At 59.4% G+C, this 115,343-nt stretch carries 99 protein-coding genes (2 of these 99 cut by a window edge); 45 read left to right on the plus strand and 54 right to left on the minus strand.

Annotated elements, in window-relative coordinates:
• From icmH to tssA, 16 genes are all read right to left on the minus strand, one after another.
• Positions 1–616: the 5' portion of a type IVB secretion system protein IcmH/DotU gene (gene icmH, locus B723_RS04295; RefSeq protein WP_017341530.1), read on the minus strand. Its footprint begins 260 nt before the window's first position; 616 of the gene's 876 nt are visible here — the first part of the coding sequence; its start codon is at positions 614–616; the stop codon falls past the left edge of the window.
• A 5-nt stretch (positions 617–621) separates the two neighbouring features.
• Positions 622–1,953 (minus strand): type VI secretion system baseplate subunit TssK, encoded by a 1,332-nt coding sequence (tssK, locus tag B723_RS04300; RefSeq protein WP_008030656.1) that lies wholly within the window; start codon positions 1,951–1,953, stop codon positions 622–624.
• Positions 1,954–1,955: 2 nt separating this feature from the next.
• Positions 1,956–2,456 (minus strand): type VI secretion system lipoprotein TssJ, encoded by a 501-nt coding sequence (gene tssJ / locus B723_RS04305; RefSeq protein ID WP_017341531.1) that lies wholly within the window; start codon positions 2,454–2,456, stop codon positions 1,956–1,958.
• Between the two features lie 5 nt (positions 2,457–2,461).
• On the minus strand, positions 2,462–3,658 hold the full coding sequence (tagH, locus tag B723_RS04310; RefSeq protein ID WP_017341532.1) for a type VI secretion system-associated FHA domain protein TagH: 1,197 nt from the start codon (positions 3,656–3,658) through the stop codon (positions 2,462–2,464).
• 17 nt (positions 3,659–3,675) lie between these two features.
• Complete coding sequence (locus B723_RS04315) at positions 3,676–3,816, minus strand: hypothetical protein (RefSeq protein ID WP_008030659.1); 141 nt, start codon at positions 3,814–3,816, stop codon at positions 3,676–3,678.
• Positions 3,817–4,122: 306 nt separating this feature from the next.
• Positions 4,123–5,640, minus strand: coding sequence for a sigma-54 interaction domain-containing protein (locus B723_RS04320; RefSeq protein ID WP_017341533.1), 1,518 nt, complete (start codon positions 5,638–5,640; stop codon positions 4,123–4,125).
• A 10-nt stretch (positions 5,641–5,650) separates the two neighbouring features.
• Entirely contained in the window at positions 5,651–8,299 is a 2,649-nt protein-coding gene (tssH, locus tag B723_RS04325) for a type VI secretion system ATPase TssH (protein WP_017341534.1), read from the minus strand.
• Between the two features lie 13 nt (positions 8,300–8,312).
• Positions 8,313–9,320, minus strand: a complete 1,008-nt coding sequence (gene tssG, locus B723_RS04330) for a type VI secretion system baseplate subunit TssG (RefSeq protein WP_031319179.1) — start codon at positions 9,318–9,320, stop codon at positions 8,313–8,315.
• Positions 9,284–11,071: a type VI secretion system baseplate subunit TssF gene (gene tssF, locus B723_RS04335; protein WP_017341536.1), complete on the minus strand. Its 1,788-nt coding sequence runs from the start codon at positions 11,069–11,071 to the stop codon at positions 9,284–9,286. The genes tssG and tssF overlap by 37 nt, the downstream gene beginning before the upstream one ends.
• Positions 11,072–11,196: 125 nt before the next feature.
• Complete coding sequence (locus B723_RS04340; protein WP_193393004.1) at positions 11,197–11,637, minus strand: hypothetical protein; 441 nt, start codon at positions 11,635–11,637, stop codon at positions 11,197–11,199.
• A gap of 325 nt (positions 11,638–11,962) precedes the next feature.
• The gene (locus tag B723_RS04350; protein ID WP_238588307.1) at positions 11,963–12,802 is read right to left on the minus strand and encodes a hypothetical protein; all 840 of its coding nucleotides are present in this window, start codon (positions 12,800–12,802) and stop codon (positions 11,963–11,965) included.
• Complete coding sequence (locus tag B723_RS04355) at positions 12,799–13,311, minus strand: PAAR domain-containing protein (RefSeq protein ID WP_017341540.1); 513 nt, start codon at positions 13,309–13,311, stop codon at positions 12,799–12,801. The genes B723_RS04350 and B723_RS04355 overlap by 4 nt, the downstream gene beginning before the upstream one ends.
• Before the next feature lie 10 nt (positions 13,312–13,321).
• The gene (tssE, locus tag B723_RS04360) at positions 13,322–13,729 is read right to left on the minus strand and encodes a type VI secretion system baseplate subunit TssE (RefSeq protein WP_008150080.1); all 408 of its coding nucleotides are present in this window, start codon (positions 13,727–13,729) and stop codon (positions 13,322–13,324) included.
• 14 nt (positions 13,730–13,743) lie between these two features.
• Complete coding sequence (tssC, locus tag B723_RS04365) at positions 13,744–15,219, minus strand: type VI secretion system contractile sheath large subunit (RefSeq protein ID WP_017341541.1); 1,476 nt, start codon at positions 15,217–15,219, stop codon at positions 13,744–13,746.
• A 25-nt stretch (positions 15,220–15,244) separates the two neighbouring features.
• Positions 15,245–15,748 carry a type VI secretion system contractile sheath small subunit gene (gene tssB, locus B723_RS04370; RefSeq protein WP_010465292.1) on the minus strand — a complete coding sequence of 168 codons (504 nt, stop codon included), beginning with the start codon at positions 15,746–15,748 and terminating at the stop codon, positions 15,245–15,247.
• Positions 15,749–15,780: 32 nt separating this feature from the next.
• On the minus strand, positions 15,781–17,337 hold the full coding sequence (gene tssA, locus B723_RS04375) for a type VI secretion system protein TssA (protein ID WP_017341542.1): 1,557 nt from the start codon (positions 17,335–17,337) through the stop codon (positions 15,781–15,783).
• 676 nt (positions 17,338–18,013) lie between these two features.
• Here tssA and tssI point away from each other — a divergent pair.
• The 5 genes from tssI to B723_RS04400 all read left to right on the plus strand — a co-directional run bounded on the left by tssI (position 18,014) and on the right by B723_RS04400 (position 23,976).
• Positions 18,014–21,436 carry a type VI secretion system tip protein TssI/VgrG gene (gene tssI, locus B723_RS04380; protein ID WP_031319182.1) on the plus strand — a complete coding sequence of 1,141 codons (3,423 nt, stop codon included), beginning with the start codon at positions 18,014–18,016 and terminating at the stop codon, positions 21,434–21,436.
• The gene (locus B723_RS04385) at positions 21,429–22,097 is read left to right on the plus strand and encodes a DUF2931 family protein (RefSeq protein WP_017341543.1); all 669 of its coding nucleotides are present in this window, start codon (positions 21,429–21,431) and stop codon (positions 22,095–22,097) included. Before tssI ends, B723_RS04385 begins: the two co-directional genes overlap by 8 nt.
• Positions 22,084–22,791, plus strand: coding sequence for a DUF2931 family protein (locus B723_RS04390; RefSeq protein WP_017341544.1), 708 nt, complete (start codon positions 22,084–22,086; stop codon positions 22,789–22,791). The genes B723_RS04385 and B723_RS04390 overlap by 14 nt, the downstream gene beginning before the upstream one ends.
• Positions 22,792–22,804: 13 nt before the next feature.
• Positions 22,805–23,164 (plus strand): hypothetical protein, encoded by a 360-nt coding sequence (locus tag B723_RS04395; RefSeq protein ID WP_017341545.1) that lies wholly within the window; start codon positions 22,805–22,807, stop codon positions 23,162–23,164.
• Positions 23,165–23,580: 416 nt separating this feature from the next.
• Positions 23,581–23,976: a DUF6124 family protein gene (locus B723_RS04400; RefSeq protein WP_017341546.1), complete on the plus strand. Its 396-nt coding sequence runs from the start codon at positions 23,581–23,583 to the stop codon at positions 23,974–23,976.
• 88 nt (positions 23,977–24,064) lie between these two features.
• On the opposite strand, the gene B723_RS04405 is transcribed toward B723_RS04400, so the two are convergent.
• The 3 genes from B723_RS04405 to B723_RS04415 all read right to left on the minus strand — a co-directional run bounded on the left by B723_RS04405 (position 24,065) and on the right by B723_RS04415 (position 25,882).
• The gene (locus B723_RS04405; protein WP_003213368.1) at positions 24,065–24,340 is read right to left on the minus strand and encodes an HU family DNA-binding protein; all 276 of its coding nucleotides are present in this window, start codon (positions 24,338–24,340) and stop codon (positions 24,065–24,067) included.
• Between the two features lie 192 nt (positions 24,341–24,532).
• Positions 24,533–25,693 carry an NAD(P)/FAD-dependent oxidoreductase gene (locus B723_RS04410; RefSeq protein ID WP_052909677.1) on the minus strand — a complete coding sequence of 387 codons (1,161 nt, stop codon included), beginning with the start codon at positions 25,691–25,693 and terminating at the stop codon, positions 24,533–24,535.
• A 21-nt stretch (positions 25,694–25,714) separates the two neighbouring features.
• Positions 25,715–25,882, minus strand: a complete 168-nt coding sequence (locus B723_RS04415) for a rubredoxin (RefSeq protein ID WP_007954349.1) — start codon at positions 25,880–25,882, stop codon at positions 25,715–25,717.
• 201 nt (positions 25,883–26,083) lie between these two features.
• Between B723_RS04415 and B723_RS04420 the strand changes: the two genes are divergently transcribed.
• Entirely contained in the window at positions 26,084–26,635 is a 552-nt protein-coding gene (locus tag B723_RS04420) for a chorismate--pyruvate lyase family protein (RefSeq protein WP_017341548.1), read from the plus strand.
• Entirely contained in the window at positions 26,635–27,525 is an 891-nt protein-coding gene (gene ubiA, locus B723_RS04425) for a 4-hydroxybenzoate octaprenyltransferase (protein WP_017341549.1), read from the plus strand. Before B723_RS04420 ends, ubiA begins: the two co-directional genes overlap by 1 nt.
• Before the next feature lie 125 nt (positions 27,526–27,650).
• Here the strand turns inward: ubiA and B723_RS04430 are convergent, their stop codons facing one another.
• On the minus strand, positions 27,651–28,043 hold the full coding sequence (locus tag B723_RS04430) for a COG4315 family predicted lipoprotein (RefSeq protein ID WP_017341550.1): 393 nt from the start codon (positions 28,041–28,043) through the stop codon (positions 27,651–27,653).
• 153 nt (positions 28,044–28,196) lie between these two features.
• Between B723_RS04430 and phoB the strand changes: the two genes are divergently transcribed.
• The 3 genes from phoB (at position 28,197) to B723_RS04445 (ending at position 31,718) form a co-directional block, all read left to right on the plus strand.
• Positions 28,197–28,886 carry a phosphate regulon transcriptional regulator PhoB gene (gene phoB, locus B723_RS04435; protein ID WP_007896474.1) on the plus strand — a complete coding sequence of 230 codons (690 nt, stop codon included), beginning with the start codon at positions 28,197–28,199 and terminating at the stop codon, positions 28,884–28,886.
• An 81-nt stretch (positions 28,887–28,967) separates the two neighbouring features.
• The gene (gene phoR, locus B723_RS04440; protein ID WP_238588334.1) at positions 28,968–30,254 is read left to right on the plus strand and encodes a phosphate regulon sensor histidine kinase PhoR; all 1,287 of its coding nucleotides are present in this window, start codon (positions 28,968–28,970) and stop codon (positions 30,252–30,254) included.
• A gap of 123 nt (positions 30,255–30,377) precedes the next feature.
• Positions 30,378–31,718, plus strand: a complete 1,341-nt coding sequence (locus B723_RS04445) for a hemolysin family protein (protein WP_017341552.1) — start codon at positions 30,378–30,380, stop codon at positions 31,716–31,718.
• A gap of 166 nt (positions 31,719–31,884) precedes the next feature.
• Here B723_RS04445 and B723_RS04450 read toward each other — a convergent pair whose 3' ends face one another.
• From B723_RS04450 to B723_RS04485, 8 genes are all read right to left on the minus strand, one after another.
• Positions 31,885–32,781, minus strand: a complete 897-nt coding sequence (locus B723_RS04450; protein ID WP_017341553.1) for a peptidoglycan DD-metalloendopeptidase family protein — start codon at positions 32,779–32,781, stop codon at positions 31,885–31,887.
• A gap of 206 nt (positions 32,782–32,987) precedes the next feature.
• Positions 32,988–33,896, minus strand: a complete 909-nt coding sequence (locus B723_RS04455; protein ID WP_017341554.1) for a response regulator — start codon at positions 33,894–33,896, stop codon at positions 32,988–32,990.
• Between the two features lie 167 nt (positions 33,897–34,063).
• Complete coding sequence (phoU, locus tag B723_RS04460; protein ID WP_017341555.1) at positions 34,064–34,825, minus strand: phosphate signaling complex protein PhoU; 762 nt, start codon at positions 34,823–34,825, stop codon at positions 34,064–34,066.
• Positions 34,826–34,896: 71 nt separating this feature from the next.
• Complete coding sequence (pstB, locus tag B723_RS04465; protein ID WP_017341556.1) at positions 34,897–35,730, minus strand: phosphate ABC transporter ATP-binding protein PstB; 834 nt, start codon at positions 35,728–35,730, stop codon at positions 34,897–34,899.
• Between the two features lie 145 nt (positions 35,731–35,875).
• Positions 35,876–37,546 carry a phosphate ABC transporter permease PstA gene (gene pstA, locus B723_RS04470; protein WP_017341557.1) on the minus strand — a complete coding sequence of 557 codons (1,671 nt, stop codon included), beginning with the start codon at positions 37,544–37,546 and terminating at the stop codon, positions 35,876–35,878.
• Between the two features lie 15 nt (positions 37,547–37,561).
• The gene (locus B723_RS04475) at positions 37,562–39,595 is read right to left on the minus strand and encodes an ABC transporter permease subunit (RefSeq protein WP_193393012.1); all 2,034 of its coding nucleotides are present in this window, start codon (positions 39,593–39,595) and stop codon (positions 37,562–37,564) included.
• A gap of 423 nt (positions 39,596–40,018) precedes the next feature.
• On the minus strand, positions 40,019–41,017 hold the full coding sequence (locus tag B723_RS04480; protein ID WP_017341559.1) for a phosphate ABC transporter substrate-binding protein PstS: 999 nt from the start codon (positions 41,015–41,017) through the stop codon (positions 40,019–40,021).
• A 231-nt stretch (positions 41,018–41,248) separates the two neighbouring features.
• Complete coding sequence (locus B723_RS04485; RefSeq protein ID WP_017341560.1) at positions 41,249–42,547, minus strand: MFS transporter; 1,299 nt, start codon at positions 42,545–42,547, stop codon at positions 41,249–41,251.
• Positions 42,548–42,908: 361 nt separating this feature from the next.
• Between B723_RS04485 and B723_RS04490 the strand changes: the two genes are divergently transcribed.
• Together B723_RS04490 and B723_RS04495 are read left to right on the plus strand one after the other, a co-directional pair.
• On the plus strand, positions 42,909–43,313 hold the full coding sequence (locus B723_RS04490) for an acyl-CoA thioesterase (RefSeq protein WP_007896491.1): 405 nt from the start codon (positions 42,909–42,911) through the stop codon (positions 43,311–43,313).
• A gap of 57 nt (positions 43,314–43,370) precedes the next feature.
• Positions 43,371–44,270 carry a D-hexose-6-phosphate mutarotase gene (locus B723_RS04495; RefSeq protein WP_017341561.1) on the plus strand — a complete coding sequence of 300 codons (900 nt, stop codon included), beginning with the start codon at positions 43,371–43,373 and terminating at the stop codon, positions 44,268–44,270.
• A gap of 125 nt (positions 44,271–44,395) precedes the next feature.
• Here B723_RS04495 and B723_RS04500 read toward each other — a convergent pair whose 3' ends face one another.
• The 4 genes from B723_RS04500 to purE all read right to left on the minus strand — a co-directional run bounded on the left by B723_RS04500 (position 44,396) and on the right by purE (position 46,962).
• Positions 44,396–44,932 carry a DUF3299 domain-containing protein gene (locus B723_RS04500; RefSeq protein ID WP_031319184.1) on the minus strand — a complete coding sequence of 179 codons (537 nt, stop codon included), beginning with the start codon at positions 44,930–44,932 and terminating at the stop codon, positions 44,396–44,398.
• Positions 44,933–45,020: 88 nt separating this feature from the next.
• Complete coding sequence (locus B723_RS04505; protein WP_017341563.1) at positions 45,021–45,266, minus strand: GlsB/YeaQ/YmgE family stress response membrane protein; 246 nt, start codon at positions 45,264–45,266, stop codon at positions 45,021–45,023.
• 110 nt (positions 45,267–45,376) lie between these two features.
• Entirely contained in the window at positions 45,377–46,459 is a 1,083-nt protein-coding gene (locus B723_RS04510) for a 5-(carboxyamino)imidazole ribonucleotide synthase (RefSeq protein WP_017341564.1), read from the minus strand.
• Between the two features lie 11 nt (positions 46,460–46,470).
• Positions 46,471–46,962: a 5-(carboxyamino)imidazole ribonucleotide mutase gene (purE, locus tag B723_RS04515; protein ID WP_017341565.1), complete on the minus strand. Its 492-nt coding sequence runs from the start codon at positions 46,960–46,962 to the stop codon at positions 46,471–46,473.
• A gap of 450 nt (positions 46,963–47,412) precedes the next feature.
• Between purE and B723_RS04520 the strand changes: the two genes are divergently transcribed.
• Positions 47,413–48,087: a hypothetical protein gene (locus tag B723_RS04520; RefSeq protein ID WP_017341566.1), complete on the plus strand. Its 675-nt coding sequence runs from the start codon at positions 47,413–47,415 to the stop codon at positions 48,085–48,087.
• Positions 48,088–48,143: 56 nt separating this feature from the next.
• Positions 48,144–48,737 (plus strand): hypothetical protein, encoded by a 594-nt coding sequence (locus B723_RS04525; RefSeq protein ID WP_017341567.1) that lies wholly within the window; start codon positions 48,144–48,146, stop codon positions 48,735–48,737.
• A gap of 55 nt (positions 48,738–48,792) precedes the next feature.
• Here B723_RS04525 and B723_RS04530 read toward each other — a convergent pair whose 3' ends face one another.
• Positions 48,793–49,704, minus strand: coding sequence for a LysR substrate-binding domain-containing protein (locus tag B723_RS04530; protein WP_017341568.1), 912 nt, complete (start codon positions 49,702–49,704; stop codon positions 48,793–48,795).
• Between the two features lie 180 nt (positions 49,705–49,884).
• On the opposite strand from B723_RS04530, the gene aspA reads away from it, so the two are divergent.
• The 3 genes from aspA to B723_RS04545 all read left to right on the plus strand — a co-directional run bounded on the left by aspA (position 49,885) and on the right by B723_RS04545 (position 54,461).
• Positions 49,885–51,309 carry an aspartate ammonia-lyase gene (gene aspA, locus B723_RS04535; protein WP_017341569.1) on the plus strand — a complete coding sequence of 475 codons (1,425 nt, stop codon included), beginning with the start codon at positions 49,885–49,887 and terminating at the stop codon, positions 51,307–51,309.
• Positions 51,310–51,839: 530 nt separating this feature from the next.
• A complete protein-coding gene (locus B723_RS04540; RefSeq protein WP_017341570.1) occupies positions 51,840–53,291 on the plus strand; it encodes an alanine/glycine:cation symporter family protein in 1,452 nt (483 codons plus the stop codon).
• Positions 53,292–53,456: 165 nt separating this feature from the next.
• A complete protein-coding gene (locus B723_RS04545; RefSeq protein ID WP_017341571.1) occupies positions 53,457–54,461 on the plus strand; it encodes an asparaginase in 1,005 nt (334 codons plus the stop codon).
• A 77-nt stretch (positions 54,462–54,538) separates the two neighbouring features.
• Here the strand turns inward: B723_RS04545 and B723_RS04550 are convergent, their stop codons facing one another.
• Positions 54,539–57,940 (minus strand): dermonecrotic toxin domain-containing protein, encoded by a 3,402-nt coding sequence (locus B723_RS04550; RefSeq protein WP_144425202.1) that lies wholly within the window; start codon positions 57,938–57,940, stop codon positions 54,539–54,541.
• Positions 57,941–58,151: 211 nt separating this feature from the next.
• Here B723_RS04550 and B723_RS04555 point away from each other — a divergent pair, with 211 nt between their 5' ends.
• From B723_RS04555 to B723_RS04570, 4 genes are all read left to right on the plus strand, one after another.
• Positions 58,152–59,159 (plus strand): AraC family transcriptional regulator, encoded by a 1,008-nt coding sequence (locus B723_RS04555; protein ID WP_017341573.1) that lies wholly within the window; start codon positions 58,152–58,154, stop codon positions 59,157–59,159.
• Between the two features lie 245 nt (positions 59,160–59,404).
• A complete protein-coding gene (locus B723_RS04560; RefSeq protein WP_017341574.1) occupies positions 59,405–60,436 on the plus strand; it encodes a histone deacetylase family protein in 1,032 nt (343 codons plus the stop codon).
• A gap of 13 nt (positions 60,437–60,449) precedes the next feature.
• On the plus strand, positions 60,450–61,550 hold the full coding sequence (locus B723_RS04565; protein ID WP_017341575.1) for a polyamine ABC transporter substrate-binding protein: 1,101 nt from the start codon (positions 60,450–60,452) through the stop codon (positions 61,548–61,550).
• Between the two features lie 359 nt (positions 61,551–61,909).
• A complete protein-coding gene (locus B723_RS04570; protein ID WP_017341576.1) occupies positions 61,910–66,493 on the plus strand; it encodes a dermonecrotic toxin domain-containing protein in 4,584 nt (1,527 codons plus the stop codon).
• 26 nt (positions 66,494–66,519) lie between these two features.
• On the opposite strand, the gene B723_RS04575 is transcribed toward B723_RS04570, so the two are convergent.
• The gene (locus B723_RS04575) at positions 66,520–68,070 is read right to left on the minus strand and encodes a PLP-dependent aminotransferase family protein (protein ID WP_017341577.1); all 1,551 of its coding nucleotides are present in this window, start codon (positions 68,068–68,070) and stop codon (positions 66,520–66,522) included.
• Between the two features lie 90 nt (positions 68,071–68,160).
• On the opposite strand from B723_RS04575, the gene B723_RS04580 reads away from it, so the two are divergent.
• The 3 genes from B723_RS04580 to B723_RS04590 are packed head-to-tail and all read left to right on the plus strand — an operon-like array spanning position 68,161 to position 69,929.
• On the plus strand, positions 68,161–68,784 hold the full coding sequence (locus B723_RS04580; protein WP_017341578.1) for an FMN-binding negative transcriptional regulator: 624 nt from the start codon (positions 68,161–68,163) through the stop codon (positions 68,782–68,784).
• Between the two features lie 9 nt (positions 68,785–68,793).
• Positions 68,794–69,240, plus strand: a complete 447-nt coding sequence (locus tag B723_RS04585; RefSeq protein ID WP_017341579.1) for a GNAT family N-acetyltransferase — start codon at positions 68,794–68,796, stop codon at positions 69,238–69,240.
• 17 nt (positions 69,241–69,257) lie between these two features.
• Positions 69,258–69,929, plus strand: a complete 672-nt coding sequence (locus B723_RS04590; RefSeq protein WP_017341580.1) for a GNAT family N-acetyltransferase — start codon at positions 69,258–69,260, stop codon at positions 69,927–69,929.
• A gap of 75 nt (positions 69,930–70,004) precedes the next feature.
• On the opposite strand, the gene B723_RS04595 is transcribed toward B723_RS04590, so the two are convergent.
• Positions 70,005–70,904 carry a homocysteine S-methyltransferase family protein gene (locus B723_RS04595; protein WP_017341581.1) on the minus strand — a complete coding sequence of 300 codons (900 nt, stop codon included), beginning with the start codon at positions 70,902–70,904 and terminating at the stop codon, positions 70,005–70,007.
• A gap of 112 nt (positions 70,905–71,016) precedes the next feature.
• Between B723_RS04595 and B723_RS04600 the strand changes: the two genes are divergently transcribed.
• From B723_RS04600 to B723_RS04610, 3 genes are all read left to right on the plus strand, one after another.
• On the plus strand, positions 71,017–71,838 hold the full coding sequence (locus B723_RS04600; protein ID WP_017341582.1) for an ABC transporter substrate-binding protein: 822 nt from the start codon (positions 71,017–71,019) through the stop codon (positions 71,836–71,838).
• On the plus strand, positions 71,835–72,671 hold the full coding sequence (locus B723_RS04605) for an amino acid ABC transporter permease (protein ID WP_017341583.1): 837 nt from the start codon (positions 71,835–71,837) through the stop codon (positions 72,669–72,671). Before B723_RS04600 ends, B723_RS04605 begins: the two co-directional genes overlap by 4 nt.
• Before the next feature lie 291 nt (positions 72,672–72,962).
• Positions 72,963–75,011 carry an autotransporter outer membrane beta-barrel domain-containing protein gene (locus B723_RS04610; protein WP_017341584.1) on the plus strand — a complete coding sequence of 683 codons (2,049 nt, stop codon included), beginning with the start codon at positions 72,963–72,965 and terminating at the stop codon, positions 75,009–75,011.
• A gap of 78 nt (positions 75,012–75,089) precedes the next feature.
• On the opposite strand, the gene oadA is transcribed toward B723_RS04610, so the two are convergent.
• Both oadA and B723_RS04620 read right to left on the minus strand, forming a co-directional pair.
• On the minus strand, positions 75,090–76,898 hold the full coding sequence (gene oadA / locus B723_RS04615) for a sodium-extruding oxaloacetate decarboxylase subunit alpha (RefSeq protein ID WP_017341585.1): 1,809 nt from the start codon (positions 76,896–76,898) through the stop codon (positions 75,090–75,092).
• An 11-nt stretch (positions 76,899–76,909) separates the two neighbouring features.
• Entirely contained in the window at positions 76,910–78,325 is a 1,416-nt protein-coding gene (locus tag B723_RS04620) for an acetyl-CoA carboxylase biotin carboxylase subunit (RefSeq protein ID WP_017341586.1), read from the minus strand.
• A 190-nt stretch (positions 78,326–78,515) separates the two neighbouring features.
• Here B723_RS04620 and B723_RS04625 point away from each other — a divergent pair, with 190 nt between their 5' ends.
• The gene (locus B723_RS04625) at positions 78,516–79,478 is read left to right on the plus strand and encodes a LysR family transcriptional regulator (RefSeq protein WP_017341587.1); all 963 of its coding nucleotides are present in this window, start codon (positions 78,516–78,518) and stop codon (positions 79,476–79,478) included.
• Here the strand turns inward: B723_RS04625 and B723_RS04630 are convergent.
• Both B723_RS04630 and hexR read right to left on the minus strand, forming a co-directional pair.
• The gene (locus B723_RS04630) at positions 79,420–79,629 is read right to left on the minus strand and encodes a PA3496 family putative envelope integrity protein (RefSeq protein ID WP_017341588.1); all 210 of its coding nucleotides are present in this window, start codon (positions 79,627–79,629) and stop codon (positions 79,420–79,422) included. The two genes, B723_RS04625 and B723_RS04630, sit on opposite strands and share 59 nt — an antisense overlap.
• Before the next feature lie 258 nt (positions 79,630–79,887).
• The gene (gene hexR / locus B723_RS04635; protein ID WP_008027445.1) at positions 79,888–80,754 is read right to left on the minus strand and encodes a transcriptional regulator HexR; all 867 of its coding nucleotides are present in this window, start codon (positions 80,752–80,754) and stop codon (positions 79,888–79,890) included.
• A 356-nt stretch (positions 80,755–81,110) separates the two neighbouring features.
• Between hexR and B723_RS04640 the strand changes: the two genes are divergently transcribed.
• A complete protein-coding gene (locus B723_RS04640; RefSeq protein ID WP_017341589.1) occupies positions 81,111–81,425 on the plus strand; it encodes a hypothetical protein in 315 nt (104 codons plus the stop codon).
• Positions 81,426–81,485: 60 nt separating this feature from the next.
• On the opposite strand, the gene B723_RS04645 is transcribed toward B723_RS04640, so the two are convergent.
• Complete coding sequence (locus tag B723_RS04645) at positions 81,486–84,353, minus strand: EAL domain-containing protein (RefSeq protein WP_031319185.1); 2,868 nt, start codon at positions 84,351–84,353, stop codon at positions 81,486–81,488.
• A gap of 258 nt (positions 84,354–84,611) precedes the next feature.
• On the opposite strand from B723_RS04645, the gene uvrD reads away from it, so the two are divergent.
• The 3 genes from uvrD to B723_RS04660 all read left to right on the plus strand — a co-directional run bounded on the left by uvrD (position 84,612) and on the right by B723_RS04660 (position 88,433).
• Positions 84,612–86,795, plus strand: a complete 2,184-nt coding sequence (uvrD, locus tag B723_RS04650) for a DNA helicase II (protein ID WP_017341590.1) — start codon at positions 84,612–84,614, stop codon at positions 86,793–86,795.
• 222 nt (positions 86,796–87,017) lie between these two features.
• Positions 87,018–87,890 (plus strand): Tim44 domain-containing protein, encoded by an 873-nt coding sequence (locus B723_RS04655; RefSeq protein WP_017341591.1) that lies wholly within the window; start codon positions 87,018–87,020, stop codon positions 87,888–87,890.
• A gap of 135 nt (positions 87,891–88,025) precedes the next feature.
• Positions 88,026–88,433, plus strand: a complete 408-nt coding sequence (locus B723_RS04660) for an SMI1/KNR4 family protein (protein ID WP_017341592.1) — start codon at positions 88,026–88,028, stop codon at positions 88,431–88,433.
• Positions 88,434–88,454: 21 nt separating this feature from the next.
• Here the strand turns inward: B723_RS04660 and B723_RS04665 are convergent, their stop codons facing one another.
• A complete protein-coding gene (locus tag B723_RS04665; protein ID WP_017341593.1) occupies positions 88,455–90,218 on the minus strand; it encodes a cation:proton antiporter in 1,764 nt (587 codons plus the stop codon).
• A 285-nt stretch (positions 90,219–90,503) separates the two neighbouring features.
• On the opposite strand from B723_RS04665, the gene B723_RS04670 reads away from it, so the two are divergent.
• Entirely contained in the window at positions 90,504–90,986 is a 483-nt protein-coding gene (locus B723_RS04670; protein WP_010465381.1) for an acyl-CoA thioesterase, read from the plus strand.
• 148 nt (positions 90,987–91,134) lie between these two features.
• On the opposite strand, the gene pdxY is transcribed toward B723_RS04670, so the two are convergent.
• A complete protein-coding gene (pdxY, locus tag B723_RS04675; protein ID WP_017341594.1) occupies positions 91,135–92,007 on the minus strand; it encodes a pyridoxal kinase PdxY in 873 nt (290 codons plus the stop codon).
• Between the two features lie 118 nt (positions 92,008–92,125).
• Between pdxY and B723_RS04680 the strand changes: the two genes are divergently transcribed.
• Positions 92,126–92,539, plus strand: a complete 414-nt coding sequence (locus tag B723_RS04680) for a DUF3301 domain-containing protein (protein ID WP_017341595.1) — start codon at positions 92,126–92,128, stop codon at positions 92,537–92,539.
• Positions 92,540–92,572: 33 nt separating this feature from the next.
• Here B723_RS04680 and B723_RS04685 read toward each other — a convergent pair whose 3' ends face one another.
• Complete coding sequence (locus tag B723_RS04685) at positions 92,573–93,538, minus strand: CobW family GTP-binding protein (protein ID WP_017341596.1); 966 nt, start codon at positions 93,536–93,538, stop codon at positions 92,573–92,575.
• Positions 93,539–93,565: 27 nt separating this feature from the next.
• On the opposite strand from B723_RS04685, the gene B723_RS04690 reads away from it, so the two are divergent.
• Entirely contained in the window at positions 93,566–93,922 is a 357-nt protein-coding gene (locus B723_RS04690) for a hypothetical protein (RefSeq protein WP_017341597.1), read from the plus strand.
• A 4-nt stretch (positions 93,923–93,926) separates the two neighbouring features.
• On the opposite strand, the gene B723_RS04695 is transcribed toward B723_RS04690, so the two are convergent.
• Together B723_RS04695 and zigA are read right to left on the minus strand one after the other, a co-directional pair.
• Complete coding sequence (locus tag B723_RS04695; protein ID WP_017341598.1) at positions 93,927–94,577, minus strand: DUF1826 domain-containing protein; 651 nt, start codon at positions 94,575–94,577, stop codon at positions 93,927–93,929.
• Positions 94,577–95,785 (minus strand): zinc metallochaperone GTPase ZigA, encoded by a 1,209-nt coding sequence (zigA, locus tag B723_RS04700; RefSeq protein ID WP_017341599.1) that lies wholly within the window; start codon positions 95,783–95,785, stop codon positions 94,577–94,579. The genes B723_RS04695 and zigA overlap by 1 nt, the downstream gene beginning before the upstream one ends.
• A 144-nt stretch (positions 95,786–95,929) precedes the next feature.
• On the opposite strand from zigA, the gene B723_RS04705 reads away from it, so the two are divergent.
• Positions 95,930–96,307, plus strand: coding sequence for a hypothetical protein (locus B723_RS04705; protein WP_017341600.1), 378 nt, complete (start codon positions 95,930–95,932; stop codon positions 96,305–96,307).
• Here B723_RS04705 and B723_RS04710 read toward each other — a convergent pair.
• Entirely contained in the window at positions 96,304–97,500 is a 1,197-nt protein-coding gene (locus tag B723_RS04710; protein WP_017341601.1) for an N-acetylmuramoyl-L-alanine amidase, read from the minus strand. The two genes, B723_RS04705 and B723_RS04710, sit on opposite strands and share 4 nt — an antisense overlap.
• 86 nt (positions 97,501–97,586) lie before the next feature.
• On the opposite strand from B723_RS04710, the gene folE2 reads away from it, so the two are divergent.
• Genes folE2 through B723_RS04745 form a run of 7 tightly spaced genes read left to right on the plus strand, consistent with a single transcriptional unit; the run spans position 97,587 to position 103,707 of the window.
• The gene (gene folE2, locus B723_RS04715) at positions 97,587–98,483 is read left to right on the plus strand and encodes a GTP cyclohydrolase FolE2 (RefSeq protein WP_017341602.1); all 897 of its coding nucleotides are present in this window, start codon (positions 97,587–97,589) and stop codon (positions 98,481–98,483) included.
• Positions 98,480–99,148: a metal ABC transporter ATP-binding protein gene (locus B723_RS04720; protein WP_017341603.1), complete on the plus strand. Its 669-nt coding sequence runs from the start codon at positions 98,480–98,482 to the stop codon at positions 99,146–99,148. Before folE2 ends, B723_RS04720 begins: the two co-directional genes overlap by 4 nt.
• On the plus strand, positions 99,148–100,014 hold the full coding sequence (locus B723_RS04725) for a metal ABC transporter permease (protein ID WP_017341604.1): 867 nt from the start codon (positions 99,148–99,150) through the stop codon (positions 100,012–100,014). The genes B723_RS04720 and B723_RS04725 overlap by 1 nt, the downstream gene beginning before the upstream one ends.
• An 11-nt stretch (positions 100,015–100,025) precedes the next feature.
• Entirely contained in the window at positions 100,026–100,901 is an 876-nt protein-coding gene (locus B723_RS04730) for a metal ABC transporter substrate-binding protein (RefSeq protein WP_017341605.1), read from the plus strand.
• Positions 100,898–101,458, plus strand: coding sequence for a DapH/DapD/GlmU-related protein (locus B723_RS04735; protein ID WP_017341606.1), 561 nt, complete (start codon positions 100,898–100,900; stop codon positions 101,456–101,458). The genes B723_RS04730 and B723_RS04735 overlap by 4 nt, the downstream gene beginning before the upstream one ends.
• Positions 101,459–101,461: 3 nt before the next feature.
• Positions 101,462–102,799, plus strand: coding sequence for a dihydroorotase (locus B723_RS04740; protein ID WP_017341607.1), 1,338 nt, complete (start codon positions 101,462–101,464; stop codon positions 102,797–102,799).
• A gap of 17 nt (positions 102,800–102,816) precedes the next feature.
• Entirely contained in the window at positions 102,817–103,707 is an 891-nt protein-coding gene (locus B723_RS04745) for a His/Gly/Thr/Pro-type tRNA ligase C-terminal domain-containing protein (protein WP_017341608.1), read from the plus strand.
• 64 nt (positions 103,708–103,771) lie between these two features.
• Here the strand turns inward: B723_RS04745 and B723_RS04750 are convergent, their stop codons facing one another.
• Complete coding sequence (locus B723_RS04750) at positions 103,772–104,293, minus strand: DUF3617 domain-containing protein (protein ID WP_017341609.1); 522 nt, start codon at positions 104,291–104,293, stop codon at positions 103,772–103,774.
• A gap of 131 nt (positions 104,294–104,424) precedes the next feature.
• Between B723_RS04750 and cls the strand changes: the two genes are divergently transcribed.
• Entirely contained in the window at positions 104,425–105,864 is a 1,440-nt protein-coding gene (gene cls / locus B723_RS04755) for a cardiolipin synthase (protein WP_017341610.1), read from the plus strand.
• Here the strand turns inward: cls and cfaB are convergent.
• From cfaB to hflK (B723_RS04780), 5 genes are all read right to left on the minus strand, one after another.
• On the minus strand, positions 105,861–107,048 hold the full coding sequence (gene cfaB, locus B723_RS04760) for a C17 cyclopropane fatty acid synthase CfaB (protein ID WP_017341611.1): 1,188 nt from the start codon (positions 107,046–107,048) through the stop codon (positions 105,861–105,863). The genes cls and cfaB overlap by 4 nt on opposite strands.
• Before the next feature lie 193 nt (positions 107,049–107,241).
• Positions 107,242–109,152: a heavy metal translocating P-type ATPase gene (locus tag B723_RS04765; RefSeq protein ID WP_017341612.1), complete on the minus strand. Its 1,911-nt coding sequence runs from the start codon at positions 109,150–109,152 to the stop codon at positions 107,242–107,244.
• Positions 109,149–110,207: a protease modulator HflK gene (hflK, locus tag B723_RS04770; RefSeq protein WP_017341613.1), complete on the minus strand. Its 1,059-nt coding sequence runs from the start codon at positions 110,205–110,207 to the stop codon at positions 109,149–109,151. Before hflK (B723_RS04770) ends, B723_RS04765 begins: the two co-directional genes overlap by 4 nt.
• Positions 110,204–111,244 carry a protease modulator HflC gene (gene hflC, locus B723_RS04775; RefSeq protein ID WP_017341614.1) on the minus strand — a complete coding sequence of 347 codons (1,041 nt, stop codon included), beginning with the start codon at positions 111,242–111,244 and terminating at the stop codon, positions 110,204–110,206. Before hflC ends, hflK (B723_RS04770) begins: the two co-directional genes overlap by 4 nt.
• Positions 111,241–113,199 (minus strand): protease modulator HflK, encoded by a 1,959-nt coding sequence (gene hflK, locus B723_RS04780; protein ID WP_017341615.1) that lies wholly within the window; start codon positions 113,197–113,199, stop codon positions 111,241–111,243. Before hflK (B723_RS04780) ends, hflC begins: the two co-directional genes overlap by 4 nt.
• A gap of 215 nt (positions 113,200–113,414) precedes the next feature.
• On the opposite strand from hflK (B723_RS04780), the gene lpdA reads away from it, so the two are divergent.
• The gene (lpdA, locus tag B723_RS04785) at positions 113,415–114,815 is read left to right on the plus strand and encodes a dihydrolipoyl dehydrogenase (RefSeq protein WP_017341616.1); all 1,401 of its coding nucleotides are present in this window, start codon (positions 113,415–113,417) and stop codon (positions 114,813–114,815) included.
• Between the two features lie 88 nt (positions 114,816–114,903).
• Here the strand turns inward: lpdA and B723_RS04790 are convergent, their stop codons facing one another.
• Positions 114,904–115,343: the 3' portion of an Lrp/AsnC family transcriptional regulator gene (locus B723_RS04790; RefSeq protein ID WP_017341617.1), read on the minus strand. 34 nt of this gene lie beyond the right edge of the window; the window shows 440 of its 474 coding nt (coding positions 35–474); the start codon falls outside the window, past its right edge — the gene reads right to left on this strand; its stop codon occupies positions 114,904–114,906.

Genomic DNA, 115,343 nt, shown 5'->3' on the forward strand with positions numbered 1-115,343 from the left:
GGATGCCTTCGAGTTCGAGCATGCCGCGCGCCTGCACGCGGTACTTGCCTTCGAAACCGAGGGACAGGCACAGGTACATCAGCTCCAGCATCGGCAGGTGCTTGACCGGGTTTTTCGACAAGCGATCCAGCAACTGGAAGAACTTCTCGCCACCGAAGGTTTCGTTGTGGAAGCTGCTGAGCAGGCTCATCTGCGACCACTCGCTTTCGTTGCCCCACGGCGTGGTCACGACGGCTTCGTCGACCACGGTGCAGAGCACGTAACGGGCGGCCATCACCTGGCTGCTTTCGGCGCCGTTGTGCAGTGCGCGCACTTCAAACAGTTTCAACCCGGCAGTCAGGCGCTCATTGAGCGCGTACATGTCTTCGCGGGTGTCGCTGTGTTTGAGGCGCACCACTTCCGACAACAGGTCGGAACCGGCGGCCACCAGCGAATTGAGGCTGATGTTGAAGGACTCCGCCGGACGCAGGCGTGCGGCGTAGATCATCCGTTCTTCGAGCTGTTCGAAACGCGGCGGTGCAGCGAAGTCAGTCAGCGGACTTTGCGCCGGGCCGTGGCCCTGGCGGTCGAGCAAGACGGTTTTATCGTCCTGATGGTGTTCCATGTCCTTGATCATGTCGGTCAGTTCCTGATGGCCCAGAATTTCAGTTCAAGCTCGGCGAATTCGCCGGACACGTGGAACGCGAAGCCGCCGGAGCGCTCGAGTTGTGCCAGGTCTTCGGAACTGAGTTCGAGGATGAAATAGGTTTTGTTGGAGTGGAACGCGATCTGCCGCGGGGCCACCGGCAACGGTTTGACCTTGATGCCCGGCAGATGCAGGTTGACCAGTTGGCGGATCCGCTCCACCGGGCCGACCTTGAGGTGCGCCGGCAAACGATGGCGCAGTTCTTCGGAATCGCAGTTGGCACTGGCCGCGAGCACGAACGACGCCGAGCCCAGCAGTTTGTGGTCGTGCAACGGCGAGACGATGATCCCGTACTGACGCGCTTGCAGGACCAGCTCGATGGCGTGCTGTTCGAGCACCATCGACAGCACCTGACGAATCGCTTCCATCAGTTTGCGGAAGCTCGCGCCCTGGTCGCTGTGCTGGTAACGGCTGTCCAGGCGCGGACGTTTGCTGTCGCTGGAGAAGGTCGCCAGATCGCCGAGCATGGTCAGCAGCGTGCGGTACAACTCTTCCGGGTGAACCTGCTCCAGGCCGAGGTAGTGACGCAGCAGCAGCTCGGTGCGGTTGATCAGTTGCAGCATCATGAAGTCGCCGACTTCCGCGCCACCGACCTTGCCGTTGGAGCGGATGCGCTCGGCAATGGTGTCGCCCCGGTGACCGAGCATGCTGATCACTTCTTTCAGGCACGACAGCAGGTAGCTGGAGGAATGCGCCTGAATGTAGGTCGGCACGAAATCCGGATCGAGGCTGATCACGCCGTCGGGCGTGGTATCCAGCACGTCGCAGATCTTCAGCTTCACATAGGCCTGATCGCTCTGCTGCTCGCCGAGCAACAGTTTGAAGTCCGGGCGGCCACAGCTGACCTGGCTGGCGGAATCGTCGCCGGCGTTGGAGTCGGCGACTTCGGCTTCGTACGCGGTGTAGCGCGCCAGCACGTCGGATTGCTCCGGACGGCGGGACTCGATGTGGTTACCGGTCACCAGTGGCAACGCGAGGTAGATCGGTGTGTTGCCGGTGTTCGGCGGCACGTCCAGCGCCAGCGGCTCGGTGTTGCCGCCCAGTTCGAACAGGCTGCCGTCCGGCAGGATCCCCGAGGCCTGGCTGATCACCAGTTTGCCCATGTTGAGGAACTGCAAATCGATGTCGAGATTCAGGAAGCCCCAAGTGTAGCTGCCCAGCAACTGGGTGCGGGTCTTCATCTGGTGGTCGTAGTAGCGATCGTTGTGCTGGAAGTGCTGCGGGCGCAGCAGCATGCCTTCCTGCCAAATGACTTTATGGGAATTCATGATCAGTCATCCGCCTTGGCGAGCGTTTCGTTGCTGTTGCGAATACCGGCCTGATCGAGGGTCAGGTCAGCCTCGGTGACTTCCACCGGCGTGACTTGCACCGTGTAGCGCCATTTGGTTTCCGGCAGGTCGCGGTAGGCCGCGAGGATCCCGACGTAACGGCTGCCCTCTTCCACGCTGAGCTTGAGTTCGATGGTTTCACCCGGACGCAGTTCGAGTTCTTCGCTGGCCACCAGGTCCGGGGCCAGGGATTCCTTGGCGCGCTCGTACAGGCTGAAGAAATCGGCGTTTTCAAAGGTCACCGGGTGCTTGAGCTCGAACAGACGCACGACGATTGGCGAGGGACGCCCGTTGAGGTCCGGGTTCAGCTGATCGCTGCCGGTGAGCTTCAGGTTGACTTTGGTCACTTTGGAATACGGCGACAGCGACGAGCAGCCGGCCAGCAGCACCACGGCCATGAGCACGGTCAGCATCTTGAAAAAAGCGGTCGAGCAGCGAGACATGCGCATCATCCTTGGTGGTCGGTGTGAAGGGTGGAAATCAGGCGGATCTGTTCTTCGTACGCCTGAGCGAAGTCGCGGGCCAGCAGACGCTCGCTCCAGTCATCGTCCTGACGCAGAGCCTGGTGATAACGACCGTAGGCTCTCCAGCGACTGCCGGACGTGGCCAGCAACGGCTTGTTGTCGCGCTCGAACCGCAGGGTCAATTGCTGCGGCGAGAAATGCTCCAGCGTGCCGCGAACGGCGGCGCGGCTGGCGGTCAGCAGCGCAACCTGGTGCGCCTGCAAATCGCGGAACGCGCGAGAAATCGACTGCTCCGCCGGCAACTGGCCGGGCTTGTTCGGCTGTAACAGAATTCCCAGCGCTTCACCGGCATCGACGGCGAACTTCAGCGGGTTTTTGTGGGTGCCCTGCACGGTGGTCTGGGCCAGACGCAGTTCGTTTTTCAGTTCGCTGCGGGTGCGCAGGCTCTGCTGCAAACCGCCGACGCTCTGCTTGAGCAAGCGCGCAGCGTTCAGCGCCAAGGCTTCGCGGGCGTCGTGGTCGAGGCCTTTGAGGTCCACGCCCAGCGCGGCGCCGAAGTGCTCCCAGAAATCTTCGCTCTGACGCTCACGCGCTTTCGGCACCGGGGCGGGCGCAGGTTCGGCCGGGGCGTCGATCAGCTCGGGCACCATCAGGCTTTCCATGTCGATGCGCGCATAGTCGGCGCGTTGACGGGTGTCCTCGATGGCGTTGCTCGGGGAGATCAGCTCGTCGATTTCCGAGTACACGCGCTCTTGCTGATCAAGGGCGTTCAACGGGTCGAGGTCGAGGAACGCGTCGTCCGGAATGATGCTGCCCGCGGCTTGCGGGCGGCCGACTTCCACGTCGAACGTCGCCGGGTCGCGCACCAGCCGTGCACGGATCTCGAAATCACCCAGCACGTAGGTGCTGCCATGCTCGATGCGCATCGGTTCGCCCTTGCGCAGGCGCGCGCCGCTTTCGCCATCCTGGACACCGTTGCTGCTGGTGTCAGTCAGGAAGAACGTCCCTTCGCGAAAGCTGATGTCCACATGGTGATTGGACAGATGACGCTTGCGATCCGGGATGATCCAGTCGCAATCCTCGCCCCGGCCAATCACGCCACCGGCCTGCTTGAAGGTCTTCTGGCACAGTTCCGTGGGCACGAACTGCTTGGTGTTGAGCATTTCGAAAACCAGTTCCATGGTGATACTCCTTGCGGTCACTTGCCGCGATTGACCGCCTGCGGATCACCCAATGGGCGATAGGTGTTGTCGTTGAATTTGTAATTGCCGCTACAGCCGCCGAGGCCGCATAGAACGACGAGGGTCAGCAGGACGGCTTGCCAGTGACGAACAGACATCAGAGGGTCTCCAGGGGTAGACAAAGCACAAAGCGCCGGCCCGGTTGGGCGGCGCTATCGAAAGCAAATGAAATGGGTTGTGGGGCTCTAATACGGTGGTTAGAGCCGATCCCCCGTGGCGAGGGAGCTTGCTCCCGCTCGGCTGCGCAGCTGTCGTAAATCAACGAATGCGGTTTGACTGAGGCACCGCGGCGCATGGTTTTGGGGCTGCTGCGCAGCCCAGCGGGAGCAAGCTCCCTCGCCACTTGGAATGTGCTGGCCTCAGCAAGCATTCCAGCCAGAGTTGTTGGTGGGTAGAAAATGGGCTCAGCCATCGAAATCACCCAAATTGATATTCAGGCGCCCGAGGCGGTACAGCAGCGTGCGGCGTGGCAGGCCGAGTTCGCGGGCGGCGAGGGTCTGGTTGCCGTCGTTTTTGCGCAGGCAATCGAGCAGCAGGCTGCGTTCGACCTGCTCCAGGCGTTCGCGCAGGTTCAAGCTGTTGTCTTCCGGCATGGCTTCCATGCGCAGGGAAAAATGCTCGGCCAGCAATTCACCGCCCTCACACAGCAAAACGGCGCGTTCGACCAGGCCTTTGAGTTCGCGCACATTGCCGGGGAAGGCATAACCGGACAGGTGATCCAGCGCCGCATCGGACCAACGCACCGCGTCGCGCTGCAAAAACGCACACGCCTTGTCGGCGAAATGCCGGGCCAGATCGAGGATGTCGCCTTCACGCTGACGCAGGGCCGGCAGTTCGATCGGAAATTGCGCGAGACGGTAATACAAGTCCTCGCGGAATTTGCCTTCACTCACCAGCACCGACAAATCCCGGTGCGTCGCGGCGATGATGCGCACGTCGATCTTGTGGGTGTCGTTGGAACCCAGCGGGCGGATCTCGCCTTCCTGCAACACGCGCAACAACTTGGCTTGCAGCGACAACGGCATGTCGCCGATTTCATCGAGCAACAAGGTGCCGCCATTGGCCGCGTCGAACAGCCCGGCGCGGTCGCGATCAGCACCGGTGAACGCGCCCTTGCGGTAGCCGAACAGCTCGCTTTCCAGCAGGTTCTCGGGGAACGCCGCGCAGTTCTGCACAATGAACGCCTGGGACCGACGCGGGCCGCAGTCGTGGATGGCGCGGGCGACCACTTCCTTGCCGGTGCCGGTTTCGCCGCGCAACAGCACGGTGTAAGGGCTGTGCAGGACTTTGCTGATCAGCGAATAGGTCTCGCGCATGGCCTTGCTCTTGCCGATCAGGCCGTAACCACTGGCACTCGGGACGCTGGCCTTGAGCGGTCGTGCATCACCGGTCGGCTGACGCAGACGGTGCAGCAAATGCAGTTGGCCGAGCACAAACGAACCCAGTTGACCGAGGGAATCGGCAAAGCCTTGCAGGTCGATGTGCCGGCGGCTGGCGCACAGCAGCAAACCTTCGACCGCCTTCTGCTGATTGACCAGCGGCACGCACAGCAGCGACTGCCACGGCGTGGCCTGCGGCGGCAGGAAGCTGGTTTCGTGCAGGCTGCCGCTCAGTTCACCGAGGCTCACCACACGGTTCTGGCACAAGGCGAATTGCAGCAGTTGTTCACCGTTGTAATCCGCCGGAAGGCTCGCCGATTCGCGTGGTTGCAGGATGCCGTTCAGGCACTCGGCGTTCATCCCCAGGCAGGTGTGGGTCGCGTCCAGCAAGTACAGCTGCGTCAACTCGCACCCGCTCAGCTCCGCCACCCCGCGCACGAAGTCACCCAGCAGCGCAGCGCCGTCCGCCGCCCGCGACAGGCTGGCGAACTGCGCCAGCAAGGCTTCGGCATACACCAGCGGCTGCGGCACTTGAGTGAACATCACACCCACCTCAGGCGAACTCGCAGGTCACGCTGGCGCCGCCGTCGAGCGTCGCATGGACACGCTTGAGGCTTTCCCCGGTGGCCATCGCATCGAGCAAGCGGTCGGCCACCAGCGGCAGCACGTGCAGGTCCAGCAAGTGATCGATCAGGCGTGCGCCGCTGTCGCTTTGGGTGCACCGCTCCGCCAGGTGATCGACGAGGTCTTGCGAGTAAGTGAAATCCAGCTGACGACGGTTCAGGCGCTCGCCCAAACGACCGAGTTTGATTTCGATCAGCTCGCGCAACACCGGACCGCCGACCGGGTAGTACGGCACGACGCGCATACGCGCCAGCAGCGCCGGTTTGAAGTGTTTGCTGAGCACCGGGCGAATGGTTTCTTCGAGCACTTCGGCGGTGGGTCGTGCGCCGTTTTCGCAGAGCTCGCTGATGCGGTCGCTGCCCAGGTTCGAAGTCATCAGGATCAGCGTGTTGCGGAAGTCGATCTCGCGCCCTTCGCCGTCGTTGGCCACGCCCTTGTCGAAGATTTGGTAGAACAGGTTCAGTACGTCCGGGTCGGCCTTTTCGACCTCATCGAGCAGCACAACGGAGTACGGCTTCTGACGCACGGCTTCGGTGAGCATGCCGCCCTCGCCGTAACCGACATAGCCCGGTGGCGCACCGATCAGGCGCGAGACGGTGTGTTTCTCCTGGAACTCGGACATGTTGATGGTGGTGATGAAACGATCACCGCCGTACAGCAAGTCGGCAAGGGCCAGCGCGGTTTCGGTCTTGCCGACGCCGCTCGGGCCGACCAGCAGGAACACGCCGACCGGTGCATCGGGTTTGTTCATGCCGGCAGCGGTGGCGCGCATCGAGCGGTCCAGTGCGTGAACAGCTTGTTCCTGACCACGGATGCGGGTGCGCAGGTCGGTGGCGAAGCTCGCGACCTTGGCGTTGTGCTCACGGGCCAGTTGCGCCAGCGGTACGCCGGTCCAGGCGCTGATCACTTCGGCGACCAGGCGCGGGCACACTTCGAAGCTCACCAGACGTTCTTTGACCTGCAGCTCAGTCAAGGCTTTGTGAGTTTCGTTGAGCGCGGTTTCCAGAGTTTCGACGCTTTGCGCTGCGTCCACCGGCAGTGTTTCGATGACGGTGCCTTCGGCATCTTCTTCAACCGTGACAGCAGGCTCGACGGCTGCGGTTTCGCGGGCCTTGGCCAGTTGCTGGCGCAGATCCAGCAAACGCTCGGCCAGTTCTTTCTGTTCGGTCCACAGCGTTTCGAGGGCGACCATTTCGTCTTCGGCCTCGGCCAGGCGATCTTCCAGAGCGCCCAACGCTTCGTGATCGATCAGCAGACCGGCTTCGGCATCACGACGCAGCGCCTGACGTTGACGCCCCCCTTCAGCCAGTTCGCCGCGCAGGCGCTCAAGGCTTTCCGGCGCAGCGGCGAGGCTGATGCGTACGCGGGCGCACGCGGTGTCGAGCACGTCGACAGCCTTGTCCGGCAGCTGCCGACCGGCGAGGTAACGGGCGGACAATTCGGCCGCCGCCACCACCGCGTCATCGCGCAGGTAAATGCCGTGGCTCTTCTCGTAAACCTGAGCCAGGCCACGGAGGATGGTCACCGCTTCGCTGACGGTCGGTTCGTGCAGTTGCACCGGTTGGAAACGACGGGCCAGGGCCGGGTCTTTTTCGAAGTACTTCTTGTACTCCGCCCACGTGGTGGCAGCGATGGTGCGCAACTCGCCACGGGCCAAGGCTGGCTTGAGCAGGTTGGCCGCGTCGGAACCGCCGGCATTGCCGCCCGCGCCGATCAGCGTGTGGGCTTCGTCGATGAACAGGATGATCGGTTTCGGCGACGCTTTGACTTCATCGATGACGCCTTTGAGGCGACGTTCGAATTCGCCTTTGACGCTGGCGCCGGCCTGCAACAGGCCCATGTCCAGCGACAGCAACTCCACGCCTTTCAACACTTGCGGCACTTCACCAGCGGCGATGCGCGAAGCCAGGCCTTCGACGATCGCGGTTTTACCGACGCCGGCTTCACCGACCACAATCGGGTTGTTCTTGCGGCGACGGGCGAGGATGTCGACCATCTGCCGAATCGCGCCATCGCGGCACAACACCGGGTCGAGTTTGCCGTCGCGGGCTTGCTGGGTCAGGTTGTGGGTGAAGCGCTGCAGCAGCGATTCGCCGGGTACAGCGGGTTTGCCCGTCGCCGGTTGTTCTTTCTGCGACAGGGCGAATTCTTTCAGGCGCTCGATGTTCAGTTTGGACAGCAACGACTGGTAGCGGCTGCCGGCGTAGCGCATCGGGTTGCGCAACAGCGCGAGGATCAACGCGGCTTGCTCGACCTGGCTTTGGCCCAGTTCAAGGTTGGCCACCAGCAACGCATCCTGCAGCCACTGCACCAGTTCCGGGGCGAACACCGGGTTGCGCGAGGCGCTGTGCTCGACCCGCGATTGCAGGGCGGCGCTCAGCTCACCGGCATCCACTTCGGCGTCTTGCAGCGCGCGTGCGAGCAAGCCTTGCGGGCGCTCCAGCAGGCCCAGCAGCAAGTCTTCGACGAGGATCTTGCTGCCGCCACGGGCGACGCAACGCTCGGCAGAACTTTCCAGATCACGACGGGTTTCGGCGTCCAGCGCCTGGATAAGTTGTTGCAGGTCTACGTTGATCATTGGTCATCTGTCCTTAATGAATTTTGCTGCCCAGGGTCACCACGCCGTCCGCTTTTTCGCGGCCCAGCCAACTGGTCCATCCCAGGCGACAGGCGTTCTGCTCACCGATGCGCAGTTCGCGGATTTCTTCCTGGCGCAACACCAGGCGAATGTCGTAATCGAGCGGGTCACGCAGGGTGAACCGCACCAGCGCGCACAGCGGCTGGTAGCCGAAACCGATCGGCAGGAATTCGTGAAAGCGCTGCCAGTCGAGCTCGCGGATGTGGATACGGAATTTGCCGCTGCGGTCGCGTACGTGTTCGCCCAGCACCAGGTCTTCGCCGAGCAGGCTGTTGGCGCGGCCCAGCCGATTGCGCTGCTCGTCGAGAATTTCCACACGACGCTCGATGCACTGCTCGATGGTCAGTTCGGCGTGCTTGAAGTAGTAACGCAGCACCGCTTCGATCAGCGCCGCCGAGTGCGCCCGCAAACTGAGCAGACCGAGGTACGGCAGCAGGCGTTTCCAGTTGAGTTCCTGGGCCTTGCGGATCTCTTCGCCGCCGAGGCCGATCAAGGCAAACAGCTGCGCCGAAAATGGATCGAGCGCGCCGCTCTGGAAGCTGGCGCGGTAGCGGTACTTGCGCCAGATCGGCAGCATCAGCCGTTGCAGGCGATGGTGAAACAGGTCGAGGAAGTGGCGGGTCGGGTTGCCGTCTTCGCTGTCGCCTAACGCCTGCTCGCCGTAGAACGCCGGCAGCGGCGAACCGGAGCCGACCAGGCCGATCAGGTTGAAGCGCAGGCGCGCGCGCATCTGCCCCTGCTCGTGGAAAAACTCCACACGATCGACGTCGCTGCCGGGGAAACCCAGGCTCGGGTTGGCCTGGAATTCCAGCTGGTCGTACAGGTCGTCTTCGCTCAGGTGCGGGTGGGCCTCGCGCAGCCGGTCAACCACCAGCAGCACGGCCTGAAACAGCGAGTACTCGCGTATTCCTCGGGTCAGTCCGCTTAAAGAAGCGGCTGAAGGCCCATACGTGGTGTCCATTGGTACACCTCTCCTTGTGTACTTTTTACCCGCAGCTCGTGGTACGAATTGAGACTGGCGTAAAGCGCGAAAAACTCGTTGAGAACCGAAGCGAACACGAACAGGTCGCCCTCGCCGATATACCCTTCCGGATCGATGGTCAGCTCGGTGCGCAACCCGCGAACCGGCAACCCTCGGTGCAGTCGATCGACATGCTGGTGCTTGATCGACTTGAGCCCGCCGAGCAGGCGTTTGCTGACTTTCTCCGCGTGCTGGTCGTAATAGCGCGGCAGGTCGTAGGTTTCGAGAATCACCTTCAACGCATTGACGTCGGCCAGCGACAGATAGTTAAGCGACATGTTGCTGATCAGCTTCCAGAGGAAGTCGCGGTTCAGCGGCGGCGCGAAGCTCGACGTGGCCGGGGTGATGTTGCGGAAGCTCAGGAACTCCGGCGTGTCCTCGCATGCCATGCTGATGTCACCGAGCTTGAGCTTTTTGGGCAGATTCTGGTTGGTGCACATCAGCTCGATCGACAGGGTTTCGTGGGCTTCGGTGTGACGGATGCCGAAGCTCAGGTAAGTGTCGAGGCCGTCGTGCAACGAGGACGAACGCTGGCGAATGCTGTAATGCGGGCGGCTGTTGGGCACGTCGAAACTCGGGTCGTGCTCGAAGGACTCGAACGGCACGTACTCCTGATAACCGAGGCCGCCGGGTTTCCAGCCGGTCACGGTTTCCACCGAGAACACGCCGCAGTTTTGCAAATCGAATTCGGCCGGCAGCAGCAGGTATTCGTCCTGCTTGCCGTCGAGGCGGATCGGCAGTGCGTCGTGCTTGAACAGGTTGACGATGGGCGTGCAGTAGAGCTTCACGTTGTCCAGGGTCGGACGCATCCGCATGATGCCGCTCTTGCGAATGTCAAAGCGCAATTCGAGGCCACGCATTTGCTTGAGCGTGTCTTCCGGCAAGGCTTTGAGCAGGTCCAGACCGTTGATATCAACGAAGAGAAATTTGTCCTGGAAGGCGAAGTATTCCTGCAAGTAGCGATAGCCGCGGAAGGTGTTCAGCGGATACGGGATCAACGCTTCTTCTTCGGCAAACCCCACCGGCTGCACGCGGTCGCCGGGCATTTTGAACGCCATTGGCGTGCCGTTGACGCCGTTGATGGGCTTGCCGGCGCCGTCGAGCGGGATCAGTTCGATGCCTTCCAGGTTACGCAGCAGGCTCAGGTAAAGCATCTGGCTGATGTAGCGCTCGCCGGCGAAGTGCAGACGCAGACGACTCAGCTCCAGCTCGCCCAAGTGACCATCTGCGCTCATCTCCAGGCGCAGGCTCAACAGCGAACCGTCGCCCTTCACCGAGTAATTCAGCGCGGCCAGATCCAGCGGCAAGACCTCGGTCGGGTAGCAGGTGCGGAAGCGGCAACGCACGTCATCGATCGGCACGCTCTCGACTGGCGTGTCGCGCTCGACCATCAACGCAGGCCCGGAACGCTTCAACGGATCGAACTGCAAAATGCTGAACGCCGGCAGCGGCCGCATGTAGTTGGGCCACAGCAGGTGCATCAGGGAGTGGCTGAGCTCCGGCAGTTCATCGTCGAGCTTCTGGCGCAGGCGACCGGTCAGGAATGCAAAACCTTCCAGCAACCGCTCCACGTCCGGATCCCGCCCGGCCTGACCCAGGAAAGGCGCCAACGCCGGGCTACGCTCGGCGAATCGACGACCTAACTGGCGAAGTGCGGTGAGTTCGCTTTGGTAGTAGTGGTTAAAGGACACGGGGTACCTGCCTGGTAGTGGAACTCATTAAAAAACTGTCCTTTGGATTACGCTCGATATCCGACTTGACCGCTGCATGGCACCTGCAGGTTGGCTTGGGCCAGCGCAATGGCTCATGCGGGGGGTCAGTTTTCAATGTGTACATAAGGGGTGTTGCTGATAAACATATTCAGCCAATGCGATTCCCACTGGGGCATGGCGATGTCGAACGTTTTTTTGTCTCTATTGAAATAGATCCAGGCAATGCCGACAGTTTCGTCATCTTCGGTCACCCTCATATCCAGTGATTGAGTGTCGTACAGAGGTGTACGGTAAACCTCTTGTGGGTTTTGCCTATCAATCACTCTCAAATAAGCCATTCCACCAAGCGTGAGGATCCTCCCAACCCTAACGTTCTCCAAAATATACCGGCCAGAAGGACTGACTACTGTCGAACTGGCTGGATAGTTTTTCATCGTACTGACAACAGAAAACAGCAGCACAGAAAGAGCTACGAGCAACACAACTGCTCGGCGAATACCTTTTCGATGCTTACCAACAAATAAACTGCTGAACCCAGGCATCATTCCCCACTCTCGCTTAACCAAAACAATGGGGACAGCCCCCTTTTTTGCGTTGAGTTAAAAACCCGCACCAGATCAATAATTGCCTCTAAGCCGGAGGCAAATTAGCGTAGTAACTACCGATCAATTCGATTACCGGAATCGACATCAGACATACGAATGTCAAGAACCTGTGAATCCAGTTATTGCGAATTTTTGATGAGATTCCACTGACAGCCAAGAGCAAACAAAGCAATGCCAAACAACCGAAAAAAAGACTGTCTGCAACAACCCCAAGGTAAACGTCAAAATCCATCTCACCCATCCTTTATTGTGAAATCCATCCGACTTACGCCGGCTTCCCGCACATACCGTTAAACTCGAAAAAATTCCAACGAAACAAGTCGAAGTTTTTCAGGTAATCATTTTTAAATGAATTGGCCGACAGATTGTGATAATCCCAACCCACTACAACCTTCTCAAAGTAACCAGACTCAATCGGCATTCCCGCATAACCCTCATTTTGAGGGTCTGCCATGTTTTTTCCCATGACATTTCGGACAGCGGTCCATGGCTGAGTACTCCATCCACCGGTATTTCCCTGCCTGATATCAACTCTAGTGGCGGCCACCTTGAAAGCCATCTGAATGTGGTGCGCCCGGGTTTTCATGGGAATATCGCGAATGAGCGCGAGAATATCGCCAGGTTTCAATACGCCGACTTCTGCAACGGCCACGGTATTCTCGTCAACTCGCTGCATGTCTGGCGCACCATATGTCAACATCACCATTTCCGAAAAACCGTACATGGTCGAACTGTATTTATCATGTTGCTCCGGGTTATAGACTTCCATGTTCTTGTATGTCCTGACACCCGTCTTCAACACAACTGGAAGCCCTCGCTTGCTCGCAAACTCACAGAGCACTCTGAGCGCAAAGTCCTCACAAGTGAATTTGTTATTACTTACCGCACCCTCTCTGTTCCAGTACTGTTCTACCATCAAGCGCTCGATAATGTTCGGAGCCTGCTCGTGGTACTCGGCAATATCTGAATCAGACCAAAATGCAGTTGTCTTCCAAAAAACTTTTAGAACAACTGTCGCGCCCGTTTTTTCCGCTTTCGGGGTCAGATTGACACCGGTAAACTCGATGCCTTTGCTCATAGCCTGCGGTGTAATGACTACGCTCAACTCATCACCCCTTTAATGGCTGCGAAGAAATCGAACTTTTCACCCTCTTTGCCACCGACTAGTTGAGTTCGGCCCATCGCATCAGTGCTACCTGAGATCATTTCACCTTTCGCGTTTCTAATTTGATAGGGAATATCCTGAAGAGGGTTTCCGTCCTGATCTTTCATCACGACATGTTGAGTATGAGAAAACAGCATCAACGGAACCGGCGGAACAAACGGCACCGCCGAATGCGAATTCCCGATAATCACCGTCCCGGACCCAGCCGTAACCTTGTTGCCATGAGTGCCAACAGAACCCACGGTGGCCGCCGGTTTCCCATTAATCAAAACCGTTGTCGCAAGATCGCCAACCATCGCACCACCACACGCCGAGGCATCGCCTTGGCGGGCGGCCGCGAGGCCGTCGAAGAAGACGTCGCCGGAACCGGCGGCGATCGGGTTGGTGCCGTGGCCGGGGAGCGGGCAAGCGGTGGGGTCGGATACGCGGGCTGCGGGTTTGCCGGACATACGAATCTCCTTAGTTGACCTTGACTTGACCGCTGCCATCCAGGCGCGCGGCGAAACTGACCTGACGCTTGAAACCATCAACTTCCAGCAGGCCTTCGATGCTGAAGGACAGGCGAAGCTGATCGTGATCACGCGGCAGGGAGATGACACGCACATTGCTCAGGCGTGGCTCGTAGGCTTCGATGAAATTTTCGATGGCCAGACGGGCCTGACTCAGGGAGTCGTGCAGGCTCAGACGCATGTCATTGAGATCGGGTAGCCCGTAATCGGACAGCGTTTGCACGCTGCCCGCACGGGTGCTGAGCATCTTGGCCAGATGGGCAGCCACGGACGCCATGGCGGAGACCTCGCGGCTCCAGCCGACGCGTTTGTCCGCGTCGCCACCCAGGCGTTCGAAAAGGCTGCCGTATCCAGTCATGAGTTAGGCTCCGCTTACTCTTTGTCCAGCTTGCCAACCAGCGACAGGGTGAAATCGGCACCCATGTACTTGAAGTGCGGGCGCACGTTCAGGCTGACGCGGTACCAGCCAGGCTCGCCTTCGACATCGCTGACGATGATCTGGGCAGCGCGCAGCGGACGACGGCCACGGACTTCGGCGCTTGGGTTTTCCTGGTCGGCCACGTACTGGCGGATCCACTTGTTCAGTTCCAGCTCGAGGTCGGTACGTTCTTTCCACGAACCGAGTTGCTCGCGCTGCAGCACTTTCAAGTAGTGAGCCAGGCGGTTGACGATCATCATGTACGGCAGTTGGGTGCCGAGCTTGTAGTTCAGCTCTGCGGCCTTGCCTTCTGCGCTGATGCCGAAGAACTTCGGCTTCTGCACCGAGCTCGCGGAGAAGAACGCCGCGTTGTCGGAGCCTTTGCGCATGGTCAGGGAAATGAAGCCTTCCTCGGCCAGTTCGTATTCACGACGGTCGGAAACCAGAACCTCGGTAGGAATCTTGGTTTCGATTTCGCCCATGCTTTCGAAGTGGTGCAACGGCAGGTCTTCAACCGCACCACCGCTCTGCGGGCCGATGATGTTCGGGCACCAGCGGAATTTGGCGAAGCTGTCGGTCAGCTTGGTGCCGAACGCGTAGGCGGTGTTGCCCCACAGGTAGTGCTCGTGGCTGTTGGCGACGGTTTCTTTGTACACGAACGATTTGACCGGGTTTTCTTCCGGGTCGTACGGGTTACGCAGCAGGAAACGCGGCACGGTCAGGCCAACGTAACGGGAGTCTTCCGATTGGCGGAAGCTCTGCCATTTGGCGAATTGCGGGCCTTCGAAGTGATCTTTCAGATCCTTCAGGTCCGGCAGGCCGGTGAAGCTTTCCAGGCCGAAGAATTTCGGGCCGGCCGCGGCAATGAACGGCGCGTGGGACATACAGGCAACGCTGGACACGTACTGCATCAGCTTCACGTCTGGCGAGCTTGGGGACATGAAGTAGTTAGCGATGATCGCGCCCACAGGCTGGCCACCGAACTGGCCGTATTCAGCGGTGTAGATGTGCTTGTACAGGCCGGCCTGCATCACTTCCGGCGAATCTTCGAAATCGTCCAGCAGGTCTTCTTTGGAGACGTTGAGGATTTCGATCTTGATGTTTTCGCGGAAGTTGGTGCGGTCGACCAGCAACTGCAGACCACGCCACGACGATTCCAGGGACTGGAAGTCCGGGTGGTGGAGGATCTCGTCCATCTGACGGCTGAGCTTGGCATCGATCTCGGCGATCATGCGGTCAACCATGGCTTTCTTGACCGGCTCACCGTTGTTCTGCGGCTTGAGCAGCTCTTCGATGAAGGCCGACACACCGCGCTTGGCAATGTCGTAGGCTTCGTCGTCCGGCGTCAGGCGGGTTTCGGCGATGATGCTGTCGAGAATGCTGTATTCGCCGTTCTCGTTACTCTTTTGCTGCGCTGCACTCGTGCTCATGTTGGCTTCCTTGGCTGATGGAGACTCAGGCGTCCTGGGCTGCGGCGTTCAGGCCCAGCTCACCCAGTACGCGACCGCGGGATTCGTCGTCGGCGAGTACGCCTTCGATGGCTTTGCGGAACGCAGGCGCGTTACCCAGCGGGCCTTTGAGGGCCACCAGTGCGTCGCGCAGTTCCATCAGTTTTTTCAGCTCGGGCACTTGCTCGACCAGCGAGGCCGGGTTGAAGTCCTTCATCGAGTTGACGCGCAGTTTCACGGCCAGTTCTTCAGTGTCGCCTTCTTCCTGAAGACGATTTGGCACGCTCAGCGTCAGGCTCAGCTCTTGCTTGGCCAGCACTTCGTCGAAAGTCATTTTGTCGATGCTGATCGGCTTGCGATCTTCGACCTTGCGTTCGTCCTTGCGGTGGGTGTAGTCACCGATTGCCAGTAGTTTCAACGGCAGTTCAATCTCTTCCTGGGCACCACCGGTGGCAGGTTTGAAGGTGACGTTGATGCGTTCCTTGGGGGCTACCGAGCCTTCTTTGGCCATGGCTTTTCTCCTTGCGGTTGTGGCCCTGGGGCCTATTCGAGTACCACTTCGAGATCGAGGTGGCACAGCCTGCGATAAATCTCTTCCTTGCGTTCACGTACGGCATGGTTCTGCGGCAACAACTCGCAGCAGCTATGCAGTAAATGCAGCACTTCCAGCGCAAGATCGGGCTCCCAGGCGTGCAGGCCTGAGTCCTGTAATGTTTGGTCGAGGGTTTCGAGTTGGGTCTTGGCCAGTTCGTATTTCTTGGCCATTAAGCACAGCCGCGCGAGGGCGAACTGCCAGAAGAATCGGACGCGCCCGCCGTGGGCACTTTGCAGGCCCTGCTTGAGGATTTGCACGGCAGCCTTGAGGCCGTCCTTGCGCAGAATCGGCAGGACTTCTTCCAGGGCCAGTTCCCAGGCCGGCTGGGTGTCGGCGACTTCGACCTTGCGCGGCGCACTGGCGCTTTGCAGGTGCGGCATGACATTGGCGCTGACCCAGGCACGGGTGGCCGGATCGGCGAACGGAGCACCGTCATGGAAACGCAACTCGACGATGCCAGGCAGGCGCTGAACCAAAAGCGCGAAGTGGATTTCCACTTCGCGCATTGCCATGTCGGCGTTCAATGCCTGGAGACATTCCCAGACCATTCGCTGGCCATCGAACCAGAACGGTGCCTTCGCCAGGCTCGCCTCCAGTTCCACCAGCAGGTCGGCGTATTTGCCCTGATCGTAACGGTCCTGATAGGCCTTGAGCTTGTCGGCCGGCAAACCGCGCAGCACGGTGATCTGTTCAGCGTTGCGTTCAGGGACGGCGTCGATGGGCAACCACAGCAACGTGCGATTGAGGCGCAGGGCGCGCAGGTCGGTGGCTTTTTGCTTGAGCCACCAGGCACACAACGGACGGGCGCTTTCCTGCTGGGCGCGCAGGGCCTTGTGGGCTTCTTTTTCGTTGTCGATCGGCGCGCCGGGCGTTAACAGTTGTGTCGCGACTTGTTTGACCTGAGCCACCGCAGCACCGACCACGCCGGGCTCCGGCTGGTTGTCGGCGGCGCGTTGCACCATGTTTTTCAGGCGGCGGGAGATCGGCAGCAGCAACGGCGCGTCATCGCCCAGATGCTCGGTGCACGCGGCGTCGAGGCCCTCAAGGTGTTCGACCAGCCGCCGGAACATCGGCAACTGCTCTTTGATCGCGATATTTTCGGTCAGCACCTGCTCAAGACGCGGCACCAGCCAACTGATCGCAGCGGAGCGCGTGCGGGCCTTGTTCGGGTGGACGTCGGCCCAGTGGCTTTCGCACAGGTAGTGCAGCAAACCGAGGCCGGCGAGCAGGCCTTGAAAGGATTCGCGCTGGTACAGCGCCCAGGTCAGCCAGGCGCCGACGCGCAAATCCTTGGATTGGGTACGCAGCAGGTTTTCGCTGTTTTCACGGATTTTCAGCCAGTCGATCTGACCGCTTTCGTGCATGGACGAGGCTTTGGCCAGCTCACTTTCCAGTGCTTCATATTCGCTCGAGAAGCGAACATCCTCGCCCGCGAAATTCTCTTTGGAAACAGAGACTTTTGCGAGTTCAAGGTAATGAGCAGAAAGTTTGCTTGAGTAGGACATCCATGGCCTTTAGTTTGGATTACGGTCATACGCCCATTGGAATTCCAACGGCGAGGGACGGTAACGAAGAGCTGCGAAGAGTCTCATCCAATTGAGATCGTGCTCTTACAAAGTGGGCGCATCGTACTCACGATGATGGCCACTAGCAAGCACCCGAGTAAACAATAAGACAAAGTGTGTTTATCACTCCTAGGAGATTTCCCTATATATAGCAAGGGAATCCCTGAGATCGGCTCAACTGTTTATTGTTCGGCCAGCAGGCCGAAAACCGTTGAGATAGAGCCATCCAGCCTCTCATCCTGAATAAATCCCGTATTCATTGCCTATGCACTCCCTGAGGCGGACGTGAAGCATGCCAAAAATATAAAAGGAAGAATGTAGGAGCCTTCTGAAATGTTACTGATCGCAATGAATAAATCGATGAGTGACAACAGTCGACAAGAAAAGTGCCATCATAATGATGGCATTTTATAATTAACACAAAGTTCCAGAATGGAACTTTCAGTATCACGGAAATTTCATACTTCGCTTCAGGATCCCTCCTACATCAATACTTTGGAGGCCTTGTTAGCGTGCCCGGCATTTTGACGACTTCCTAAAGCCGGACATGGTTCGGTCGTCGCGTTTTTCTCTCTTGGCTTAAGGACGAGCCACTCGAAAGCAAAAGGATAAGCGCATGTTCGCACCCGCCAATGCCGCGCAATTCACCCTTACGATCCCGACGGTTCGCAACGATTTTAAAGTGCTGGCATTTGAAGGCACTGAAACCATCAGCGCCTTGTACTCGATTCACATCGAACTGGTCAGTGAGTACCTGGATTTCGATCTGGAGAGCTTGCTAAGCCAACCCGCATTTCTCCAGTTCGGCCTCAACGGCGAAGGCATTCATGGCCATATCGACGGGGTTTTCGTAGGCGATGTCGGCAAACGCCTGACGCGCTATCGCATGAACCTGGTACCAGCGCTACACGACCTGCAGTTCAGTCATGATCATCGGATTTTCCAGGGCCAGACGGCGCCGCAAATCATCGCTCGGGTACTCAAGGGGCACGGCATTCAGGCCGATGCGTTTTCCTTTCACGTCAGAACGAGTCCCGAGCGCGAGTACTGCACCCAATACGGGGAAAGTGATTTTGAGTTCGTACGGCGACTGTGCGCCGAGGATGGCATTGCATGGCATCACCGGCATTCCCGGGAAGGTCATGTGCTGGTGTTCAGCGATGACCAGACCGCCTTTCCAAAATTGGGTGAAACGCTTTATCTGCAAGACGCTGGCATGGTGGCGGAGCATCCGGTCATCAGCCAGTTTTCCATGCGTTACAGCACCCGTCCCAGCAAAGTCACTCGCCGAAACTACGACCCGAAACGCCCAAGCGCGCTGCTGGAAAGTCGCTTCATCGCCGAGTTCAGCCCCGAGCTTGAGGACTATCGTTACCCACTGTTTTTCGAGAATGAAAAACTCGGCAAACAGCTCGCTCGGCAAGCGCTGGAGCGGCACCGCACCGACTATCAATTAGCGGAGGGCAAAAGCGATCAGCCGTGCCTGCGCAGCGGTCACTTTTTCAGCCTGACGGATCACCCACGTGAAACGTACAACGATCTCTGGCTGCTGCTCAGCGTCATTCATTCTGGAAAACAACCTCAGGTGCTTGAAGAGTCAATCACCGACGCTGAGGACGGTTTTACCCAGGGCTACCGCAATAGTTTCAGCGCGATTCCCTGGGACGTGTTTTATCGGCCTCCACTGCCGGCACCACGTCCAGCGCTGGTCTGCCAGACCGCGCGCGTCACCGGGCCCGTCGGCGAAGAGATTTACTGCGATGAATATGGCCGCGTCAAAGTCGAATTCCACTGGGACCGCGCGGAGCACAACACCGAGAAAAGCAGCTGTTGGTTGCGGGTGGCGTCCAGTTGGGCGGGGGAAAACTTTGGCGCGGTGACCATACCGCGTGTGGGTATGGAAGTGCTCGTCACGTACCTCGAAGGCAATCCTGACAACCCGCTGATCACCGGTTGCCTGATCAACAAGGTCACGCCGGCGCCCTACCCCTTGCCCGAAAACAAAACCCGAACGGTACTGCGCAGCCACAGCTCGCCGCAAACCGGTGGCTACAACGAACTGTCGATTGAAGACCGCGCCGGGCAGGAGTTGATCTACCTGCGTGCTCAGCGGGATATGGAACAGAAGGTCGGGAACGACAGCCGACTGGACGTGGGGAATGAACGCCAGGAAACCATCAAGGGAAACAGCATCGCGTTGCTCGGCGCTGAAGAACATCGCACGGTCACGGCGGATCGCAAGGTTCAACTCAAGGCCAGCGACTATCTGCAAATTGCCGGGAGTAGCCACAACCGGATTGGCGAAGCGTTGTTGGTTGAGGCTGGTGAGCACGTTCATATCAAGGCTGGCGCCAATCTGGTGCTGGACGCGGGCGCCAGTATTACGTTGAAGGCCGGTGGTCACCACGTCGTGATCGATGCGGGTGGGGTGTTCAGCAGTAGCGAGGTTGAGGTCGGTGGTTCACCGGTGGCGGGGATAGCGGCGCATGCGTTGTTGCCGGGGACGGTGGCGGGGTTGTTGGCGGCCGTTGTGCCTGCGCCGTTGGAAGAGGATGAGCTGGAGGAAGAAGAGGAGGAAGTTGAAGAGGAAGGGATTACGTTGCGAATCGGGGTGTTCTTCGATGGCACGGGCAACAACAAAGCCAACAGCGAAACTGTGGCAGCGTGTTATGCACCGGATGCCAAACTGGAGGAGGCAGCAGAGGAGGTACAGAAGTATTGCGCTGCTTATGGGTATGACGGCAACGGGAGCTCGCCGGACAATAGTTATGGGAATGATGTGAGCAATATTGTGCGGCTTTACAAACTTTATGAGGACCGAGTGGACGAAACGCTGTCACCAGAAGCAACGAAGACATCGATCGCCATTTATGTTGAGGGCATCGGGACCACGAGTGGTGGTGAAGACTCACGTTACTCCCAAGCAACGGGGTTGGGTGAAACTGGGGTGGTTTCCCGGGTCGAGCAGAGTCCGGTGCTTATCGGCGAGCAGATACGGCAGCTAAGAGCACGCAACCCGGAATTGGTAATAGAACGGATTGAGTTCGATATTTTCGGATTCAGCAGAGGCGCCGCAGCGGCGAGGCATTTCGCGAACGAAGTGCTTAAGGGTAATCAAGGCGTTCTTGCCAAAAGTTTTCCTAGCGGCTTTGAAGGCTTGGCTAAAAATTTTACATGGCGGCCAAAAATAGATGCGGCTATCAACTTTATCGGTCTGTTCGATACCGTTGCCTCGATCGCCAACCCGTGGGTGCTAGACCTCACTGGCGCCAACAGCAGAAACCCCTTCCTCAATCTCAGACTCCCGGACGACTGTGCCAATAAGATTGTGCACCTGGTCGCGCGAGACGAAGTCCGTGAAAACTTCGCCCTCAACAGCCTCGGTGATACAGACCTGGTTTTGCCCGGTGTGCACTCAGACCTTGGCGGTGGTTATTTGCCAATAGCCAATGAAAAACTCCTGCTGGGTAAGCCCTTAACAAGCACCGTGAGCGAGAGCATGGATGCAACCCGCAGTGCCGCTTACGTTTCTGCCGAAAAAGAGGTATCCGCTTGGTATGAAAAAGGCGTAATCGACTTCGAAGGTCCGCGTAACAAAATCAAAGTGGCGTCTTGGGAAAGGCGGCTGCCTCACTCAAAAAGGCCAGACGGATCCAAGACCATTCCACAGAAAGAGGTTTTTGCAGCTGCCTCTATCGAACGCCCGGTTCGTGGCGAACTGTCGTTGGTGTATTTGCGGATCATGCGTGAGTTGGCAGCTAGACACGATGTTCCTTTTGACCTCATCGATGCCAATGACCCGAAACTAGCCCTACCTTTAGATTTGGTATCCATCCACAAAAAGCTACAAGCCTATGCCCTAGGCGACACACAGATCGAAGGATTGACGATTGAAGAAAGAGCACTGTTACGCAGTCGCTACATCCACCTTTCCGCTAACTGGAACGCAGCCAAAGATTTCAATAGCAGCGACATAAACGTTGTTTTTATCAACCGACCAGCTAAAGACAACAAGCGTGTGGTGCATCCCAATGAATAAGTCCGTCTGCCTGTTCGCCAAATGCACAGGCTTACTGTTTGGGGTTCTTTTTACTGGTGGCTCGCAGAGCTTCGCCCAACCCGGTAAGGAGCTACCTTGGTTCTTGGGTTTTTCAGCGCCGGCTTATATGGACGTCTGGATTGAAACCGCAGACGTAGTGGATATCCAAGAGCGGGTATTCCGAGGTGCGGGAGGTGGTATAGCCTCTGTTCCAAAGCCCCCAAATAATCAGGGTATTGCCAAAGGATGGGTCAGCAGTAACGGTGCTGGTAAGGGTAGGTATGTCACTGGTGCAGATCTGCCCCGTCTGATCTATGTGCGCTGGCAATCGCTGGCGGAACCGCAAACCTATGAGGCCTACATAGTTATTCCCGAATCCGCACGGGAAATTATGCGCAAACCTGAAAAGGCGTTTTGCAGCTTCGGGGCCGAATGGATTACCGAATCCCGTGACAACATCGGCATTGGTTTGGCTCCGGGCGGCATAGCCAAAGTCTGGCTTGGCGGTGCCTGCCTGGACGCTATCGAGATAATTCGGACAGTCGGGACAATAAACCCTAAGGGCCCTTATGAAGGCAAATCCGGTGGTAAGCATCGGCCCTTGTCTGAAATATCCAGGACTTACATCGAACAGTTCGGGATTCCTTATGGCTCTTGGTAACCACTACTCCGCGGCCTCGCCGATCATCAAGCCGGCCAAGCCAATCAAGAAATACACCGGCCTGTTGGTTGGATTGCTGCTGGCATTCAGCTCGCAAAGCTTCGCGCAATCGGAGAAAAAATCACCTTGGTTCCTAGGATTTTCAGCGCCCGCTTACAAGGAGGTTTGGATTGAAACTGCAGACGTGGTGGATATAAAGGAGCGAGTATTCCGAGGCGCGGGAGGCGGTATCGCCTCTGTGCCAAAACCTCCGAATAATCGGGGTATTGCCAGAGGATGGGTCAGCAGTAACGGGGGTGGAAAAGGTCGCCATTTCACCGGCGCCGATCTACCACGGTTGATCTACGTACGCTGGCAATCGCTGGTGGAACCACAAACCTACGAGGCGTACATCGTCATTCCCGAATCAGCGCGGGAGATCATGCGTAAACCTGAAAAAGCTTTTTGCAGAGCGGACGGTAAGTGGATCACAGACTACCGCGAAGATATTGGCATTGGTCCAGCGCCGGGCGGTATTGCCAAGGTCTGGTTAGGCGGTCCTTGTCTGATGGCGGTCGAGATTGTTCGGGTAGTGGGCACCGTCAATAAACAAGGTCCCTCTCAGGGAAAAAATGAAGGCCGTTATGCTCTGCCTTTGTCACCCGAGTCCAAAACCTACATCGAAAAATTCTGCATTCCATTTGGAAGCTGGTAAGGAGAGTCATTACATGGATTTCAGAACATTTTTTTTCGCAGCACTTATGTGGCAGCCCTTTGCTTACGCGGCAGCAGATTCCAAGTCGCTGGAAGGACATTATTTTTTGTACGGCGCAATGGAAATGGGGGCGGAATTGCTGCTGCAAAAGGACGGTACTTTTTCCGGAGGGATCGCTTATGGAAGCGCTGACGGTATTGCAAAAGGGAGTTGGCATGTCGAGGACAATACCGTAACGCTAAAGACTGACACCGCCTCTCGGCCTCCCGAAAATAATTTGGGCGTATTGTTTGACGACCTCCAATTGGCCATTGAGCCCAACTGCCTCGCGGTCGATTTTGGCAATGGCAAAGCATGCTTTCGCCGTCATTAATCCGCTCGGCCTGTGAAGATTTTGTTGACGCGCTGGCGCTGCTGTTCTGCGGATTAAACACCGCTCGACAGCGCTTGTTTAAAACGCCTCAAGGTTACGTCCTGCAAGCTACAACACCTTGCGTCGTTGCCTACGGCTACGCCAGAATCCGCCGGCTTGTGCGCCTTGGGGCTGGTCGGTAACTTGGTTCGTGTCACTGCTCATCAGTGATCGGGTTTAGTCGCCCGCTGGTAATTGAAGATGCATGAGCATCCGTCAGACAGGTATTCGTGCCTGAGTTTGATGGCGGCTGTGCGTAGGGCACCCTTGGGTGCGCCGGCTTCTTCAATTCCCCGGTCCGACTAACCTGAGCACAGCTGCCACCCCTTCGTTTAGTCGGCGAAGTGGTGTCGGCATCACTCAAGGAATTGAAGATCATGTTCAAGGTCACACCCAACCCGCCAGACGCCGACCCAATCTCCCCCTACGAAAGCCCCGACTCAAACAAACTCAACGAAGCCGCCGAGCGCGCCCTCGACCATCACTTCCCCCCAGCCGAACCCAAGCCACCAAAGCGCAACGGCCAACTCTTCGCTGTCTGCCCCGGCATTAACACGGAAGCCCTCCTCGCCAACGCCTCGGAAGATCTGCTGTCCATCAGCGCTATCGCCGCCGACCTCGCCGACAATGTGGACGGCTCACGCCGCTCCGTAGCCCTGGCGCTCAGCCGCATGGCCGACGGCGTACATTTGTTGGTGGAGCGAGCGCTGGATCATCTGGACGAACCGGAAATGGCAGCAATTTTCGCCCAGCAACAAAACCGCATCAGCTAAACCGCACCCACAAAAAAATGGGCACCCAACCCAGTTGGCGTGCCCATTTCTTATTCCGCTCCCGCGCTACGCGGGAAGTCGGTCGGTGTTACGGATTGACGCTGTCTTTCAACGATTTGCCTGGCTTGAATGCAACGGTGTTGCTGGCCTTGATTTTCACGGGCTCACCGGTTTGCGGGTTTTTGCCGGTGCGGGCTCCGCGGTGGCGTTGCAGGAAGGTGCCGAAGCCTACCAGCGTCACGCTGTCCTTGCGGTGCAGAGCGCCGGTGATTTCTTCGAGAACGGCGTTAAGTACGCGGTTGGCCTGCTCTTTGGTGAGATCTGCTTTTTCAGCAATTGCTGCGGCGAGTTCTGGTTTACGCATTAGTGAAGCCCCTTTGACGGTTTTTTGTTGTTATGTCCGTGCTGTTCTCGTTGGAACAGCGCCCAAAGCGCCGCAGGTGCTCTACTCTGCGGCAGACGGGAGTGAGAATGGCACGCACGGAAGAGCCGCGCCAGTCTCGGCGCGACGTTTGTAGGGGCAAAAGCGGGGTGATTCCGACAGAACGACCGGTATTTACGCCAGCAGCGGTGGAAGTTCTTTGTTCAGTGCGAGTTTTTCCATCACCGCCGTGCCTGTCAGGGCATAACCAAGCAGTTTCCCGGCTGCATCGCGGCATAAAACCTTGAGGTCGGCGCCCTGCCCTTCGACGGTCCACACACCCTCCAGACCTCGTGGCGGCGGTGAAACCACCAGCGGGCAGACCGGCGTTTTGACGGTGATTGGCATCGCGCCATAGCTCACCGCTGTCGGGTTTCCGACGAGGGTCTGGGCCAGCGCTCTCGCACAGCTCATGAGCCAGCTCATGAGGGGCATGACGTACAGCAGGTTCAGCCCATCGACTTCGGCGCAGTCGCCCAAGGCGTAGATATTGGCGTGAGAGGTTTTCAGGTGACGGTCGACCATCACGCCACGATTGACCTGCACACCGGCCGCGGCCGCCAGGTCGATGCGCGGACGCAGGCCAATGGCGGACACCACCACGTCGCAAGGGATGACCTGACCGTCTGACAGATGCGCTTCCAATCCCTCTTCAACACGCTGCAAACGGTTGAGCACCGGCCCGAGGTGGAAACGTGCTCCCAGACTCTCCAGCCCGGCCTGGACCGCAGCGGCTGCCGCCGGGTGCAGCAGCGTCGGCATGACCTGTTCGCACGGTGCAACCAGTTGCACCTCGTAACCGCCGAGGATCAGGTCGTTGGCGAATTCACAGCCGATCAGACCGGCACCGAGCAACAACACCCGACGCTTGCCGGCCGCTGCCGCACGAAAGCGTGCGTAGTCTTCGAGGTCGTTGATCGGGAACACGGCGTCCGCCGCATCGCCTTCGATGGGCACGCGCACGGTTTCGGCGCCCCAGGCCAGGATCAGGTCGCGGTAGATCACCGACTCTTCACCGATCCACAGGCGCTTGTGCCCCGGGTCGATGCCGCTGATGCGCGTGTGAGTGCGCACTTCGGCCTTCAACTGTTCGGCCATGGCGCCCGGTTCGGCCATGCTCAGGCCGTCGGCGTCTTTGTTTTTGCCGAAGCCCGTGGAGAGCATCGGCTTGGAGTAGGAGCGTCCGTCATCGGCGGTAATCAGCAGCAGCGGGGTTTCGCTATCGAGTTTGCGAAACTCCCGGGCCAGGTTGTAGCCAGCCAGCCCGGTGCCGACGATCACGACAGGTGCGTTCATTCCTTACTCCTCTCAAATGCCTTAGTTGATTTCGATCATTTCGAAATCCATCTTGCCAACGCCGCAGTCCGGGCACAGCCAGTCTTCCGGCACGTCTTGCCACAGGGTGCCCGGCGCAATGCCGTCATCCGGCCAGCCGTCGGCTTCGTTATAGATCAGGCCGCAGACCACACATTGCCACTTTTTCATTCAGGTACTTCCTCAGGATTCAGGCTTATTGCCGGCGCGAACGGTCGATGATTGCAGCGTTGCCGTTCGGCTCAGGGCGTTTTGTACTGATCGGGCCCGGCAGATGCAAGCCTGTTCGGCGCAATGGCGCGCCGGTTCAATCAAAATCGCCGAGTGACATGGTAAGCTCGCCGCCTCATTTGCTGCCAATAATGACTCACTGTGCCGCACTCAAAACCTCCGTTCTGGCTTCCCCAAAGCCAACTCGCGCCCCTGCCCGACGCTTCTACCCTCGACTGGCTGTTCGACGAAGGCTCGCTGACCCGACGGCTGATCCGCCTGTCGAATGACGGTTTCAGCGTCACGCCATTGTTCGAAGGCTGGCAACCGCTGCGCGCCGACGAATGTGCCGCGCTGGATCTGGCCGAAGGCAGCGAAGGCTGGGTGCGCGAGGTGTATTTGCGCGGGCACGGCGAAGCCTGGGTGTTTGCCCGCAGTGTGGCGGCACGTAGCGCGTTGCAGGGCGACGGTTTGCACATGGACGAACTGGGCAGCCGCTCGCTGGGCGAATTGCTGTTCTGTGATCAGGCATTTCAGCGTCGCGCCATCGAGGTTTGTCACTATCCTCAGGAATGGCTGCCGATCGAGTGCCGGGCACCCGAACTGTGGGGCCGGCGTTCACGCTTCGACCGTGGCGCCTTGAGCGTGCTGGTGGCGGAGATTTTCCTGCCGACCTTGTGGCTCGCCGCCCGCGCCCATCCGGAGACCTGCTGATGTACCAGAGCCTGCTCAAGTCCCTGAACCGCTTGAACCCTCGGGCCTGGGATTTCATTCAGTTGACGCGCATGGACAAGCCGATCGGCATTTACCTGCTGCTGTGGCCGACGCTGTGGGCGCTGTGGATTGCCGGCAAAGGTTCGCCGTCGCTGGCCAATATCGTCATTTTCGTCCTTGGCGTGGTGCTGACCCGCGCCGGTGGCTGCGTGATCAACGATTGGGCGGATCGAAAGGTCGATGGCCATGTGAAGCGTACCGAACAGCGCCCGCTGCCGAGCGGCAAGATCAGCTCCAAAGAAGCGCTGGTGTTCTTTGCATTGCTGATGGGCGTGAGTTTCCTGCTGGTGTTGTGCACCAACGCGGCGACGGTCTGGTTGTCGTTCGGTGGCCTGGCGCTGGCCTTCACTTATCCGTTCATGAAGCGCTACACCTATTACCCGCAAGTGGTGCTGGGCGCGGCGTTTTCCTGGGGGATGCCGATGGCGTTCACGGCCGAAACCGGTGAACTGCCGGCCGCCGCGTGGTTGCTGTGGATCGCTAATCTGCTGTGGACGGTGGGCTACGACACGTATTACGCCATGACGGATCGCGACGACGACTTGAAGATCGGGGTGAAATCCACGGCGATTCTGTTTGGCGACGCGGATCGGGTAATCATCCTGGCACTGCAAGGGTTGGCGTTGGGTTGCTTGTTGCTGGCCGGTTCGAAATTCGAGCTCGGCGGCTGGTTCCACTTGGGGCTGCTGACGGCGGCGGGCTGTTTTGCGTGGGAATTCTGGTACACCCGCGGCAAGGACCGGATGCGTTGCTTCCAGGCGTTTTTGCACAACCACTGGGCCGGGTTGGCGATTTTTGTCGGGATTGTGCTGGATTACTCGACCCGCTGATAAAGCACAAAGCCCTGTGGCGAGGGAGCTTGCTCCCGCTCGAGTGCGCAGCACTCGCAGATTTTGGGTCCGCTTCGCGGCCCAGCGGGAGCAAGCTCCCTCGCCACAGAAATCGTCAACAGGTGCTACATCTTCGGTCCGGAATTGGTGATGACGTGCCAGACGTCCTTCATCTTGTCACCTTCCTTTTGCCCCGGTTTCGTGTCTTTCATGAAGTAGTACAGCGGCTTGCCCTTGTAGGCCCACTGCATCGTGCCATCGTCACGCTTGACGATCGTCCAGTCCCCTTCGGCCTTGGCACCCGCTTCCGCTTTGAACGGCGGCCAGTTTTCCGCGCACTGGCCGGTGCACACCGACTTGCCGCCTGTATCCTTGTCGAAGGTGTACAGGGTCATGCCCTTGTGGTCCGCCATCACACCGTCTTTCATCATCACAGGTTCAGCCGCGAAGGCCATTGATGGCAACGCCAGGGCTGCGGTCAGCATAAGAGCCTTGAAGGAATGCGAGTATTGCTTCATGGAAACCTTCCTTTTGTGGTTGTCAGGATTCGGACTTAGAGCTTAGTTCAGGATCATGACAATCGCCGGGCGACTAAAATACTGTCACACGACTGCAATAATTCCGTTATCTAATGCGGCGCAAGACAGTTAAATGACAAGAGGATTAATGGCATGGTTGGCAGGAGCATTCTGATCGTCGACGACGAAGCGCCCATTCGCGAAATGATCGCCGTTGCGTTGGAAATGGCCGGCTATGACTGCCTGGAGGCCGAGAACTCGCAGCAGGCCCACGCCATCATCGTCGACCGCAAACCGGACCTGATCCTGCTCGACTGGATGCTGCCCGGCACCTCCGGCATCGAATTGGCCCGCCGTTTGAAGCGCGATGAGCTGACCGGGGACATCCCGATCATCATGCTCACCGCCAAGGGCGAAGAGGACAACAAGATCCAGGGCCTGGAAGTCGGCGCCGACGACTACATCACCAAACCCTTTTCCCCACGTGAGCTGGTCGCACGCCTGAAGGCTGTGCTGCGCCGTGCCGGGCCTACCGATGGCGAGGCACCGATCGAAGTCGGCGGCCTGCTGCTGGACCCGATCAGTCATCGCGTGACCATCGACGGCAAACCGGCCGAGATGGGCCCGACCGAATACCGCTTGCTGCAATTTTTCATGACCCACCAGGAACGCGCCTACACCCGTGGCCAGTTGCTGGATCAGGTCTGGGGCGGCAACGTGTATGTCGAGGAACGCACCGTCGACGTGCACATCCGTCGCCTGCGCAAAGCCCTCGGCGATGCCTACGAAAATCTGGTACAAACCGTGCGCGGCACCGGTTACCGCTTTTCTACCAAAGCCTGATCCGGACCTTTCCCGCCCGACAAGCTGACAAGGACGCGCGTTCAAGTGAACCAAAACTGGCATGGCACCCTGATTCGCCACATGCTGCTACTGGTCACCGCCTGCCTGGTGGTCGGCCTGATCACCGGCTACTACGGCTGGAGTCTCGCCGCGGGCCTGGGCCTTTACCTGGCCTGGACCCTCAAGCAATTGCTGCGTCTGCACGAGTGGCTGCGCCTGCACAAACCCGATGAAGCACCGCCCGATGGCTATGGCCTGTGGGGAGAGGTGTTCGACAGCATCTACCACCTGCAACGCCGCGACCAACGCGTGCGCGGGCGCCTGCAAGCGGTGATCGACCGGGTTCAGGAATCCACCGCCGCGCTGAAAGACGCGGTGATCATGCTCGACACCGACGGCAACCTCGAATGGTGGAACCGCGCGGCGGAAACCCTGCTCGGTCTCAAGACCCCGCAAGACAGCGGACAACCGGTGACCAACCTGGTGCGCCATCCGCGCTTCAAGGAATATTTCGAGCAGGACAGCTATGCCGAACCGCTGGAAATCCCGTCGCCGATCAACGATCGCCTGCGCATTCAGCTGTACATCACCCGCTACGGCAACAACGAACACTTGATGCTGGTGCGCGACGTGACGCGCATCCATCAGCTGGAGCAGATGCGCAAGGACTTCATCGCCAACGTCTCCCACGAATTGCGCACGCCGTTGACGGTAATCTGCGGCTACCTGGAAACCCTGCTCGACAATGTCGAGGACGTGAACCCGCGCTGGAGCCGTGCGTTGCAGCAAATGCAGCAACAGGGCGGGCGCATGCAGACGCTGCTCAACGATTTGCTGCTGCTGGCCAAACTGGAAGCCACCGATTACCCGTCGGACAACCAGCCCGTGGCCATCGACGGCTTGCTGCAATCGATCAAGGGCGACGCCCAGCAACTGTCCGGGCAAAAAAATCAGCACATCACCCTCGAAGCCGACCCGACGATTCAGCTCAAGGGCAGCGAAGCCGAACTGCGCAGCGCGTTTTCCAACCTGGTGTTCAATGCGGTGAAGTACACCCCGGCCGAAGGCAATATCCGTATTCGCTGGTGGGGAGACGAACAAGGCGCGCACCTGAGCGTTCAGGACTCCGGCATCGGCATCGACAGCAAACACCTGCCGCGCCTGACCGAACGTTTCTACCGTGTCGACTCCAGCCGCAATTCCAACACCGGTGGCACCGGGCTCGGGTTGGCGATCGTCAAACACGTGTTGCTGCGCCACCGCGCACGGATGGAAATCAGCAGCGTACCGGGCCACGGCAGTACGTTTACCTGCCATTTCGCGCCGGCCCAAGTCACCAAAACACGACTTATCAGCACGGCCGATTGATACCGACCGGCACTCGCCACTAGGCAATCGACAAGTCAGCCGCTACATTGGCTGACTTGTGCCTGCCTTTCAGGTGCACTTTTTTCTTTCCTTTCGAATACACGGAACCCGCAAAACTCCATCATGGACCCTTCCCCTGGCTTGACCCTCGCGACACTCTTCGCCGATTTCGGCATGATTCTTTTTGCTCTGATCCTGGTTTTGCTCAACGGCTTTTTCGTTGCGGCGGAATTTGCCATGGTCAAACTGCGCTCGACCCGGGTCGAGGCCATCGCTGAGAAAAACGGCTGGCGCGGGCACATCCTGCGCACCGTGCACAGTCAGCTCGATGCCTACCTGTCGGCGTGCCAACTGGGTATCACCCTCGCCTCCCTCGGCCTCGGCTGGGTCGGTGAACCGGCGTTCGCGCACATCCTCGAACCGATCCTTGAAGCCGTCGGCGTGCAGTCACCCGAGGTGATCAAAGGCGTGTCGTTCTTCGCTGCCTTCTTCGTCATCTCGTACCTGCACATCGTGGTCGGCGAACTGGCCCCGAAATCCTGGGCCATCCGTAAACCCGAGTTGCTGTCGCTGTGGACCGCCGTGCCCCTGTACCTGTTCTATTGGGCGATGTACCCGGCGATTTACCTGCTCAATGCCAGCGCCAACACGATTCTGCGGATCGCCGGCCAGGGTGAGCCCGGCCCCCATCACGAGCACCATTACAGCCGTGAAGAACTGAAACTGATCCTGCACTCCAGCCGTGGCCAGGACCCGAGCGACCAAGGCATGCGCGTACTCGCCTCCGCTGTGGAAATGGGCGAACTGGAAGTGGTCGACTGGGCCAACTCCCGCGAAGACCTGGTAACGCTGGAGTTCAACGCACCGCTCAAGGAAATCCTGGCGATGTTCCGTCGCCACAAGTTCAGCCGTTATCCGGTGTACGACAGCGATCGCCAGGAGTTCGTCGGCCTGCTGCACATCAAGGACCTGTTGCTGGAACTGGCGGCCCTGGACCACATTCCCGAGTCGTTCAACCTGGCCGAACTGACCCGGCCGCTGGAGCGTGTGTCGCGGCACATGCCGCTGTCGCAGTTGCTGGAGCAGTTCCGCAAAGGCGGTTCGCACTTCGCCCTGGTCGAAGAGGCCGACGGCAACATCATCGGCTACCTGACCATGGAAGACGTGCTGGAAGTGCTGGTCGGCGACATTCAGGACGAACACCGCAAGGCTGAGCGCGGGATCCTCGCGTATCAGCCGGGCAAGCTGCTGGTGCGCGGTGATACGCCTCTGTTCAAGGTCGAACGCCTGCTGGGCATCGATCTGGATCACGTCGAAGCCGAAACCCTCGCCGGGCTGGTCTACGAAACCCTGAAACGGGTGCCGGAAGAGGAGGAAGTGTTGGAGGTCGAAGGCCTGCGGATCATCATCAAGAAGATGAAAGGGCCGAAGATCATTTTGGCCAAGGTGTTGATGCTGGATTAATTGTCGGCAGGGATTTTTGTGGCGAGGGCGCTTGCTCCCGCCGGGCTGCGAAGCGGCCCAACATCCTGCAACCGCGATCCTCCAGGCACACCGCATTCACCGGTTTACGACTGCTGCGCAGCCGAGCGGGAGCAAGCGCCCTCGCCACAGTGGATCGCCATCACCTTCACTGCTTGCCCAACGCAAAGTTGGGCAGCGCCCCCACCGGTTGATTGAACTGGTACGGAATCGACACCAGCCCCAACCCGGTATTGCGCTGTACCACGAAATGCAGGTGCGGCCCGCTGCTGTTGCCGGTATTGCCCGACAGCGCCAGCGGACTGCCCACCGACACCCGCTGCCCTTCGCGAACGCTTACCGACCCTTGCTTGAGGTGCAGGTAAACGCCCATCGTGCCGTCATCGTGCAATATCCGCACGAAGTTGCCCGACGGATCGTTGCCGCGCCCGGTCTGGGCATTCTCGGTTTTCACCACCACCCCGCCTCGCGCCGCGACGATCGGCGTGCCTACGGGCATGGCAATGTCCATGGCGTAGCGATTTCTTGGACCAAAGTGGCTGTACTGTCCATTGTTGCCCTGACTGAGCCGAAACGGTCCGCCACGCCAGGGGAACGGGTATCGATAGGCCATGGCAGCCCCTGAGGGGTCGCCCAGGGAGTATTCGAATTTGGGAGTGTATGCCAGCGGCATCTCCGCTTTCGTCGCCGTGAGCAGCGCCAGACGAATGCTGCTGCGCGCCGGCATGACCCGGCGAATCGGCCGGCTCGGCGCACCACTGACGTTTTGCAGCCCGGCGAAACTCAGCTCGATCTCTACCGGCGCATACAGGTCATTGCGCACGTAAACGCTGTCCACGCCCTTCTTCTTCGTGATAACGAGGTACACCTGACGCTCGAGGTGTTCGACCATGCGATCACGAAACGTGAACACCTGGGAGCCCTTCGTGGGGCGGTCGCTATAGGAGACCACGCCATTGGCATCGGTGGATTTGTAGATGGTCATGGCCATGGCCAAAGTGGACGCCATGGACAGACCACAGAAAAACAGCAGGCGCGCAAGCATGGGCAGGATTCTGTCGAGTAAGGCCTGGGGATGAGCCTAGCAGCTGCAATGGACCCGGGTAGTCGGCAGATGTTTCAAAATGGGCAGTTCAGCGGATGTGCGGCAAATTTGAGGGCCCCTTCGCGAGCAACCCCGCTCCCACAGGGGAATACGTTCCAATGTGGGAGCGGGGTTGCTCGCGAAGACAGACTGTCAGGCGACGAAGATCACGCGCCGGGTACGAAATGCTTCTGCGCCGTACCACGTGCTATCAAACGTGAGATGTAATCCAGTTTCTGCGCGTCCTGATCGACAAAGCGGAACGTCAACTGCAGCCATTCGCTGTCGGGTTTCTGCTCATGAGCGACGATAGCGTGCAGGTAACCGTTCAGGCGGGCGACTTCAGCGTTGTCACCCTGCTCCATGTCAAGCACGGCGCTGTCGAGCACTTGCGGCAGCGCATCGGTGCGTTTCACGACCAGCAGCGCTTCCTTGAGGCTCAAGGCCTTGATAACGCATGGCTGAATGCCGTTCGGCAGGCGCAGCTGACCTTGCCCACGACCGCCGGAGGCTGCAGCGGCAGCAACCGGAGCCTTGACGGGCGGGCTGTTGAGCAGACCTCGGGATGGCGCAGCAACCGGGGCGGGGGCCGCCGCGACCACTTCCGCCTTGCCGCCGGTCAACGCGCTCAACGAATCGTTGCCGAACGCCGAGTTCATTTTGGTCGGCGCGCTGTTCATCAAGGTATCGAGCTTGCCGACCTTGTTCAGCGCCTGCTTGACCTTGGTCAGCAGTTGCTCGTTGGTGAACGGCTTGCTGACGTAGCCGGAAACACCGGCCTGGATCGCCTGGACGACGTTCTCTTTGTCGCCACGGCTGGTCACCATGACAAAGGGCATGGTCTTGAGGTTGTCCTGCTCGCGGCACCAGGTCAGCAATTCCAGGCCGGACATTTCCGGCATTTCCCAGTCGCACAGGACCAGGTCGAACGCTTCCCGTGCCAGCAAGGCCTGAGCCTTCCTGCCGTTGACCGCGTCTTCGATCCGGATCCCCGGGAAGTAGTTGCGCAGGCACTTTTTCACCAGGTCACGAATGAACGACGCATCGTCCACGACCAACACACTGACCTTACTCATCCATCACCCCTTAAAAAAATCCCGGCAAGCATACCGCTTTGCTGATGGCACATTGCCAAAAACCTTCAGTCACGCCGGGACTTTTCGTTCGCGGGTGCTGCTTCGAATTCGTAAGCCCGTAAACAAAAACGCCCGGCCAAAAGGCCGGGCGCTTTACTTGGGCAATCTTACTTATCGTCAACTTCGCCCGGAACATTAGCGGTTTCGCCACTTGTGCCTTCAACTTCTTGCTTCATGCGCTTGAGGCCCAGGTGACGCACATCGGTGCCGCGCACCAGGTAAATCACCAGCTCGGAGATATTGCGCGCGTGGTCGCCGATCCGTTCCAGCGAGCGCAGCACCCAGATGATGCTCAGAACCCGCGAGATAGAGCGCGGGTCTTCCATCATGTAGGTGGCGAGCTCACGCAGGGCGGTCTTGTATTCGCGGTCGATGATCTTGTCGTACTGCGCCACCGACAACGCCAGGTCGGCGTCGAAGCGGGCAAACGCGTCCAGTGCGTCACGCACCATGTTGCGCACCTGGTCGCCGATGTGGCGGACTTCAACGTAACCGCGCGGGGCCTCGCCTTCCTCGCACAACTGGATGGCGCGGCGGGCGATCTTGGTCGATTCGTCGCCAATGCGCTCAAGGTCGATCACCGACTTGGAGATGCTGATGATCAGACGCAAGTCGGACGCTGCCGGCTGACGACGGGCCAGAATGCGCAGGCATTCTTCGTCGATGTTGCGTTCCATCTGGTTGATCTGGTCATCGATCTCGCGAACCTGCTGGGCCAGGCCGGAGTCGGCCTCGATCAGCGCGGTCACCGCGTCGTTGACCTGCTTCTCGACCAGCCCGCCCATGGCCAGGAGGTGGCTGCGCACTTCCTCCAGCTCGGCGTTGAACTGTGCGGAGATGTGATGGGTAAGGCCTTCTTTACTAATCATGTTGGCGTCCTTGGAGCGTCCGGTAAGGTGCGGTGGGCCGCAGCGTCAGTTCAGTGAGCAACCACAGCTTCCTAGCCGTAACGACCGGTGATGTAGTCTTCGGTCTGCTTCTTCGCCGGATTGGTGAACAGGGTGTCGGTATCGCCGAATTCCACCAGTTTGCCCATGTACATGAACGCCGTGTAGTCGGAAACCCGTGCGGCCTGTTGCATGTTGTGGGTCACGATGACGATGGTGAACTTCGATTTCAGTTCGTAGATCAGCTCTTCGACTTTCAGCGTCGAGATCGGGTCGAGTGCCGAGCACGGTTCGTCGAGCAGCAGCACTTCCGGCTCCACGGCGATGGTGCGCGCGATCACCAGACGTTGTTGCTGACCACCGGACAGGCCGAGTGCCGATTCGTGCAGACGGTCTTTGACTTCGTCCCACAGTGCCGCGCCTTTCAACGCCCACTCGACGGCTTCGTCAAGAATGCGCTTCTTGTTGATGCCCTGGATGCGCAGACCGTAAACCACGTTCTCGTAGATGGTTTTCGGGAACGGGTTCGGCTTCTGGAACACCATGCCGACGCGACGGCGCAGCTCGGCCACGTCTTCGCCCTTGCGGTAGATGTTATTGCCGTAGAGGTTGATTTCGCCTTCTACGCGGCAGCCGTCAACCAGATCGTTCATGCGGTTGAAGGTGCGCAGCAGCGTGGACTTGCCGCAGCCGGACGGGCCGATGAAGGCGGTCACGCGCTGTTTCGGGATGTTCATGCTGACGTCGAACAGCGCTTGTTTGTCGCCGTAGAACAGGCTCAGGCCCGGCACTTCGATGGCCACGGTTTCCTGCGCCAGGCTCAGGCTCTGCTTGTCGCGGCCCAGGGCAGACATGTTGATGCCGTGGGTATGTGCTTCGTGCTGCATGGGAGGCTCCCTGTGCTGACAAATTCGGTTCGGTTTTTGTGGGAGCCAGCCGGCTGGCGAAGGCATCACCGCGGTATCAGAGTTAAACCGCAGTGCCTGAATCGCCAGCAGGCTGGCTCCCACATATAGAAATCAATGCTGCAAATCAGCTATCCAGCGCTTTGTATTTTTCGCGCAGATGGTTGCGGATATAAACGGCCGACAGGTTCAATGTCGCAATCACCAGTACCAGCAGCAGCGCCGTGGCGTACACCAGCGGTCGTGCGGCTTCGACGTTCGGGCTCTGGAAGCCGACGTCATAAATATGGAAGCCCAGGTGCATGATCTTCTGGTCAAGGTGAAGGTACGGGTAGTTGCCATCCAGCGGCAGCGACGGTGCCAGTTTCACCACACCCACCAGCATCAGCGGCGCCACTTCACCGGCGGCGCGAGCCACGGCGAGGATCATGCCGGTCATCATGGCCGGGCTGGCCATCGGCAGCACGATCTTCCACAAGGTTTCCGCCTTGGTCGCGCCGAGGGCCAGCGAGCCTTCACGCACGGTGCGAGGAATCCGCGCCAGGCCTTCTTCAGTGGCCACGATCACCACCGGCACCGCCAGCAATGCCAGGGTCAGGGAAGCCCAGAGCAGACCCGGCGTACCGAAGGTCGGTGCCGGCAGCGCTTCAGGGAAGAACAACCGGTCGACCGAGCCGCCCAGCACATAAACGAAGAAGCCCAGGCCGAACACGCCGTAAACGATGGCCGGAACGCCCGCCAGGTTGTTCACGGCGATACGGATAATCCGGGTCAGTGCGTTCTGCTTGGCGTATTCGCGCAGGTAAACCGCTGCCAGTACACCGAACGGGGTCACGATCATCGCCATGATCAGGGTCATCATCACGGTGCCGAAAATCGCCGGGAAGATCCCGCCTTCGGTGTTCGCTTCACGCGGGTCGTCGCTGAGGAATTCCCAGACCTTGCTGAAGTAGAAGCCGATCTTGGTCATCGTGCCCATGGCGTTCGGCTGGTAGGCGTGAACCACTTTGCCGATGTCGATCACGACTTCTTTGCCGTTGGCATCGCGGGCCGTCAGGCTGTCACGGTTGAACTGGGCGTGCAGGTCGGCAAGACGTGCTTCGACGTCCTGATAACGGGCGTTCAGCTCGGCGCGGTCGGATTCCATGTCCGCTTGTGCAGCGGCGTCAAGGGTGCCGTTCAGCTCGAGCTTGCGACCGTGCAGGCGGATGCGTTCGAGGCCGGCGTTGATCGCGCCGATGTCGACTTTTTCCAGGGTCTTGAGCTGTGCGGCGAGCTCGTTGACGCGGGCAACGCGAGCCTGCAACTCAGGCCACGCGGCTTCGCCTTCAGCAATGACTTTGCCTTCCTGTTTGACGTTGACCAGATAGCCGTAGAAATTGCCCCACTCGCGACGCTCGATAGCCATGAGTTCTGGCGGAGTGGTTTGGTTAGTCAGCCACTCGCCGACGATCCAGGTGAAGTCGTTGCCGTTCAGGTCACGGTTGCCGACCTTGATCAGCTCGCGGGTCATGAACTCCGGGCCCTCATCGGGCACCGGCAGGCCAGCGCTTTTCAGGCGTTCGCGCGGCACTTCTTCTTTCTGCACGATTTCGCCGATGACCAGGTGATTGGCCTGGCCGGGCACGTCGTAGCTGGCGTGAATCAAATCCGCCGGCCAGAAGTGACCCAGGCCACGCACGGCAATCACCGCGAGCAGGCCAATGGTCATGATGACCGCAATGGACACCGCGCCACCGCTGATCCAGACGCCGGGGGCGCCGCTCTTGAACCATCCATTCAGGGAGTTCTGTTTCACAGACTTCTACCTTTCTTAAAGCGACGAGTATTTCTTGCGCAGACGCTGACGAATCAGTTCTGCGAGGGTGTTCATGACGAAGGTGAACAACAGCAGCACCAGCGCCGAGAGGAACAGCACGCGGTAGTGGCTGCCGCCGACTTCCGATTCGGGCATTTCCACCGCGACGTTGGCCGCCAGCGTACGCAGACCTTCGAACAGGTTCATTTCCATGACCGGGGTGTTGCCGGTGGCCATCAGTACGATCATGGTTTCACCGACCGCACGGCCCATGCCGATCATCAGCGCCGAGAAGATGCCCGGGCTGGCGGTGAGGATCACCACCCGCGTCATGGTCTGCCACGGCGTGGCACCGAGCGCCAGGGAACCGAGGGTCAGGCCGCGAGGCACGCTGAACACGGCGTCTTCGGCAATGGAGTAGATGTTCGGGATCACCGCGAAGCCCATGGCCAGACCGACCACCAGTGCGTTGCGCTGGTCGTAGGTGATGCCCAGGTCGTGGGAGATCCACATGCGCATGTCGCCGCCGAAGAACCAGTTCTCCATGAACGGGCTCATGTACAGCGAGAGCCAGCCCACAAACAGGATCACCGGGATCAGAATCGCACTCTCCCAGCCATCCGGCACTTTCAGGCGGATGGACTCAGGCAGGCGACTGAAGACGAAGCCGGCCACCAGGATGCCGATCGGCAAGAGCATCAGCAGGCTGAAAATGCCCGGCAAATGCCCTTCTACATAAGGCGCGAGGAACAGGCCGGCGAAGAAACCGAGGATCACCGTCGGCATCGCTTCCATCAGCTCGATCACCGGCTTGACCTTGCGACGCATGCCCGGGGCCATGAAGTATGCGGTGTAGATCGCCGCAGCGACGGCCAGTGGAGCGGCCAGCAGCATGGCGTAGAACGCGGCTTTCAGGGTGCCGAAGGTCAGCGGCGACAGGCTCAGCTTGGGTTCGAAATCGGTGTTGGCGGCGGTCGATTGCCAGACGTATTTAGGCTCGTCGTAGTTCTCGTACCAGACCTTGCTCCACAGCGCGCTCCACGAAACTTCCGGGTGCGGGTTGTCGAGCAGCAGCGGTTGCAGCTTGCCACCCTGCTCCACGATGATGCGGTTGGCCCGTGGTGACAGACCGAAAAGGCCTTGGCCATCGACGACCTGATCCACCAGCAAGGTGCGGTGCGCGGTACTGTGGAACACGCCAAGCTTGCCGGAGGCGTCGAGGGCAATGAAGCCTTTGCGACGTTCTTCGGCGGTGATTTCAACAATCGGCGTGGTGCCCATCTGGAAGGTGCGAATCTGCTTCAGGCGCAGCTCACCATCCGGATCGCGGGCCATGAACCACTGGGCCAGACCACCCTTGGAGTCGCCGAGGATCAGCGAGATACCGCCCACCAGTTGGGTGCTGGCGGTAATTTCGGCATCGCCGTTTTCGAGCAATTTGTAGCGACCATTGAGGCTCTTGTCGCGCAAGCTGAACACGTCGGCTTGCGCACGGCCGTTAATCACATACAGCCACTGCTGACGCGGGTCGACGAAGATGTTCTTCACCGGCTCGGTCATTTGCGGCAGCTCGATGCGCTTCTGCTCGTTGGTGACTTCGCCGGTCATCATGTTTTCTTCGCTGGTCAGCGAGAGCACATTGAGTTGCGAACCGGTGGAACCGACCAGCATCAGGGTCGAATCCGTGGCGTTGAGGCTGACGTGCTCCAGCGCACCGCCCGCTTCGTTCAGCGCGATCGGCGTTTCGCCGTACGGGTATTCGATCGCCGGCGAGATGGTTTTCTTGCCATCCGGATAGCTGACTTTATAGGTGTGACGGAACACCAGCGCCTGACCGTTGGACAGACCTACCGCGACCAGCGGATGGCCGGGCTGGTCTTCGCCGATGGAGGTCACGGTGGTGCCGGCCGGGATCGGCAGATCGACGCGCTTGAGTTCAGCGCCACTGTCGATGTCAAAAAACAGCGCCTGCCCTTTGTCGGAAACTCGCATGGCGACCTGGTTCTGCTCTTCCAGAGAGATCATCAACGGCTTGCCGGCGTCTTGCATCCAGGCGGGCGTGATGGATTCCTTGGCAGTCAGGTCGGCACCCTGGAACAGGGGGAAGACAACGTAGGCGAGGAAGAAGAAGATCAACGTGATCGCGCCAAGAACGGCAAGGCCGCCCACGAGGACGTACCAGCGGGTCAGGCGATCCTTGAGCGCGCGGATGCGACGCTTGCGTTGCAATTCAGGCGTATTGAAATCAATTCGCTTGGGGGGATTTGTAGTCATGGTGGAATTGGCCAGATCATTCATGCGCACACCCTAGCGATCCTGTATGACAGAAAGATGACAATGCAGTGACGCAGCAAATCCGCCGCCAGCGGGAACTGGCAGTGGACCAAAAAATTGGGGGGGGGGGTGTAGGAGCCGCCTCGGTTCCCTCGACAGCTCCTACACAGGTCCGGGGTTTACCCCGGACCTAAGGTGTTACTTCTTTGCGACGCTACCGCCTTCTTGCAGACCCAGGTCAGCCAGTGCTTTTGCAGCAACCTTGGCTGGCAGTGGGATGTAGCCGTCTTTCACTACAACTTCCTGACCCTGTTTGGACAGAATCAGTTTCACGAACTCGGCTTCCAGCGGGGCCAGAGGCTTGTTCGGGGCTTTGTTGACGTAAACGTAGAGGAAACGCGACAGCGGGTACTTGCCGTTCAGGGTGTTTTCTTCGGTGTCTTCGATGAACTCAGTGCTGCCTTTCTTGGCCAGAGCCACTGTCTTCACGCTAGCGGTTTTGTAGCCGATGCCCGAGTAACCGATGCCGTTCAGCGAGGAGCTGATCGACTGCACGACCGAAGCCGAGCCTGGTTGTTCGTTGACGTTTGGCTTGTAGTCGCCTTTGCACAGGGCTTCTTCTTTGAAGTAGCCGTAGGTGCCGGATACCGAGTTACGACCGAACAGTTGAACCGGCTTGTTGGCCAGGTCGCCCGTCACGCCCAGATCACCCCAGGTTTTCACGTCGGTTTTAGCACCGCACAGACGAGTCGAGGAGAAGATCGCGTCGACTTGCTCCATGGTCATGTGCTGGATCGGGTTGTCTTTGTGCACGAAGACAGCCAGGGCGTCCACGGCAACCGGGATAGCGGTTGGCTTGTAGCCGTATTTGGTTTCGAAGGCCTGCAGCTCGTTGTCCTTCATCTTGCGGCTCATCGGGCCCAGGTTAGCGGTGCCTTCAGTCAGCGCAGGTGGCGCGGTAGAGGAACCAGCAGCCTGAATCTGGATGTTGACGTTCGGGTATTCTTTTTTGTAGTTCTCAGCCCACAGGGTCATGAGGTTGGCCAGGGTATCGGAACCGACGCTGGACAGGTTGCCCGACACACCAGTGGTCTTGGTGTAGCTCGGGATAGCAGGGTCAACAGCGGCAACCGCGTTGGCAGTCGCAACGCCAGCAGCGACAAAAGTCATTGCCGCCATCAAACGCTTCAGTTTCATGCCTTACTCCTAGCAGATAGGGTGTGTTAGTCGGGGCCAAGTATCAGCAGGCCGTGTGAACACTCTATGGCTGAAATATGACAATTGGATGAAAGGCCAGCATTCGAGTTTTTACCGGATAATTCATGCGCCCTGATCGCCAGCAGGCTGGCTCCCACTTTGGAATGCATTTCAATGTGGGAGCCAGCCTGCTGGCGATTGGGGCCGGTATAGCTACAGACAATTTAGGGATCAGCGCCCCTTCTTCCAGAGATACGCCCCCACCAGGATCCCGACCCCGCACAGAACCGCGACGTAATACGCCGGGCCCATCGGGCTCTCCTTGAGCAGCAGGCTCACGATCATCGGCGTCAGGCCACCGAAGATGGCGTAAGCCACGTTATAAGAGAACGACAGGCCGCTGAAGCGCACCACCGGCGGGAATGCCTTGACCATGACATACGGAACCGCGCCGATGGTGCCCACCAGCAAGCCAGTCAAGGCGTACATAGGGAACAGCCAGTCAGGATGCTCGGCCAGGCTGTGGTAGAAGGTCCAGGAGCTGGCCAGTAACGCAGCACAGCCGAACACGAACACCCGGCCTGCGCCGAAGCGATCTGCCAGGGCACCGGCAATGATGCAGCCAACGCTCAGGAACACGATCGCCACGCTGTTGGACTGCAGGGCGGTGGTCGCCGAGAAGTGGTGAACCGTCTGCAACACGGTCGGGGTCATCAAAATCAACACCACGATGGCAGCGGACAGCAACCAGGTCAGCAGCATGGAAATCAGAATCGCCCCGCGATGGTCGCGCAACACAGCGCGCAGCGGCACTTCTTCGGCCAGGGCCTTGCGCAGTTGCAGTTCGGCGAACACTGGCGTCTCGTGCAGCCAGCGGCGCAGGTAAACCGAGAACAGACCAAACACGCCACCCAGCAGGAATGGGATCCGCCATGCGTAATCCGCCACTTCCACCGGCGTGTAAAGGCTGTTGATCGCCGTGGCAACCAGTGAGCCCAGGAGGATGCCCGCGGTCAGACCGCTGGTCAGGGTGCCGCAGGCGTAGCCGATGTGCCGCTGCGGCACGTGTTCGGAAACGAAGACCCATGCGCCAGGCACTTCACCGCCAATCGCCGCGCCTTGAATCACGCGCATCAGCAGCAACAGGATCGGCGCCCACATGCCGATCTGCGCGTACGTCGGCAGCAAACCCATGATCAGGGTCGGCACCGCCATCATGAAAATACTCAGGGTGAACATCTTCTTGCGACCCAACAGGTCGCCGAAGTGCGCCATCACAATGCCGCCCAGCGGCCGCGCCAGGTAGCCGGCGGCAAAGATGCCAAAGGTCTGCATCAGGCGCAGCCACTCGGGCATATCGGCCGGGAAGAACAGCTTGCCGACCACCGTGGCGAAGAACACGAAAATGATGAAGTCGTAGAACTCCAGCGCGCCGCCCAGGGCGGACAGCGATAAAGTCTTGTAATCATTGCGGGTCAACGGACGTGCGGGCTGGGTCGGCTGCGCGATGCTCGAGGGCGCTGTGGTCATGGCAAGGCTTCTCTAATAGTCGGATCTGCAACCCCAACAACGCTGGCGGAGGCTTGGGCAGGTCCGGCACGATAGCAAATTGTTCGAAAAAGCACATAGAGGTGCGTATTTGACGGTCAAAATGAGAACCGGACGGTCGTCTCGGAGTCTACCGATCGATATACTCGCGATCTTGAACAGCTTGAAAGGGTTGCTGTGCGAAGACGCTGCTGGCCAACCAGTCGATTTCGCAGAGTTTCCCTTTAGGCGCCTCACGAAAAACGTGACGAACGTAGTATGTTCGGGGCTGAATCGTTTTTCCTTGAGACGGCTATTCACCTGAAGTACCAATGAAGAGTCACGGGTCAGAGGCACCCCCGGCATGATAGAGCTCGAACAAGAAGATCCAATCCCGCAAGGCGACCTGGCCCTGCAAATCACCGCGCTTCCTCGTGAAACCAACGGTTTCGGCGATATTTTCGGCGGCTGGCTGGTGGCGCAGATGGATTTGGCCGGCACCGCAATGGCCAGCAAAGTCGCTGGCGGCCGGGTGGCTACCGTGGCGATCGATCGCATGGCGTTCCTGGTTCCGGTGGCGGTGGGCGCTCAGCTCTCCTTCTATACCCAGGCACTGGAAATCGGCCGCAGCTCGATTCAGATGATGGTCGAAGTCTGGAGCGACGATCCGCTGTCGAGCGAGTGGCGTAAAGTCACTGAAGCCGTGTTTGTGTTTGTTGCCATCGATGGCAGCGGTCGCACCCGTTCGGTTCCGCCACGCGCGCGTTAAACACGGCGACCGTTTTGCGGTCCATAGCTGCCATCGTTCCCGATCGAGAGTTGCCCCATGAGCACGCCCAACGTTGAAGCCGTAAAACTGGATGAACTGAACTGCTGGCGCATCCGCCACGGTCAGGCCGAATTGCTGGTGGCCCAGCAAGGCGCGCACATCCTGAGTTATCAATTGGCTGGCCAACCGCCGCTGATCTGGCTCAACGACGAGGCTGTGTTCAAGACCGGCAAGAGCATCCGCGCCGGCGTGCCGGTGTGCTGGCCGTGGTTCGGCAACCTTTCGCGCAACCCGCAGAGCGTCCAGGCGATGCGCGTCAGCAACGAACCGCCGACCGCCCACGGCTTTGTACGGGCGATGGACTGGGAGCTGGGCGGCATCGAAACCGAAGGGGAAAGCCTGAAGGTGGAATTTGTCCTGCCCTACCCCGAAGGCGGCTTTCCGGGCTGGCCGCATCAGGTGGATTTGAAGTTGAGCATTCGACTGGATGAGCAACTGCACATCAGCCTGACCAGCCACAACCAGGGCACCGATACCGTCACCATCAGCCAGGCGCTGCACAGCTATTTCGCGGTCAGCGACGTGCGCAATGTGCACGTTGAAGGGCTGGATGGCTTGAATTACATCGAGACCCTGGAAGACTGGAAAACCAAGACCCAGACCGGTGACCTGCGCTTTACCGGCGAGACCGATCGCATCTACCTGAACACCCCGGCGAAGCTGAGCATTGTCGATCCGGCGTGGGAGCGGCACATCGAGCTGACCAGCAGCGGTTCGCGCACGGCAGTGATCTGGAACCCGTGGATTGATCGCGCGGCGGCGTTCAGTGATATGGCAGACGATGGCTGGCAGCGCATGCTGTGCATCGAGACGGCGAATGTGATGGATGATGTGATCACGCTGAAACCGGGCGCCACCCACACCCTCGGTGTGAACATCGCCAGCACACCTCTCTAATCAACACCGCAATACGAACTGTGGGAGCCAGCCTGCTGGCGATGGTGTCATGTCAGTCAACTTGAAAGTGCCTGACGGACCGCTATCGCCAGCAGGCTGGCTCCCACAGTTATTTTGGCTGGCTGCTAGAGATCTGATTCCTGCACCACCCGAACTTTCGCCGCATCCAGCGCATACGCCGCATCAGCCAGATCGTTGTTGACCTTCTCGATCTTCAACGTGCCGGTCACCCAGAGCGGCGTGTAGATATCATCCAGCTTCAACCCTTTCGGATAGCGCACCAGCACCAACTGGTTAGGCGGCGGTGGCGGCACGTGGATGCAGGCGCCCGGATATGGCACGAGGAAGAACAGCGTGCTGCGGCCCTTGGCGTCTGATTCCAGCGGCACCGGATAACCGCCGATACGAATGTTCCTGTCGTTCATCGACGGCACGGTTTTGGTGGAGTACATCACCGCCGGCAAGCCCTTGCTCTGCTTCATGCCACCCTTTTCGGTAAAGGTGCCATTGGCTTCGGGGGAGTTGTGATCGATTTCGGGCATGGCCTCGAGGGCTTTCTGGTCCGACTTGGGCATCAGTTCGAGCCAGTCGGTTTCCGGCAGTTCGCCGGCATGGGCAAGGCCCGAACCCAGTAGAAGAAGAGTCAACAGAAGACGGCGCATGAAGGTGCTCGGCAAGAGAAAGGACGGTAGAACGCCGAGCATTCTAGCCCTCCCTGCGTGCGGCGCAGAGAGGGCTTTGTCGCCTGGATCAGTTCTTTTTGATCAAGCCGTAGATCACCAGCAATACCACGGCGCCAACCAGCGCACCCAGGAAGCCCGCGCCCTGGCCGGCCTGATAGAAGCCCAGGGCCTGACCGCCGTAAGTGGCCGCCAGCGAACCGCCGATACCGAGCAGGATGGTCATGATCCAACCCATGCTGTCATCACCCGGTTTCAGGAACCGGGCCAGCAGGCCGACAATCAAGCCGATAAAGATGGTTCCGATAATTCCCATGGCATTTCCCTCTGATTGGTTGGTTATGCGAAAGACTAGTCAGACTTTCGCATCCTGCCATGAGAGAACGGCGGCCCCTGAATGGTTCCGCCGCCGCCACATGAAACTGTTTATTCGGCGATCAGCGCTTCGACCTTGAGGATCTGTGCCGCCAGTGTCTCGCGGTCTGCACAACGCAGGTTGGCGTGACCGACCTTGCGGCCGACCTTGAACGCTTTGCCGTAGTGATGCAGATGGCAATCGGCGATGGCCAGGACTTTTTCGGTCTCTGGCACTTTGCCGATGAAGTTGAGCATCGCGCTCTCGCCCACCTTGGCCGTCGACCCCAGCGAGAGACCGGCAACGGCCCGCAGGTGGTTTTCGAACTGGCTGCATTCGGCGCCTTCGGTGGTCCAGTGCCCGGAGTTGTGAACGCGCGGCGCAATTTCGTTGGCCTTCAGGCCACCGTCGACTTCAAAGAACTCGAACGCCATCACGCCAACGTAGTTCAACTGCTTGAGCACGCGGCTGGAGTAGTCTTCGGCCAAGGCTTGCAACGGGTGGTCGGTGCTGGCTACGGACAGCTTGAGGATGCCACTGTCGTGGGTGTTGTGAACCAGCGGGTAGAACTTGGTTTCGCCATCGCGGGCACGCACGGCAATCAGCGACACTTCGCCGGTGAACGGCACGAAGCCTTCCAGCAGGCAGGCAACGCTGCCCAGTTCAGCGAAGGTGCCGACCACGTCTTCAGCGGTGCGCAGGACTTTCTGGCCCTTGCCGTCGTAACCCAGGGTGCGGGTTTTCAATACGGCTGGCAGACCGATGGAGGCCACGGCGGCCTCCAGATCGGCTTGCGACTGGATGTCGGCGAACGCCGGGGTGGGAATCCCCAGGTCCTTGAACATGCTCTTCTCGAACCAGCGATCGCGGGCGATGCGCAGGGCTTCGGCGCTCGGGTAGACCGGGACGAACTGCGACAGGAATGCCACGGTTTCGGCCGGGACGCTTTCGAACTCGAACGTCACCAGATCGACTTCTTCGGCCAGCTGACGCAGGTGATCCTGATCGCCGTAATCGGCCCGCAGGTGTTCGCCCAACGCGGCTGCGCAAGCATCCGGCGCGGGGTCCAGGAAAGCGAAGTTCATGCCCAGCGGAGTACCCGCCAGCGCCAACATGCGACCCAACTGGCCGCCACCGATTACACCGATCTTCATCGTCAACAACCTCAGGCGATGCGTGGGTCTGGATTTTCCAGGACGCTGTCTGTCTGCTCAGCACGGAAGGTTTTCAGCACCGCGTGGAACTGCGGGTGCTTGGCGCCAAGGATACTCGCCGACAGCAGCGCTGCGTTGATTGCGCCTGCCTTGCCGATGGCCAGGGTGGCGACCGGAATGCCCGCAGGCATCTGCACGATGGAAAGCAGCGAATCGACGCCCGAGAGCATCGACGACTGCACCGGAACGCCCAGCACCGGCAGGTGGGTCTTGGCCGCACACATGCCTGGCAAGTGGGCCGCGCCACCGGCACCGGCGATGATCACCTCGATGCCACGCGCCTCGGCCTCTTCGGCGTACTGGAACAGCAGGTCCGGGGTGCGGTGGGCAGAGACCACTTTCACCTCATAAGGGATGCCGAGCTTTTCCAGCATATCGGCGGTGTGGCTAAGGGTGGACCAATCGGACTTGGAGCCCATGATCACGCCAACCAGTGCACTCATCGTCGTGCCTCTTCTCTCTGGGCGCCCGCAGGCGCGTCAAAAAACAACAAGCCACGCAAAATGCGTGGCTTGATTGTACGAAAAATGGCCGGACGAACCGGCCGAAGGCCGCGCAGTATACCTCAATGAAGCGGATAAACAGCCCCCGAAACGACCATCTGTCATACGGCACAAAGTGCCGGTTTTATTGACTTGAAGGTCAAGAGCGCACAGAGCCCACCGCCGCCCTTCAGGGCAATAACCCCCTCGCTGACCAATGCGCACAAGAAGTTCCATTTATCACTTTAAAACACCAAGTAATAAATAAGGGATATCAACAAGTTCAGATCCGGAAAAAACTCGTGCTATATATAAAGCGGCACCAAACTAACGCGCCACTTACTTAATCAATGACCCCTCTTAACGCCCTCAACTAAATCACCGAGGGCGATTTTTCCACGAGCCTTGATCATGCACACTTTATTAAAAGCACTACTGACACTTGTCACCACCTTGAGCATCCATATCTGTGCCCATGCAGCAAATGACAATACACTCAAAGACGATCCTTTTAATCCGATCCGGATTTTCGTCATCTTCCATGACGATGTTCCTGAATCGAAACGAAACTTAACCTACGTTGATCGAATTCGACCCTTTGTCATCGAGTTCAAGCGTATCACTGGCCGCGACATCTCAGTGGTCTTCGATCGGAACCGCCCACCCTATACCAACTTCAACTACAAATCTGACACCCCCCATAAAATGTTTGAAGAGTGGAAAAAGCTCAGCTGGGAATATAAAAAAGAACGACACAAAAACAACGAGTTTTTGTCTTCACGCAATGACCGGATTCTCTTGATCACCAACGATTATATCAATGGCAGTCCGCTAATGGGCGGCATCGGAGGGCTCGCGACTCTACCCGGACACTCCGCGATCGCCTCGTTTGAACAAGGGCAGGCAATAGGGCATGAACTCGGGCATACCTTTAATGCACGCCATGACGACAGCGAAATTATTTATAACGGATGGTGGTGTGAAACCTTTATGTTCCCGGAATCGTTTGTGCTTCGCTCTAATTGTTATGTTTTTAGCCAAGCAAACGAAAAACGTATCAAGGCCTATGTCGACAGCCTGTATTGAAAGTTCCACGACGGCCCTCTCCCACCCCAACAATGAATAACAACAAGGAAAACCGCATGAAACACATTAAAACCAATCAAGCAAAAAAACCTATACTTTTAATTGTTTTTATCCACGACGACCTGGACGGGTACGATGAAGGAAAACTTTACGACGACCACTTCGCCTGGCTGAAAACCGAGCTTGAGCATATATCCGGTCGTGGCGTCACAATCATCTTCAGCTCTAAAGCCACGTCTCCGGGAATGACCCATTACCATTACAAAAATGAAAGTGTTTACGATTCAGGTCAGGGCTGGAAAGCAATGGTTAAAGAGTTTACTTCGAAGGTGGAGGAGAGCCGCCCTTATGATCCAGACCTCAATAAATTCCTCTTGTTAACTCGCAGCCCAATCAACAGCAGCGTTGCCGGCGCCGCGATCGAAAAAGGCCAGAGTGGAATCGCTTCGATATTTTATTACATGGCACCCGCCCACGAGGTGGGCCACATGTTCGGGGCCACCCATGACGATGCAGACGTGATCTATGACGGCTGGTGGCATGACACGGTCATGAAAGCTGACTGGGCGACCACGTTTCGTGGCAATGCCTACCGTTTCAGCGACAAGAACCGAGAGAATATTCGTCACTACCTCGATCAGTTCGACTGAAACACCGGTGAGCTGATCATCGGGTGCGAGCCTTTCGCATGGGCTTGCACCCGACTCAGGAAGCGGGGCTAGCCGCCCCGCCTTCCAGCTTGCGCCACAACAATCGCACGTTCGCCTTGCGCACCAGTGCGCAGCGGTAAAGACGAATCTCCAGCGGCACATGCCATTGCGGGCCGCCACAGACCACCAGTTCACCACGAGCCAATTCGGCCCGTACGCTCAGTTGCGGGACCCAGGCAATCCCCAACCCTTCCAAGGCCATGCTTTTCAAGCTATCAGCCATGGCGGTTTCGTACACTGTGGTAAACCTCAGCGCACGCTGGCGCAGCAAGCCGTTCACCGAACGTCCGAGAAACGCTCCGGCGCTGTAGGCCAACAAAGGAACGCTGGCTTCGCCCTCCAGATCGAACAGCGGCTTGCCATTGGCATCCGCCGCACACACCGGCAGCATTTCCGTGTGCCCCAGATGCAGTGACGGAAAGATCTCCGGGTCCATCTGCATGGCGGCGTCAGGGTCATAGAACGCCAGCATCAGATCGCACCCGCCTTCGCGCAATGCATGCACCGCGTCGCCAACGTTGGTCGCCACCAGCCGTGTAGCAATGTTCAAACCTTCATTACGCAACTGCGCGATCCAGCGCGGAAAGAAGCCCAATGCCAGGGAGTGGGCGGCGGCGACCTGCATCACTTCACCCTGCCCGCCTTCCAGATGGTGCAGGTGGCGCAGGACTTCGCCGAGCTGCTCGACCACGGTCCGTGCGGTGACCAGGAACAACTGCCCCGCCGCCGTCAACTCGACCGGCGTGCGCGAACGGTTGACCAGTTGCAGCCCCAGTGCGGCTTCGAGGCTGCGGATCCGTCGGCTGAACGCCGGCTGCGTCACGAAGCGGCGTTCCGCAGCCTGGGAGAAGCTGCGGGTGGCGGCCAGGGCACTGAAGTCCTCAAGCCATTTACTTTCCAGATTCATCACGCCCTCCCGGACACGCACCAAATTAGGTCACACGCTCGCCGCACACACGGCGTCACACAGGCATTATGCCGAATATGCATAGGCCAGTGTTTAACAGCATTGGCCGAAAACTCTCCACAAGCCTAGCATTTGCGGTGTTCCGGCACAGACCGGGTCCATATCGAGATGATTTCTATCATGTCCTCCGCTGCATCTTTCCGCACAGAAAAAGACCTGCTTGGCGTACTCGAAGTACCGGCTCAAGCGTATTACGGCATCCAGACCCTGCGAGCGGTGAACAACTTCCGTCTCTCCGGCGTTCCGATTTCGCATTACCCGAAGCTGGTTGTCGGCCTGGCCATGGTCAAACAAGCCGCCGCTGACGCCAACCGCGAGCTGGGTCACCTGAGCGAAGCCAAGCACGCTGCCATCAGCGAAGCCTGTGCACGATTGATCCGCGGCGATTTCCACGAAGAGTTCGTGGTGGACATGATTCAAGGCGGCGCTGGCACTTCAACCAACATGAATGCAAACGAAGTCATCGCCAACATCGCGCTGGAGGCCATGGGTCACCAGAAGGGCGAATACCAATACCTGCACCCGAACAACGACGTGAACATGGCGCAGTCGACCAACGACGCCTACCCGACCGCGATCCGCCTGGGTCTGCTGCTGGGCCACGACGCCCTGCTGGCCAGCCTCGACAGCCTGATCCAGTCGTTCGCCGCCAAGGGTGAAGAATTCAGCCACGTTCTGAAGATGGGTCGTACCCAGCTGCAAGACGCCGTGCCGATGACCCTCGGCCAGGAATTCCGCGCTTTCGCCACCACCCTGGGCGAAGACCTGGCACGCCTGAAGACACTGGCACCAGAACTGCTGACCGAAGTGAACCTGGGCGGTACCGCGATTGGCACCGGCATCAACGCCGACCCGCGTTACCAGCACCTGGCTGTTCAACGTCTGGCGACCATCAGCGGTCATCCGCTGGTACCGGCGGCCGACCTGATCGAAGCCACCTCCGATATGGGCGCGTTCGTACTGTTCTCCGGCATGCTCAAGCGCACCGCGGTCAAGCTGTCGAAGATCTGCAACGACCTGCGCCTGCTGTCCAGCGGCCCACGCACCGGCATCAATGAAATCAACCTGCCAGCGCGTCAGCCAGGCAGCTCGATCATGCCTGGCAAGGTCAACCCGGTCATCCCGGAAGCGGTAAACCAGGTAGCGTTCCAGATTATCGGCAACGACCTGGCGCTGACCATTGCGGCCGAAGGCGGCCAACTGCAACTGAACGTGATGGAGCCGCTGATCGCGTTCAAGATCTTCGACTCGATCCGTCTGCTGCAACGCGCCATGGACATGCTGCGCGAGCACTGCATCACCGGCATCACCGCCAACGAAGCCCGCTGCCGCGAACTGGTCGAGCACTCGATCGGCCTGGTCACCGCGCTGAACCCGTACATCGGCTATGAAAACGCCACCCGCATCGCTCGTATCGCCCTCGAAAGCGGCCGCGGCGTGCTGGAACTGGTGCGCGAAGAAGGCTTGCTCGACGAAGAAATGCTCGCCGACATCCTGCGCCCGGAAAACATGATTGCTCCGCGTCTGGTGCCGCTTAAGGCCTGAACCGACGCATCAGTAGCACCGCTCACCAGGTCGAGGGACTAGACACCTCTCACCTTTTGAGGGCTTGGGGTTTATTCCCCAGGCCCTTTTTTTTAACTCTTTGGCAGTAAATCAGAATGTCTGGGGGCTGAGAAATGTGGGCGCGGGCTTGCTCGCGAAAGCGATGTGTCAGTCACCATAAATAGTGGATGTCAGACCGCATTCGCGAGCAAGCCCGCTTCCACAGAAAAGCAGATCCCGCATAAACCCGGCGCCGGTAACGTCGGGCGTTTCAAAGGCTTCGTTTCGATGCTTGCACCACAACCGTGCAGACGGACGGCACTCTCCTAGGTATAGTGCCGCCCCTCTTCGCGTGAGCGGTCGTCGGTAACGAGGCCCAAACCCATGCGAAACCCGAACTAATAACAAACCCGCAATATGAAATCGGGACGAAACGTCGCCTCGCCTGTTTTGCCGTGCGCAAACCGGTGTAACGCGATGTTTCCGACCGCCCAGCATTTGCCTACACAAAAAACAGCGAGGAATAATCCATGCTCGAAGTCATTAACGACTTCCTCTCAGGGAAAGTACTGATCGTGCTCATTGTCGGGCTCGGTAGCTACTTCACGATCCGCTCGCGTTTCGTTCAATTGCGTCACTTCTTCCACATGTTCGCGGTGTTCCGCGACAGTCTCAAAAGCAGCGCCGGCCAACTCAGCTCGTTCCAGGCCCTGATGCTCAGCCTCGCTGGCCGCGTCGGTGCAGGCAACATCGCCGGTGTCGGCATTGCCGTGACCCTCGGTGGGCCAGGTGCGGTGTTCTGGATGTGGGTGACCGCACTGGTCGGCATGTCCAGCAGCTTCTTCGAATGCTCCCTCGGCCAGCTCTACAAACGCGCCGACGCTGACGGCACTTACCGTGGCGGCCCGTCCTATTACATCCAGCACGGTCTGCAGAAACGCTGGTTGGGCATGATCATGGCGTTCCTGTTGCTGGTGACTTTCGGGTTCGCGTTCAACGGCCTGCAATCCCACGCTGTGACGCACTCGCTGAACAACGCGTTCGGCTTCGATACCACCTGGACCGGCCTGACCCTGGCAGTGTTGCTGGGTCTGGTGTTCATCGGCGGGATCAAGCGCATCGCCAAGGTCGCTGACCTGTTGGTGCCGGTGAAAACCCTGGTGTACATCGGCGTGACCATCTATGTGATCGTGCTGCAATTCGACCACGTACCGGCGATGCTGATGACCATCGTCAAAAGCGCCTTCGGTCTCGACCAGGCCTTCGGCGGCCTGATTGGCAGTGCCATCGTCATGGGCGTGAAGCGTGGCGTGTTCGCCAACGAAGCGGGCCTGGGCAGTGCGCCAAACGTGGCAGCCGTGGCGTCGGTTGAACACCCGGTGGCACAAGGCGTGGTTCAGGCGTTCAGCGTGTTCCTCGACACCTTCGTGATCTGCACCTGCACCGCCTTGCTGATCCTGCTCTCGGGCTTCTACACCCCGGGCTTCGAAGGCGATGGCATTGCCCTGACCCAGAACTCGCTCGCCGCTGTCGTGGGCGACTGGGGCCGGATGTTTATCTCCGTGGCATTGGCGTTGTTCGTGTTCACTTCGATTCTCTACAACTACTACCTGGGCGAGAGCAACCTGCGCTTCCTGATCGGTGAAAACCGCAAGGCGCTGATAGGCTACCGCGCACTGGTACTGGTGTTGATCTTCTGGGGTGCGATCGAGAACCTCGGCACGGTGTTCGCGTTTGCCGACATCACCATGACCCTGCTCGCGTTCGTGAACCTGATTGCGCTGTTCCTGCTGTTCAAGGTCGGCATGCGCATCCTGCGTGACTACGATGACCAGCGCGCTGCCGGGATCAAGACTCCAGTGTTCGATTCGAGCAAGTTCCCGGATCTGGACCTGGACCTGAACGCCTGGCCAGCCAACCCGCCAGCCGCCGCCACCAAGGCAGAAGCTGAAGCGCAAGGCGTACCCGCAGCGCAACGCTGATCGGTGAATGACGGGCGCATCCCCTGCGCCCGTCAGTTAAAGTGCACAACCTGTGGGAACGAGCCGGCTCGCGATGGCGGTATGTTAGAGACTAATGTGTCAACTGACAGTCCGTCATCGCCAGCCGGCTGGCTCCCACATGCCATCTCTTGCGGAGACTTCCCCATGGTTCCCAATTCCTTTCCTGCCGCCCAGCACGTCATGGTGCTCTACACCGGTGGCACCATCGGCATGCAAGCCAGCGAACACGGCCTGGCACCGGCATCCGGTTTCGAAGCGCGGATGCGCGAATACCTGCACAGCCAGCCGGAACTGGTGGTACCGCAGTGGCGCTTTCGCGAGATGTCGCCGCTGATCGACAGCGCCAACATGTCTCCGGCGTATTGGCAGCAACTGCGCGAGGCCGTGGTCGATGCCGTCGACGTACAGGGCTGCGACAGTGTGCTGATCCTGCACGGCACCGACACGCTGGCTTATAGCGCTGCGGCCATGAGCTTTCAATTGCTGGGCCTGAACGCCCGCGTGTGCTTTACCGGTTCGATGCTGCCGGCCGGCGTGACCGACAGCGATGCCTGGGAAAACCTCGGCGGCGCGTTGGTGGCGTTGGGTCATGGCTTGGCACCGGGCGTTCATCTGTACTTCCATGGCGAATTGCTGGATCCGACCCGTTGCGCGAAAGTCCGCAGTTTCGGTCGGCATCCGTTCAAGCGACTGGAGCGCCAAGGCGGCGGAGCGAAGGCTTCTTCACTGCCCGCCGCGTTGAACTACAACCAGAGCAAGCAGCTGGCGAAAGTTGCTGTGTTGCCGCTGTTCCCCGGCATTGGCGCCGAGCAACTCGATGGCGTGCTGAACAGCGGCATCCAGGGCCTGGTGCTGGAGTGCTACGGCAGCGGCACCGGGCCGAGCGACAACCCCGAGTTTCTTGCCAGCCTCGGTCGCGCGCGGGACAACGGCGTGGTGGTGGTTGCGGTGACGCAGTGCCATGAAGGTGGCGTCGAGCTGGATGTCTACGAGGCGGGCAGTCGTTTGCGTGGCGTCGGCGTACTTTCGGGCGGTGGCATGACCCGTGAAGCGGCGTTCGGCAAGTTGCATGGGCTGCTGGGTACGGGGCTTGGCACCGATGAGGTCCGCACCCTGGTGGAGCTGGATCTGTGTGGCGAATTGATCTGAGGCACGGGGCTGGCTTGCAACCTTGTGCGAGCCTTCCTACCCGTCGCCGTCAGGAAGGCTTGCCCTGTCGCTTGAGTCTATAGATGGAAAAACACCTGTTTGGCCATCGTAGGGCTAATCTCACCGCGCCATATGCTGGTCACAGCGTGGCCAGCGGCCTGTTGATCCTTCTGAAAATTCAGACCCAGGCGGCGCTGCGCGGCCGTTTTCAGATGGGCCTTGATAAAGGAATCTGGCGCAGCCACCTTTGTCCGGTAGTGAAAATGTGCATACCACAGCACATTGTTGCCGGGGTCGCGGATCTCGTATTCCTGCAAAAAATCAGTGCCTTTACCCGCAGAGCTATCGGTTCGCCCGCCGATCTTGCGGATGCTTATCTCTTCCTTCCCCAACAGATATTCCACCGCACCCGCGGTCGGGTTCCTCAATTTGTACATTTCAATACGTGTTTGCTGTGCCAGTTCCCGAAGACGCGTGGCAGCCTCCCTCAACTGATCGACGGCTGGCTGTAGCGACTCTTCACCCACCGGCCGGGTCAATTGCTCAATATTGGCGGCTGCGGCATCAAACGGGTCAGCCTGGTCCATGATGAGGCTCTCTACATCGGCCGGCGAATGAGTGGTTTTGGACATCCGCCTGGCGTCGGCCACCTTCCTGTCGTATCCGGCCAAGAGCTCTCGCGCATTTTTCTCCAGTTTCTTGAGCTTCCTTTTGGCCCGGACACTCAGCTCCGCGCCTCCCAGCAGCCGTAGGCGGAAATCGAAGCTCCAGCGACCCTGCTCGTCGCTTTTGAGCCAGGGCCCCCTCAACAGCGAACCCTTCGGATCAGTGATCACCGCACCCTCCAATGTGGGTGAAACCCGAAACCAGTCATCCTCGACGCAGGCATACCAGTAGCCATCTTGCCGATAAAGCCCACGAAACTCGCCGGAATTGACCAACCCACTTTCGCGCGGCGGCGCCGGGAGCTTGAAGGTGTCCAGTTTGGCCAGTTGCCGCGCTGACAACTGGCCTCGCGCACCGGTCCAGCCATAAAAGAGCCTCGTTTTCCCTTTGACAGGAACGGCTGAGGCAGGCCGCGTGAGGTTATTGGCGAGCTGGATACGCTGTTCCAGCGCGGTTTCGCGGACAACGCCAGACACTTCGCCACGCGCAATGGAACGCATGGGGGACCCCGAATGCACCAATATCAAGGCCAGGTTCATCAACACATCGGCCGCCGCTGACCATCGACTGTCGGGATGCTCGCTTTGGACAAACACTTCAACGCTTTTCGTGAGTTGCACCAACAGCCCCATGGCTGCAAACGGGCCGTCCAATAGTGGCTGTAGCAGGTTGAACAATGCCCACCCGAAGTCCTTGAGTTGATCCCAACGGGCCTCCGAGTTCGACACGGAATCATCCTTGGCCCGCTTGATCAGTGCCTGGGCGCAAGCCCGGTACAACGCGCTGAACACGTCCTCAGACAACGCCTCGCTGGCGAGCGAGACACGTTGTGGCAGGAGCGCGTCGAAGTCACCGAAAACGACCCGTCCCACATGGGGCTCCACAAAGCCGCCGTTGGCATAGACGTGGTGAACGGAGGGTGCGAGCCCGGCCAGCACGCTGCCCTGCAACGGCGGGTCCTCCTGAATCGCACTTAACAGAGCTGCCCACGAGACAAACTCGAGCATTGGCTCGACCGAAGCAGGCCGGTAGAGAATGTATGGCCCGCGTCCAAGCGCCTGCGGGCCGATCACAAACATGTTCAAGACGTAGTCCTTTCTGGAGTCGGCTCCAGTCTGGAATCCCAGCGGTCTGACCACCATGGCCTGTCCCTCGACCTGACGATCGAACGCGTCGGGTTGCAGGGCGGCGACAACCTGCCGATAGGCCAGATCCGTCAGACGACTGCGGATTCTCAGCTCCAGCGCCAACAGCGGCAGCTGAATGCACATGCTCGCGTGAAACTGTTCTCGTCGCTGCTCGAACTCCTGAGGGACGTCCAGCAATTTGCGCTGCAACATGTCGGGATAACGCTGGCCAAGATCGGCGCGATTGGTCAGTTCCCTCAAATAGTCATAGGTCAGCCACAGCGGTGGTTCGCCGCTGCGATAAAGAATCTGCGCTGGAACCCGGGGCAAGGCGCCGACATTTTTCACCGCCAATTGGGCAAATGCCGAGCGGGTTGATTGGTAGCGAGGCTCGGGGAATGGCGGGTCGATGATTTCGAATGCCGAGTTCTCCAATCGCTGCTGCACCACCTCGATATCGCGCACTCTAACAGGCCTGCGGGCCGGATCGTCCTCGACCATCAGCGCCTTCAATGCCTGCTCGGCGTACTCATGAATCGGCACGATGCCCGACAGGAATGAAGTACCGGTACGATTGCGGGCCGCCAGCGTGGCCAACAGCCTGCTGTAAGCAGCGCGCTGCACCGGACTGGCTTGCTTGAGCCATGACGGCAACAAGCCCTTGAGGGTGGACAACCGGGCTTCATGACCTGACCGAAAGGCACCGAGCAACGTCGTCGGGCTACTGATCTGCTCCAACCGTCGCTCGAGCGTCGGCAAATCGACGAAGACCGCGGGCTTGATCGTCGCGATAACCTGCAACTGACGCTCGAGAAGGCTCAGGGTCAGTGCGTCGAAAATGTCATGTTCAGCCCAGTAGTTGCTAAGTGACAGGCGCTGGCGTGCACCAAACCATGATTGCGTCATGGCTTCCTCGGAGCTGAACACTTCGATTCCGCCGGTCAATGTGAACAGCAACGCAATGGTTCGCCCTTCCACTTTGCGGCGCATCGACAGGACCAGTACATCATCCGGCATCAAGGTGCTGGAGTCCTCGCACACGAGTGTCACGGCAGCCTCGGTCGCCGCATCGCCCTGGGCTGTTTCGCGCTGGGCATTATCGGGGTAATCAAGCACGCCCTGGACCGTCAGCAGTGCATCACCGGCAAGTGCCTGAGAAGCCATGCGCAGTTGCTCTTGAAACAGGTTGCGAAGTTGTTGCCAGGGACTGGCGTCGCCCTCGTTCGATTGGCTCCAGAAGGCTGCCAGCTCTTGTTGATAGCACTCCAGCAAATGCGGCCCCCACTCATCGAGCACCTCCAGGATTTCGCTCAACTCGACGTCAATGGCTGAAGGCGTTTCTACGTTGGCGTACCGTGAAAGAAAGCTCTCGTCACTGAATACTCTGCAACTGCCCTTCCAGTAACTTTCGAGCAAAAGATCCGTCAGTCCATGGCTTTGATAACTGGCAAAGCTTGACCCTGTCGGGGTTTCACTCCGCCGAGGTTCGAGAACGACAGCGGTGGCCACCGGGATATCGAAGCCGGGAAACCGGTCATCAAGGACTTGTTGCAAGGTCCTTCGTGCCGTTTCTCGCAAGGTCGGTCGATCGGCAAACAGGTGCAAAATGCTCAAGGCCTGTGAAACCACCTCGGCGTCCGGACGCAGCGGACGGGAAACGGTTGGTGTAACGTCTGAAGATGTCAAGATTCAGGTCCATCCTTGGGTACATGAAAATGTCGTAAAGACAGCCAACGCATGGGCGTGACAGTCATGACCAAGGTAGGGGCCTTGCAGGCATTGGAGGCGTTAACGGGATACTACTTCTGTTACCAATGGTTTCGCCGGACCTGTCGAAACCCTATCGATCAGGCACACAACTTGCTCCCATTCCAGCAACTCAAGAATGGAACATCCCATGCTCCACTCCCATCTCACCACCCTCAACGCCGTCTCGCTGATCCTCAACACCTTCAAGGCCGAAGGCTTGTCCAGTGAGGCGCTATTGGCCGGCAGCGGCATCAGTGCGGCGGATCTGAACCGCGCCGACACACGCATCACCACCAATCAAGAGATGCAAGTCTGCGCCAACGCTGTCGCACTCAAGCGTGACATCGGCCTGGAACTGGGTCGGCGGATGCACGTGTCCTGCTACGGCATACTCGGCTATGCACTGCTGACCAGTGCCACCTTCGGTGACGCTTTGCGCCTTGCGATGCGATATCCGGCGTTGCTGGGAACACTTTTCGAACTGAGCCTGGAGGAGGATGGCAAGCGTGTCTGGTTCGTCGCGGCCGATTATCGTGAGAGCCCGGCGATGGCCGTGTTCAACGCCGAGTTCTGCCTGGTTTCGCTCAAGGTCATCTGCGACGACCTACTCGGTCATCCGCTGCCACTGCTCGCTGCTCGCTTCGAACACGCCGCGCCCGACTACGAAGCGACCTACGCCGAACACTTCAACTGCCCGCTGCATTTTGAAGCACGGGACAACGCCTTCGCCTTCGACAAGCACTGGCTCGACCAGCCCTTGCCGTTGTCCGATGTGATTACCCATCAAGCCATGGCCGAACGCTGCCGCAAGCAGAACGTCGAGTTCACCGGGCGCCAGGCGTGGCTGGGGCGAATTCGGCAACTGCTCAGCGCGCAACTGAATGCCGCGCCTGGGTTGGAGGGCCTGGCCGAGCAGATGAATTGTTCGGCGCGAACCCTGCGTCGGCACCTCAAGGACCTAGGCTGCAGCTACCAGGAACTGCTCGATGAATTGCGCTTCGAACAGGCCAAGCTGTTGCTGTGCGAGGATCAGTTGCCGATCTATCAGATCGCCGAGGCCCTGGGCTTCAGCGAGACCGCGAGTTTTCGCCATGCCTTTGTGCGCTGGAGCGGAGTAGCGCCGAGCCAGTTCCGCCCGCAGCACCGCCCCTTGTAGGCGCTGGCTTGCCAGCGAAGTGGCCAGTGCATCTGACTCGGCTGTAATGCCGCCTTCGCGGGCAAGCCCGCTCCCACAGAGTCTGCATTCCATGCGCCACGCCAGGGCCTGGCGCATTAAAAAGGGGCGAATTTCGGTCAGATTTTTTGGCCATATAAATCCCCTTTTGGCCTTTCCTGCCGTTCTCCGAATCGCCTTCCGCCGCAAGACTGTAGCCAACCGATTCAGCCTGCGGAGAACAAGAAATGCTGACGATCTACTCGGACGATCACCACCTGCACCACGGCCGTTGTGAATTGATAGACGGGCAACTCAAGCCCTGCTTCGAAATGCCTTCGCGTGCCGACCACGTACTGGCACGGGTGAAAAACCAGAACCTGGGCCCCGTCGAAGCACCGAACGATTTCGGCCTCGACCCGATCGCGCGCATCCACAGCCGCGACTACCTCGACTTCTTCAAAGGCGCCTGGGCCCGTTGGACCGAGTTCAACACCGACGGCGACTTGCTGCCCTACACCTGGCCGGCCCGTACCTTGCGCGCCATCAAGCCCACCAGCCTGCACGGCCAGCTTGGCTATTACAGCTTCGACGGCGGCGCCCCGATCACTGCCGGCACCTGGCAAGCGGCGTACAGCGCAGCGCAAGTGGCGCTCACCGCCCAGGCAGAAATCCAGCGCGGCGCGCGCAGTGCCTTCGCCCTGTGCCGTCCACCGGGACACCACGCCGCCAGCGACTTGATGGGGGGTTATTGCTACCTCAATAACGCCGCCATCGCCGCTCAGGCCTTCCTCGATCAGGGCCACAAGAAAGTCGCGATCCTCGACGTCGACTACCACCACGGCAACGGCACGCAATCGATTTTCTACGAACGCAGCGACGTGCTCTTCACCTCGATCCACGGCCATCCGGAAGCCGAATTCCCGTTCTTCCTCGGTTATGAAGACGAGCTGGGCGAAGGCGCGGGTGAAGGCTTCAACTTCAACTACCCTTTGCCCGCCGGCAGCGGTTGGGACATTTGGAGCGCGGCACTGGAACACGCCTGCAAAGAGATCGAACAATACGGCGCCGACATCGTTGTCGTGTCCCTGGGCGTCGATACGTTCAAGGACGATCCGATTTCCCAGTTCAAGCTCGACAGCCCGGATTACCTGGCGATGGGCGAGCGTATTGCGAAGCTCGGCGTGCCGACGCTGTTCGTGATGGAAGGCGGTTACGCGGTCGAAGAAATCGGCATCAACGCCGTGAACGTTCTTGAAGGTTTTGAAAGCGCTCAATGAGGAAACAACAATAATGAACAGACTCAAGCGTCTTATCGTCCCCGCCCTGTGCGCCACGGTGCTCAGCGGGGCCGCTCACGCCGAAGAGCGAACGTTGCGCGTCTACAACTGGTTCGACTACATCACCCCCAAAGCGCTGGAGGACTTCAAGGCGCAGAACACCCAGACCAAACTGGTCTACGACATCTTCGACACTAACGAAGCGCTGGAAGCCAAACTGCTGACCGGCAACTCCGGTTACGACGTGGTGGTGCCGTCCAACGTGTTCCTCGCCAAGCAGATCGAGGCCGGCGTTTTCCAGCCGCTGGACCGCAGCAAGCTGCCGAACTGGAACCACCTCGATCCCAAGCTGATGAAGCTGATCGAAGCCAACGACCCAGGCAACAAATTCGCCGTGCCGTACATGTACGGCACCATCCTGATCGGCTTCAACCCGGACAAAGTCAAAGCCGCGCTGGGCGCCGACGCGCCGGTGGACAGTTGGGACCTGATCTTCAAGGAAGAAAACATCAGCAAGCTCAAGCAGTGCGGCGTCGCCCTGCTCGACTCGCCGTCGGAGATCCTGCCGCTGGCCCTGCAACACCTCGGCCTGGACCCCAACAGCAAGAAGCCGGCGGACTACGCAAAGGCTGAAGCGCTGTTGATGAAAATCCGGCCGTATGTCACTTACTTCCACTCCTCCAAATACATGGCCGACATCGCCAACGGTGACATCTGCGTCGCGGTCGGTTATTCCGGCAGCTTCTCCCAGGCCGCCAACCGCGCCAAAGAGGCCAAGAACGGGGTCATCGTCGACATGCGCTTGCCAAAAGAAGGCGCGCCGATCTGGTTCGACATGCTCGCGATTCCGAAGGGCGCGAAGAACACCGAGGACGCCTACACCTTCATCAACTACCTGCTGCAACCGCAGGTGATTGCGCCGGTCAGCGACTTCGTCGGTTACCCGAACCCGAACAAGGACGCCACGGAAATGGTCGACCCGGCGATCCGCAACAACCCGAACCTGTACCCGACCGAAGCGGCGATGGGCACGCTTTACACCCTGCAACCGCTACCGCGTGATGCCGAACGTGCGCGCACGCGAGCCTGGACCAAAATCAAGTCAGGGACCTGAAACCCCTTGAAAACCGAAGACCCGCCGTGATGCGCAATGTTGTTCACTTAAGAGTGTCTTGAATCAAAGGAAACTTGTGGCGAGGGAGCTTGCTCCCGCTTGAGTGCGTAGCACTCACAAAACTCGGCAATAGTTGTCAGATTTTTGGGGCCGCTACGCAGCCCAGCGCGAGCAAGCTCGCTCGCCACAAAGGTATGCACGATCCAAGAGCGCGCTTAAGTGAACAGCATTGCGCCGTGATGCGGGTCTTTTTTTGCCTGCGATATTTATGTACCGCCAGGCCTGTGAGGTCGCCCGATACCGTCACCTGATCAGCGCTGCGCAATCAACAGCGGCGCATCCTCAATCAGGAGACGACCATGCCCGACACCGCTTCCCCGAGTGCAGATAACATACTGACCCAACTGGTCACCGGTCCCTCGATCAGAGAGGTTGCAGCGACTGCATTGGGGCCTGCACTCAACGCGCTTTATCCGCCGTTGAAGATTGACCCGACGCTCGCCACGGTCGTCACTCCGACCTGGGTCGAGACCGGCGGCGATGTCGTGCCCGGCAGTAATCTGTATGAATCGCTTACCGATGTGTTGGTGCGGATCGGGTTGTCGGGTTCGACGGTGACACTCATCGACGGTGAACATTTCCTGACCCTGCAACCGGGCGTTGACCCGCCGGCTCAACTGCCGGTAAACATTACGGCCATCGGATCGCTGATCAATACGCTCGCTTCGCAGCTGTTCATTGCCTACCAGCAACAGCAACTTGATTACTGGAATCAGGAGACAAGCGCTTCGACCCCGCGCTGGCATCAGCTCTCGCAAGCGCTGCAGGACATCTGGAACCTCGATGAGGCCACGGACTGGGATGCCGACCAAAAAGCCATGGCCCGTGCCGTGTTCACTCATCCCGATCGGGCCACACGGCGCCAACACGACAAGTACCTGACCAAGGCCTGCCTGATCGACACAGAATGCACAGCAAACGCGGTGACCGAACATCTGCGGGTTCTGGATATCGCTGTTTTCGTGGGTACGCTGGATACCCGAACCCTGGTCCTGACGCACTCGATTGCCGAAGGCTTCAAGCACTACGACTCTGTTGCGGCGCTGGGTGCCGCATTGTTTGCCCATCCTGGGTCGTCAAGTACCGGGCAGACGCTGCAATGGCGTCTGTACGAACCCGAAGGCAATTTCTTTCATCACCAGGCATGTGCGCTGATCGCACTCGAAGCCGAAGCCATCGGTGCCTTCAACTCCTTTCAGAACGCTGCACCCGCGAGTCTTTCACCGCAGATCAGCGCGGCAGCAAAAAGCTTCACGGAATTTGAAGCCCTGCCCTCGTCGCGCTTCAACAAGGTTCAGGGGTTACTGACAGGCTGGTTGAACAACGCATTGTCAGCGGACCTGACCCGTTACAGCCGACACCTGATGGACCTGGCGCAGTTGCGGGAGCAGGACGCTGGAAAAACCTTCGACGAAGGCATCGCCGCACTGCCCGAATTTGCCCTGCAAACCTTGCGAGAACAGATGATCAAAGATCATCCAGCGGCGGCGAGCCTGAACCTTGAGGACGTGCAAATCAGCATCACCAGCGTCGTTGTCCTGGGCGCTGTCGTGATACCCGGCAAAACGCAGACCGTCACGCTGTCGCTGATCGAACTGGCGTTGCAAAACCTGATTGCCGTTCCGCTGGGTAACAAGACGGTGCAGTACAAAAACGGCGACCCGGTGCCCGTCTGGATGACGCCCGCCTACCTGGAGAACCTCGTCACCCAGGTGGATATCGGCGCGGTTTACCCGGCACTGATCAAGCGCAAGTTGCTTGATGACTCGCAAGAAACAGTGCGCCGACAAGCGCTCTATACGCGTCATTTACGCACCCAGTTGCCCTTGCAGGCGCTGCAACACAAGATGCGCGGCGAAGCCGGTATCGATGAACGAGGCTACCAGTACGTCAACGCGGCCCTGCAGCAAAACGCGGCCGAGCGCCGAGTGAACGGACAGGAGATTGTCATTCGCCCGTTGGCCTTCATCGCCGGCAATCGCGCCGACAGCAAGGTCGACGAAGTCGCCAACATGTTCGTCATCGGTCCGAAGTCCGCTGATCAGGGACCCTGTCTGCTCTACCGGCCATTGCTCGTCCCCTCGCTGCTGCAGTACCCGAACGAGGCCAATCTGCTGTATGCGATCAAGCACGAAAAGTCCCTTCGCCAATCGGTTCTGGCGTGGCTGGCCGACGACGTGCGCTTCAACTATTCCCAGTATGTGTTTTGCGGTGAATTGCCTTCGGTCTGGACCCTGACCCAGTTGCTGGTCGATCCCACGTCAGCGCTGGGCAAGATGGGCGCGGTGTCGCTCAGTGCGGCAGCCCTTGATGACGTTTCACTGGCGCCCCTGTTCAAAGCCAACGCCAACGCCATGATGACCCTGGCTGACCGGCAATCGGTATCCAACACGCAAGCCCGCTGGGCGACGCTCAAGCATGGCGCATGGATGCTGTTCAACGTCGCCCTGCCCTTTCTTGGTCGCACTGCCGGGGTTGCCGGGTGGATCTGGCAGATCATGGACGACTTGCAGGCAATCACGGAGGCCAAAGAGAACGAAGACAGCGAATCTGCCTGGTCCGCCCTGACCGATTTGCTGTTGACGCTCGGCATGGTGCTGGCCCATCGGGCTGCCTCTCGCCATAAACCCGTCACGCGCCTGATCGAAAAAGTCGAGCCGCCGGTCACGCCGCCAATCAAGCCAGCGCACAAAATCACGGTCACTCGTCTGCCCGACCTCGATCAACTGCCTCATACCCATGAAACGTCTTTGCACGCCGTCGCTACGCTGCCGCCTGTCGCGTTGGGCACCTTGCTGGATGAACTGGAGATCGCCGAACCCAAGGGAATGGCCGTCGCCTCCAGCGCGCCCGGCCCTCACCAACATCTCAGCTCACTTAACGGAAAATGGTATGCGAAGGTCGGCCAACGATGGTTCGAAGTCACGCTCAACGACAATCACGACGTGCAGATCACTGACTCACGCCTGTCCCCCACGCGCAGCGGGCCGTTGTTGGTCAAGAACACCAAAGGCGAATGGTTTATCGATACGCGACTGAGACTTAGGGGCGGGGGCAAGGAGAGGCAACGGCTGGAACAGCAAAACAAGGAGCGCCTGGCTGAACTGAAACAGCAAATGATCGCGTTCGAGGGCCAGACCAAAAGTCGGGAAACAGAACTCAAGGAAGCAGAAAAAAAAGCACAGGCACCTACGGCAACCGACAACCATCGTCGCCTGTACCTTGAAATGCTCGACGCGCAGATGTCATTCATCAGCGCCAACATTGAACAGATGAAAGCGTTCAATGCTCGCGAAGCCATTCCCAATTACCGGAAAGCGATGATCAGCCGCCTGGATTTCCAGTTATCGCTGCTGGAAAAATGGTTCAACCACCAGCGCCCTGTTTTCGACAATCAGATGCGTCTCTCCCTCGACCTGCTCGACACACAGCGAACGGAAGACACGCAGACCGCCCGACAGACCTATCAACTCACGAGTGATCTGACCGCCGCTTACATCGAGAAAATCGAATTCGCGCAATCACGCTTCGAGCAACTGAACCTGCTCGGCAAAGAAGCCGTGGAAGTGATCCGTGACGTCAAGACCAACATGCCGCCGTTCGATTTACAGGACCTCAAACTGTTCCAGATCACACTGGGCCAGGAGTTGTGCCTCGATACTTCTGTTGCAGCCACACACGAAGCACGCCCGGCGCTGGAGACCGTAGTCGAAAACGCAGCGCTCGCCATTCAGGCTTCACTGGATCTGGCCGGCGACGACGATGTGTTGCGTTTGCCGGAGCGAATCGAAGGGCTCAGTGATCTGGTGGAGCAACTCGCGATCACCGATCAGCGCATCATCGATCTGCCTGGCGAGTTTCCCGGTCAGTTCCTGCAATCACCGCTCGACCTGATGCGCCAACGTATCGACGCGTTTCAAAAAAACACGGTGAAGCACCTGGCGAGCCTGTTGCGCGAGCGACAGGCGCTGGAGCCGCAACCGGGCCCTTCCCGCCTGCCGGTCGTTCCCGCCAAGCGCATCATCAAGACTCGTTACAACGGCACGGTGGTCGGCCAACTCCGCGCCGACTCTGCGGCGGACGGATCAGAACTGATCGACGTCACGTCGACGCTGACGGGCAAAGTCATTTCGACGTTTCATGAGAAAACCCCAGGGGTATGGGTTGAAAGAGTCGCCGCGAAAGCGGTTCCTTCCGTCGTTATTCCACCGGATCTGGATGCAAGCATTGTTCAGGGTCAGGCATTGCTGGACGGGCTGGAGACGTTCATTCGCCGAACGGACGCCCATTCAAAAGGACCGCGGCGAATTCCCGTGGAAATCGAGGAAATGTTCCATCAGCAGGCCCATCGATTGCAGGAGGTCGCCAAGGCCATCGACGAAGCGCTGATTTCCAGCAACGCCATCGATGGCGGTCCGGGATCGGCCGTCACACTGGCCAAACAACTCAATGACGCAGCAATCCGGCTCTACAGCCAGGGACGCACAACGCGAATCAGCATGACCAAGCTGCAGCCGCCTACGGCAGAGCGTGTTCAGTGGCTGCAAAGCGAAGGTCAGGTCGACATCGTCAAGAACCCCGGCCGGCGGTTGCTCAAAAACCGTAAAAAAGACTACCTCGAGGAATACGAAGTCCGTGACCACACCAGCAAAAATGTTCTGTGGTATGCCCACTTTCACTATTCAGAGCCCGCATCGCCTGCACAAACTTTCACCGCGGCGCATCTGAAAACGGTGCAGCAACGGCTGCTGGGCGGCGCGTTCGAAGCTCGCAGTGCGAATGACGATCTCCATGCGATCTCGATCTATCGCAGCGAAATCAGTCCACAACTGGCAACAACACTGTTCTTCGCAAAGGTGCCGCCATCGGCGTCAAAATCGTAAGTCTTGCGTCGTTGAACCGTCACCGCTTAACGGCGCCAGACCTTTTCCAGTCGCCCGAGTGCGGTACTGATGGCCGCCTCGGGCACGGCCGCGAAACCCAGGACCAGCCCGGCACGCTGGTCCACCGGTTGCTGCGAATCCGACAGCCAATAGCTGCTCAGCGGGTTGATCTCGACATCGACGCTGGCGGCTTTTTCCACCAGTTCGTACTCGCGGGCCTGTGAGTCGACAGGCACCGTCATATGCAACCCTGCCGCAACACTCGGCAGGCTGCCGATGCCGGGGATGTTCTGCGGCCAGCCGGCCAATAATGCATTGCGTCGGCTCAGGGCCGCACGGCGCATGCGGCGGATGTGCCGCTGGAAATGCCCGGCGGCCATGAACTCGGCCATCACCGCTTGGGTGCTGACTTCGGAATGCCGAACGTCCACCGCTCGCCGTTGAGAAAACGCCTGCACCAGTGCGGGCGGCAACACCAGGTAACCCAGGCGCAACGCCGGGAACGCGACTTTGCCAAAGGTCCCGACGTACAAGACCCGGCCCTGTCGATCGAGTGCCGCCAACGGCGCCAGGGGGGCGCCGCTGTAACGGTATTCGCCATCGTAGTCGTCCTCGACGATCCAGCCCTGGTTGCGCTCTGCCCAAGCGAGCAATTCAAGGCGTCGCGCCAGGCTCATCACCACCCCGGTCGGGTATTGATGCGAAGGCGTGACGTAGGCCAGCCGACAATCGCTAAGCCGGGCCAATTCAGTACAGTCGATGCCCTCACTGTCCACCGCCACCCCATGCAATTTCGCACCGGCCACCGCGAACGCATGACCCGCCGCCCGATACCCCGGATTTTCAATTGCCACCCCGTCGCCCGGCTCCACCAGCAGCTGTGCACAAAGGCTAATCCCCTGCTGTGCACCGCTGGTGATCACTATTTGCTCAGCCGAACACTGCATTCCTCGCGAACTGCGCAAGTACGCCGCGATCATGCCGCGCAATCGTGCATCGCCTGCTGGATCGCCATAACACAACTGCTGCAAATCCGGTTTACGCCAGAAAGCCGCATTCAGCTTGGCCCAGACCTCGAAAGGAAACAGATCGAATGCCGGAACACCCACCCGAAATGCGCGAGGCGGACCACTCGGCGGCAGGGCCAAATGGTTCTTGTCAACGCGCCCCAGCGCCCCACTGTGGATAACTTTACTGGATGAAATCACAGGTAAATCCAGCCAATTTGTGGATAAGGCTGTTGATAACCCTGTGGAAAACCCTGTGGATACTTTTGTGGATAGTTTTTTTGCCGGGAGTACGGATTGCGGTAATTGCGCGACATAGGTTCCGTCACCGACGCGCCCTTCGATAAACCCTTCGGCATAGAGCTGATCGTAAGCCCGCACCACGCTGTTGCGGGAAATCGCCAGTGCTGCCGCCAGATCGCGGCTGGCCGGCAATCGCGTGCCGCTGGCCAATCGCCCGTCAAGCACACGCAAGCGCAAGGCCTGGTAGAGCTGACGACTCAGGCCCTGACGGCGATCAAGTTCGATGCCCGCAGGGTTGAACGACAAGGAAAGCGGCGCATCCGTCATGACAATGGACCTATGAAATTCGTCATTAATGGCTCTTACAACAGACCAATAGCCTGCCTAGGATGAAGGCATTCGCCAAGGAGTTTTTCCATGTACAACCCCAGCGGCTTTGCCATCAAAGATCTGGACGATCTGCAGCAGCAGATACTCGGCACCCGCCTCGCCCTGGTCGTTACCCACGGCGAGCAAGGCCTGCAAGCCAGTCATCTGCCCCTGCTGTTCCGCCCGGACCAAGGTCCGAACGGCACCCTCTACGGCCACTTCGCCCGGGCCAATCCACAGTGGAAAGAACTTCACAATGGCGCCGAGGCCCTGGTGATCTTTGCCGGCGCCGACGCGTATGTCAGCCCCGGTTTTTATCCGAGCAAAGCCGAGCACGGCAAAGTCGTGCCGACCTGGAACTACGTCGCCGTCCACGCGTACGGCACCGCAGAGGTTTTCACCGACGCCGACCGTCTGCTCAACCTGGTCAGTGCGTTGACCGATCACCATGAAGCCGGTCGCGCCCAACCATGGGCAGTCACCGATGCACCCGCCGATTACATCGACGGCATGCTCAAGGCCATCGTCGGGTTTGCCCTGCCGATCCAGCGCCTGGAAGGCAAACGCAAACTCAGCCAGAACCGCAGCACCACAGACATCGCCGGTGTGCGCGAAGGGCTCGCCGCCAGCCCCGATGTGCACGACCAGGCCCTTGCCCACTTGATGCGATAAGGATTGAACATGAGTCAGATTGAAATCCGCCAGGTCACCGCTGACGATCACGCTGCGTGGCTGCCTCTGTGGCAAGCCTACCTGCGCTTCTACAACACCGAACTGCCCGAGGCCGTCACCCAAAGCACCTGGCAACGCATGCTCGACTCGAATGAACCGACTCATTCAGCGTTGGCGTGGGTCGACGGCAAAGCGGTCGGCATGGTGAACTTCATCTACCATCGCTCGAACTGGAGCATCGAAAACGCCTGCTACCTGCAAGACTTGCTGGTGACGCCCGAAACCCGCGGCACCGGCGTTGGCCGCAAGCTGATCGAATTCGTCTACGCCACCGCCAAAGCGGACGGTTGCTGCAAAGTGCACTGGCTGACCCACGAAACCAACGCCACCGCGATCCAGCTCTACGAGCGTATCGCCGAACGCCCCGGTTACATCCAGTTTCGCAAAGCCATTTAAGGTTCAAGGAGAACAGCATGTCGACTTCACTCGCGGACTGGAAAGGTGTCCCGGCACCGTCCGTTAAAACCATCGAAGGTCGTTTCATCCGTCTGGAAAAACTCGACCCGGCGCGTCACGCCGACGGCTTGTGGAAAGCCCTGCAAGGCCCCGGCTCCGACCCAAAACTGTGGGATTACCTGCCTTACGGTCCATTCCCGGAGCGCAGCACTTTCAACGACTGGCTGAACAACCACGCAGCCAACAGCGACCCGTATTTCTTCACTGTGATCGACCGGGCCAGCGGCGACGTGCAAGGCATTCTCAGTCTGATGTCGATCGTTCCGTCTCAGGGCCGCATCGAGATCGGCCACGTGACCTTCGGCGCGCCGATGCAGCGCTCGCCGAAAAGTACCGAAGCGGTTTATCTGCTGGCCAAGGAATCCTTTGCCCTGGGTTACCGGCGCCTGGAGTGGAAATGCAACAACGGCAACGCCCGCTCCAAGTACGCGGCGGAGCGGTTGGGGTTCAGTTTTGAAGGGGTGTTCCGTCAGCACATGGTGGTCAAGGGTCAGAACCGGGATACGGCCTGGTATTCGATTCTGGATTCGGAATGGCCGGCGATTGGCGCGGGGTTTGAGCGCTGGTTGAGCGATGAGAATCAGTCGGAGTCGGGACAGGTGAAAACGCTGGCTGAGTGTCGCGGGTAGATCAGCGGCGTCTGGACGAACGCCTTCGTCGAAAGGCCGCCGGAGCCAGCTCCGGGCGGCGTTCGACGATTGGCTTCACACTAATTTCTGGGCCAACACCGCAATATGCTCCGGCCCAATCCCGCAGCACCCGCCCAAATGGCTGGCGCCGCGCTTCTGCCAATCGGCCGCCCAATGCAGATAACCCGGCGGATCAAGGTCCTCGCGCAACGGGTCCAGACCATCATTGGCGGTCGCCTCTTTCGGTTGCGGCGGGAAGGCATTGGCATACGCGCCGATGTGAATCTTCACCCCCAAACGCTCGAAGGTTTCCCGCGCGGCATCAATCGCCGCACCGATCACTTCCGGCTGGCTGCAGTTGAACAGCAACGTCTCGACGCCCAGCTCGGCAGCCACCGCAGCTGCTTCAGCCACAGGCTCACCGGAGCGTAAACGCGGGACTTCGTCCGTGTCTTCATCCTTCAGGGTAAACGACAGCCAGAACGGCTTGCCGTCTTTGGGCAGACCGGCGTGAATCGCTCGCGCTTCAACGATCGAACCCTGGGTTTCCGCCAGCCACACATCAACATGGGGCGCCAGGCCCTTTACCAGCGGCGTCAGCAGTTCAGCTACCCGACTGGCGTCGAACAGGTCTGGGCGGTAAGAGCCAAACAGCGGCGGCAGTGAACCCGCCACGCGGACCGGTTTGCCCGAGGCATCAACCGCGCGCCGTGCCAGCTCTCCGGCCAGCGCTGCAAGCGCCTGCCCCTCAGCAGCAAATCGCTCTTCACCAATGTGAAACGGCACCACCGCGTAACTGTTGCTGGTGATCACGTTCGCACCGCTTTCGATATAAGCCGCGTGCACCGCCTCCACGGCCTGCGGCGCTTCGCTCAAGGCCAGCGCCGACCATTCGGGCTGCCTGAATGGCGCACCTCGACGCTGCAACTCACGTCCCATGCCGCCATCCAGAATCACCGTGCTTTTTGCGCCCATATGCTTTTCACTCATATGCTTATGAAAATAACTCACTACCGGAGCCGTACTTATAACTATTTAATACGCACCATTCGGTGAATAACAACCCATTTTTTATCAGGGATCGACTGTGAAACTTCAACCACTCCTGGCCTTGGGCCTGACGATTCTGACTGCCTCAACCCAAGCCTTCGGTGGCGCCACGCTGGACCGCATCGAGCAAAAGAAAGAACTGGTCGGCGTGCTGATGGAAAGCTATCCACCCTTCTCGTTCCTCAATGACCAGAACCAACTCGACGGCTTCGACGTTGATGTGGCCAAAGCCGTGGCGAACAAACTCGGGGTCAAACTGCGCCTCGAAACGCCATCCTGGGACGTGATTGCCGCCGGCCGCTGGAGCGGCCGCTACGACATTTGCATCTGCTCCATGACCCCGAGCAAGGCCCGCGCCGAAGTCTTCGACTTCCCGGTCGAGTATTACGCCTCACCTGCGGTGATCGTGGTCAACGCCAAGGACGACAGCATCCACAGTGCCAAGGATTTGAGCGGCAAGAAAGTCGGCCTCACCAGCGCTTCCAGCTATGAAAGCTACCTGAACAAAAACCTGGTGATCGAAGGCGCCGAAGACACGCAATTGCAGTACCCATTCGAGAATGTGCAAATCGCCCCGTATGACACCGACAACGTGGCGTTCCAGGACTTGGGGCTGGGTGCCGGCGTACGACTGGATGCGGTCCTTACCAACCTGGTTACCGCGCAGCCGCGACTGACCGAAGACAAACGCTTCAAGCTCGCCGGCGAACCGCTGTACTCGGAGCCAAACTCGGTGGCCATCGAAAAAGGCGACGCACAATGGGACGCCAAGGTGCGTGACGTCTTCGCGCAACTGAGACAGGACGGCACCCTGAGCAAGCTCTCGCAAAAATGGATCGGCGCCGACATCAGCAAATGACTTCCTTTCCCAACCCACCTCAGCCGCCACAACCGGCGGCTGAGTCTCGGCTGCAACGGATCTTCGGTTTTCGCACGCGGCTGTACCTGACCTGGGCGGCAATGCTGGGTCTGTTCGCCAGCTTCTTCCTGAGCTTCGACCTGAAGTTCTCGATCATCCTCGACAAACTGCCCAACCTGATCGGCCTGCACTTGGCGCCGAACGGTTTTCTGCAGGGCGCGGCGCTGACACTGTTTTTGTGCCTGTGCTCGATCCTCGCGTCGTCGCTGCTGGGCTTTATCACTGCCATTGCACGGCTGTCGAAAAGTGCTGTGGCCTTCGGGATTGCGAGTTTTTACGCCTCGTTCTTTCGCGGCACCCCTTTGCTGATCCAGATCCTGTTGATCTACCTGGGTCTGCCGCAACTCGGCATTGTGCCGGGCGCCGTCGCCGCCGGCATAATCGCCCTGTCACTGAACTACGGCGCCTACCTGAGCGAAATCTTCCGCGCCGGCATCCTCGGCGTACCCCATGGCCAACGCGAAGCCTCACTGGCGCTGGGCATGCGCGAAACCGTGATCTTCTGGCGCGTTACCCTGCCACAAGCCATGCGCACCATCATCCCGCCGACTACCAACCAATTCATCTCGATGCTCAAAGACTCGTCACTGATCTCGGTAATGGGCGTTTGGGAAGTGATGTTCCTGGCGCAATCGTATGGGCGCTCGAGCTATCGCTACATCGAAATGCTGACGACGGCGGCGGTAATTTACTGGGTGATGTCGATTGGCTTGGAGCTGATTCAGGCGCGGATGGAACGGCATTACGGGAAGGCGTATTTGAGTCGTAGCTAGGGAGGGGTTGCAGCTATCCAACCTTGCAGGAGCCCGCTTGCTGGCAATGGTGATCTCACGGACGCCATCGCCGGCAAGCCGGCCTCCTGCATGAGCTCTCGGACATTCACTGCGAATCTCTGTAAGAAAAAGCGCCTCAGCAAAAACGATAAATACAGCCACTCCCATTCGACTGTTCTTTTTCCGTTCAATCATCCGACGCCGCCCGCAATAGCTACCGGAAGCAGCCGACATCGGCGCCTGTACCCTCCCTTTTAGAGTTTGGTCTCCTGTCAACAGAGGCCAAAATCAATGCCCGTTCAACACAAATACCGACCAAAACATCTCGCCTTGGCCATAGCGCTCGCCTTGGGTTGCGCTGAGTTTTCGATTGCCGACGACAGCATTGCCGCTGCATTTGCGACACCGGTAGAAACACCGAAAGAACTGATTGCCACCCTCGACGCTTTCATGAGCGCTACCGACACTCACCCGTCCTCGATCAGGAAAGTATCTGAATGGAGCGACCTGAACCTGGACGAGCGCAATGATTTGGTCTCGGTACTGACTAAAGGGGTTTTCAAGAAGCCAGTGAATGGGGGTGCGGGCGACAACGTCCTGCAACTCAATGCAGCCAAAGGTGGCTCTGTGACTGAAACCCGGAACTTCAAGGCGCTGGAAGTCAAACAGGGTCATTGGACTGTCAGTGGTGCTGGCGCTTTCGACATCGGCACGCTGATCCGTCCCGAGGCAACGCTAATCAATAATGGACACATCATTGGCGGAGCAATCACCCAAGGCACGTTGATCAATAACCACTCGATTGGCGGCAACGTCTTCGTGGAAGAAATGGGTACATTCAGTGGCAACGGAATCGTCGGTTCGCTGAACGTGAATGGCCAGCTTATAGTCAATCGTTTGGTGGGCGCCCCAACGGTCAAGGGTGATATGAGCCTTACCAGCACTGCCGTACTGGCCTATGAGGTCAACCCTGATGGCCGTGGTGAAACGATCAAAGTCGATGGCATTGCCAGCCTTGACGATGCGACCCTGAAAATCGTCGCAGCGGGTGAATTTCCGCAAAGCAGCCAATACACACTCATTGAGGCAGGCAAAGTCGTGGGCCGTTTCGGAGACATTCAAGACAACCTGGTTTTCATGACGCCGGCATTAAATTACGACGACGAGAAAACTGTCGTCCTGACTTATGCGCGCAATGGGGTGTCTTTCGGCAGCATTGCGCCGAGCGGAAACGCTGAACGCTTTGCCGACAGCATAGAAGAACCGGCTGCCAGCCCAACCAGAGAGCAACCATCCAGCACGACAAATTCCGCCATCACCGCCCTGCTCGGCTCCGATAGGGCCACCGCCGCCTACGCCCTCGAAATTCTGGCCGGCGACAGCAACGCCAACCTCGCCAAGGCGACCTTGAACAGTGACGGTCCGATAACGGCCACTCTGCTCTCGGCTATGCGTCAGCTGGACAACGCCAGATTTTCTCACAATCAGAACAGGGCACCTCGCCTCGCCGCTGGCACCGAAACCAATGGCCGAGTCTGGCTACAGGCGTTGGGACACAGCGGAAAACTGGATCGCGACTATGACCCGTTGCAGCATTCCACCCAAGGATTGGTATTGGGCACCGACTGGCAAATCAATGAGCAGTGGCGTTTGGGCGTAATGGGGGGGCAATCCCGTACCCGCCAGAAGAGCAACGAACTCGACGGCGATCTGGACAGCTGGCACCTAGGGGCTTACGCCCTGCGCCAGAACGGACCGATGTCCCTGCGTTTGGGAGCGACACATAACAGCCACGACGGAAGCAGTGCGCGCAGGGTGGAGTTTTATGGCTTCAAGGATCGCCCCAAAGGTCGTTACGATGCCAACACCCAACAAGCCTTCGCGGAGGTGGGTTACAACTTTGGCCGCGCCAACGTCAGCATCGAACCGTTCGCCACTCTTGGATACCAACGTTACCAGCGCGACAGTTTTGCGGAAAAAGGCGGCGATGCTTCCCTGAAAGTCCACGATCAATCCGAGGAAAACGTCAACAGCACATTCGGCCTGCGTCTGGCCAAGCTCAATACGTTGCATAACGGTATGCAACTGACGCCGCGCTTGAGCGCTGGCTGGAAACACACGTATGGCAAGGTCTACACCGAAACCCGGCAACGCCTTGTCAGCGGGGGCAACGACTACAGCGTATACAGTGCGCCGCTGGATCGGAACAAACTGATGGTCGACGCGGGCATAGACCTCAGGCTTTCTGCACGCAATACACTTGGCGTGGGCGTTACGGGTGAAATGGGTAACGACACCCGAAACCACGGTATCACCGGCCAATGGCAAATGACTTTCTAACCCTCACAAACACCGGGCGAAAAAAAAGGGGAGCACATGCTCCCCCGAGGTTTAAAGCGGTATATCGAGGCTGTTAACTCAGCCTTCGATCTCGATCAGGATTTCGCCCGGGTTCACCCGGTCGCCCTTGGCTACGTGGATGGCGGTGATCTTGCCGGCGATGGCCGCCTGGACTTCGGTTTCCATCTTCATGGCTTCGGTGATCAACACAGCCTGTCCGGCTTTGACGGTGTCACCTTCCTTGACCAGCACGTCGACGATGTTGCCTGGCATGGTGGTGCTGACGTGGCCCGGTGCAGTGGCTTGCTTGCGCTTGCTGCTGCCGCCGCTAACGAATTCGTTGAGCGGCTCGAAGACCACTTCTTCCGGCATGCCGTCGATGGACAGGTAGAAGTGACGCTTGCCTTCAGCCTTGACGCCGACACCGGTGATGTCGACGCGGTAGGTTTCGCCGTGGACGTCGATGACGAACTCGGTCGGTACGCCTTCGCCGCCGGCCGATGCCACGCCGCCCGCTTCGGGAATCGGCAACAGCACTTCCGGGGTGAGCGTGCCTGCAGCGCGTTCTTCGAGGAATTTTCGACCGATGTCCGGGAACATGGCGTAGGTCAGCACGTCTTCTTCAGACTTGGCCACGGCGCCGATTTCGGCACGCAGCTTGGCCATTTCCGGCTTGAGCAGGTCGGCAGGACGAACGTCGATCACTTCTTCGCTACCGATGGCCTGGCGACGCAGTTTTTCATTCACGATGCCCGGCGCCTTCCCATAGCCGCCTTGCAGGTAGAGCTTCACTTCGTTGGTGATGGTCTTGTAGCGCTCACCGGCCAGCACGTTGAAGAACGCCTGGGTGCCGACGATCTGCGAGGTCGGGGTCACCAGCGGCGGGAAGCCGAGGTCTTCACGAACGCGCGGGATTTCAGCGAGCACTTCGCCCATGCGGTTCAGCGCGCCCTGCTCTTTCAGCTGGTTGGCCAGGTTGGAAATCATCCCGCCCGGCACCTGGTTGACTTGCACGCGGGTGTCGACGGCGGTGAATTCACTTTCGAACTGGTGGTACTTCTTGCGCACGGCGTAGAAGTACAGACCGATCTCTTGCAGCAGTTCCAGATTCAGGCCGGTGTCGAACTCGGTGCCTTTCAAGGCGGCAACCATCGACTCAGTGCCAGGGTGGCTGGTGCCAGAAGCGAAGCTGGAGATCGCGGTGTCGATGTGATCAGCGCCGTTTTCGATCGCCTTGAGTTGGCACATCGTGGCCAGGCCCGCAGTGTCGTGGGAATGGATGAAGACCGGCAGCGACTGCTCGGACTTCAATGCCTTGACCAGTTCGCCCGTGGCATACGGAGTCAGCAAGCCAGCCATGTCCTTGATCGCGACCGAGTCGCAACCCATCGCTTCCATTTGCTTGGCCTGGGCCACGAACGCGTCGATGGTGTGCACCGGGCTGGTGGTGTAGGCGATGGTGCCCTGGGCGTGTTTACCGGCGGCCTTCACCGCTTCGATGGCCACGCGCAGGTTACGCACGTCGTTCATCGCATCGAAAATACGGAACACGTCGATACCATTGACCGCAGCCTTGGCCACGAACGCCTTGACCACATCGTCACTGTAGTGGCGATAGCCCAGCAGGTTCTGGCCACGCAGGAGCATTTGCAGACGCGTATTAGGCAACGCCGCGCGCAGTTGGCGCAGACGCTCCCACGGGTCTTCTTTCAGAAAGCGTACGCAGGCGTCGAAGGTTGCGCCGCCCCAGCATTCCAGCGACCAGTAGCCGACTTTGTCGAGCTTGTCGCAGATCGGCAGCATGTCTTCGGTGCGCATGCGGGTGGCGAGCAGCGATTGGTGGGCGTCGCGCAGGATTGTGTCGGTAACGTGGATTTTCTTGGTCATTGGAATATTCCTCACAGGCCTGCGTGGGCGGCGATGGCGGCGGCGATGGCCAGGGCCAGCTCTTCGGGTTTGCGCTTGATCGAGTAGTTGGTCAGTTCAGGGTGACTTTCAACGAAGCTGGTATTGAACTGGCCGCTGCGGAATTCCGGGTTGCGCAGGATTTCCTGGTAGTACGCGGCAGTGGTCTTGACCCCTTGCAGACGCATGTCGTCGAGGGCGCGCAAGCCACGGTCCATCGCCTCTTCCCAGGTCAACGCCCACACCACCAGCTTCAGGCACATGGAGTCGTAGAACGGCGGAATGGTGTAGCCGGTGTAGATCGCCGTGTCAGTGCGCACACCGGGGCCGCCGGGCGCGTAGTAACGGGTGATCTTGCCGAAGCTCGGCAGGAAGTTGTTTTTCGGGTCTTCGGCGTTGATCCGGAATTGCAGCGCGAAACCGCGGTGCTGAATGTCTTCCTGTTTCACCGAAAGCGGCAGGTTGGACGCGATGCGGATCTGCTCACGCACGATGTCGATGCCGGTGATTTCTTCGGTGATGGTGTGTTCCACCTGCACCCGGGTGTTCATCTCCATGAAGTACACCTCGCCCTCGGCGAGCAGGAACTCCACGGTGCCGGCGTTCTCGTAACCCACGGCCTTGGCCGCACGTACCGACAGGTCGCCGATGTAGGCGCGCTGTTCCGGGGTCAGTTGCGGGCTCGGGGCGATTTCGATCAGCTTCTGGTTACGGCGCTGGATCGAGCAGTCACGCTCGAACAGGTGCACCACGTTGCCAAAGCTGTCGCCGAGGATCTGCGCTTCGATGTGTTTCGGATTGACGATGCATTTTTCCAGGAACACTTCCGCCGAACCGAACGCCTTGGTGGCTTCGGAGATCACGCGGGGGAAAGCCTGTTCGAGTTCTTCGCGGCTGTTGCAGCGACGGATGCCGCGGCCGCCACCACCGGAAGTGGCCTTCAGCATCACGGGGTAACCGATGCGGTCGCCTTCAGTCAGGGCTTCGGCGATGTCCGCGACGTTGCCTTCGGTGCCCGGAGTGACTGGCACGCCGGCCTTGATCATGCTGCGGCGCGCTTCGGTCTTGTCGCCCATGCGGCGAATCACTTCAGCCGATGGACCAATGAATTTGATACCGCGCTCTGCACAAATGTCCGCCAGCTCGGCGTTCTCCGAGAGAAAACCGTAGCCAGGGTGCAACGCATCGCAACCGGTTTCCACGGCCAGGTTCACCAGCTTGCGCGGGTTCAAGTAACCGGCCAGCGGATCGGCACCGATGCTGTGGGCTTCATCCGCACGCTTCACGTGCAAGGCATGGCGGTCGGCGTCGGAATAGACCGCGACCGAGCGAATGCCCATCTCGGCGCAGGCGCGCACGATTCGTACGGCAATCTCACCACGGTTGGCGATCAGGATCTTTGTTATCACTTGGAGTTTCCCTTGAGCCGGTGATACCCACGACCTGCTAGACCAGGTCGACGCGTGACTAAATGTTTCGATTTAGTCGCAGCCCCACACTAGCCCTCGCAAGGGATTAACAAAAATGATTAATTATTGGGTTAGGCATAAGCAAAGACTTATAGTTGACCCATCAGCCTGGGGCGAGAGCGTGTAGAAAATGCGTAAGTCATTGATGCGTATGACATTGCGTCAATTGCAGATTTTCAATGAAGTCTGTGATTTGCGATCCTACAGCCGCGCAGCGGACGAAATGTCGCTCACGCAACCTGCCGTGAGCCTGCAGATTCGTCAACTTGAGGAGCTGATTGGTCAGCCACTGTTCGATTACGTCGGCAAAAAACTCTACATGACGGAGGCCGCCGAAGCCCTTCAACGTGCCAGCCGGGACATTTTCGGGCGCCTGGAAAACCTCGACATGCAGCTCTCGGACATGCAGGGATCATTGCAGGGCCAGTTGAAACTGGCGGTGGAATCCAGCGCCAAGTATTTCGTGCCGCACCTGTTTGCCGCGTTCAAACGCCAGCATCCCGAGGTAAACCTGCAACTGACCGTGGTTAACCGTGGGCAGGTGATTCGGCGCCTTTCCGACAACCGTGACGACCTGGTCATCATGTCCATGGTCCCGCAGGACATGGGGCTGGAGTTTCTGCCATTCCTCAACAACCCGATCGTGGCCGTGGCGCCACCGGATCATCCGCTGTGCCACATGGGGCCGCTGCGCTTGCAGGATCTCGAACCCTACACGCTGTTGCTGCGCGAACCCGGTTCGGGAACCCGACTGGCGTGCGAAGAGTATTTCAAGGAAAAACGTGTGCACTTCAACCAGACCCAGGAGGTCGCATCGGCCGAAGCGCAGCGTGAATGTGTGTTGGCGGGTCTGGGCGTTGCGCTGTTGACGCGCCACGCCCTGAACCTTGAATTGGCGACCGGTGGGTTGATCGAGCTACCGGTCGAAGAACTGCCGCTGTTTCGCAGCTGGTGCCTGGTGCAGGCCAAGGCCAAGCGGCTGTCGCCGGTGGCCCACGCATTCCTTGCGTTTATCCGCAGCGAGCGGGTGCAGATCAGCGCCCTGGTTGAGCGTTTCGACGGGAAGTTGCGGGCGCTGCCTGCCAGTAATTGAGTTCCAGGTCGGGAAAATCTCCGATCTCGGCCAGCAGCTGGCGGCGTTCGCAGCGATCTTCGATGGCGCGGCGAAATTCCATGCGGCGCTGGTCTTCTTGCTGACGACGGGTTTTGACGGCGCTGTTGCGTTCTTCGTAGGGCTGGGCCATTTCGAGTCTCCCAAGGCGAGTACGGGAGTTACAGGATGGGCGCGAGGGATGACGGTTTGGCGGCGAGCGGGTTACAAAATGATGAAGCTCACAGACTGGCGGCGAACGCTGTGGCGAGGGAGCTTGCTCCCACTGGGCTGCGAAGCGGCCCCAAAATCATTCACAGCAACGTTCGACCCTTCGCACTGGCTCATTTACGACTGCTGCGCAGCCGAGCGGGAGCAAGTTCCCTCGCCACAGGGTCCGTGTCATCTTGAATCAATCGTCGAGCGCTTTCACCGACTTGGGTGACAGCCGCAAGCTGCGCAGGCTGCGCTTGACGCTCTTGAGGTGGTTGACCAGGCTCGGCCCGCGGGCCATGGCCACGCCCATCGCCAACACGTCGATCACCACCAGGTGGGCGATGCGCGAGGTCAGGGGCGTATAGATTTCAGTGTCTTCGTGCACATCGATCGCGAGGTTGACAGTCGACAGCTCAGCCAACGGCGTCTGGCTCGGGCACAAGGTGATCAGCGACGCGCCGCTTTCGCGCACCAGGTTGGCCGTGATCAACAAGTCCTTGGAACGCCCGGACTGCGAAATGCAGATCGCCACGTCGGTTGGCTTCAGCGTTACCGCCGACATCGCCTGCATGTGGGGATCGGAATACGCCGCAGCCGTCAGCAGCAAGCGGAAGAATTTGTGCTGGGCATCCGCCGCCACGGCACCCGAGGCACCAAAGCCATAAAACTCGACACGCTGAGCCTGGGACATCAGCGACACCGCCCGCTGCAACTCCACCGGATCGAGCTTCTCGCGAACCTCCATCAGGGTGTGCAGGGTGGTGTCGAAGATTTTCAGGCTGTAGTCGGCGACCGAATCGTCTTCATGGATCGCAAACTGGCCAAAGCTCGCACCCGCCGCGAGGCTCTGTGCCAGTTTCAATTTCAGATCCTGAAACCCGGAACAACCGATGGCGCGGCAGAACCGAACGATGGTCGGTTCGCTGATGCCCACGCTGTGGGCCAGGTCGGCCATGGAGCTGTGCATCACCGCCGCTGGATCAAGCAGCACGTGGTCGGCGACCTTCAGCTCCGACTTGCGTAACAGGTGGCGTGACTGGGCGATGTGTTGCAGCAGATTCAAGGGGCTGGACTCTTTGTTATTGGCAGGCGCCGGGGATGTAGCAAGCTTGTAGTTATACTACATGAATTGGCTTTTTGCCTGCTCAATGCGTAACCGAATCCCTCGTTTTCAGGCGTGCGCGCTTCATGTAGCACCCATTTTCAGCGCTCCAGCGCAAACCGCAGTACACCCTTGAGGCTGACAAGCCCCCCCTGATCGGCCTCCTCGAAACCTTCGGAACTTAGTTACCCAAACAACAAATTGATTAAACACTCAAACTTACAAATACAACTAAGAACCTTCTTCCAAAAACAACTCCACCTAGTTACTTTGATCGTGCAGGACGCAATCAAACTTAATTACAGGAGTTACACACCATGACCATTAAAACCAAAAACTGGACCGCACAAATCGACCGCATGCCTGGCGCAGCTTCTTTCCGCGCCTTCGGCACCGTAACCGTTGCACACACGGGAATTACCCCTAAACTGGTGATGACTGCGATGCAGGATAAATCCTTTGACTTGCGATTGGAGTTGCTTCTTGAAAACTCCAGCGAAGTTTCGCTGCAAGTTGAAACAGACAAAGTTGTCGAATATAAGTCGCTGGGCAATTCCAATGTTTCAGGTGTGAGCATCTTCTATAAAGGTGAAAAAATTCACCATATCGACGACGTTCTGATTACAAACTAAGTCTATAAATACCTTCCCGTCACTTTGCGTGGCGGGAAGGTTGGATTGAGCGGCGTATTTTCAGTCGACGGATTGCGCGCGCAGCAGGTCCGCCAACCCACCCGCTTCTATCGGGCGACTGATCAGATACCCCTGCACTTCATCACAACGCTCAGCCTTCAAGAATTCAAGCTGCTCCGGCCGCTCCACACCTTCGGCGACTACCTTCAACGACAACCCGTGAGCCATCGCAATGATCGCCCGGGTGATCGCGGCATCCACACTGCCCTCCCCCAGACCGCGGATAAACGCCTGATCGATCTTCACGTAATCCACCGGAATACGCTTGAGGTAGCTCAGGGATGAATACCCGGTGCCAAAATCGTCGATGGCCAGTTTCACCCCAAGATCACGCAACTGCTGGAAGGTAGCGATGATATGTTCGACGCTGTCCAGCAACTGGCTTTCCGTGAGTTCCAGTTCGAGGTAGTGCGGCGCCAGGCCGGTTTCCTCCAAGACCTGACGCACCAGGCTGACCAGCTTGCCCTGCCGCAACTGATGCACCGACAAATTGACCGACACTCGAATCGGCTCCAGCCCCTGACGCTGCCATTCGCAGGCCTGCCAGCATGCCTGGCGCAACACAAACTCGCCGATCGGGCCGATCAGCCCGGTCTCCTCGGCCAGGCCGATAAAATCTCCTGGCGGCACGCTGCCCATGGTCGGATGATCCCAGCGAACCAAGGCCTCGGCCGCATTCAGCCGGCCCGTGGCGAGGCAAAGCTTGGGTTGATAAAACACCTTCAGCTGTTTCTCTTCGATGGCTTTACGCAACTGGTTTTCCAGCTGCAAACGCTCGAGCGTGCTGGCTTGCAGGCTATCGGTGTAGAACTGGAAATTGTTGCCGCCCAGGTGTTTGGCATGTTGCATGGCCATGTTCGACTGGCTCACCAGCGCAGAGATTTCCCGAGCGTTGTCCGGCAACATGCTGATGCCCATGGAGGCACTGACGACCAACTCATGCCCTTCAACGGTCACCGGCACACGCAATTTGGACGACAGTCGCGTCGCCACTCGCGCCAGGCTTGAGAGGCTGCCGTAAGCATCGAACAACACCGCGAACTCATCGCCGGACAATCGCGCAATGGTGTCTGCTTCCGGCAAAGCATTGACCAGCCGTCGGGCCATCTTCTGCAACAACTGGTCGGCAATTTCATGACCCAGGCTGTCGTTGAGTAACTTGAAACGGTCCAGGTTGATGTGCAACAACGCCAGACTGCGCCCGCCCTGGCGCACGCGCTGATGGGCTTCACGCAACCGTTCGCGGAACAACGAACGATTGGCCAGGCCGGTCAGTTCGTCGTAGTGGGTCAGGTAGCGCATGCGCTCCTCGGATTCGCGCCGCGCCGATAGATCGGCGAAGAAACCGACGATATGGCTGACATTTCCCCGCATATCGCGCACTGCGTTCAATTGCAGCCATTGCGGATACAGCTCGCCGTTCTTGCGGGTTTCCACCAGTTCGCCCTGCCAACTGCCGTGCTGCTCCAGGGCCTGATGAATCGCCCCATAGTGGCGGCGGGCGTCGCGACTGCACGGCAACTCCACCACATTGCGCCCGAGCATGTCGTCGATGTCATAACCCGTTAAGCGGCTGAACGCTTGATTGACCGCGATGAGTGCGTAATTCGGATCGAAAATCATGATGCCTTCACTGGCCGCCTCGAACACCGTCGCCGCCAATTGCTGTTGCGCTTCCTGGCTCTTGCTGGCACTGATGTCGCGCCGGGTGCCGACCATGCGGAGCACCCGGCCGCTTTCGCTGCGCTCAACCGCTCGACCGCGGTCCTCGATCCAGACCCAATGACCATCGCCATGGCGCACGCGGTACTCAATCTGATAGTCCTCGCTACGCCCCTTCAGATGCTCGACCAGCGCGCGCTTCAGCGACGGTAAATCCTCGGGATGCAGGCGCGGCTTGAGGTGCCGCAGCATGGCCGTCACGAATTCCGGCTCCAGGCCGAACAATTCCTGAATATGGGTGTGATGGACTTCGTCGGTCTGCAGGTTCCAGTCCCATAGCCCCAGCTCACTGGCCTTCAACGCCAGTGCCAGGCGCGCCTCGCTTTTGCTCAAGGCCTGATTGGCCGCATCCAGCTCCAGGCTGCGCTGGGCGACGCGGCTTTCCAGCCCGATCTGAATTTCTCGCAACTCGTCTTCGGCACGACGGCGCTGATCGATTTCTTTAGCCAGATCGTGGTTCAGCTGGTCGCTACGGCTCTGAGCCTGCTGCAAGTGTTCGATCAGTGCCTGATTCTGGAAGCGGCGCAACAACCCGCGGTCAATCAGCCGATTGACCTGCCAGGCGACCACGCTCAACGCCCCCAGCAAAATCAGCCCGAACCAGCCCCAGCCCTGCTCTTGCGTGTCGCCGCCCCAGAACAGATAGGCGATGGCGGGCAACAGACAGGGCAAGGTAAAGGATAGAAACGCCGGCAGACTGACCGCGTAGGCCACGCTGGCCGAGAGGGCTGCCGCGCCGATCAGGCCGAACACCCAGGCTTGCTGGATGAAATTGTCGGCCGGCACCAGCGCAATGCCGGCGCCGGCCAGGGTCAGGCCGGTCATGGCCGAACCCAGCAAAAACATGCGTCGCCAGACCGGATGCGCCTGGCGATTGGGGATGGCGGAATCGAAGGCCGCGACCTGGATCACCCGCAACGCTACCAGCGACAACAACCATATCAGCCAGATGCTGACCAGAAAGTAGCGCCGCGGACTCCAGAGTAATCCCGCGCACACCAGGCCATTGATCAGCATGAACAGCGTCGGCAGCAGCGAGCCCTGGTAAAGCAGGCGCGTGCGCTCGACCGCCATTTCCATGGCGTACTGTTTGCGGATAACCCGGGGCTCCACGGAAGGGCCCGACAGGTCGGAGCTGAGGGTCATAGGCAATGTTCTTGTTCTTATAATGATGAGCATGAGCCCGAAACGTGAACGGAGCATACACAAGCCAATGCCCTTACCAAACTGCTCCAGATCATAATTTTTACGAAAGCCCGGACCCCTTTTGCCCCCTGAAAACGCTGGAAGCGAGCCCCGCCAGCGCTTGCAGCCAGTGACCGACCGGTCGTCTTGCGCGTATCTTTCATCGGCTAAAGCAAAGCGGGGTTTGCCCGGTGTGACCTGGCCCCCTAGAATGCCCCGATGCGCGATGATCTCTCCCTTCTGCTGAACTCCCTCAACGATGCCCAACGCCAGGCCGTAGCTGCCTCCGTGGGTCGTCAGTTGGTCCTGGCCGGTGCTGGTTCCGGTAAAACCCGAGTGCTGGTGCACCGTATCGCCTGGTTGATCCAGGTCGAGAACGCCTCGCCCCACTCAATCCTGTCGGTGACCTTTACCAACAAGGCCGCTGCCGAGATGCGTCATCGCATCGAGCAACTGATGGGTATCAACCCGGCCGGCATGTGGGTTGGCACCTTCCACGGCCTGGCGCACCGCTTGCTGCGGGCGCACTGGCAGGAGGCCGGCCTGAGCCAGACCTTCCAGATTCTCGACAGCGACGACCAGCAACGACTGGTCAAGCGGGTGATCCGCGAGCTGGGCCTGGACGAGCAACGCTGGCCGGCCCGTCAGGCCCAGTGGTTCATCAACGGGCAGAAAGACGAAGGCCTGCGCCCGCAACACATTCAAGCCAGCGGCGATCTGTTCCTGGCGACCATGCGCAGCATTTATGAAGCCTATGAAGCCGCGTGCCTGCGCGCCGGTGTCATCGACTTCTCCGAACTGCTGCTGCGTGCCCTTGATCTGTGGCGCGATCACCCTGGCCTGCTGGCGCACTATCAGAAGCGCTTCCGGCACATTCTGGTGGACGAGTTCCAGGACACCAACGCCGTGCAGTACGCCTGGTTGCGTCTACTGGCCAAGGGCGGCGACAGCCTGATGGTGGTCGGCGACGACGATCAGTCGATCTACGGCTGGCGCGGCGCGAAAATCGAGAACATCTACCAGTACTCCGACGATTTCCCGGACGCCGAGACCATCCGCCTGGAGCAGAACTACCGCTCCACTGCCGGCATCCTCAAAGCCGCCAACGCCCTGATCGCCAACAACACCGGGCGCATGGGCAAAGAGCTGTGGACCGATGGCGGCGAAGGCGAAGCCATTAACCTGTACGCCGCGTTCAACGAACACGACGAGGCACGCTACGTGGTGGAAACCATCGAAAGCGCGCTGAAAACCGGCCTGGCTCGCAGCGATATCGCGATTTTGTACCGCTCCAACGCCCAATCGCGCGTTTTGGAAGAAGCCTTGCTGCGCGAGCGCATTCCGTACCGCATCTATGGCGGTCAGCGCTTCTTCGAGCGGGCAGAAATCAAAAACGCCATGGCTTACCTGCGTTTGCTGGAAGGCCGTGGCAACGATGCAGCGCTGGAGCGGGTGATCAACGTTCCGGCCCGTGGCATCGGTGAGAAAACCGTTGAAGCGATTCGGGACCATGCGCGCCACAGCGATGTGTCGATGTGGGAAGCGATGCGCCTGCTGGTCGCGAATAAAGGACTGACCGGCCGTGCCGCCGGTGCACTTGGCGCGTTTATCGAGCTGATCGAGAACCTCGCCGCCAAGTGCACGGAAATGCCACTGCACCTGATGACCCAGACCGTCATCGAGCAGTCCGGACTGATTGCCTATCACGAAGCGGAAAAAGGCGAGAAAGGACAAGCCCGGGTAGAAAACCTTGAGGAATTGGTCAGCGCTGCGCGCAACTTCGAAAACTCGGAAGAGGATGAAGACCTGACGCCACTGGCGGCATTCCTCGGTCACGCGTCGCTGGAAGCTGGCGATACTCAGGCCGACGAGCACGAAGACAGCATTCAGTTGATGACCCTGCACAGCGCCAAAGGCCTGGAATTTCCCTACGTGTTCCTGGTGGGCATGGAAGAGGGTCTATTCCCGCACAAGATGAGCCTGGAAGAGCCTGGCCGTCTTGAAGAGGAACGGCGCCTGGCTTATGTCGGTATCACCCGCGCCATGCAGAACCTGGTGATGACCTACGCGGAAACCCGACGCCTGTATGGTAGTGAGACCTACAACAAGGTGTCGCGTTTCGTACGTGAAGTGCCGAAAGGCCTGATCCAGGAAGTACGGCTTTCCAACAGTGTCAGCCGTCCGTTTGGCGGTGGTCAGCAGCAGAGTTCCAGCAGCCTGTTTGGCGGCAGCGAGATTCCCGACACCGGGTTCAGTCTCGGCCAGGCTGTCCGGCATTCGGTGTTTGGCGATGGCGTGATCCTGAACTTCGAAGGCGCCGGGGCTCAGGCGCGGGTGCAGGTGAACTTCAGCGAAGGCAGCAAGTGGCTGATGCTCGGTTACGCCAAGCTGGAAGCGATCTGACGCTCCTGTACGGCGTTCTGTAGGCGCGAGCTCGCGCCTACAGAGGCCATTGCTACCGAACTAAATCCCGAATCCTACAGACCAAAGTTAACTGGCCTTATTGCGCTGACTGAAGCTGAACGCAACCTGTCAGGCAAAAGCCCGAAACACTCTGCCGCTAGCCAGTAACACTTCAGCTGTGCAACATGGCGCGCGTGCCTTCCACAAATGGGAATTCCCTTTATGAAACGTTTTCTTAGCATCGCCATGGCGTTGTGCATCGGCCTGACGATGAGCCTCGACGCCAACGCCAAGCGCTTTGGTGGCGGCAAGAGCTCCGGCGCTGCGCCGACTCACCAGACCAGCCAAATGGCTCCTTCTTCAGCTGCAGGTGGCGCTGCAGCCACTGCGGGCGCGGCGGGTGCCGCTGGCGCTGCCGCCAAGGCCGGCGGTGCTTCGCGCTGGCTCGGCCCTCTGGCCGGCATCGCTGCCGGTGGCCTGCTGGCCTCCATGTTCATGGGCGGCGGCTTCCAGGGCATGCAGATCTTCGACATCCTGATCATGGCGGTCATCGCCTTCCTGGTCTTCCGTTTCATCGCCGCTCGTCGTCGCAAGCAGCAGGAGCACCTGGCGCCAGCCGGCGCGCCGATGCAACGTGAAGTGTTCGAGCAGAAGCCTGCTGGCATGGGTTCGATCTTCGGTGGTTCGGCCGCTCCGGTTGCCGCTCGTCCGGTCATCAATGCGCCAGCCTGGTTCAATGAAAAGAACTTCATTGAAGCGGCCCGCAACCACTTCCAGTCCCTGCAGCAACACTGGGACGCCAATGAAATGGACAAGATCGCCGAGTTCGTGACCCCGCAACTGCTCGAGTTCCTCAAGCGCGAACGTGCCGACCTGGGTGAAGGTTTCCAGTCCACCTACATTGATAACCTCAATGTACAACTGGACGGCGTCGATGATCGTGCCGACAAGACCATCGCCACCCTGACCTTCAGCGGTGTGTCGAAGACCTCGCGTTTCGACCAGGGCGAAGTGTTCAGCGAAAGCTGGAACATGGAACGTCCGCAGGGCGAAAACCAGCCTTGGCTGGTCGCCGGTATCCGCCAGAACGGTTGAACCGACCCGCGTTAAATGTGTCGCAACAAAACCCCGGCCTCGGCCGGGGTTTTCTATTTCGCGGTTGCATCTATAGCGAGCTACTGTATAAACCGCCCCAACTGAACCGCGCCATCAAGCAAGAGGATCCCGGACGTGGAAGAAATCATCGAACAACTGCGTGAAGCCAACGAACCGGTACCGGTCCCCTTGGAGTTGCCCGACGAAGATCTGCTGGTCGAAATCGAAGAACAACTGTTCATCGACATCCCGTTTGTCTTCAGAGAATTTTTGCTGACCGTCAGCGACGTGGTCTACGGCAGCCTGGAGCCGGTGACCGTCACCGACCCGCAATCCCACACCTACCTGCCGGACGTTGCCGCCAACGCCTGGGATGCCGGCGTTGATCGCAGCATGATTCCGATCTGCCAGGACGGCGACAACTACTACCTGGTCGAAGAAGACGGCACCGTAGTGTTGTGGCTGGCCGAGGAAGAACTGATCGCCGAAGAGACCTGGGAATCGGTGTGGCACTGGGCGCGGGACGTCTGGCTGGAAAGCTGAGCCGTCTGACGCACCGCGTGGTCAATGCCCGGACGATTCCTTGTGGTTGTCCAGGGTTTCCAGCAAGGCCACCTGCATCCGCGTGTGCACGCGGATGAACCAGCGCCAGAGCAGCGCTGCCACGGCGGCCGCGACCACGACAATCAGTACCAGCAACTTGTTGGTCGGCAGAATACTGGCCGACAAGGCTGCCAACAGCAGGAAGATCACCAGCAGCGAGAGGATCGGGATCACTTCGGCGATCACCCGACGCACTCGCTGCGTGTGGCGGCCGGCCATCTCCGGTTTCACGCCCATCTCCGCCAACAGCATCGACAGCGCCTTGAGCTTGCGATAGGCGGCGATCAGGAACGGCAGCGACAACAGCAACGCCCCGCCCCAGATCAATGCTTTCTGCCAGCTGGGGTCGCTGATCCAGTCTTGCAGGTAAGCCGACATTCGCTCGGCGAAATAAGCACCCGAGAAGAAGATCGCAATCACCAGCGCCAGATTGACGCCCACCTGTAACAGAATCCGCCTAATCATCGACACCAGTAGCGCGCCCTCGCCCTGTGGCTGGATGCTGCGCAGCCATTCGCCGTACATCCCCAGCACGCGACCCAGCCGCTGCGGCATCACGCCAGCCAGTTTGATCGACAGCGGATCAGCGGCACGGATCAGATAAGGCGTCAGCAGCGTCGTAATCACCGACACCGCCACGGCGACCGGATAGAGGAAGTTGCTGGTGACCTGCAGGGTCATGCCCAACGCCGCAATGATGAAAGAAAATTCGCCAATCTGTGAAAGCCCCATTCCCACGCGCAGTGAGGTGCGTCCGTCATTGCCGGCGATAAAGGCGCCGAGACCGCAGGACAACATCTTGCCGAGTACGACGGCCACGGTTATTACCGCAATCGGCCACGCGTACTGCAGCAATATCATCGGATCGAGCATCAGCCCGATGGCCACAAAGAAGATCGCACTGAACAGGTCACGAACCGGCTCGATCAAGCGCTCAATCTTCAGCAACTGCCGGGATTCAGCCATGATCGCGCCGATCAGGAACGCGCCGAGAACCATGCTGTATTCGAGCTTGACCACCAGCAGACAGAAGCCGAAACACAGGCCCAGCACGGTGATCAACAGCATCTCGTTGCTTTCGAATTTGGCCACGTAGGCCAGCAGCCGCGGCACCAGCAAAATCCCGATGACCAGCGCGACGATCATGAACAACGACAGCTTGCCGACCGTGGAAAACACTTCACCGGAACTGACCGTGCCGCTGACCGCGATGCTCGACAGCAAGGCAATGATGCCGATGCCAAGAATGTCCTCGACAATCAACACACCGAAGATCAACTGCGCGAAGCGCTCGTTCTTCATCTTCAGGTCATTGAGTGCCTTGACGATGATGGTGGTCGAGGAGATCGCCAGGATCGCGCCGAGGAACAGCGAGTCCATGGTGTTCCAGTCGAACCAGCGACCGATTTCGTAGCCGATCCAGATCATCAGCACGATTTCCAGGAACGCCGCGATAAACGCCGTGGCACCGACCTTGAACAGTTTGCGCAGGCTGAACTCCAGGCCCAGGCAGAACATCAGGAAGATCACCCCGAGTTCGGCGAGGGTCTTGATCGTTTCTTCGTCGTGGATCAAACCGAACGGTGGCGTGTGCGGGCCGATGATGAAGCCGGCGACGATATAGCCAAGCACCACCGGTTGCTTGAAGCGATGGAACAGCACGGTCACCACACCCGCGACCAACATGATCACTGCCAGATCCTGAATAAAACTGATGGCATGCATGGTGTGGGGCTCCTTGAGTGACATTGCTCACGCGCCAGACGCGGGAAAGGTCTGATCGAGCAGAGTAAAAATCCGCTTTCCGCGTAGGAATTGCCCTTGGGGTGGGCTTTTTGAAGGGTAACACCGCGACTTCCGGCAGAAAGGCGGTGCAATATATGGAAACAGATCGATCCGGCGTGACGACGACCACCCGCCCGGCGTCCCGATAACTGTGGTTTGAAAAAACCGACCAGGCACCCACAGAGGTGCACTCCTCCGAAACCTGCCTTGAACCGTGAGAACGCTATGGAACCCGGAAACGCCCAGCTGTCGATGACGGTATTGATGACCCCCGACATGGCCAACTTCTCTGGCAATGTCCACGGCGGCACGTTGCTCAAGTACCTCGACGAAGTCGCCTACGCCTGCGCCAGCCGTTATGCCGGCCGCTACGTGGTGACCCTGTCGGTGGATCAGGTGATTTTTCGCGAGCCGATTCATGTCGGCGAACTGGTGACCTTTCTGGCTTCGGTCAATTACACCGGCAACACCTCCATGGAGGTGGGCATCAAGGTGGTGACCGAAAACATCCGCGAACGCTCGGTGCGTCACACCAACAGCTGTTTCTTCACCATGGTGGCGGTGGACGACGATCGCAAACCGGCTGCCGTCCCGCCGTTGCAACCGCAGAACAGCGAGGACAAACGCCGTTTCATGCAGGCCCAGCAGCGTCGTCAGATTCGTCAGGAACTGGAAAAGCGCTATCAGGAGATCAAGGGCGACGCCTGAGCTGGCCAGACAGTTTCAGGGTGTTCTTCAGACAGCTTTCGCGAGCAAGCCCGCTCCACACACTCATTCTTCATTGAACACAAAGTTTGTGTCCGACAAAGATCCGATGTGGGGACGGGCCTGCTCGCGAATAGGTTCAACGTCGAACTCAGAGACTGATCGCCGTCGCTTCAAACCGCACCCGCGGATGCGCAATCCGGTCCTGAGCCCGCACCAACTCCAGTTCATAGCTGGCGCACGCCTGGGTTTCCAGCAGCACCTCATGCACCGCCGATGCTGCAAACTCGAACGCCGCCACCAGGCTATCGCCCAGCAGCACACGCGCCAGAAACAGCCCGGAAGTCAGGTCGCCAACGCCCACCGGCTGACGCGGAAACGCCAGCATCGGACGTCGCAGGTGCCAGCTTCCTTCGCTCGTCACCAGCAACATTTCAAACGCATCCTCCGGTTTGCCGGGATAGGCCAGATGCTTGACCAGCACCGCTTTCGGGCCGCGCGCCAGCAACGCGCGCGCCATGGCCAGGCAATCGAACAGCGACTGCGGCTTGCGCCCTGAGAAGCTGTCCAGCTCCAGCTGGTTCGGGCACATGAAGTCCGCCACGGCAGCGGCTTCTTCCAGCAGGAAATCGCTGACTTCTGCCGGCACGCTGCAGCCTTTCTCCGGATGGCCCATTACCGGGTCACACAGATACAGCGCCTTTGGATTCATCGATTTGATCCGCGCCACGCCCGTCAGAATCGCCCGGCCCTGGGCCGCACTGCCGAGGTAACCGGACAATACGGCATCGCAATTGCCCAACTCTCCGATCGCCGCAATGCCTTCGACCAATTCGGGAATCTGGTGTGGCGACAGCACCTCGCCCGCCCACTGCCCGTACTGAGTGTGGTTGGAGAACTGCACGGTGTTGAGTGGCCAGACATTCACCCCGACCCGCTGCATCGGGAAAACCGCGGCGCTGTTGCCAGCGTGGCCGAACACCACGTGGGACTGGATGGCGAGCAGATGGGGCGTACGTTTCATGCGGTGAGTTCCGTAAAACGATTGAAATTCGAGCCGCGCAGTATGCGACTAAACGCAGCCTGTACGACAGACCGGCGACGCAGTTAAGCTGGCACTATCTTGTTGGAGCACCCTGTTGATGCTGACCCTCGGAAATATCTTCGTGCTGATGCTGCTCGCCACCGCTGGCGCGTGGCTATGGCACAACCATGGCTTGCGCGAGCGCGCGCTGGAGCGGGTCAAGCAGCATTGCAGCAATCTCGGGATCGAGTTGCTGGATGGCAACGTGGCGCTGAAAAAAATTGCATTCATCAAGGATGCCAATGGCCGACGCCGTCTGGCCCGTGTGTATAACTTCGAATTCACGGTGACCGGCGAAACCCGCCATAACGGCACTATCACCCAGTTCGGCGCCCACAGCGCGCAGATCGAACTGGCCCCCTACCCGATGCCCTTCGACGACACGCCTCCGGTGGTCGACGTGGTGAAGCCGCGGGCAGAAGTGATTGAGCTTAGTCAGTGGCGGCAAGAACATACCAAATGGCGTCCATAAATCAAAAGATCGCAGCCTGCGATCTTTTGATCTTTAATTCGAACGACAGCCTGCCAAATCTCTTTGCAGCCGCTCAACATTCTGCGGCTCGCTGAATATCAGCTCAATCCGTGAATCGCGGCGCCATTCGCTGGGCTGCCACTCCAACGCCGAGTTATCCAGTGCATTCGCTGAAACCCACCCCTCGGCACTGTGGATAACCAGCTTCGCTCGCCGCCAGCCAAGACTTTCCAGCCACCGGCCAATTCGCGCTGAATCGAACCTCTGGCTCGGATGCCAGCGCCAGCCGATGCTCCAGCCGCCGTCCTGTTCCTGACTCAGGCAAATCGGTAACGCGGGATCTGTCCAGACGGCCGGCAACTGCGCGACTCCATTGGGTGCGATGAAGTTATCCACACCCGCCACAGCCTGCACCTCAAGGCCGGGTAACGCTTTCAAAGGAAGGATGGCCTGCTGCGTCCAGTACAAGGGACGTGATGGCAAGTGCGCGACAACCTGCTGCCGATCAGCCTCCCCGAGATGTTCAGACTTGTTCAACAGCAACAACCCTGCGCTACTCAACGCCTCCTGCTGCGTCACAGGAAGCGGGTGGCCAGCGGCGAGCGCTTGGGCATCCAGCACCATCACGCAGGGCTGAACCGCCAGCACGCCGACCCAAGGCGCCTCATTCAACTGTCTGAGCAACTGCGCAGGATGGCCGAGCCCTGACGGCTCGATAAACAACCGATCCGGCCGCGCCTTGCGCAGTAAACGCCCGAGGCCGATCTGAAACGGCGCACCATTGACGCAACACAAACAGCCCCCGGCCACCTCACCCAGTGCGATACCATCGGCGTCCCGGGTCAGCAACGCAGCATCGATGCCAATCTGGCCGAACTCGTTGATCAGCACCGCCCAACGCTCGTTCGCCGGCCGCTGGGCCAGCAGGTGCTTGATCAAACTGGTCTTGCCTGCGCCCAATGGGCCGGCAATGACGTGGGTGGGAATGTTCTGCAACATGGTCGGTGTTTTCTGAGGAGGTAAACGATGCGGTTGATCGGCTGGACGTTGCTCTTGGCCCTGGTTTCCGGCGAAGCACTGGCCCAGGCTTGTGTGGTACATAGCACGGCTGAGCGACTGGACGTGAAAGTCTGTCAGCAGAACCGAAACATCCCGGAAAAACTCTTCGCCGATGGCTTCTGTCAGCCGAACCTTCCTGACCAGAAAGTCGAGGTTCAATACGTCGACCAATGCCCCGGCGGCGCATTCGGCGTGTGCAGCAACGCTCAAGTCGCCAATATGCCTTACCGGCAGGATATTCACTATTACGGCGTGGCCACCGACGCGGCGTACCTGAAGCCGTTTTGCGAAGGCCAGAGCCAGGGCAACTGGCTCAAGCCATGAGCCGCTAACCCAGCCAATCGAGGGTCAGGATCAAACGACGCTCGCCCGGCGCGAGCTGCGGCGAGCGGTGAATCAGGCCAAAGCCTTCGTTGCCGTGCCATTTCTCGCCCTTGAGCAAGGCGACGGCGCCGCTGCCGATTTGCTGGATCAGCGAGTTGTCCGTAGGTTCGGCTTCGGGTTGGCTCAACTGGCGACGATCCATCCCCCCTTCTTTCAGCCACTGACTGCCAACACCCGCATACGTGGTAATCAAGCGCACCGGCACATGATCGACGTGAAAGCGCGGGCACATGGCTTTGTCCAGAACCCGCAGACGTACGCCGATACGCTGGGCCCCCAACAGACAGGCGAATGCACTGACCAGCCAGGAAACGTCGGCGATAAAACCTTCATAGCCCTCGAGATCGCGCAAGCCCGAGGCCAATCCGCGGAGGTTGGGTTCAGTGTCTTCGTTGGCGATTTCCAGCGACAACGACTCCGCCAATGGCTCGTTCAAGGACAGCAGCAGGCTGCCAAAATCGGCGATGTGTACCGGGAGTTGGCGCTGCCAGACGGCGAGGTTCACGCCATCATCGAGAATCCCGGCGAGCGCTTGCGGCGTCTCGCCCTGAACTTGAGACATGGCCGGCCGAGGCTTCAAGGTCGGTGCCAACATCACGCCGCTTCCTCTTCATGCCAGGGTCCGAACGGATCAGGCAGCAATCGCCAACCCTCGACGCCGGAGACCATTTCTTCATCGGTCAGCAGGCAATCGTCCAGCTCTGCGGTGAGTCGAGTGAAATCGATGTTCTGGCCGATGAACACCAGTTCCTGGCGACAATCACCGGTGGCGGCGGTCCAGTTGTCCATGATTGCGGCGGTGCTTTCTTCGTCCTGCGGCCATTGGTCTTTCGGCACGAAACGCCACCAGCGTCCGGCAAAACCATGGCGCATCAAACCGCCCGCCTGGGACCAGCTGCCCGCGTCCATCGGCTTGCTCGCCAGCCAGAAAAACCCTTTGGAGCGCAGCAGTTTTCCGTTCACCCATGGCCGGTCGATGAAGCTGAAAAAGCGTTGCGGGTGAAAGGGTCTGCGTGCTCGATAGGCCGTGGAAGCGATACCGTACTCCTCGGTTTCCGGCACGTGCTCGCCGCGCAGCTCCTGCAACCAGCCCGGTGCCTGCGCCGCTTTTTCGAAGTCGAAACGACCGGTATTGAGGATTTTCTGCAGGGGGATCTCACCCATGACCATCGGGATGATCTCGGCTTGCGCATTCAATCGTTCGAGGATCGCGATCAGCTCCTGACGCTCGCGACTGCTGATCAGGTCGATCTTGCTGATCAGGATCACGTCGGCGAATTCGATCTGCTCGATCAACAGATCAGTGATCGAGCGTTCGTCTTCCTCGCCGAGGGTTTCGCCACGAGAAGCGAGGCTTTCGGCGGCCTGATAGTCGAGCAGGAAGTTCATGCCGTCGACCACGGTGACCATGGTGTCGAGCCGTGCGATGTCGGCCAGGCTTTGCCCTTCTTCATCACGGAAAGTGAAGGTTTCCGCCACGGGCAGCGGCTCGGAGATGCCGGTGGATTCGATCAGCAAGTAATCGAAGCGGCCATCCCTGGCGAGTTTGCCGACCTCTTCAAGCAGGTCTTCACGCAAGGTGCAGCAGATGCAGCCGTTGCTCATTTCCACGAGTTTTTCTTCGGCGCGGTTCAGGGTGACGTCACGCTGAACTTCGCTGCCATCAATGTTGATCTCGCTCATATCGTTGACGATCACCGCGACTCGCAGGCCTTCGCGGTTACGCAGCACATAGTTGAGCAGCGTGCTTTTTCCGGCGCCGAGAAAGCCCGACAGGACAGTCACGGGGAGACGATTGGGCATCAGGTAGTCCTCACATTAGATGCCCGGTCGCAGCGTCGGGCTTAGCTAAATGTTACAGTATAACAATGCAATTAAACCACTCCCCTCTTGCCGACCGTGACAAAGGACAGGATGCTGGAGCCCGTTCGTCCTGTGAGAAATCCCATGCGCATTGCCCTGAAATTAACGCTGATGAGCTTTTCGCTGCTGCTCGCCGTAGACACCTGGGCGCAAGTCCCGAGTCTTGCAACATGCACTCGCAGCGCCAACCTGCTGGCCTGCGTGGATGCCGACGGTAACGCTTACAGCGTCAACACTGTCGGCAGCACGATCTACTTGCGCGGCTTCGAACGGGCCAGCAAGCGCTATTGGGCGCAAACCAACAGTCGCTACGGGCAACTGACATTCTTCACCGGGATCGCTTCCGACGGCGAAGCCTGGGTGGGCTATAACCGTCGGGTCGGCTGGACCACCATCAATCGGTTTTCCAGCTCCGGCGGCAGCAGCGCCAGTTTCACCTGCAGCCGGATTACTGGCTGCTAGGCCCGCGCTTTTTGCTGTGCCTGTTGCCAGGCGACGTAGCTGTTGACCGGCGGATTCTTCTGAAAGTAACGCTGTAATCCTTCGAACAAGCCGTCAGCCACGGCCTGCTGATGCCGCGCCGTGACCAGCCGCTGACTGTCGCGAGCGTTGGAAATGAAGCCTGTTTCCACCAGGATCGACGGCACGTCCGGTGACTTCAGCACAGCAAATCCCGCCTGCTCCACACGCTTTTGATGCAGCGTGGTAATGCCCGCCAGACTGCCGAGCACGGTGTTGCCCAACTGCAAACTCGCGGCGAGGGTGGCGTTCATCGACATGTCGAGAATCACCCCGGCAAGCATCGGGTCCTTGTCCTTGAGATTGAGCAGACGGGTGGCACCCAACAGGTCCGCGCCGTTCTCTCGCTGCGCCATGAAGCGCGCCGTGGCCGACGTCGCTCCGCCCTCGGACAAGCAATACACCGAGGCGCCAGAAGCAGTAAGACGCGGTGCTGCATCGGCATGCACCGAGATGAACATGTCGGCGTTGTGCTTGCGGGCAATCTCCACGCGCTTGCGCAGCGGGACGAAGACGTCGTCGTTGCGCACCAGCTTTACGTCGAAGCCTTTCTCGCGCTTCAGCCGTTTGGCCAACAGTTGTGCGATGGCCAGCACCACGTCTTTCTCGCGCTCACCCTTGGCACCGACGGCGCCGGGGTCTTTGCCGCCATGGCCGGGGTCGACCACCACGATGATGTCCCGCTTGGGGTGAGCTTTGTCGACGGCTACCTCGGTCGCAGCTGCGATGTGTAGCGGCGCGGCTGACTTCAGATCGAGCACCAGTCGATGGCCTTGTCCATCCTGCGGCGGCAACAGGAAGCTGTTGAGCTGCACCGGAGCATTGAGATCGAGGACGATCCGCGTATCACCCTGACCAAAATGCCCGGAGTGGATCGAACGAATGACCGTATTGCCGAGGGCCAATTGACTGAAGTCACCACTGAGGTTGGCCCCGCTCAGATCGATGATCAACCGCTCGGGTGCACTCAGGGAAAAGGTCTTGTAGCGAACCGGCCCGCTCAGATCGAACACCAGGCGCAATTTGTCATCCGAACGCCAAAGCCGCGCGTTGCGAATTTGCGTGGCGCCAACACTGAAGGGCAATGCAAAGGCCGCGCTGGCCAGGATCAGGTTGAGCAATTGACGTCTGTGCATGGTGAAAGCCGCTCGTGAAAAAAGGCATAGTCGATTTTAATGTAATAACATAACATGTCGATCCGACTTCCACGATGGACCTGCTCATGAATGCGTTGACTCTGCCGGATATCGCCGCGCAGGCCTCACGCCAAGCCCTGCCACTTGAATGGGTGGGCATGTGCGGCATTGCTCTTCCCATTTTGTTCGATGGCCAACGATTGAGTGCAAAGGCCGACGCGGGCGTCAGCCTCGACGATGGAGAAGCCCGGGGCATTCATATGTCGCGACTGTACCTGGCGCTGGAAATGCTCGAGCAGGAAAGCCTGACGCCAGCCCTGTTGCGGTGTGTCTTGCAGCGATTTTTAGACTCGCACGAAGGTCTATCCAATAGCGCTTACCTGAACATTCACGCTGATTTACTGCTCAAACGGCCGGCGCTTATCAGTCCGTTGTCCGGGTGGAAGAACTATCCGGTTAGCATCGAAGCGCGTTTGAAAAACGCGATGTTCCACGTGGAACTAAAATTCGACATCCCTTATTCCTCAACCTGTCCCTGTTCAGCCGCGCTGTCACGGCAGTTGATTCAACAGCAATTCATCGATGACTTCGCCAACAAGTCACTGCAACACGCCGATGTTTTAGCCTGGCTTGGCTCCACAAAAGGCATCGTTGCGACGCCTCATAGCCAACGCAGCAACGCGCAGCTAAAGCTTCGTCTTGACGACTATCTGGATGACCTGCCACTGATCGCATTGATCAACGATGCCGAAGCCGCCCTCGGCACCGCCGTGCAAACCGCCGTGAAGCGCGCCGACGAACAAGCCTTCGCCCTGGCCAATGGGCAGAACCTGATGTTCTGCGAAGATGCTGTTCGACGCTTGAATCTGGCGTTGAAACGCTCTCCCGGCATCAACGCCTTCCACCTGAAAGTCGTCCACGCAGAAAGCCTTCACGCCCACGACGCCGTCGCCGAAAGTCGATGGAACTGGAAGGCCGCATGATTCGCTGCGAGGCTTTGAGCTGGGGAGCACCCGGACAACCGCTCACACCTATGCTGGATTTCGAATTGCCCAAGGGCAGCCTGACAGCGGTCATCGGTGCCAACGGTTCGGGAAAAAGCAGTTTGCTGAAAGTCATCGCCGGCCTGCAAAAACCACTGACAGGCAAAGTGACCCTTGATGTTCCACGCAAAGGCTCACTCTCATTCCTCCCTCAGCAACAACACCTCGACCGGCAATTTCCGATCAGCTTGCAAGAGTTGGTGGCCGCCGGTTTCTGGGGCAGCAGACAAACACCCGAAGTCCGGAGCCAACGTCTCAAGGCCGCGCTGGAAAAATGGTGCCTGACCGGTCTGGAACAGCGCCCGTTGATGGCCCTCTCCGGCGGCGAATTGCAGCGTGCCCTGCTCGCTCGTTTAAGCCTCGCAGAAGCCCCCTTGCTGTTACTCGACGAACCCCACGCCGCCCTCGATGAACTCGGTCAGTCACTGCTGTGGAAACACCTCCACGCCTGGCACGCTGAAGGCCGAACCCTGGTGGTCGTGTGTCACGACCTGGCCGCTGTTCGCCAACACATTCCTCAAACGCTGCTGATCAAAAGTAGCGGTTGCGTCCTCGGCCCAAGCGTCGACCTGATCCGCCAACAACCCCAAACGCAGGTGGCCTGATGCTCGCTGCCACTCAACTTTGGCAACCCTTCCACGAGTTCGTGTTCATGCGCCGGGCGCTGCTCGGTGGATTGGTACTGGCATGCAGCACGGCACCGCTCGGGGTATTTCTGATCCTGCGGCGCATGAGCCTGATCGGCGATGCGGTCGCCCACGGCATCCTGCCCGGCGCTGCGCTTGGCTTCTGGTTTGCCGGCCTGAGTCTGCCAGCGCTGACGCTCGGCGGTCTCGGCGCCGGCCTGAGCATGGCCGGTCTCGCCGCGTGGATCACTCGCCGCACCGGGCTGCGAGAAGACGCGAGCCTCGCGGCGATCTACCCGATTTCCCTCGCCAGCGGTGTGCTGATCCTCGGCATCGCCGGCAAACGTCTGGACCTGCTGCACCTGTTGTTTGGCTCGGCGCTGGCGGTCGACGGGCCCACGTTGACCGGCATGTTATGGGTCTCAGGATTCAGCCTGATCGCCATGGTGCTTATCTACAAACCGTTGTTGCTGGACACCCTCGACCCACTCTTCCTGCAAACCGTCAGCCGGCTCGGTCCGTTGGCCCATGGCGTGTTTCTGACGCTGGTGGTGCTGAACCTGGTGATTGGTTTTCAGGCCATCGGCGCGCTGATGGTCGTCGGCCTGATGATGTTGCCCGCCGCCGCATCACGCTTCTGGAGCCGTCGCTTGCCCATGTTGATGGGCATCTCCGCCCTGCTCGGCTGCCTCTCGGTCTGGCTCGGATTGTTGCTGTCGTTCTACTACTCACTGCCCAGCGGCCCGGCCATCGTCCTGGTGGCTGGCGGTCTGTATCTGCTGTCCGTGGTGTTCGGACCGGTGCACGGTTTGCTGCGCCGCCCGCCTTTGCTCACATCCCAATGAGGTGTTGCCCGATGCGCGCTTTACTCATGCTGTTCAGCTTGATGCTGTCGATGTCACTGTCCGCTGCGGAAAAACTGCAGGTGGTCACCAGCTTCAGCATCCTCGCCGACATGACTCATCAAGTCGGCGGCGAGCATATCCAGATCACCAACATGGTTGGCCCCGATACCGATGCCCACACGTACGAGCCGACACCGGACGACGCCAAGGCGCTACTGAAAGCCAGCCTGATCATCAAAAACGGCCTGGGTTTCGAGCCATGGCTGGACCGCCTGGTCAGCAGCACCGAGACCAAAGCTCCCGTCATCAGCGCGAGCCACGGTGTCATTCCACGCTCGCTGGATGAAGACGGCGAAACCGTTCCCGACCCTCACGCCTGGCACAATCTGGCGAACACCGAGCTGTATATCAGCAACATTACCAAGGCGTTGATCGCCGCCGACCCAGCGAACAAAGCCGACTATAAACGCAACAGCCAGGCCTACCTGAAACAGATCTACGCGCTACTCGCCGAAGCCAAAGCCAAGCTCGGTTCGCTGCCACCGGGCAACCGCAAGATCGTGACATCCCATGATGCTTTCGGTTATCTCGGTCAGGCCTATGGCATCGACTTCATGGCGCCACAAGGTCTGTCCACCGAGCGCGAGCCGTCGGCCGCCGAAGTCGCTGCGTTGATCACCCAGATTCGTCAGGCCAACGTCAAAGCGGTGTTCATGGAAAACATCAAGGACGCACGGCTGCTCAAGCAGATCGCCGATGAAAGCGGTGCGCACATTGGCGGCACCTTGTACTCCGATGCGCTCTCGGCAAGCGGTCCCGCCAGCACTTTCGCCGGGCTGTTCGAGTACAACCTCAACACCCTGTACGAGGCGTTGAGCAAACCATGATCCGCAAGAACCCTTCAGGCGATTTACCGCTGATTGCCGAATCTGCGTATGTGGATAAAACCGCGATCATCTGCGGCAAAGTGGTGATCGGCGAGAACGTTTTCGTCGGCCCCTACGCCGTGATCCGCGCCGATGAAGTTGACGATTCGGGCACGATGGAGCCGATCACCATTGGCGCCAATTCGAACATCCAGGATGGCGTGGTGATTCACTCCAAGTCCGGAGCAGCGGTCACCATCGGCGAGTTCAGTTCGATTGCTCACCGTTCGATCGTTCATGGTCCGTGCACGGTGGGCGACCGGGTGTTTATCGGCTTCAACAGCGTGCTGTTCAACTGCGCGGTGGGTGATGGCTGCGTGGTGCGGCACAACTCGGTGGTCGACGGCCGCGACTTGCCCACGGATTTCTATGTGCCCTCCACTACTCGCATCGGCCCCAACACCGACCTGTCGCAGTTCCCGCCTGTCAGCGTCAGCGCCTCGGAGTTTTCCGAGGATGTGGCGCGCACCAATGTCGATCTGGTGCGTGGCTACAAAGCCCTGCAAAACGAGTTCTGACCTATGAGCAGCGTGCTGATTCGCAATGCCCGACTGGTGAATGAAGGTCGTGAATCTGACGGTGATCTGCTGGTCAGCCATGGCCGCATCGTCAAGATCGCCGCTAGCATCGACGGTGAAAATGCGACTGTGGAAATCGACGCTGACGGCCAGTGGCTGTTGCCCGGAATGATCGATGATCAGGTGCACTTCCGCGATCCAGGATCGCCTGACAAAGGCAGTTTCTACACCGAATCCCGAGCTGCGGTGGCCGGGGGTATCACCAGTTTCATGGACATGCCCAACACCAATCCACCGACATTGAGTCTGGGAGCACTTGCCGACAAGAAGCGTCGAGCAGCTATCAATTCGGTGGCCAACTACGGCTTTCACTTCGGCGTGAGCAACGACAACCTCGACACCGTCGCCGCACTCAATCCTTGCGAAGTGGCCGGGGTAAAAGTGTTCATGGGTGCGTCCACCGGCAACATGCTGGTGGACGATCCGAGGGTTCTCGAGCGGCTGTTCGCCGAGGTGCCGACGATTCTGTTGGCCCATTGCGAACACACGCCCAGCATCGACGCCAACGCTGCAAATCTGCGAACGCTGTTTGGCGAACACATTCCCGCCGCCGCGCACCCGGTAATCCGCAACGCCGAGGCCTGCTTTCGCTCGTCCTCAATGGCGGTGGATCTGGCCAGGCGCCACGGCACGCGACTTCACGTTCTGCACCTGACCACTGCACGCGAACTGGCGTTGTTCGAAGACAAACCGCTGTCGCAGAAACACATCAGCGCCGAAGTCTGCCTGCACCACTTGCTCTTCGATGATCGCGATTACGCAGACCTTGGCAACCAGATCAAATGCAACCCGGCGATCAAGACTCAGGCTGACCGCGATGCCTTGCGCAACGCCTTGCTGAGCCATCGACTGGACGTCATCGGCAGCGATCATGCGCCGCACACCTGGGCCGAAAAGCAACGCGCCTACGGTCAGTCGCCCTCCGGTCTACCGCTGGTGCAGCACGCCCTCCCCGCGTTGCTGGAGTTGGTGGCGGACAAGGTGTTGCCGATCACTGTGCTCGTGGCCAAGACCAGTCACCGTGTTGCTGATCTGTTTGCTATTCCCGACCGAGGCTATTTGCGCGAAGGTTATTGGGCAGACCTGGTGCTGATCAAACCCGAGCCTGACGGCATTGCCGTCTCCCAGCAGCCAATTCTGTCTCAATGCGGCTGGACGCCCTTTGCCCGACGACGCTTTCGCCACAGCGTCAGCACCACGCTGGTGTCCGGACAAATCGCATGGCGAGACAAATGTCTTAATGACAACTGTCAGGGTTTACCACTACGGTTTATGCGCTAGCACTCGAGAGCACCGACATGATTCAAATCACCCTGAGCGATGGTTCATTGCGTGAATACGACCAACCGTTGTCGGTGTACGAGTTCGCCGCGAGCATCGGTCCCGGTCTGGCCAAGGCAGCTGTCGCCGGGCGGGTTGACGGTGTTCTGGTCGATTGTGAATTCATGATCGGAGCGGATGCCCGGGTCAACATCGTCACGCCGCAAGAGCCAGACGGGCTGGAGATCCTTCGCCGGTCCTGCGCCTTGGTGTTGGGGATGGCCGTGAAACAGCTTTATCCAAAAGCGCATTTGCAGACGGGAGCGGCGTTGGGTGACGGCTTCTTTCATGAGTTCGAGTTAGAGCAGCATTTGAACCTGGTCGACCTTGCCAGCATCGAAGCGCGCATGAAGACACTGGCGGCTACCAATCATTCGATCCGTCGCCGCGCGACGCATACCAAACAGTTATCGTCCTACCTTCTCGGAGACTTCGAGTGTGTGTCGACGGGTCCGCATGTTCCCGCAACCCGAGTGTTGCAGGCCTTCGCCCTTGATCACATCAGCGGTACATCACCACAGCGGGTCTATGGCACCTGTTGGTCCTGCCAGGAGGAACTGGACAACTGGCGGGCACCGCCGCACGTGATGATCATCAGCATGGATGATCGTCAGGCGGAATACGCACAATCGGTGACTGAAGCGTTGCGTCGGAGTGGCGTGCGGGCTCGTGCCGATTTGCGCAACGAGAAAGTCCGCCACAAGATTCGCGAGCATAGTCAGCAAGTGCCGTATCTGGTCGTGATCGGGGAGAAAGAAAAAGAAGGCGGGTTTGTCAGTGTGCGCAGTCACACCGGGGAGGATTTTGGCAGGATGGCGGTTGATGCGGTGTGCAGTTGGCTGCGATCAACAGGGATTGCGGGTGTCTGAATAGACGCCTCGCGAGCAGGCTCGCTCCCACAGAGTGTGCATCATTCCTGTGGGAGCGACGTGTTTAAGCTCTCGGCTTAACAGTCCCGCAATCCTGCCCCAACCAGACCGCACGAGTATCAAGGCTACCCTTTTGCTGAATGCCGGTAGCGTTGAAAGTGCCATTCACCTTGGTGGTGAACTCACGATCGCTCAAGAAAGTCGCCACACCCGCCCCTTGCGCTTTCGGGCAGCTGAAACGGAATTTCCACTGGTTGCCGGTGCGCTCGGTGATTTCCTGTTTGCAGCCCGATTGCGGGTCCGTCAGCGGGATGTTGTCGCTCTTCACTTGCTCCGGCGTCAGGCAAGCGCGAATCCCCTTGCCGCCCATCGTGATGCCCTGTTTCTCCAGCTGCGCCCGCTGTTCCGGGGTGATCTGGCTCTGTATCTGGCCAAGGATCAATTGCAGGTCCGGCAGGTTCTGGTCATCGACCTTCATGTTACTCGAGGTCAATTCCCACAAGCCCGGCTGAAGCATCTGCGCCTGAGCAGCCACAGGAAGAGCCAAACCAAAAGCGACGGCCAAACCCAGCAGACGAACGTTCATCGTGTAACTCCTGATCAGTAGTGGCCGTTAGACGTCAGCCACAGGCTTCGGTTCATGGGCCAATTAAATAGCGACATTCTGCACGGAACATGGTCTGTTAAGCATTGAATCTTCAGGAGCAAGGCTGCCCCATGGATTATTTTGGACCGCATGTTTTCGGTTATCTGATCGCCCTGTTGCACTCGTTAGGGCTGATTGCCGCCATCCATGCCGTATTGACCGTTCGAACCGCCCAGGGCTCGATCGCCTGGGCCCTGTCGTTGCTGTTCATTCCCTACCTCACGCTTATCCCGTACCTGGTCTTCGGCCGCAGCACCTTCGATGGTTACATCAAGGCGCGGCGACAGGCCAACGAGGAAATGCGCAAGGCCATCTCTGAGTTGAACTGGCGACCGTGGGTAGAAGAAGCCCTGACGGCACGCGCCTCCAACGCTTACGCTTCATTAAGGGCAATGCCGAAGCTGGGGCGCATGCCGTGCCTGGCGAATAATGAGGTCCGCCTGCTGATCAATGGTCCGGCCACTTTCGAGGCGATCTTCGAAGCCATCAGCCATGCCAGGGAAGCCGTGCTGATCCAGTTCTTCATCCTCCACGACGACCGCCTCGGCCAGCGCCTGCAAACCCTGCTGTTGAAAAAAGCGGCGGAAGGCGTTGCCGTTTATCTGCTGTACGACCGCATCGGCAGCCACTCCCTGCCCCACAGTTACGTGCAGCCGTTGCGCGATGCGGGTGTCGAAGTCAAAGCGTTCGCGACGCGTAGCGGCTGGCTCAATCGCTTCCAGGTCAACTTTCGTAACCACCGCAAGATCGTCGTGGTCGACGGTGTGCTCGGCTTCGTCGGCGGACACAACGTCGGCGACGAGTACATGGGCGAAAAACCACCTCTGGCACCCTGGCGCGACACCCACGTCCGCGTGCGCGGGCCGGTGGTGGCCTGCATGCAGGAGTCTTTCGCCGAAGACTGGTTCTGGGCGGCGCGGTCGTTACCGCCGCTGATACTGCCGGACGTTTATCCGGACGACGGCGTGCTCTGCCAATTGCTCGCCAGCGGCCCGGCAGATTCCTACGAAACCTGTTCGCTATTCTTCGTCGAAGCCATCCATGCGGCGACAGAACGAGTGTGGATCACCAGCCCTTATTTCATCCCCGACGAAGCGGTGTTCGCGGCGTTGCGACTGGCGGTGCTGCGGGGTGTCGATGTGCGCATTCTGCTGCCGTCGCGGCCCGACCACCGGATCGTCTACGCCGCCTCCAGCCTGTACGCCTTCGAAGCGGTACGCGCCGGCGTGCGGGTGTTCCGCTACGAACCCGGTTTCCTGCATCAGAAAGTGGTATTGATCGACAGCGAAATCAGCGCCATCGGCAGCGCCAATCTGGACAACCGTTCGTTCCGCCTGAATTTCGAAGTGATGTTGCTGACAGTCGACAGCGTGTTTGCCGGCGAAGTGGAACAGATGCTCAACGACGATTTCGCGCAGGCCCATGAAGTCGCCAAAGAAGAAAGCCGGGAGACCCACCGCCTGCAACAGGTCGGCATGCGGATCGCCCGGCTCATTTCCCCGATACTTTAAGGGGTGTAGATGTCGTCGCGGGTCCATGGCAGTTCATGGCTGCCATCGGGGTGTGTTTTCACCGCGAGGATCTGGTGCAGGTTGATCCAGCCCTTGGCGAATGCATAAGCGCATCCCGCCAGGTACAGCCGCCAGATGCGCAACGCCTGCTCAGGGACGAGCTTGCCAGCGGCTTCCAGATTGTCTTCCAGACGCTCACTCCAGTGGTCCAGGGTGCGTGCGTAGTGCAGGCGCAGACTCTCGACATCGACGATCTCCAGCCCCGCTTCGCTGATCTCGGCAGAAATCATCGACAGGTGCGGCAGCTCGCCGTTGGGGAACACGTACTTCTCGATGAAATCCCCGGCACCGCGCCCCACCGGACGGCCATCGGTGTGCTTGGCGGTGATGCCGTGGTTCATCACCAGACCGCCCTCTTTCACCGCGCCGAACAACGTCTTGCAGTACTCGGCCAAATTCGCGTGGCCGACGTGTTCGAACATGCCGACACTGACCACCTTGTCGAAGCGCCCGTCCTGAGGCAAATCGCGGTAGTCGAGCAGTTGCAGTTCGATCTGATCGTCCAGGCCTTCAGCGGTCACTCGCTCACGGGCCAGCGCCAGTTGCTCTTTGCTGAGCGTGATCCCGAACACTTTCGCGCCAAACTCCCGCGCCGCATAACGCGCCAGCCCGCCCCAACCGCAACCGACATCCAGCAGATATTCGCCGGGTTGCAGGCGCAACTTGCGACACAGATGGCGGAATTTGGCTTGCTGGGCCTGTTCCAGGGTTTCACTGCCGGTCTCGAAATAGGCGCAGGAATACGCCATGTCACTGTCGAGCCACAGCTGATAAAACGCGTTGGAAAGGTCGTAGTGATAGGAAATCGCCTTGGCGTCGGTTTCCTTGTCGTGGACGGTGCGCACAGGTTGACTGTCGTCGTCCTCGCTCATCAATGCCTGGCTCCATTCATCGCAGACGCGGATCACGTCGCTGATGGAACCTTCAAGCTCGAGTTTACCCTCGACAAACGCCGCTCCGAGCGCGTCCAGGCTTGGATGAGTGAACTGGGTAACCATTTGTGGGTCCTTGACCACAATCGTGACGCTGGGCGTCGGCCCCAGATTGAATTCATGGCCGTCCCAGAGTCGCAGGCGTAACGGTAGCTGCAGATTCTGTAAGGCCGGTGGAAGTTGCGCGAGCATGGAATATCCCCCCTTGTTTCAGACGTCTGCTGTGAGGTTAGACCATCCTTGAAAAATAGCAGGCTATCGATTTCATAGCCCTTTTCTATGACCCGCACCGTTCAAACCAACACGTCGCAAAACTCACAGAAGTGATTGCCCTTACCTTAGATGACTACAAATCAGGCAACCAGTTCTGAAAAGTTGAAACCCCTCAAATTTCGTCCTTCAGCTTGAGCAATGGCTCCTGAAAGCGCAGCAACCGTCCGGCGTTACCCAGCACCAGCAAGGTACTCAGGTTATGCAGCAACGCCGCGATCATCGCCCCTGCCGCGCCAAGCCAGCCGAATGCGGCGAAGGCCACTATTGCCAGCGTCCAGCCCAGACCGATGATCACGTTGACCTGCAACGTGTTCCGGCACTGGCGACTCAAACGCACGCAGGTGCCAAGCCGTCGCAGGTCACTGCCGATCAGCACGATGTCAGCGGACGCCAAGGCAATGTCGGCCCCGCCGGCCCCCATGGCAACGCCGACCACGCCCGCCTTGAGTGCCAGCGAATCATTGATGCCGTCACCGACGACCATCGGCCGGAAGCCGCTGTCGATCTCCTTGAGCACGCGATTGAGTTTGTCCTCGGGCAACGCCTGGGCCTCGACATCGACGATCCCGACGTCCCCAGCCAAGCTATCTGCGACACTTTGGCGATCACCCGTGAGCAATAGCTGCCGGCCCAGTCCGAGCTCACGCAACTCGTTCAAGGCAAACCGCGCTTCAGGTTTGACGCTGTCCGCCAGCAAGAGCCAGGCGAGAAATTCACCATCGAGGGCCAGCCCGGCAATCGGGCCATCGTGTTCGGGGACTGCTGAAACGGGAATGCCTAATTGAGCAAACAACTCTGGACGGCCAAGCGCCGCTTCGCCCCGCTCCGTCATCGCCACCACGCCCAACCCTTGCCGTTCGTGAATGTTCGAGAGCAGCAGAAAATGTTCCTGAGTGACCAACCCGGCGAGTGCGCGACTGACCGGGTGACTGCTGGCAGAGCCGAGGCTGGCGGCAAGTTTCAATACGTGGCTGCGATCTTCCAGCGGACTGTCGATGGATTGCAGGCGCAAGGTGCCGAAGGTCAGCGTCCCGGTCTTGTCCACCACCAGCGATGTCAGGTCTGCCAGCTCTTCGAGAAACGCCGAACTGCGAATCAGAATCCCATGGCGAGCGGCAACCGCCACCCCGGCAATCGCCGTGGCCGGTGCCGACAACACCAACGCACATGGACAGGCCGCCACCAACACCGCAAGCATTGCCTGCGCATCGTTGGTGATGAACCAGGTGACGGCGGCCAGCAGCAACACCAACACCATGTAGCTGCCAGCGTAGCGTTCGAGCAATCGGGTGATCGGCGGTTTGGATCGTTCGGCACTTTGCATCAGCGCAATGACTTTGCCGAGTGTCGATTCGCTGCCCGTGCGCGTCACTTCGATACGCAGCAGGCCGTCGAGGTTGATCGCCCCACCGAACACGGACATGCCGACACCCGCCTCAACCGGCACCGACTCACCGGTGATCGACGCCGTGTCGAGACTTGCCTGACCGCCGAGCACGCGGCCATCGGCCGGGACTCGGTCGCCGGCGCGAACTTCCACCCGGTCACCGGCCTTGAGTGTGCCGTTGTCGACTTCGACGATGGAGCCGTCTGCCTGAACCTTGCGCGCATGGCTGCGCGTCAATTTGCCCAGCGCGTGAATCGCTTCCTGAGAACCGATTACGCTGCGCTCTTCCAGCACGTGGCCGAAGATCATGATGATCGGCAGCAACGCAGCGGTCAGCAGATCGCCGGTCGCCCAGGCACCGAGCATGGCCAACGCGATCAGTTGATCGGTGATCCCGTGCAAGCTCGGATAACGCAAGCTGTACCAGGCCGAGCGCATCACCGGCACCGCCACCAGCAATGAGGCAAACCCCAACAGCAATTGACTGACACCGGTTTGCTCCGGCGACCACCAGCGCCAGATCAAACCCAGCGCCAACAAACCCAATGCGAGCATGGCCAGGGTCAACTGGCGAGCGGCGCTGCGTTGTTCGGCCGAGGACAACAGGCTCGGTGCGGCGGCGGTTTGTGCGCTCATTGTGCAGCTCCCTGAATGATCAGGCGGGAATCGTCTTTCGGATTGACCGTGGTCACCGAGCCGGCCTGACCGAGAATTTTCGGCATGCGCTCGCGGTAGAGGCGCAGCAGCATTTGCGGGTCGGTGCCCTGTTGTTGCGCCTTGGCCAGACTCAACACGGTAGCCGTGTCGGCTGACGCTTTGGCCAGCCGTTCACTCGCTTGAGCGTGGGCAACCTGCAACGTACGGTCGGCTTGTTCGTTGGCGGTTTGGGTGAGTTTCTCGGCTTCGGTGCGTGCGTTTGCCACGGCTTTATCGGCTTGCTGACTCGCCGTCAGCACTGCGTTGAAGGCGTTGACCGCCGGCCCCGGCAGACTCGATTGCACATCGACGCGCGCCACTTCGATACCCAGTCCCTGGCCGGTGGCCGTGAGATCCGCCAGTCGCTGATTGATGCCTTGCACCAGATCGCCGCGCAGGCGTTCCCGTCTTTCGGCCGCCTGGCTACCCGCGCCAATCAGCTCCGGTCGCGCCACCAGAATGGTGTCCAGGTCACGGGCAGCCGTCAGCGCCACGGCGCTGCGAGTCACAAGGCGGTCCAGTGCCGGCAGCACATGTTCACCTTGAAGCACGTACGCATAGGGTTCGGTGACTTTGTAAAAAACCCGAACATCCAGTTGCACCACGCCGGCGTCACCGGTCAGCAAATAACCGGACCCGGCGAGGGCATCACTGAGCGGCGTGGCGAATGTGGCGACTCGGTCGGCCTGCAACGCGGCATCGCTGCGCAACAGATTGTCGACCCGACGCTCAATCACCCGATCGGCCGCCGGTAACAGGATGACCTGCTCGAACGGTCGCGGCCACGCCAACAGCAGGCCGGCATTCTGAATGCGATCCAGCGCGCCAAAGTGCAACACCACCGCACGATTCTGCGGATCGATTTGCCGAACATTGGAAAATGCCCACGCCAACGCGGCCAGCACCGTCACCGCATACAGCGCGAGAAACGCCAATCGCCCGGCCTGAATCCAGGGGCTGCTCAACTCATTTGTTCCACGTGGAACCAAACTCATGGCTGCGACCCGGACTTGATATCGAGCGTCGGCGGACCGTCAACCAGCACTCGAAACGGCGCAGCATCGGTGCGCAGAATCAGTTTGGTACCCGGCGTAACGATGGTGCCCAAGGTGTCGAGAGAGCGCAGCAAGTTATACAGCTGCGGCGATCCGGCGTAGGCACGTCCGTAAATCTGCGCGGCTTCGACGCGGGACTGGGCTTCAATGTCGGCAGATTTGACGGTGGCATCGGCCTGAACGATTCGCGCATCCCGCTCGGCGGCGGAGCGGATTTGCGCCGCTTCGCGTTTGCCGATCGCCGTGCGTTCGGTGGCAATTGTTTCACGCTCGGCGCGCATGCGATCGACGGTGGCAGTCAGGGTTACCGACGGCAAGGTCAAACGCTCGATGCCAACTTGCAGCACGCGAACGCCATACGTGGTCAGCAATTGCTGATCGATTTGCTGGCGCAGTTGCGCTTCAAAGTCAGCAATGTGCACCTGGTTGGCATCGGTGTTCACCAGATTGGCCAGATCGAAACTGCTGGCCGTGGTTTCCAGCGCCGAGCCGACAAAGGTGCGAATCTGCCGCGCCGCTTCGTCCGGCTGATTCTGCACGGCGCGCATGAAGCGCTGCACATTGTCCGGATCACCTTGCACCTGCCACGCCACGTAAGCCTGAACGATGATGCGCAAACCGTCGCGCGTGCCCACATCCTGCAAACCACTCGACGTGGTACGCAGACGCAAATCAACAGGAATCGCCGCTTCAAAAGGTGCGGGCCAACGCCAGCCCAGCCCCGGCTCCAGCAACACCCGCGACGGATTGCCAAAGCGCGTGATGACCGTGGCTTCTCCGGAACGCACTTGCACCAGGCTCGCCGCCGCGATGGCAAACGCTACCAGCAACGCAGCCCAACCCATGCGCCGCCACGGGAAGGGACCGGCTTCTTGTGGGTCTCCGTGGTGATGATGGTGATGCCCGTGGTGATGCCCGCCGTGGCCGTGATCGTGCCCGGCGTGGTCAGCATGATCGTGAGTGTGCGACTGGCTCATTTGGCAGCTCCTGGCTGAGCAGTTGGACGCGACGGCGCGGGATCAGCCGGCAGCGTGAACGTTCGGAGGTCGATGGTCGGCGCGTTGTTGCTGCCGCCCAAGCGATGGTCGAGAACCAGCAACCGGGTATTGGCCAGTCCTTGGGAAAGCTGGCTGAAATACTGCTCCAGCACGAAAGCCTGGCCAGCGCTGGCATAGGCTTTTCGCTCGGCGCTGAATTTCAGATCGGCTGCTTGCGCAGCTGCATTGATTTCACGAGCGTTGGCCGTCGCCTGATCACGAGCGATGCTGGCCTGTAATTGCGCCTGATTGGTCGCCTCTGCCGCTGCACCGCGTTCGCGTGAGATCAGCGTCTGTGCGCCAATCTGTGCCGCTTGCACGCCGTGATAAGCGTTGGCGGCGCCGGCCGGTGGATGAATCGCTTCGACCACGGTCGCGAGAATCTCCACGCCACTGCCAAGTGTTTGCAAGTCCGCCTGTACGGCGCGGCCTATCTCTTCGGCAAGCCCTACCCGGTCCTCACCGAGCAAACCGTCGAGGGTTCGCGAGGCGAAATCATGAACCAGAATCCGGCTGGCAGTGCTGCGGATCAGCGCCGGGACATCGGCATTGTTGTAGGTTGCGGCCAACGCGGCTTGATCCGACAGGCCGATGCGGTAAACGAACCGCACGTCCATGTTGACGATCTGGAAGCTCTGCTTGTCGGCACGGCTGCTGGCGATGACCTGGGATTTGTCATTCACATGGCTGGCGTCCCACAAGCGATTGGCAACTGCGGGCGCCGGACCTTCAGCGGGTGCCGGCGCAATGGGGGCCGCCGCTTCGCCGACACTCGTGGCCAACTCATGGACCACGCCATTCTCGACACTCAGCACTCGGCCCAGCGGCCACGGCAGGCCCGCGTGCAAGCCGGGACCGAACACCTCCACCGGTTTGCCGAAGCGCTCATAGATGCCCCGCCCTTGCAGGGGTATTTCGTGAATGCCGGTCAGCGACCAACCGACAAGGGTGACCACCGCCAGCACCGGCACAAACGCGCGACGCATGTAGGTGAACGCCCAGATTTGCCGCAGATCGATGCCGAAGCGGTTATGCAATTCATGCTGCAACGCCAACAGCGGTTGTGGTGGCCAGCGCAGCATGTCGGCGACGAAGCTTCGGGCGAGCAAGGCAGGTTCCAGTTGTTCGCGTCGGGGACTGAACAATGACAGCGCGGCTCGCAGCAACAGTTCCACCGCGACGAGCCCCGGCAGTAGCCCGACCAGCACCGCCAGTCGCACCGGCCAGACGGAAACCTCGCTGCTGAACAACAGACACAACGCGCTCAACACCAGACTGATGATTGCCACGCGAGTCAGCTGGGCCAACTGCCCCGCTTCAGGCCACTGGGCCACGTTTTCCTGGGCAAACTGCCGCTCCAGTACCAGCAAACCGAAGGCCAGCAGCAATGACAGCGCAGCACCGACATTGGCCGAAAAGCCTGGCGCGGCAGAGGGCAGCGCAAGATTCCAGACCTGGTTGATGCTGAACAGCGCCAACAACGCCCAGCCGCCGAGCCACAGCGTCGGGGCGCCGATCTGCGCCAGCATCCGTGTCCATCGTTGGCTGATACGCTCCAGCAGCTGTTCATACCAGCCCACCGGAGCGTCAACGACTTCGATCTCCACCGGCAGCGCTGGGGGATTCATCGCCCGTGCGCGCCATTGCGTCACCCACCACGCCGATTGCAGCCCGGCAATCAGCACCAGCAGACCGGCGCTCTGATTGACCAGCAACGCTGGCCAAAGCGACTGTGGCGCAAACAGCCCGGCAAAAACCGCCAGCACCAGCCCTGTCGCCACGAGTGCGCCGAGACCGATTGCCAACTGCCGCAATCGTCGCCCTTGAAAGACTGCCTGCTGAAAGCGCGGCAGCCCGGCTACCGCTGTTCCCTCAATTTCGAGATCGACTTGCATACCACCCCAGTGTTTTCTTTGCCCAAGTCGCAATTCGTTACGATATAACGAAAGTCGTGAAATTTTTGTACTAATCGCTCTATCTGAAGATGCCCAACCTGTCGCTTGGCTGAAGCCTTGACCGAAACACCGATGAGCGCACATATTACGCTCGTAATTTTATCTGCGGACTACGTTTATCCAGCCCGATTCCCATTTAATCCAGGAGCAAATCCATGAGCAGCTATGACATCGTGATTCTGGGCGGAGGCCCCGGCGGTTACAACGCAGCAATCCGCGCCGGCCAGCTGGGCCTGAAAGCCGCTTGCGTGGAAGGCCGCGCGACCCTCGGCGGCACCTGCCTGAACGTCGGATGCATGCCGTCCAAGGCGCTGTTGCATGCTTCCGAACTGTACGACGCAGCCATGGGTGCGGAATTCGCCAATCTGGGGATCGAGGTCAAACCCACGCTCAACCTTGCGCAAATGATGAAGCAGAAGGATGAAAGCGTGACCGGGCTGACCAAGGGCATCGAGTTCCTGTTTCGTAAAAACAAGGTCGACTGGATCAAGGGATGGGGGCATATCGACGGCCCGGGGAAAGTCACGGTAACGGATAGCCAGGGTGGCAAGACCGAGTTGAGCGCCAAGGACATCATCATTGCCACCGGGTCCGAGCCCACTCCCCTGCCCGGCGTAGAGATCGACAACCAACGCATCCTTGATTCCACAGGTGCGCTGTCTTTATCCGAAGTGCCAAAACATCTGGTGGTGATTGGCGCCGGGGTCATCGGCCTGGAGTTGGGTTCGGTGTGGCGGCGCTTGGGCGCACAAGTGACGGTGGTCGAATTTCTCGACCGGATCTGCCCCGGCGTGGACGGTGAAGCGGGCAAAACGCTGCAGCGTTCGTTGAGCAAGCAAGGCATCAACTTCAAGTTGAGTTCGAAAGTCACCAGCGCCACTACCTCGGCAAATGGCGTGCAACTCAGCGTTGAACCGGCAGCCGGTGGCACTGCCGAAGGGCTGGAAGCCGATTACGTGCTGGTGGCCATCGGGCGTCGGCCTTACACCCAGGGCTTGGGGCTGGAAAACGTCGGACTCACTACGGATAAGCGCGGCATGCTTGCCAACAAGGGCCACCGGACTGAAGCGGCCGGCGTGTGGGTAATTGGCGATGTCACCTCCGGGCCGATGCTTGCGCACAAGGCTGAAGATGAAGCCATGGCCTGCGTCGAGCAGATCGTCGGCAAAGCCGGCGAGGTCAATTACAACCTGATTCCCAACGTCATTTACACCCGACCGGAGCTGGCCAGCGTCGGCAAGACCGAAGAGCAACTCAAGGCTGAAGGCCGGGCCTACAAAGTCGGTAAATTCCCGTTCACCGCCAACAGCCGGGCGAAGATCAACCACGAGACCGAAGGCTTCGCCAAAGTGCTGGCCGACGAGCGCACCGACGAAATTCTCGGTGTGCACCTGGTCGGCCCGAGTGTCAGTGAAATGATTGGCGAATACTGCGTGGCCATGGAGTTCAGCGCCTCGGCGGAAGACATCGCACTGACGTGTCATCCACACCCGACGCGTTCCGAGGCGTTGCGTCAGGCGGCGATGAATGTGGAGGGGATGGCGACTCAGATGTAGCAAATATCAAAAAAGATCGCAGCCTTCGGCAGCCCCTACAGGATATGAGTACGACAGTAGGAGCTGCCGAAGGCTGCGATCTTTGCGTTCAAGTTGGCAAATGCTCCAGCGGCAACGCCCCCGGTGTTTTCACCGTGTGAATCGCAAAGTTGCTGCGGATATCGCTCACGCCCGGCAATTTCAGCAATCGTCCGGTGAGAAAGCGGTCGTACGCACGTAGATCCGGCACCACCACCTGCAGCAAAAAATCCGATTCCCCTGATACCAGAAACGCAGAAATCACCTCGGGCAACGCTGTCACGGCCAGACGGAAAGACTCGGCCTGTTCGTCGTTGTGACGCTCAACCTTGACCCCGACAAACACCGTCAGCCCAAGCCCGACTTCATCGCGATCCAGATTGGCCTGATAGCCGCGAATCACCCCGGCCTCTTCAAGCATTCGTACCCGACGCAAGCAAGGCGACGCGGACAGACCGATCTCGTCAGCCAGTTGCACGTTGCTCAGCCGACCATCCCGTTGCAGGGCTG

Source organism: Pseudomonas fluorescens NCIMB 11764, from assembly GCF_000293885.2.
GTDB lineage: Bacteria > Pseudomonadota > Gammaproteobacteria > Pseudomonadales > Pseudomonadaceae > Aquipseudomonas > Aquipseudomonas fluorescens_B.

Coding starts and splice junctions, on each gene's coding strand:
- tssK (WP_008030656.1), bottom strand. CDS start 1,953: ATGAATTCCCATAAAGTCATTTGGCAGGAAGGCATGCTGCTGCGCCCG.
- tssJ (WP_017341531.1), bottom strand. CDS start 2,456: ATGTCTCGCTGCTCGACCGCTTTTTTCAAGATGCTGACCGTGCTCATG.
- tagH (WP_017341532.1), bottom strand. CDS start 3,658: ATGGAACTGGTTTTCGAAATGCTCAACACCAAGCAGTTCGTGCCCACG.
- B723_RS04315 (WP_008030659.1), bottom strand. CDS start 3,816: ATGTCTGTTCGTCACTGGCAAGCCGTCCTGCTGACCCTCGTCGTTCTA.
- B723_RS04320 (WP_017341533.1), bottom strand. CDS start 5,640: ATGTTCACTCAAGTGCCGCAGCCGCTGGTGTATGCCGAAGCCTTGCTG.
- tssH (WP_017341534.1), bottom strand. CDS start 8,299: ATGATCAACGTAGACCTGCAACAACTTATCCAGGCGCTGGACGCCGAA.
- tssG (WP_031319179.1), bottom strand. CDS start 9,320: ATGGACACCACGTATGGGCCTTCAGCCGCTTCTTTAAGCGGACTGACC.
- B723_RS04340 (WP_193393004.1), bottom strand. CDS start 11,637: ATGATGCCTGGGTTCAGCAGTTTATTTGTTGGTAAGCATCGAAAAGGT.
- B723_RS04355 (WP_017341540.1), bottom strand. CDS start 13,311: ATGTCCGGCAAACCCGCAGCCCGCGTATCCGACCCCACCGCTTGCCCG.
- tssE (WP_008150080.1), bottom strand. CDS start 13,729: ATGACTGGATACGGCAGCCTTTTCGAACGCCTGGGTGGCGACGCGGAC.
- tssC (WP_017341541.1), bottom strand. CDS start 15,219: ATGAGCACGAGTGCAGCGCAGCAAAAGAGTAACGAGAACGGCGAATAC.
- tssB (WP_010465292.1), bottom strand. CDS start 15,748: ATGGCCAAAGAAGGCTCGGTAGCCCCCAAGGAACGCATCAACGTCACC.
- tssA (WP_017341542.1), bottom strand. CDS start 17,337: ATGTCCTACTCAAGCAAACTTTCTGCTCATTACCTTGAACTCGCAAAA.
- tssI (WP_031319182.1), top strand. CDS start 18,014: ATGTTCGCACCCGCCAATGCCGCGCAATTCACCCTTACGATCCCGACG.
- B723_RS04385 (WP_017341543.1), top strand. CDS start 21,429: ATGAATAAGTCCGTCTGCCTGTTCGCCAAATGCACAGGCTTACTGTTT.
- B723_RS04390 (WP_017341544.1), top strand. CDS start 22,084: ATGGCTCTTGGTAACCACTACTCCGCGGCCTCGCCGATCATCAAGCCG.
- B723_RS04395 (WP_017341545.1), top strand. CDS start 22,805: ATGGATTTCAGAACATTTTTTTTCGCAGCACTTATGTGGCAGCCCTTT.
- B723_RS04400 (WP_017341546.1), top strand. CDS start 23,581: ATGTTCAAGGTCACACCCAACCCGCCAGACGCCGACCCAATCTCCCCC.
- B723_RS04405 (WP_003213368.1), bottom strand. CDS start 24,340: ATGCGTAAACCAGAACTCGCCGCAGCAATTGCTGAAAAAGCAGATCTC.
- B723_RS04410 (WP_052909677.1), bottom strand. CDS start 25,693: ATGAACGCACCTGTCGTGATCGTCGGCACCGGGCTGGCTGGCTACAAC.
- B723_RS04415 (WP_007954349.1), bottom strand. CDS start 25,882: ATGAAAAAGTGGCAATGTGTGGTCTGCGGCCTGATCTATAACGAAGCC.
- ubiA (WP_017341549.1), top strand. CDS start 26,635: ATGTACCAGAGCCTGCTCAAGTCCCTGAACCGCTTGAACCCTCGGGCC.
- B723_RS04430 (WP_017341550.1), bottom strand. CDS start 28,043: ATGAAGCAATACTCGCATTCCTTCAAGGCTCTTATGCTGACCGCAGCC.
- phoB (WP_007896474.1), top strand. CDS start 28,197: ATGGTTGGCAGGAGCATTCTGATCGTCGACGACGAAGCGCCCATTCGC.
- phoR (WP_238588334.1), top strand. CDS start 28,968: ATGCTGCTACTGGTCACCGCCTGCCTGGTGGTCGGCCTGATCACCGGC.
- B723_RS04445 (WP_017341552.1), top strand. CDS start 30,378: ATGGACCCTTCCCCTGGCTTGACCCTCGCGACACTCTTCGCCGATTTC.
- B723_RS04450 (WP_017341553.1), bottom strand. CDS start 32,781: ATGCTTGCGCGCCTGCTGTTTTTCTGTGGTCTGTCCATGGCGTCCACT.
- B723_RS04455 (WP_017341554.1), bottom strand. CDS start 33,896: ATGAGTAAGGTCAGTGTGTTGGTCGTGGACGATGCGTCGTTCATTCGT.
- phoU (WP_017341555.1), bottom strand. CDS start 34,825: ATGATTAGTAAAGAAGGCCTTACCCATCACATCTCCGCACAGTTCAAC.
- pstB (WP_017341556.1), bottom strand. CDS start 35,730: ATGCAGCACGAAGCACATACCCACGGCATCAACATGTCTGCCCTGGGC.
- B723_RS04475 (WP_193393012.1), bottom strand. CDS start 39,595: ATGCAAGACGCCGGCAAGCCGTTGATGATCTCTCTGGAAGAGCAGAAC.
- B723_RS04480 (WP_017341559.1), bottom strand. CDS start 41,017: ATGAAACTGAAGCGTTTGATGGCGGCAATGACTTTTGTCGCTGCTGGC.
- B723_RS04485 (WP_017341560.1), bottom strand. CDS start 42,547: ATGACCACAGCGCCCTCGAGCATCGCGCAGCCGACCCAGCCCGCACGT.
- B723_RS04490 (WP_007896491.1), top strand. CDS start 42,909: ATGATAGAGCTCGAACAAGAAGATCCAATCCCGCAAGGCGACCTGGCC.
- B723_RS04495 (WP_017341561.1), top strand. CDS start 43,371: ATGAGCACGCCCAACGTTGAAGCCGTAAAACTGGATGAACTGAACTGC.
- B723_RS04500 (WP_031319184.1), bottom strand. CDS start 44,932: ATGCGCCGTCTTCTGTTGACTCTTCTTCTACTGGGTTCGGGCCTTGCC.
- B723_RS04505 (WP_017341563.1), bottom strand. CDS start 45,266: ATGGGAATTATCGGAACCATCTTTATCGGCTTGATTGTCGGCCTGCTG.
- B723_RS04510 (WP_017341564.1), bottom strand. CDS start 46,459: ATGAAGATCGGTGTAATCGGTGGCGGCCAGTTGGGTCGCATGTTGGCG.
- purE (WP_017341565.1), bottom strand. CDS start 46,962: ATGAGTGCACTGGTTGGCGTGATCATGGGCTCCAAGTCCGATTGGTCC.
- B723_RS04520 (WP_017341566.1), top strand. CDS start 47,413: ATGCACACTTTATTAAAAGCACTACTGACACTTGTCACCACCTTGAGC.
- B723_RS04525 (WP_017341567.1), top strand. CDS start 48,144: ATGAAACACATTAAAACCAATCAAGCAAAAAAACCTATACTTTTAATT.
- B723_RS04530 (WP_017341568.1), bottom strand. CDS start 49,704: ATGAATCTGGAAAGTAAATGGCTTGAGGACTTCAGTGCCCTGGCCGCC.
- aspA (WP_017341569.1), top strand. CDS start 49,885: ATGTCCTCCGCTGCATCTTTCCGCACAGAAAAAGACCTGCTTGGCGTA.
- B723_RS04540 (WP_017341570.1), top strand. CDS start 51,840: ATGCTCGAAGTCATTAACGACTTCCTCTCAGGGAAAGTACTGATCGTG.
- B723_RS04545 (WP_017341571.1), top strand. CDS start 53,457: ATGGTTCCCAATTCCTTTCCTGCCGCCCAGCACGTCATGGTGCTCTAC.
- B723_RS04555 (WP_017341573.1), top strand. CDS start 58,152: ATGCTCCACTCCCATCTCACCACCCTCAACGCCGTCTCGCTGATCCTC.
- B723_RS04560 (WP_017341574.1), top strand. CDS start 59,405: ATGCTGACGATCTACTCGGACGATCACCACCTGCACCACGGCCGTTGT.
- B723_RS04565 (WP_017341575.1), top strand. CDS start 60,450: ATGAACAGACTCAAGCGTCTTATCGTCCCCGCCCTGTGCGCCACGGTG.
- B723_RS04570 (WP_017341576.1), top strand. CDS start 61,910: ATGCCCGACACCGCTTCCCCGAGTGCAGATAACATACTGACCCAACTG.
- B723_RS04575 (WP_017341577.1), bottom strand. CDS start 68,070: ATGACGGATGCGCCGCTTTCCTTGTCGTTCAACCCTGCGGGCATCGAA.
- B723_RS04580 (WP_017341578.1), top strand. CDS start 68,161: ATGTACAACCCCAGCGGCTTTGCCATCAAAGATCTGGACGATCTGCAG.
- B723_RS04585 (WP_017341579.1), top strand. CDS start 68,794: ATGAGTCAGATTGAAATCCGCCAGGTCACCGCTGACGATCACGCTGCG.
- B723_RS04590 (WP_017341580.1), top strand. CDS start 69,258: ATGTCGACTTCACTCGCGGACTGGAAAGGTGTCCCGGCACCGTCCGTT.
- B723_RS04595 (WP_017341581.1), bottom strand. CDS start 70,904: ATGGGCGCAAAAAGCACGGTGATTCTGGATGGCGGCATGGGACGTGAG.
- B723_RS04605 (WP_017341583.1), top strand. CDS start 71,835: ATGACTTCCTTTCCCAACCCACCTCAGCCGCCACAACCGGCGGCTGAG.
- B723_RS04610 (WP_017341584.1), top strand. CDS start 72,963: ATGCCCGTTCAACACAAATACCGACCAAAACATCTCGCCTTGGCCATA.
- oadA (WP_017341585.1), bottom strand. CDS start 76,898: ATGACCAAGAAAATCCACGTTACCGACACAATCCTGCGCGACGCCCAC.
- B723_RS04625 (WP_017341587.1), top strand. CDS start 78,516: ATGCGTAAGTCATTGATGCGTATGACATTGCGTCAATTGCAGATTTTC.
- B723_RS04630 (WP_017341588.1), bottom strand. CDS start 79,629: ATGGCCCAGCCCTACGAAGAACGCAACAGCGCCGTCAAAACCCGTCGT.
- B723_RS04640 (WP_017341589.1), top strand. CDS start 81,111: ATGACCATTAAAACCAAAAACTGGACCGCACAAATCGACCGCATGCCT.
- B723_RS04645 (WP_031319185.1), bottom strand. CDS start 84,353: ATGACCCTCAGCTCCGACCTGTCGGGCCCTTCCGTGGAGCCCCGGGTT.
- uvrD (WP_017341590.1), top strand. CDS start 84,612: ATGCGCGATGATCTCTCCCTTCTGCTGAACTCCCTCAACGATGCCCAA.
- B723_RS04655 (WP_017341591.1), top strand. CDS start 87,018: ATGAAACGTTTTCTTAGCATCGCCATGGCGTTGTGCATCGGCCTGACG.
- B723_RS04665 (WP_017341593.1), bottom strand. CDS start 90,218: ATGCATGCCATCAGTTTTATTCAGGATCTGGCAGTGATCATGTTGGTC.
- B723_RS04670 (WP_010465381.1), top strand. CDS start 90,504: ATGGAACCCGGAAACGCCCAGCTGTCGATGACGGTATTGATGACCCCC.
- pdxY (WP_017341594.1), bottom strand. CDS start 92,007: ATGAAACGTACGCCCCATCTGCTCGCCATCCAGTCCCACGTGGTGTTC.
- B723_RS04680 (WP_017341595.1), top strand. CDS start 92,126: ATGCTGACCCTCGGAAATATCTTCGTGCTGATGCTGCTCGCCACCGCT.
- B723_RS04685 (WP_017341596.1), bottom strand. CDS start 93,538: ATGTTGCAGAACATTCCCACCCACGTCATTGCCGGCCCATTGGGCGCA.
- B723_RS04690 (WP_017341597.1), top strand. CDS start 93,566: ATGCGGTTGATCGGCTGGACGTTGCTCTTGGCCCTGGTTTCCGGCGAA.
- B723_RS04695 (WP_017341598.1), bottom strand. CDS start 94,577: ATGTTGGCACCGACCTTGAAGCCTCGGCCGGCCATGTCTCAAGTTCAG.
- zigA (WP_017341599.1), bottom strand. CDS start 95,785: ATGCCCAATCGTCTCCCCGTGACTGTCCTGTCGGGCTTTCTCGGCGCC.
- B723_RS04705 (WP_017341600.1), top strand. CDS start 95,930: ATGCGCATTGCCCTGAAATTAACGCTGATGAGCTTTTCGCTGCTGCTC.
- B723_RS04710 (WP_017341601.1), bottom strand. CDS start 97,500: ATGCACAGACGTCAATTGCTCAACCTGATCCTGGCCAGCGCGGCCTTT.
- folE2 (WP_017341602.1), top strand. CDS start 97,587: ATGAATGCGTTGACTCTGCCGGATATCGCCGCGCAGGCCTCACGCCAA.
- B723_RS04720 (WP_017341603.1), top strand. CDS start 98,480: ATGATTCGCTGCGAGGCTTTGAGCTGGGGAGCACCCGGACAACCGCTC.
- B723_RS04725 (WP_017341604.1), top strand. CDS start 99,148: ATGCTCGCTGCCACTCAACTTTGGCAACCCTTCCACGAGTTCGTGTTC.
- B723_RS04730 (WP_017341605.1), top strand. CDS start 100,026: ATGCGCGCTTTACTCATGCTGTTCAGCTTGATGCTGTCGATGTCACTG.
- B723_RS04735 (WP_017341606.1), top strand. CDS start 100,898: ATGATCCGCAAGAACCCTTCAGGCGATTTACCGCTGATTGCCGAATCT.
- B723_RS04740 (WP_017341607.1), top strand. CDS start 101,462: ATGAGCAGCGTGCTGATTCGCAATGCCCGACTGGTGAATGAAGGTCGT.
- B723_RS04745 (WP_017341608.1), top strand. CDS start 102,817: ATGATTCAAATCACCCTGAGCGATGGTTCATTGCGTGAATACGACCAA.
- B723_RS04750 (WP_017341609.1), bottom strand. CDS start 104,293: ATGAACGTTCGTCTGCTGGGTTTGGCCGTCGCTTTTGGTTTGGCTCTT.
- cls (WP_017341610.1), top strand. CDS start 104,425: ATGGATTATTTTGGACCGCATGTTTTCGGTTATCTGATCGCCCTGTTG.
- cfaB (WP_017341611.1), bottom strand. CDS start 107,048: ATGCTCGCGCAACTTCCACCGGCCTTACAGAATCTGCAGCTACCGTTA.
- B723_RS04765 (WP_017341612.1), bottom strand. CDS start 109,152: ATGAGCGCACAAACCGCCGCCGCACCGAGCCTGTTGTCCTCGGCCGAA.
- hflK (WP_017341613.1), bottom strand. CDS start 110,207: ATGAGTTTGGTTCCACGTGGAACAAATGAGTTGAGCAGCCCCTGGATT.
- hflC (WP_017341614.1), bottom strand. CDS start 111,244: ATGAGCCAGTCGCACACTCACGATCATGCTGACCACGCCGGGCACGAT.
- hflK (WP_017341615.1), bottom strand. CDS start 113,199: ATGCAAGTCGATCTCGAAATTGAGGGAACAGCGGTAGCCGGGCTGCCG.
- lpdA (WP_017341616.1), top strand. CDS start 113,415: ATGAGCAGCTATGACATCGTGATTCTGGGCGGAGGCCCCGGCGGTTAC.